Source organism: Halopseudomonas formosensis (assembly GCF_900115905.1).
GTDB classification, from domain to species: domain Bacteria; phylum Pseudomonadota; class Gammaproteobacteria; order Pseudomonadales; family Pseudomonadaceae; genus Halopseudomonas; species Halopseudomonas formosensis.
In genome coordinates, this window is the sequence record NZ_FOYD01000010.1 from 1 (window position 1) to 99,577 (window position 99,577).

Annotated in this window: 94 protein-coding genes and 2 riboswitches; of the genes, 58 read left to right on the forward strand and 36 right to left on the reverse strand. The window is 64.4% G+C overall.

From position 1 onward, the window contains the following. Positions 1 to 464: 464 nt before the first annotated feature. The 3 genes from BM046_RS12820 to rpmE all read right to left on the reverse strand — a co-directional run bounded on the left by BM046_RS12820 (position 465) and on the right by rpmE (position 2,844). Positions 465 to 1,727 (reverse strand): malic enzyme-like NAD(P)-binding protein, encoded by a 1,263-nt coding sequence (locus BM046_RS12820; protein WP_090540102.1) that lies wholly within the window; start codon positions 1,725 to 1,727, stop codon positions 465 to 467. Between the two features lie 117 nt (positions 1,728 to 1,844). After that, positions 1,845 to 2,612 carry a thermonuclease family protein gene (locus BM046_RS12825; protein ID WP_090540104.1) on the reverse strand — a complete coding sequence of 256 codons (768 nt, stop codon included), beginning with the start codon at positions 2,610 to 2,612 and terminating at the stop codon, positions 1,845 to 1,847. 16 nt (positions 2,613 to 2,628) lie between these two features. Continuing rightward, positions 2,629 to 2,844, reverse strand: a complete 216-nt coding sequence (gene rpmE, locus BM046_RS12830; RefSeq protein WP_090540106.1) for a 50S ribosomal protein L31 — start codon at positions 2,842 to 2,844, stop codon at positions 2,629 to 2,631. Positions 2,845 to 3,053: 209 nt separating this feature from the next. Between rpmE and BM046_RS12835 the strand changes: the two genes are divergently transcribed. From BM046_RS12835 to BM046_RS12860, 6 genes are all read left to right on the forward strand, one after another. Beyond that, positions 3,054 to 5,270 (forward strand): primosomal protein N', encoded by a 2,217-nt coding sequence (locus BM046_RS12835; protein ID WP_090540108.1) that lies wholly within the window; start codon positions 3,054 to 3,056, stop codon positions 5,268 to 5,270. 104 nt (positions 5,271 to 5,374) lie between these two features. Next, positions 5,375 to 7,120 (forward strand): arginine--tRNA ligase, encoded by a 1,746-nt coding sequence (gene argS / locus BM046_RS12840; protein WP_090540110.1) that lies wholly within the window; start codon positions 5,375 to 5,377, stop codon positions 7,118 to 7,120. A 5-nt stretch (positions 7,121 to 7,125) separates the two neighbouring features. Then, positions 7,126 to 7,719: an SPOR domain-containing protein gene (locus tag BM046_RS12845; RefSeq protein WP_090540112.1), complete on the forward strand. Its 594-nt coding sequence runs from the start codon at positions 7,126 to 7,128 to the stop codon at positions 7,717 to 7,719. A gap of 139 nt (positions 7,720 to 7,858) precedes the next feature. Next, complete coding sequence (hslV, locus tag BM046_RS12850) at positions 7,859 to 8,389, forward strand: ATP-dependent protease subunit HslV (protein ID WP_090540269.1); 531 nt, start codon at positions 7,859 to 7,861, stop codon at positions 8,387 to 8,389. A 20-nt stretch (positions 8,390 to 8,409) separates the two neighbouring features. Then, complete coding sequence (gene hslU, locus BM046_RS12855; protein WP_090540114.1) at positions 8,410 to 9,750, forward strand: ATP-dependent protease ATPase subunit HslU; 1,341 nt, start codon at positions 8,410 to 8,412, stop codon at positions 9,748 to 9,750. A gap of 21 nt (positions 9,751 to 9,771) precedes the next feature. Further along, on the forward strand, positions 9,772 to 10,152 hold the full coding sequence (locus BM046_RS12860; RefSeq protein WP_090540116.1) for a gamma-butyrobetaine hydroxylase family protein: 381 nt from the start codon (positions 9,772 to 9,774) through the stop codon (positions 10,150 to 10,152). 44 nt (positions 10,153 to 10,196) lie between these two features. Here the strand turns inward: BM046_RS12860 and BM046_RS12865 are convergent, their stop codons facing one another. After that, entirely contained in the window at positions 10,197 to 10,472 is a 276-nt protein-coding gene (locus BM046_RS12865; protein WP_090540118.1) for a polyhydroxyalkanoic acid system family protein, read from the reverse strand. Between the two features lie 152 nt (positions 10,473 to 10,624). Here BM046_RS12865 and ubiE point away from each other — a divergent pair, with 152 nt between their 5' ends. Genes ubiE through BM046_RS12910 form a run of 9 tightly spaced genes read left to right on the forward strand, consistent with a single transcriptional unit; the run spans position 10,625 to position 16,452 of the window. Further along, positions 10,625 to 11,386 (forward strand): bifunctional demethylmenaquinone methyltransferase/2-methoxy-6-polyprenyl-1,4-benzoquinol methylase UbiE, encoded by a 762-nt coding sequence (gene ubiE / locus BM046_RS12870; protein WP_090540120.1) that lies wholly within the window; start codon positions 10,625 to 10,627, stop codon positions 11,384 to 11,386. Further along, on the forward strand, positions 11,386 to 12,006 hold the full coding sequence (locus BM046_RS12875; protein ID WP_090540122.1) for a ubiquinone biosynthesis accessory factor UbiJ: 621 nt from the start codon (positions 11,386 to 11,388) through the stop codon (positions 12,004 to 12,006). The genes ubiE and BM046_RS12875 overlap by 1 nt, the downstream gene beginning before the upstream one ends. Beyond that, positions 12,003 to 13,592, forward strand: coding sequence for a ubiquinone biosynthesis regulatory protein kinase UbiB (gene ubiB, locus BM046_RS12880; protein ID WP_090540124.1), 1,590 nt, complete (start codon positions 12,003 to 12,005; stop codon positions 13,590 to 13,592). Before BM046_RS12875 ends, ubiB begins: the two co-directional genes overlap by 4 nt. A gap of 17 nt (positions 13,593 to 13,609) precedes the next feature. Then, a complete protein-coding gene (gene hisI, locus BM046_RS12885; protein ID WP_090540271.1) occupies positions 13,610 to 14,023 on the forward strand; it encodes a phosphoribosyl-AMP cyclohydrolase in 414 nt (137 codons plus the stop codon). Continuing rightward, complete coding sequence (locus tag BM046_RS12890; RefSeq protein WP_090540126.1) at positions 14,004 to 14,348, forward strand: phosphoribosyl-ATP diphosphatase; 345 nt, start codon at positions 14,004 to 14,006, stop codon at positions 14,346 to 14,348. Before hisI ends, BM046_RS12890 begins: the two co-directional genes overlap by 20 nt. A 21-nt stretch (positions 14,349 to 14,369) precedes the next feature. After that, complete coding sequence (tatA, locus tag BM046_RS12895) at positions 14,370 to 14,600, forward strand: twin-arginine translocase TatA/TatE family subunit (RefSeq protein ID WP_090540128.1); 231 nt, start codon at positions 14,370 to 14,372, stop codon at positions 14,598 to 14,600. 6 nt (positions 14,601 to 14,606) lie between these two features. Beyond that, complete coding sequence (gene tatB / locus BM046_RS12900) at positions 14,607 to 14,972, forward strand: Sec-independent protein translocase protein TatB (protein ID WP_090540130.1); 366 nt, start codon at positions 14,607 to 14,609, stop codon at positions 14,970 to 14,972. Then, positions 14,969 to 15,748, forward strand: coding sequence for a twin-arginine translocase subunit TatC (gene tatC / locus BM046_RS12905; protein WP_090540132.1), 780 nt, complete (start codon positions 14,969 to 14,971; stop codon positions 15,746 to 15,748). Before tatB ends, tatC begins: the two co-directional genes overlap by 4 nt. Further along, a complete protein-coding gene (locus tag BM046_RS12910) occupies positions 15,745 to 16,452 on the forward strand; it encodes a 16S rRNA (uracil(1498)-N(3))-methyltransferase (protein ID WP_090540134.1) in 708 nt (235 codons plus the stop codon). Before tatC ends, BM046_RS12910 begins: the two co-directional genes overlap by 4 nt. Here BM046_RS12910 and BM046_RS12915 read toward each other — a convergent pair whose 3' ends face one another. Next, complete coding sequence (locus BM046_RS12915; RefSeq protein ID WP_090540136.1) at positions 16,453 to 16,938, reverse strand: winged helix-turn-helix transcriptional regulator; 486 nt, start codon at positions 16,936 to 16,938, stop codon at positions 16,453 to 16,455. Positions 16,939 to 17,045: 107 nt separating this feature from the next. Here BM046_RS12915 and BM046_RS12920 point away from each other — a divergent pair, with 107 nt between their 5' ends. After that, a complete protein-coding gene (locus BM046_RS12920; protein ID WP_090540138.1) occupies positions 17,046 to 17,774 on the forward strand; it encodes an SDR family oxidoreductase in 729 nt (242 codons plus the stop codon). Between the two features lie 17 nt (positions 17,775 to 17,791). Further along, on the forward strand, positions 17,792 to 18,382 hold the full coding sequence (locus BM046_RS12925) for a 2-hydroxychromene-2-carboxylate isomerase (protein ID WP_090540140.1): 591 nt from the start codon (positions 17,792 to 17,794) through the stop codon (positions 18,380 to 18,382). 17 nt (positions 18,383 to 18,399) lie between these two features. Here the strand turns inward: BM046_RS12925 and dtd are convergent, their stop codons facing one another. From dtd to BM046_RS12950, 5 genes are all read right to left on the reverse strand, one after another. Then, positions 18,400 to 18,837 (reverse strand): D-aminoacyl-tRNA deacylase, encoded by a 438-nt coding sequence (gene dtd, locus BM046_RS12930; RefSeq protein ID WP_090540143.1) that lies wholly within the window; start codon positions 18,835 to 18,837, stop codon positions 18,400 to 18,402. After that, on the reverse strand, positions 18,837 to 19,808 hold the full coding sequence (gene pip / locus BM046_RS12935; protein ID WP_090540145.1) for a prolyl aminopeptidase: 972 nt from the start codon (positions 19,806 to 19,808) through the stop codon (positions 18,837 to 18,839). The genes dtd and pip overlap by 1 nt, the downstream gene beginning before the upstream one ends. Positions 19,809 to 19,895: 87 nt before the next feature. Further along, positions 19,896 to 20,477 (reverse strand): NnrU family protein, encoded by a 582-nt coding sequence (locus tag BM046_RS12940; protein ID WP_090540147.1) that lies wholly within the window; start codon positions 20,475 to 20,477, stop codon positions 19,896 to 19,898. Positions 20,478 to 20,504: 27 nt separating this feature from the next. After that, entirely contained in the window at positions 20,505 to 21,476 is a 972-nt protein-coding gene (locus BM046_RS12945) for an META domain-containing protein (RefSeq protein WP_090540150.1), read from the reverse strand. A gap of 53 nt (positions 21,477 to 21,529) precedes the next feature. Beyond that, a complete protein-coding gene (locus BM046_RS12950) occupies positions 21,530 to 22,066 on the reverse strand; it encodes a DUF924 family protein (protein ID WP_090540152.1) in 537 nt (178 codons plus the stop codon). Between the two features lie 140 nt (positions 22,067 to 22,206). Continuing rightward, positions 22,207 to 22,299: riboswitch (glycine riboswitch) on the forward strand. Positions 22,300 to 22,321: 22 nt separating this feature from the next. Continuing rightward, positions 22,322 to 22,419: riboswitch (glycine riboswitch) on the forward strand. A 22-nt stretch (positions 22,420 to 22,441) separates the two neighbouring features. On the opposite strand from BM046_RS12950, the gene BM046_RS12955 reads away from it, so the two are divergent. Together BM046_RS12955 and BM046_RS12960 are read left to right on the forward strand one after the other, a co-directional pair. Then, a complete protein-coding gene (locus BM046_RS12955) occupies positions 22,442 to 23,062 on the forward strand; it encodes a trimeric intracellular cation channel family protein (RefSeq protein ID WP_090540154.1) in 621 nt (206 codons plus the stop codon). Between the two features lie 152 nt (positions 23,063 to 23,214). After that, positions 23,215 to 24,426 (forward strand): acyltransferase family protein, encoded by a 1,212-nt coding sequence (locus BM046_RS12960; RefSeq protein ID WP_090540156.1) that lies wholly within the window; start codon positions 23,215 to 23,217, stop codon positions 24,424 to 24,426. 256 nt (positions 24,427 to 24,682) lie between these two features. Here BM046_RS12960 and BM046_RS12965 read toward each other — a convergent pair whose 3' ends face one another. Next, positions 24,683 to 25,933 (reverse strand): DUF2254 domain-containing protein, encoded by a 1,251-nt coding sequence (locus tag BM046_RS12965; RefSeq protein ID WP_090540158.1) that lies wholly within the window; start codon positions 25,931 to 25,933, stop codon positions 24,683 to 24,685. A gap of 67 nt (positions 25,934 to 26,000) precedes the next feature. Then, complete coding sequence (locus BM046_RS12970; protein ID WP_090540160.1) at positions 26,001 to 26,492, reverse strand: phosphate-starvation-inducible protein PsiE; 492 nt, start codon at positions 26,490 to 26,492, stop codon at positions 26,001 to 26,003. A 186-nt stretch (positions 26,493 to 26,678) separates the two neighbouring features. Between BM046_RS12970 and BM046_RS12975 the strand changes: the two genes are divergently transcribed. The 3 genes from BM046_RS12975 (at position 26,679) to BM046_RS12985 (ending at position 29,131) form a co-directional block, all read left to right on the forward strand. Further along, positions 26,679 to 26,990, forward strand: a complete 312-nt coding sequence (locus BM046_RS12975) for a hypothetical protein (RefSeq protein WP_090540162.1) — start codon at positions 26,679 to 26,681, stop codon at positions 26,988 to 26,990. Positions 26,991 to 26,992: 2 nt separating this feature from the next. After that, positions 26,993 to 27,802: a TIGR03915 family putative DNA repair protein gene (locus BM046_RS12980; RefSeq protein WP_090540165.1), complete on the forward strand. Its 810-nt coding sequence runs from the start codon at positions 26,993 to 26,995 to the stop codon at positions 27,800 to 27,802. 93 nt (positions 27,803 to 27,895) lie between these two features. After that, positions 27,896 to 29,131 carry a serine hydrolase domain-containing protein gene (locus tag BM046_RS12985; RefSeq protein ID WP_177197869.1) on the forward strand — a complete coding sequence of 412 codons (1,236 nt, stop codon included), beginning with the start codon at positions 27,896 to 27,898 and terminating at the stop codon, positions 29,129 to 29,131. A 20-nt stretch (positions 29,132 to 29,151) separates the two neighbouring features. On the opposite strand, the gene BM046_RS12990 is transcribed toward BM046_RS12985, so the two are convergent. Then, entirely contained in the window at positions 29,152 to 29,571 is a 420-nt protein-coding gene (locus tag BM046_RS12990; RefSeq protein WP_090540170.1) for a GFA family protein, read from the reverse strand. Between the two features lie 429 nt (positions 29,572 to 30,000). Here BM046_RS12990 and BM046_RS12995 point away from each other — a divergent pair, with 429 nt between their 5' ends. Beyond that, positions 30,001 to 31,344: a KamA family radical SAM protein gene (locus tag BM046_RS12995; RefSeq protein ID WP_090540172.1), complete on the forward strand. Its 1,344-nt coding sequence runs from the start codon at positions 30,001 to 30,003 to the stop codon at positions 31,342 to 31,344. Positions 31,345 to 31,412: 68 nt separating this feature from the next. On the opposite strand, the gene typA is transcribed toward BM046_RS12995, so the two are convergent. Both typA and thiI read right to left on the reverse strand, forming a co-directional pair. Next, on the reverse strand, positions 31,413 to 33,224 hold the full coding sequence (gene typA, locus BM046_RS13000) for a translational GTPase TypA (protein ID WP_090540174.1): 1,812 nt from the start codon (positions 33,222 to 33,224) through the stop codon (positions 31,413 to 31,415). 119 nt (positions 33,225 to 33,343) lie between these two features. Beyond that, positions 33,344 to 34,798, reverse strand: coding sequence for a tRNA uracil 4-sulfurtransferase ThiI (gene thiI / locus BM046_RS13005; protein ID WP_090540177.1), 1,455 nt, complete (start codon positions 34,796 to 34,798; stop codon positions 33,344 to 33,346). A gap of 321 nt (positions 34,799 to 35,119) precedes the next feature. Between thiI and glnA the strand changes: the two genes are divergently transcribed. The 5 genes from glnA (at position 35,120) to BM046_RS13030 (ending at position 40,625) form a co-directional block, all read left to right on the forward strand. After that, the gene (gene glnA, locus BM046_RS13010) at positions 35,120 to 36,523 is read left to right on the forward strand and encodes a glutamate--ammonia ligase (RefSeq protein WP_090540179.1); all 1,404 of its coding nucleotides are present in this window, start codon (positions 35,120 to 35,122) and stop codon (positions 36,521 to 36,523) included. Between the two features lie 175 nt (positions 36,524 to 36,698). Further along, the gene (locus tag BM046_RS13015) at positions 36,699 to 37,322 is read left to right on the forward strand and encodes a DUF4124 domain-containing protein (RefSeq protein ID WP_090540181.1); all 624 of its coding nucleotides are present in this window, start codon (positions 36,699 to 36,701) and stop codon (positions 37,320 to 37,322) included. 235 nt (positions 37,323 to 37,557) lie between these two features. Then, entirely contained in the window at positions 37,558 to 38,634 is a 1,077-nt protein-coding gene (gene glnL / locus BM046_RS13020; RefSeq protein ID WP_090540183.1) for a nitrogen regulation protein NR(II), read from the forward strand. Continuing rightward, entirely contained in the window at positions 38,631 to 40,052 is a 1,422-nt protein-coding gene (ntrC, locus tag BM046_RS13025; protein ID WP_090540185.1) for a nitrogen regulation protein NR(I), read from the forward strand. Before glnL ends, ntrC begins: the two co-directional genes overlap by 4 nt. Positions 40,053 to 40,160: 108 nt before the next feature. Then, the gene (locus tag BM046_RS13030; RefSeq protein WP_090540187.1) at positions 40,161 to 40,625 is read left to right on the forward strand and encodes a tRNA (cytidine(34)-2'-O)-methyltransferase; all 465 of its coding nucleotides are present in this window, start codon (positions 40,161 to 40,163) and stop codon (positions 40,623 to 40,625) included. A 42-nt stretch (positions 40,626 to 40,667) separates the two neighbouring features. Here the strand turns inward: BM046_RS13030 and BM046_RS13035 are convergent, their stop codons facing one another. The 4 genes from BM046_RS13035 to BM046_RS13050 all read right to left on the reverse strand — a co-directional run bounded on the left by BM046_RS13035 (position 40,668) and on the right by BM046_RS13050 (position 46,099). Next, complete coding sequence (locus BM046_RS13035; protein WP_090540189.1) at positions 40,668 to 41,645, reverse strand: NADPH:quinone oxidoreductase family protein; 978 nt, start codon at positions 41,643 to 41,645, stop codon at positions 40,668 to 40,670. A gap of 124 nt (positions 41,646 to 41,769) precedes the next feature. Continuing rightward, entirely contained in the window at positions 41,770 to 43,341 is a 1,572-nt protein-coding gene (gshA, locus tag BM046_RS13040) for a glutamate--cysteine ligase (RefSeq protein WP_090540191.1), read from the reverse strand. Positions 43,342 to 43,374: 33 nt separating this feature from the next. Next, positions 43,375 to 43,776, reverse strand: a complete 402-nt coding sequence (locus BM046_RS13045) for a PaaI family thioesterase (RefSeq protein ID WP_090540193.1) — start codon at positions 43,774 to 43,776, stop codon at positions 43,375 to 43,377. 4 nt (positions 43,777 to 43,780) lie between these two features. Then, positions 43,781 to 46,099 carry a Tex family protein gene (locus BM046_RS13050; protein ID WP_090540195.1) on the reverse strand — a complete coding sequence of 773 codons (2,319 nt, stop codon included), beginning with the start codon at positions 46,097 to 46,099 and terminating at the stop codon, positions 43,781 to 43,783. Positions 46,100 to 46,297: 198 nt separating this feature from the next. Here BM046_RS13050 and ompR point away from each other — a divergent pair, with 198 nt between their 5' ends. After that, complete coding sequence (ompR, locus tag BM046_RS13055) at positions 46,298 to 47,023, forward strand: osmolarity response regulator transcription factor OmpR (RefSeq protein WP_090540273.1); 726 nt, start codon at positions 46,298 to 46,300, stop codon at positions 47,021 to 47,023. Then, positions 47,020 to 48,330 carry an ATP-binding protein gene (locus BM046_RS13060; RefSeq protein ID WP_235818647.1) on the forward strand — a complete coding sequence of 437 codons (1,311 nt, stop codon included), beginning with the start codon at positions 47,020 to 47,022 and terminating at the stop codon, positions 48,328 to 48,330. The genes ompR and BM046_RS13060 overlap by 4 nt, the downstream gene beginning before the upstream one ends. Here BM046_RS13060 and BM046_RS13065 read toward each other — a convergent pair. The 8 genes from BM046_RS13065 to pilG all read right to left on the reverse strand — a co-directional run bounded on the left by BM046_RS13065 (position 48,324) and on the right by pilG (position 60,494). Next, positions 48,324 to 48,785: a chemotaxis protein CheW gene (locus BM046_RS13065; protein WP_090540197.1), complete on the reverse strand. Its 462-nt coding sequence runs from the start codon at positions 48,783 to 48,785 to the stop codon at positions 48,324 to 48,326. The two genes, BM046_RS13060 and BM046_RS13065, sit on opposite strands and share 7 nt — an antisense overlap. Positions 48,786 to 48,814: 29 nt before the next feature. Further along, positions 48,815 to 49,774: a chemotaxis protein CheB gene (locus tag BM046_RS13070; protein WP_090540198.1), complete on the reverse strand. Its 960-nt coding sequence runs from the start codon at positions 49,772 to 49,774 to the stop codon at positions 48,815 to 48,817. Then, entirely contained in the window at positions 49,767 to 56,036 is a 6,270-nt protein-coding gene (locus tag BM046_RS13075; protein WP_177197870.1) for a hybrid sensor histidine kinase/response regulator, read from the reverse strand. Before BM046_RS13075 ends, BM046_RS13070 begins: the two co-directional genes overlap by 8 nt. 2 nt (positions 56,037 to 56,038) lie before the next feature. Beyond that, positions 56,039 to 56,878 (reverse strand): CheR family methyltransferase, encoded by an 840-nt coding sequence (locus BM046_RS13080; protein ID WP_090540202.1) that lies wholly within the window; start codon positions 56,876 to 56,878, stop codon positions 56,039 to 56,041. A gap of 102 nt (positions 56,879 to 56,980) precedes the next feature. After that, positions 56,981 to 59,020, reverse strand: coding sequence for a methyl-accepting chemotaxis protein (locus BM046_RS13085; RefSeq protein ID WP_090540204.1), 2,040 nt, complete (start codon positions 59,018 to 59,020; stop codon positions 56,981 to 56,983). Positions 59,021 to 59,106: 86 nt separating this feature from the next. Next, on the reverse strand, positions 59,107 to 59,643 hold the full coding sequence (locus BM046_RS13090) for a chemotaxis protein CheW (RefSeq protein ID WP_090540206.1): 537 nt from the start codon (positions 59,641 to 59,643) through the stop codon (positions 59,107 to 59,109). Between the two features lie 40 nt (positions 59,644 to 59,683). After that, positions 59,684 to 60,049, reverse strand: coding sequence for a twitching motility response regulator PilH (gene pilH / locus BM046_RS13095; protein ID WP_090540208.1), 366 nt, complete (start codon positions 60,047 to 60,049; stop codon positions 59,684 to 59,686). Between the two features lie 31 nt (positions 60,050 to 60,080). Beyond that, the gene (gene pilG / locus BM046_RS13100; protein ID WP_090540210.1) at positions 60,081 to 60,494 is read right to left on the reverse strand and encodes a twitching motility response regulator PilG; all 414 of its coding nucleotides are present in this window, start codon (positions 60,492 to 60,494) and stop codon (positions 60,081 to 60,083) included. 217 nt (positions 60,495 to 60,711) lie between these two features. On the opposite strand from pilG, the gene gshB reads away from it, so the two are divergent. From gshB to BM046_RS13135, 7 genes are read left to right on the forward strand one after another with little or no spacing between them, the layout of a single operon-like run. Beyond that, entirely contained in the window at positions 60,712 to 61,674 is a 963-nt protein-coding gene (gshB, locus tag BM046_RS13105; RefSeq protein ID WP_090540212.1) for a glutathione synthase, read from the forward strand. 60 nt (positions 61,675 to 61,734) lie between these two features. After that, positions 61,735 to 62,634 carry an energy transducer TonB gene (locus BM046_RS13110; RefSeq protein ID WP_090540276.1) on the forward strand — a complete coding sequence of 300 codons (900 nt, stop codon included), beginning with the start codon at positions 61,735 to 61,737 and terminating at the stop codon, positions 62,632 to 62,634. Positions 62,635 to 62,682: 48 nt separating this feature from the next. Beyond that, positions 62,683 to 63,252 (forward strand): YqgE/AlgH family protein, encoded by a 570-nt coding sequence (locus BM046_RS13115; protein WP_090540214.1) that lies wholly within the window; start codon positions 62,683 to 62,685, stop codon positions 63,250 to 63,252. Further along, positions 63,252 to 63,692: a Holliday junction resolvase RuvX gene (ruvX, locus tag BM046_RS13120; protein WP_090540216.1), complete on the forward strand. Its 441-nt coding sequence runs from the start codon at positions 63,252 to 63,254 to the stop codon at positions 63,690 to 63,692. Before BM046_RS13115 ends, ruvX begins: the two co-directional genes overlap by 1 nt. Further along, positions 63,692 to 64,204: a bifunctional pyr operon transcriptional regulator/uracil phosphoribosyltransferase PyrR gene (gene pyrR, locus BM046_RS13125; RefSeq protein WP_090540218.1), complete on the forward strand. Its 513-nt coding sequence runs from the start codon at positions 63,692 to 63,694 to the stop codon at positions 64,202 to 64,204. Before ruvX ends, pyrR begins: the two co-directional genes overlap by 1 nt. A 5-nt stretch (positions 64,205 to 64,209) precedes the next feature. Further along, a complete protein-coding gene (locus BM046_RS13130) occupies positions 64,210 to 65,205 on the forward strand; it encodes an aspartate carbamoyltransferase catalytic subunit (protein ID WP_090540220.1) in 996 nt (331 codons plus the stop codon). A gap of 2 nt (positions 65,206 to 65,207) precedes the next feature. Then, positions 65,208 to 66,479, forward strand: coding sequence for a dihydroorotase (locus tag BM046_RS13135; RefSeq protein ID WP_090540278.1), 1,272 nt, complete (start codon positions 65,208 to 65,210; stop codon positions 66,477 to 66,479). Between the two features lie 72 nt (positions 66,480 to 66,551). Here the strand turns inward: BM046_RS13135 and BM046_RS13140 are convergent, their stop codons facing one another. Further along, the gene (locus BM046_RS13140; RefSeq protein WP_090540222.1) at positions 66,552 to 67,691 is read right to left on the reverse strand and encodes a PilT/PilU family type 4a pilus ATPase; all 1,140 of its coding nucleotides are present in this window, start codon (positions 67,689 to 67,691) and stop codon (positions 66,552 to 66,554) included. 44 nt (positions 67,692 to 67,735) lie between these two features. Then, positions 67,736 to 68,770, reverse strand: coding sequence for a type IV pilus twitching motility protein PilT (gene pilT, locus BM046_RS13145; RefSeq protein WP_090540224.1), 1,035 nt, complete (start codon positions 68,768 to 68,770; stop codon positions 67,736 to 67,738). A gap of 78 nt (positions 68,771 to 68,848) precedes the next feature. Between pilT and BM046_RS13150 the strand changes: the two genes are divergently transcribed. From BM046_RS13150 to BM046_RS13200, 11 genes are all read left to right on the forward strand, one after another. Further along, positions 68,849 to 69,550, forward strand: coding sequence for a YggS family pyridoxal phosphate-dependent enzyme (locus BM046_RS13150; protein ID WP_090540226.1), 702 nt, complete (start codon positions 68,849 to 68,851; stop codon positions 69,548 to 69,550). 1 nt (position 69,551) lies between these two features. Then, on the forward strand, positions 69,552 to 70,370 hold the full coding sequence (gene proC, locus BM046_RS13155) for a pyrroline-5-carboxylate reductase (RefSeq protein ID WP_090540228.1): 819 nt from the start codon (positions 69,552 to 69,554) through the stop codon (positions 70,368 to 70,370). Positions 70,371 to 70,379: 9 nt separating this feature from the next. Next, a complete protein-coding gene (locus BM046_RS13160; RefSeq protein ID WP_090540230.1) occupies positions 70,380 to 70,970 on the forward strand; it encodes a YggT family protein in 591 nt (196 codons plus the stop codon). Further along, a complete protein-coding gene (locus BM046_RS13165; protein ID WP_090540232.1) occupies positions 70,970 to 71,263 on the forward strand; it encodes a DUF167 family protein in 294 nt (97 codons plus the stop codon). The genes BM046_RS13160 and BM046_RS13165 overlap by 1 nt, the downstream gene beginning before the upstream one ends. Before the next feature lie 112 nt (positions 71,264 to 71,375). Continuing rightward, positions 71,376 to 72,518 carry a homoserine O-succinyltransferase MetX gene (gene metX, locus BM046_RS13170; RefSeq protein ID WP_090540234.1) on the forward strand — a complete coding sequence of 381 codons (1,143 nt, stop codon included), beginning with the start codon at positions 71,376 to 71,378 and terminating at the stop codon, positions 72,516 to 72,518. A 2-nt stretch (positions 72,519 to 72,520) separates the two neighbouring features. Then, positions 72,521 to 73,111: a methionine biosynthesis protein MetW gene (gene metW, locus BM046_RS13175; RefSeq protein ID WP_090540280.1), complete on the forward strand. Its 591-nt coding sequence runs from the start codon at positions 72,521 to 72,523 to the stop codon at positions 73,109 to 73,111. Between the two features lie 12 nt (positions 73,112 to 73,123). Then, on the forward strand, positions 73,124 to 73,573 hold the full coding sequence (locus BM046_RS13180) for a DUF4426 domain-containing protein (protein WP_235818648.1): 450 nt from the start codon (positions 73,124 to 73,126) through the stop codon (positions 73,571 to 73,573). Continuing rightward, entirely contained in the window at positions 73,566 to 74,174 is a 609-nt protein-coding gene (rdgB, locus tag BM046_RS13185) for an RdgB/HAM1 family non-canonical purine NTP pyrophosphatase (protein ID WP_090540236.1), read from the forward strand. Before BM046_RS13180 ends, rdgB begins: the two co-directional genes overlap by 8 nt. Then, the gene (hemW, locus tag BM046_RS13190) at positions 74,171 to 75,322 is read left to right on the forward strand and encodes a radical SAM family heme chaperone HemW (RefSeq protein ID WP_090540238.1); all 1,152 of its coding nucleotides are present in this window, start codon (positions 74,171 to 74,173) and stop codon (positions 75,320 to 75,322) included. Before rdgB ends, hemW begins: the two co-directional genes overlap by 4 nt. A gap of 203 nt (positions 75,323 to 75,525) precedes the next feature. Then, entirely contained in the window at positions 75,526 to 76,827 is a 1,302-nt protein-coding gene (trhP, locus tag BM046_RS13195) for a prephenate-dependent tRNA uridine(34) hydroxylase TrhP (RefSeq protein ID WP_090540240.1), read from the forward strand. Positions 76,828 to 76,930: 103 nt separating this feature from the next. Then, positions 76,931 to 77,728 carry an undecaprenyl-diphosphate phosphatase gene (locus BM046_RS13200; protein WP_090540242.1) on the forward strand — a complete coding sequence of 266 codons (798 nt, stop codon included), beginning with the start codon at positions 76,931 to 76,933 and terminating at the stop codon, positions 77,726 to 77,728. Positions 77,729 to 77,801: 73 nt separating this feature from the next. On the opposite strand, the gene BM046_RS13205 is transcribed toward BM046_RS13200, so the two are convergent. Together BM046_RS13205 and BM046_RS13210 are read right to left on the reverse strand one after the other, a co-directional pair. Then, the gene (locus BM046_RS13205; protein WP_090540244.1) at positions 77,802 to 79,931 is read right to left on the reverse strand and encodes a TonB-dependent copper receptor; all 2,130 of its coding nucleotides are present in this window, start codon (positions 79,929 to 79,931) and stop codon (positions 77,802 to 77,804) included. Between the two features lie 54 nt (positions 79,932 to 79,985). Continuing rightward, positions 79,986 to 80,348, reverse strand: a complete 363-nt coding sequence (locus BM046_RS13210) for a DUF2946 domain-containing protein (protein WP_090540284.1) — start codon at positions 80,346 to 80,348, stop codon at positions 79,986 to 79,988. A 265-nt stretch (positions 80,349 to 80,613) separates the two neighbouring features. Here BM046_RS13210 and BM046_RS13215 point away from each other — a divergent pair, with 265 nt between their 5' ends. After that, on the forward strand, positions 80,614 to 81,765 hold the full coding sequence (locus tag BM046_RS13215) for a GGDEF domain-containing protein (protein WP_090540246.1): 1,152 nt from the start codon (positions 80,614 to 80,616) through the stop codon (positions 81,763 to 81,765). A gap of 15 nt (positions 81,766 to 81,780) precedes the next feature. On the opposite strand, the gene BM046_RS13220 is transcribed toward BM046_RS13215, so the two are convergent. The 5 genes from BM046_RS13220 to BM046_RS13240 all read right to left on the reverse strand — a co-directional run bounded on the left by BM046_RS13220 (position 81,781) and on the right by BM046_RS13240 (position 87,416). After that, positions 81,781 to 82,893: a dihydrolipoamide acetyltransferase family protein gene (locus tag BM046_RS13220; protein WP_090540247.1), complete on the reverse strand. Its 1,113-nt coding sequence runs from the start codon at positions 82,891 to 82,893 to the stop codon at positions 81,781 to 81,783. Continuing rightward, positions 82,890 to 83,882 carry an alpha-ketoacid dehydrogenase subunit beta gene (locus BM046_RS13225; protein WP_090540286.1) on the reverse strand — a complete coding sequence of 331 codons (993 nt, stop codon included), beginning with the start codon at positions 83,880 to 83,882 and terminating at the stop codon, positions 82,890 to 82,892. Before BM046_RS13225 ends, BM046_RS13220 begins: the two co-directional genes overlap by 4 nt. Beyond that, on the reverse strand, positions 83,875 to 84,966 hold the full coding sequence (gene pdhA, locus BM046_RS13230; protein ID WP_090540249.1) for a pyruvate dehydrogenase (acetyl-transferring) E1 component subunit alpha: 1,092 nt from the start codon (positions 84,964 to 84,966) through the stop codon (positions 83,875 to 83,877). Before pdhA ends, BM046_RS13225 begins: the two co-directional genes overlap by 8 nt. Positions 84,967 to 85,101: 135 nt before the next feature. Continuing rightward, complete coding sequence (gene rarD / locus BM046_RS13235; protein ID WP_090540251.1) at positions 85,102 to 86,007, reverse strand: EamA family transporter RarD; 906 nt, start codon at positions 86,005 to 86,007, stop codon at positions 85,102 to 85,104. Between the two features lie 140 nt (positions 86,008 to 86,147). Continuing rightward, on the reverse strand, positions 86,148 to 87,416 hold the full coding sequence (locus BM046_RS13240; protein WP_090540253.1) for an OprD family outer membrane porin: 1,269 nt from the start codon (positions 87,414 to 87,416) through the stop codon (positions 86,148 to 86,150). Between the two features lie 696 nt (positions 87,417 to 88,112). On the opposite strand from BM046_RS13240, the gene tssA reads away from it, so the two are divergent. The 9 genes from tssA to vgrG form a co-directional block, all read left to right on the forward strand. Continuing rightward, positions 88,113 to 89,669 (forward strand): type VI secretion system protein TssA, encoded by a 1,557-nt coding sequence (gene tssA / locus BM046_RS13245; RefSeq protein ID WP_177197871.1) that lies wholly within the window; start codon positions 88,113 to 88,115, stop codon positions 89,667 to 89,669. Between the two features lie 19 nt (positions 89,670 to 89,688). Continuing rightward, complete coding sequence (gene tssB, locus BM046_RS13250; RefSeq protein WP_090540257.1) at positions 89,689 to 90,195, forward strand: type VI secretion system contractile sheath small subunit; 507 nt, start codon at positions 89,689 to 89,691, stop codon at positions 90,193 to 90,195. Between the two features lie 17 nt (positions 90,196 to 90,212). After that, positions 90,213 to 91,688 carry a type VI secretion system contractile sheath large subunit gene (gene tssC, locus BM046_RS13255; RefSeq protein ID WP_090540259.1) on the forward strand — a complete coding sequence of 492 codons (1,476 nt, stop codon included), beginning with the start codon at positions 90,213 to 90,215 and terminating at the stop codon, positions 91,686 to 91,688. A gap of 6 nt (positions 91,689 to 91,694) precedes the next feature. Continuing rightward, positions 91,695 to 92,099, forward strand: coding sequence for a type VI secretion system baseplate subunit TssE (gene tssE, locus BM046_RS13260; protein ID WP_090540261.1), 405 nt, complete (start codon positions 91,695 to 91,697; stop codon positions 92,097 to 92,099). A gap of 32 nt (positions 92,100 to 92,131) precedes the next feature. After that, complete coding sequence (gene tssF, locus BM046_RS13265; RefSeq protein ID WP_090540263.1) at positions 92,132 to 93,925, forward strand: type VI secretion system baseplate subunit TssF; 1,794 nt, start codon at positions 92,132 to 92,134, stop codon at positions 93,923 to 93,925. Continuing rightward, positions 93,889 to 94,899 carry a type VI secretion system baseplate subunit TssG gene (gene tssG, locus BM046_RS13270; RefSeq protein WP_090540265.1) on the forward strand — a complete coding sequence of 337 codons (1,011 nt, stop codon included), beginning with the start codon at positions 93,889 to 93,891 and terminating at the stop codon, positions 94,897 to 94,899. The genes tssF and tssG overlap by 37 nt, the downstream gene beginning before the upstream one ends. Before the next feature lie 3 nt (positions 94,900 to 94,902). Next, on the forward strand, positions 94,903 to 97,509 hold the full coding sequence (tssH, locus tag BM046_RS13275; RefSeq protein WP_090540267.1) for a type VI secretion system ATPase TssH: 2,607 nt from the start codon (positions 94,903 to 94,905) through the stop codon (positions 97,507 to 97,509). A gap of 10 nt (positions 97,510 to 97,519) precedes the next feature. Further along, the gene (locus BM046_RS13280; protein ID WP_090540288.1) at positions 97,520 to 99,064 is read left to right on the forward strand and encodes a sigma-54 interaction domain-containing protein; all 1,545 of its coding nucleotides are present in this window, start codon (positions 97,520 to 97,522) and stop codon (positions 99,062 to 99,064) included. Then, positions 99,045 to 99,577: type VI secretion system tip protein VgrG (gene vgrG / locus BM046_RS13285; RefSeq protein ID WP_143084198.1), on the forward strand; the 533-nt coding region annotated here is incomplete at its 3' end. The genes BM046_RS13280 and vgrG, both read left to right, overlap by 20 nt.

Genomic DNA, 99,577 nt, shown 5'->3' on the forward strand with positions numbered 1-99,577 from the left:
TTTGAGAAAACCCTAAACTTGGCTCAGCCTTTAATAAACTCATGAATTCACGAGTTACTTGTCAGGCTGATAATCTTGCGATCATCCAGCTACTCACAAGCACCCACACGAATTACTTGATTCCAATTTGTTAAAGAGCGATTCGGTTGCCACTTCGTTCAACCAAGGCCGCGCATTCTACGCTAACCTCCTGATCTGTCAAGCGTTTTTGTTTCGATTCTGTTGCCTCGAAACCGCCTGGCGATCGACCCGGAAGCTGTTCGCCTGCCGTGTCAGGGAGGCGCATTCTACAGGATCAGAACCCCTTGTCAACGCCTTCCGTAAAACCTTTTTCACTGCCTCGGTGACGGGGTTGAACCGGCCGCCGCAGCGATGAGGTGGCGAATTATAGACCCATTCGCCGCCTCGTCAAGCACCTTTTGGCGCACTGCTGCGCAGCCCGGTCGGGCTGCGCAGCAGCCACCTCAGAAGCAGTCTTCGACCGACTTCAGCGGGTAGTGTGCCGGGTAGGGCAGACGGGCCACGCCGCTGTCGATGGCAGCCTGGGCTACTGCAGCGGGCACCTTCTCGATCAGACGCACATCCATCGGCTTGGGAATGATGTACTCGCGACCAAATTCCAGATTCAGATCGCCGTAGGCCTGCATGACGTAATCCGGCACCGGCTCCTTGGCCAGCTCGCGGATGGCGTGCACAGCGGCGATCTTCATTTCCTCGTTGATGCGGGTTGCACGAACATCCAGCGCACCACGGAAGATGAAGGGGAAGCCCAGTACGTTGTTGACCTGGTTGGGGTAGTCGGAACGACCGGTAGCCATGATCACGTCAGGACGAGAAGCATGGGCCAGCTCCGGACTGATTTCCGGATCCGGGTTGGAGCAGGCAAAAACGATGGGGTTTTCAGCCATCAGCTTGAGCTCCGCCGGCTGCAGCAGATTCGGACCGGACAGGCCGACGAATACGTCAGCACCCTTGATCGCATCGGTCAGGGTGCGCTTGTCGGTTTCGTTGGCGAAGATCGCCTTGTGCTCGTTCAGGTCGTCGCGACCGGCATGGATCACACCCTTGCGATCAACCATGCTGATATTTTCTACGGCAGCACCCAGACTGATAAGCAGCTTCATGCAGGCTACGGCGGCGGCGCCGGCACCCAGACAGACGATCTTGGCATCTTCCAGCTTCTTGTCTGCCAACTCCAGAGCGTTGAGCATGGCTGCTGCAGTAACAATGGCAGTACCGTGCTGATCATCGTGAAAAACCGGAATATCGCACTGCTCGATGAGCGCACGCTCGATCTCAAAGCACTCCGGAGCCTTGATATCCTCAAGGTTGATACCGCCGAAGGTGCAGGAGATGCGCTTGACCGTATCGATGAAGGCCTGGGGGCTTTCCGCTTCGACCTCGATATCGAACACATCAACGCCGGCAAAGCGCTTGAACAGTACGCCCTTGCCTTCCATTACCGGCTTGGAGGCCAGCGGACCGAGATTGCCCAGACCGAGAATAGCAGTACCGTCGGAGATCACCGCCACCAGGTTGCCCTTGCCGGTGTATTTGAATGCCAGATCTGCGTCCTTGGCAATTTCACGCACAGGCTCAGCAACACCGGGACTGTAAGCCAGCGCGAGATCGCGCGCAGTAGCGGTAGGCTTGGTCAGCTCGACACTCAGCTTACCCGGACGGGGGTGAGCATGATATTCGAGTGCATCGGTTCTCAGATCAGACATGATTACAATTCCGGTCAAGTTGCTTATTGTGTTTCCGAACAATCGAGAATACAGAAAACACCTACCCCTCACAAGGCTGCCGCTGCGCCTGCTGCAAAGGGTCGCAGCGCCCTCCTGTCACTGCAGGAACATCAGCCGGGCTTCGGCCTGCGGGAGCATGTAGCGCTTCTGTCCCTGCCTCGCCCGTCCGCGATCCACCACCCAGCCACGCACTTCCAGCTCGCGTCCCGTTGCACGCAGCAACTGGTCCACCCCGACCATGTCCCGAGGCAGACGCAGGGTAAGCGGCCCATCCATATCCAGCCAGACATGCTCGCGACTGCGACTGACCCGCTCGATCCGACCACGGACAAGCTGGAAACCGGGCCCCACCTGAGCAGCGCGGCGCACGGGAGAGTACTGCCAGACACCCAGACCACGCTGGCGGGCATGCTGCTCGTGTTGAAGGTGACACTCCAGCAGACCGGTATTGGGCGGCAGACCGATAGTGAAACCCAACCCACGCATCAACAGCCTGGCCTCGATATTGGCGCCGCGGGCGTCAAACAGATGACCGAGCGTGCGACCGTACCTGTCCTGCGGCTGCGCACCAATGATCATGCGCAGCTGCGAGCCGCTGACCAGACGCAGCAGCTCCCGACGCGCGGCCTGGGCATAGGGCTCGGACGGCTGACCGTCGCGCCCCATCTCAGGTGCATTGATCCCGATCAGTCGCACACGCCGGCCATCGGCCAGATCCAGGGTATCGCCATCAATGACACGCTTGCTCGATACCACCTCGCCGGCGCCCGGCTGACTGCAGTATTCAGCATGGATCGTCGGAGCCAGTAGCCAGAAAACAAGAAAGGCGCCCCAGAGGGACGCCTTTCCTGATAACAGGGCCATGGTGATGGCGCCGGTCTTACTTCTTGGTGCTGACGGCACCGAAACGCTGGTTGAAGCGCTCGATACGACCGCCGGTGTCCACAACCTTCTGCTTGCCGGTATAGAACGGATGGCAGGCGGAGCAGACGTCCAGATAGATGTTCTTGCCCAGAGTGGAGCGGGTCTTGATCACATTGCCGCAACCACAGGTGGCTTCGATTTCTTCGTATGCAGGATGCAGATTAGCTTTCATGGTCATTCCTCGGTTTTGTGTGCCGCCACCGGACCAACCTGATCAGGCACCGCACTGTGTAATCTACCCGGCACCGAAACAGACACGAATGGACCGGAAAATAGGCCGGCGATAATAACAGAATTCCGCTGGCACGCAAGTACCGCGGTCTACAGGCCGGTCCACCGATGTTACCATCAGCTGTCTGACAGAGAAGGATATCCGCCGACGTGCCAGCTCCGATCATCCAGGTTGCCCTGCCCTCCCCATTGCGTCGCCTGTTCGATTACCGCGGGCCGGCCGGGGTGCGCGCCGAGCATCTGCCGATTGGTGCCCGGGTCCGGGTCCCCTTCGGCAACCGTCAGCTGGTAGGCCTGATTGCCGGCATCGCCGAGCATTCCAGCGTACCCGCCGGCAAGCTGAAGCAGGCAGCGGAGCTGCTGGACCACCAGTCGCTGCTGCCCGACAGTCTCTGGCAACTGTGCCGCTGGACAGCCAGCTATTATCAGCATGGCCTGGGCGACACCCTGAGCAGCGCGTTGCCCGTGCTGCTGCGCCAGGGCGAGCCGGCGCTGGCACGTCAGGACATGCTCTGGCAATTGCTCCCCGGAGCCTACCCGGAACATCCAGCCATCAGTCGTGCGCCCAAACAGAAACAGGCAGTACAGACTCTGGCCATGCATCCCCACGGCCTGTCCCACGCCCTGCTCAGCCAGTGGGGGCTGACCCGGGACGCACTGGAATCACTGGAGCGCAAGGGCCTGGTACAGAGAATCACCCAGTCACCCCACCACAGCAACGAGCCCCGTCCTCTATTAAGGGAGCCGGCGCTGCAACCCAACGACGAACAGCAGGCTGCGCTGGACCGCATCATCGCCGCCGAGGGCTTTCAATGCTGGCTGCTGGAGGGGGTGACCGGCAGTGGCAAGACGGAAGTCTACCTGCAGGCGATCGAACACTGCCTGAAGCGCCAGCGCCAGGCACTGGTCCTGATCCCGGAGATCGGCCTGACGCCGCAGACCATGGAGCGCTTCCGACGCCGCTTCAATGTGCCGGTGGTGATCCTGCACTCGGGCCTCAATGACCGCGAGCGTCTGGACGCCTGGATCGCCGCCCGCGACGGCGAGGCGAGCATCGTCATCGGTACCCGCTCGGCCATATTCACACCCCTGGCCAGGCCCGGCCTGATCATCGTTGATGAAGAACACGACCTGTCCTACAAGCAGCAGGACGGCCTGCGCTACAACGCCCGGGACCTGGCGGTCTACCGCGGGCATCTGGAGCAGGTCGGCGTGATCCTCGGCTCTGCCACACCCTCCTTCGAGAGTCTGCACAATGTCCAGCGCGGTCGCTACCAGCTGCTGCGCCTGACGCAACGGGCCGGGAATGCGCAGCCACCCCGCTTCCAGAGTCTGGATATCCGCAGTCGCCCTCTGGAGGGCGGCATGTCCCGCCCGCTCATCCAGCTGATGGGCGAGCACCTGCGCCAGGGCAACCAGGTGCTGGTGTTCATCAACCGGCGCGGCTTCGCCCCTACGCTGATGTGTCACGACTGCGGCTGGATGGCCGAGTGCCGGCGCTGCGATGCGCGCATGACCCTGCACCAGTTCCCGCCCCAGCTGCATTGCCACCACTGCGGCAGTCAGCGGCCTGTCGACCGCACCTGCCCCTCCTGCCAGGGCGAGCAGCTGCGCCCGGTGGGCGCGGGTACCGAGCGCACCGAAGAGCATCTGATCAGCTGCTTTCCGGACTTCCCGGTTCTGCGCATTGACCGCGATACCATGGGCCGCAAGCAGGCCATGCAGGAAATGCTTGCGCGCATCCACAGTGGCGAACCCTGCGTGCTGGTCGGCACCCAGATGCTTGCCAAGGGGCATCACTTCCCGGACGTGACCCTGGTGGCGATCCTGGATGCCGATGGCGGCCTGTTTTCCGCGGACTTCCGCGGCCCGGAACGTATGGCCCAGCAGATCATCCAGGTGGCCGGGCGCGCCGGACGCGCCAGCAAGCCCGGACAGGTCATCATCCAGACCCACATGGCCGAACACCCGCTGCTGCTGGATCTGGTCGAGCATGACTATGCCCGCTTCGCCGAACGGGAGCTGGCCGCGCGTCAGCAGGCCGGACTGCCGCCCTACAGTTTCACCGCTCTGCTGCGCGCAGAGGCCAATGACCTGGCCCAGACCGACGCCTTTCTCGACGGCGCGGTGGAGCTGGCCGACGGGCTGCTCGCCCGCCACCGGATCCAGGGCCTTGAGCTGCTCGGACCGGTACCTTCGCCGATGGAGCGCCGGGCCGGTCGCTACCGCGCCCAGCTGCTGATCCTGGCCACCCAGCGCTCGGCGCTGCACCAGCTGCTGCACCTGCTGCTGGTCGAACTGGAGCAGCAACCCCAGGCGCGGCGGGTACGCTGGTCGATTGATGTCGACCCGATGGACATGTTCTAGTTAAGCTGCAGCCACACCTGACATGCACAGGGATTTGGCAAGCCTGCGGTTAAGTCGGATAATGTCGGGTTTTCCACAGGCCGTAGCCGGAATCCATAGCACCCATGAAAAATCTCCTCAGCCAGTTGCTCGCCAGCGCCATCAGCACCCTGCAGACCGAAGGCGTGCTGCCCACCGATATCAGTCCCAACATCCAGGTGGAAACCGCCCGCGACAAGAGCCACGGCGACTTTGCCAGCAACCTGGCCATGGCCCTGGCCAAGCCCGCCGGCATGAAGCCCCGTGACCTGGCCGAGAAGATCATCGCCGCCTTGCCGCCCAGCGAGGCCGTGGCCCAGGTCAGCATTGCCGGCCCCGGCTTCATCAACTTCTTCCAGGACCGCGCCTGGCTGGCCCGTCAGCTGCAGCAGGCGCTGGACGATGAGCGGCTGAACGTCCCGGCCGCCGACCCTGCACTGCGGGTGGTGGTGGACTACTCCTCGCCCAACCTGGCCAAGGAGATGCACGTCGGCCACCTGCGCTCAACCATCATCGGCGATGCGGTGGCCCGGGTGCTCGAGTTCCTCGGCCATACCGTGATCCGCCAGAACCACGTGGGCGACTGGGGCACCCAGTTCGGCATGCTGCTGGCCTATCTGGAAGAGAACCCGGCGACCGCCGAAGCGGAACTGGGTGATCTGGAGAATTTCTACCGCCAGGCCAAGAAGCGCTTTGATGAAAGCCCCGAATTTGCCGATCGCGCGCGCGAGCGGGTGGTCCAGCTGCAGGCCGGCGACGAGGAGTGCCTGGCTCTGTGGCGGCGCTTCAACGATATCTCCCTGGGCCATTGCCAGGCAGTGTATGACCGTCTTGGCGTCAGCCTGACGCCTGCCGATGTGCGCGGCGAGAGCGCCTACAACGATCAGCTGGCCGAGGTGGTCGACAGCCTGCAGCAGCGTGGCCTGCTCACCGAAAGCGAAGGCGCGCGCTGCGTGTTCCTCGACGAGTTCAGAACCAGCGAGGACAAGCCCCTGCCGGTGATCGTCCAGAAGGCCGGCGGCGGCTACCTGTATGCCACCACGGATCTGGCTGCCATGCGCTACCGCCACCAGGTACTCAAGGCCGACCGGGTCCTGTACTTCGTTGACCAGCGCCAGGCCCTGCACTTCCAGCAGGTCTTCGCCGTGGCACGCAAGGCCGGCTTCGTACCCGAGGCAATGCAGCTCGAGCACATGGGCTTCGGCACCATGAACGGCGCCGACGGCAAACCCTTCAAGACCCGCGATGGCGGCACCGTGAAGCTGATCGACCTGCTGGACGAAGCGGAGCAACGCGCCTATCAGCTGGTTCAGGAGAAGAACCCCGAGCTGGATCCGGACGAGCTGCGGCAGATCGCCCGCGCAGTCGGCATTGGCGCGGTCAAGTATGCCGACCTGTCCAAGCACCGCAGCAGCGATTACAACTTCAACTTCGATCAGATGCTCAGCTTCGAGGGCAACACCGCACCCTACCTGATGTATGCCTATACCCGGGTGGCCAGCGTGTTCCGCCGCATCGACCGCGACATGCATCAACTGGATGATCTGGCCCCACTGGTGCTGGAACAGGAAGCGGAGATCGATCTGGCTGCGCACCTGGCCCAGTTCGGCAACCTGCTGCAGTATGTGGCCCGTGAAGGGACCCCCCACGCCCTGTGCCATTACCTGTATGAGCTGGCTGGACGCTTTTCCGGCTTCTACGAGAACTGTCCGATCCTGGCTGCCGAGCAGCCCGCCCAGCGCGACAGCCGGCTGCGCCTGGCTGCGCTGACTGGACGAACCCTGCAGCAGGGCCTTAACCTGCTGGGTATTACCACCCTGGAGCGCATGTAACCTGCATGGCCAAAGCACGTAAAGCCCCCCGCCGCGGCGCCAGCCGGGCCAGTCCGAAATCCGGCCCGCGGGTGCCGGTATGGCTGATCGCCTGTTGCGTGGCCGTGGTCGGCCTGTTCGTCGCCTTCCTGTTTACCCTGGAACCGGGGCAGGACAGCGTCAAGCGGGACACTGTGGTCACCCCGCCTGCCCCCAAGGCCGAGCCACCCCGGCGCCAGAGCCCGAGCTACGATTTCTACACCCTGCTGCCGGAATCGGAAGTGGTGTCACCCGGTCGTCGACCCGAGCCACCCCCGCCGCCACCGCCGCCCGCGGAGCCGCCGACAAGCAAGCCTGAACAGGCGGCGGCCCCCACCACCCAGTATTTTCTCCAGGCGGGCTCCTTCCGCCAGCGCAGCGAGGCAGACCGGGTGCGTGCGCAGATCATCCTGATGGGGCTGGATGCCCGACTCGAGGATGCCAAGCTGGCCAACGGCGAGGTCTGGCACCGGGTTCAGGTCGGCCCCTTCCCCGACCAGTCCCGCCTGGCGCAGGCCGAGCGCACCCTGTCCGGCAACGGCTTCAGCAACCTGCTGCGCCAGCAGCGCAGCGTTCGCTGAGTCCTTCCATCGGCGGCCAGCCGGCCGCCGATCTTTGCTCGACCTCCCGCTTGAATTCGTCCCGCAGCGTCCCCAGATAAGGCTCAAAGACAGCGCGTCCGTCGTGCTGCATTTTCTGAACAGCCAACAGGAGCTGCGCGTGACTACAATCGTTTCAGTACGCCGCCACGGCAAGGTGGTCATCGGTGGCGATGGCCAGGTTTCCCTGGGCAACACCGTCATGAAGGGCAACGCACGCAAGGTGCGTCGCCTGTATCACGACAAGGTGATCGCCGGCTTTGCCGGGGGCACGGCCGATGCCTTCACCCTGTTCGAACATTTCGAAGCCCAGCTGGAGAAGCACCAGGGTCATCTGGTACGTGCCGCCGTGGAAATGGCCAAGGAGTGGCGTACCGATCGCACCCTGCGCCGGCTGGAGGCACTGCTGGCGGTCGCCAACAAGGATGCCTCGCTGATCATTACCGGCAACGGCGATGTGCTCGAACCCGAGGAGGGTCTGATCGCCATCGGTTCCGGGGGGCCCTATGCTCAGTCCGCCGCTCGCGCCCTGCTGCGCCATACCGATCTGTCCGCCCGGGAAATCGTCGAATCCAGCCTGGGCATCGCCGGCGAGATCTGCATCTATACCAACCAGAATCAGACAATCGAGGAGCTGGACGCCGATACCTGAGGCGGCCGGAAGCACAGCACATGTCCATGACACCCCGTGAAATCGTCCATGAACTGGACCGCCACATCATCGGCCAGCACGATGCCAAGCGCGCCGTGGCCATAGCCCTGCGCAACCGCTGGCGGCGGCAGCAGCTGCCCGAGCACCTGCGCCAGGAAGTGACACCGAAGAACATCCTCATGATCGGGCCGACCGGCGTCGGCAAGACCGAGATCGCCCGTCGCCTGGCGCGCCTGGCCCAGGCCCCCTTCATCAAGGTCGAAGCCACCAAGTTCACCGAAGTGGGCTACGTGGGCCGCGATGTGGAATCCATCATCCGCGATCTGGTCGATGCTTCGCTGAAGATGCTGCGCCAGCAGGAAATGGAGAAGGTCGGCCATCGCGCCGAGGATGCCGCCGAGGAACGCATCCTCGATGCGCTGCTGCCTCCGCCCCGCCAGGGCACCGGCGAGGAGCCGGCGCGGGAGGACTCCAGCACCCGCCAGCTGTTCCGCAAGCGCCTGCGCGAGGGTCAGCTGGACGACAAGGAGATCGATATCGAGGTGGCCGACGCGCCGGTGGGTGTGGAGATCATGGCACCGCCGGGCATGGAAGAGATGACCAGCCAGCTGCAGAACATGTTCTCCGGCTTCGGCAAGGGGCGGCGCAAGACCCGCAAGCTCAAGGTGCGGGAAGCCTTCAAGTTGATCCGCGACGAGGAAGCTGCGCGCCTGGTCAACGAGGAGGATCTGAAGGCCCGTGCCATCGAGGCCGCCGAGCAGAACGGCATCGTCTTCCTCGACGAGATCGACAAGGTCAGCAAGCGCGCCAACAGCGGCAGCGGTGCCGATGTGTCCCGCGAGGGTGTGCAGCGTGACTTGCTGCCATTGATCGAGGGCTGCACGGTGAACACCAAGTTCGGCATGGTCCGCACCGACCACATCCTGTTCATTGCCTCGGGCGCCTTCCACCTGACCAAGCCGTCGGATCTGATTCCGGAACTGCAGGGCCGCCTGCCTATCCGCGTGGAACTCCAGTCGCTGACCCCGGAGGACTTCAAGCGCATTCTCACCGAGCCCCATGCGTCCCTGACCGAGCAGTACCGCGCCCTGCTCAAGACCGAGGGCCTGGAGGTCGAGTTCGCCGAGGACGCCATTGCCCGTCTGGCGGAGATCGCCTGGCAGGTCAATGAGAAGACCGAAAACATCGGTGCCCGCCGCCTGCACACGGTGCTCGAGCGCCTGCTGGAGGAGCTGTCCTTCAGCGCCGGGGATCTGGCTTCCAAGCAGGAGGGCAAGCCCCTGGTGATCGACGCCGCCTACGTGAATCAGCATCTGGGCGAGCTGGCGGTCAACGAAGACCTGTCGCGTTACATCCTCTGACCCGAGTGGAATCGATCAGCCATGAGCAGCCCCATCCCCACCGGCATCAAGTTGCGCAAGGCGTCACGCACGCTGGAACTGGAGTATGCCGACGGTACCCGTTTCAGCCTGCCGGCGGAGTTTCTGCGGGTGCATTCGCCCTCGGCGGAGGTGCAGGGCCATGGTCAACCGATTCTGCAGACCGGCAAGCAGAATGTTGCCCTGGTGGGCCTTGAGCCCGCCGGCAACTATGCGCTCAAGCTGGTGTTCGACGATGGCCACGACAGCGGCCTGTACAGCTGGGACTACCTCTACCGGCTCGGGCAGGATCAGGACCGACTGTGGCAGGAGTATCTGGACCGGCTGCGCCGGGCCGGCGCCAGCCGCGACCCGGATGTTTCCGTGGTCCGCATCCTGCCCTAGCAACCCGGGCAGCGGGCCCGCAGGAGCGGGCGGGCCCTGCCGGATCAGACCAGATAGCGGTTGAGCGCCTTCTCGATCTCGCCCTTGACCATGCCGGCCATCGGCGACAGCATCATGCCGAGCTTGACTGCCACGCGCACGCTGTCCTCGCCGACCAGGATGCTGCCATCCACACCGCTGCGCTGGAACGTCAGCTCGTCATCCTGCCAGCGGCACTCGGCCCCCAGCTTGGTGGCCAGCTTGTCCGCCATCTTCTGCGCTCGCACCTTGGCCTCCTCCTTGCCCAGTGCATGCTCGCGGGTAATTTCCACTGTTGCCATGATTTTCCCTTCTGAGATGTGAAAAAGGTGCATAGCATGCCGCAATACACGCATCTGCGACAGCCTGTCCTATCATACAGTTGCTTGTCGCTGCCTTCGGCGCGGCAAATACAGGTAGAATGGCCATTCAACTTGCCAGGGCAGATGCTTCCATGACTGATAAATCCAGCTCAGATCGCACCACTCACTTCGGCTTCCAGACTGTTTCCGAGTCGGAGAAGGCCGGCAAGGTGGCCGAGGTGTTCCACTCGGTGGCAGCCAAGTACGACCTGATGAACGATCTCATGTCCGGCGGCATCCATCGCCTGTGGAAGCGTTTCACCATCGAACTTTCCGGCGTGCGGCCCGGCAACCGGGTACTGGACATCGCCGGCGGCACCGGTGACCTGACCCGCAAGTTTTCCAGCCTGGTCGGTCCCACCGGCGAGGTTGTACTGGCCGACATCAACGCCTCCATGCTCAAGGTCGGTCGTGACCGCCTGCTGGACAAGGGCGTGGCGGGCAATGTTCGCTTCGTTCAGGCCGACGCCGAGAAGCTGCCCTTCCCGGACAACCATTTCGACTGCATTACCATCGCTTTCGGACTGCGCAACGTGACCCACAAGGAAGACGCCATCGCCTCCATGCTGCGGGTGCTCAAGCCCGGCGGCCGACTGCTGGTGCTGGAATTCTCCAAACCGGGCAACGAGCTGCTGTCCAAGGCCTACGACCGCTACTCCTTCACCATGCTGCCGCTGATGGGCCGCCTCATCACAGGGGATGCCGACAGCTACCGCTATCTGGCCGAGTCCATCCGCATGCATCCGGATCAGGAAACCCTCAAGGGCATGATGGAAGAGGCCGGCTTTGCCCGGGTTACCTACCACAACATGACCGGCGGCATCGTCGCCCTGCACCGGGGTATCAAGCCCTGATGCCCAGCCGTCTTCTGCTGGCCGGGGTCGAACGCAGTCTGCAGCTGGCCATTCAGCAGGACCCCCTGACCGCCCAGCGCCTGGCGGCACTGCAGGGCCGGGTCATCCTGATCCGCAGCCGCCAGCCGAGCCTGTCGGTGTACCTGCTGCCGGGGGCGGATGGGCTGCGCCTGAGCAGCGAGCACCATGCCGAGGTCGACTGCAGCCTCAGCGCACCGGCGAGCCTGCTGGCACGTCTGGCCCTGAGCAGTGATCGGCAGCAACTGCTGCAGGCGCCGGAACTGGAGCTCAGCGGTGATACCCAGGTACTGGTGCAGCTGCAGAATATCTTTGCCGACCTGCGGATCGATGGCGAGGCGGCGCTGGCGCGCTGGCTTGGCCCGGTGGCGGCGCATGCCATAGGTCGTGCGGCCCGCCAGGGTCGCAACTGGCTCGGCACCAGCCAGGCCAGCCTGGAGCAGGCCGTGGCCGACTACCTGACCGAGGAAGGCCGCCAGCTGGTCGGGCGCGCCGAGGCGGATGTGGCTGCCGCGCAGATTCACGAGCTGCGCCTGCAACTGGATCGACTGGACGCACGAGTACAGCGTCTGTCGCACCCCGATACTGGATCCGATGCATGAACCTGACTGCCTTTCTGCGCCTGTTTCGCATTCTGCTGGTGTTCACCCGCTACCGCCTGGACCAGATCCTGGCTCCCCTGCCGCTGCCCTGGTACATGCGCCTGCTGCTGATCGGCCCCTGGAAGCTGTACCCGGCCCCCAGGGACCTCAGCCGCGGCGCCCGCCTGCGTCTGGCCTTCGAGAACCTGGGGCCGGTGTTCATCAAGTTCGGCCAGATCCTCTCCACCCGCCGCGACCTGCTGCCCGATGACATCGCCACCGAGCTGGCCTTCCTCCAAGACAAGGTTCCGCCGTTCGCCCCGGCCGAGGCCCGCCAGCGCATCGAGGAACAGCTGGGCGTTTCCATTGCCGAGGCCTTTGCCGAATTTTCTGACGAGCCATTGGCCTCTGCCTCGGTGGCCCAGGTACACAGCGCCCGGTTGCACGACGGCAGCGAGGTGGTGGTCAAGGTGGTGCGCCCGGGTATCGAGGATGTCATCCATCAGGACATCCAGTGGCTGTACCTGGCTGCCCGCACCCTGGAGAAGGTCTCGCGCGAGGGTCGTCGACTGCGCCCGGTCGAGGTGGTACGGGATTACGAGCAGACCATCTTCGACGAGCTGGATCTGTATCGCGAAGCGGCCAACGCCTCACTGCTCAAGCGCAACTTCCAGGATTCACCGGTACTCTACGTGCCGAAGATCTACTGGGACTGGTGCCGCCACAAGGTACTGGTGATGGAGCGCATCAGTGGCGTCCCGGTCACCGACATCCAGGCATTGCGCGCCCAGGGTACCGACATGAAGAAGCTCGCCGAGCGTGGTGTCGAGGTGTTCTTTGCCCAGGTGTTTCGCGACAGCTTCTTCCATGCCGACATGCATCCGGGCAACATCTTCGTTGCCCACGGCAGCCCCGACGAGCCCCAGTACATCGCCATCGACTTCGGCATCGTCGGCAGCCTGACCCCCGAGGACCAGACCTATCTGGCGCGCAATCTGATGGCCTTCTTCAAGCGTGACTACCGTCGGGTGGCCCAGCTGCACATCGACTCCGGCTGGGTCCCGCCGGAGACCCGGGTCAACGAATTCGAAGCGGCCATCCGCAGTGTCTGCGAGCCCATCTTCGAGCGCCCGCTGAAGGACATCTCCTTCGGTCAGTTGCTGCTGCGGCTGTTCCAGACCGCCCGCCGCTTCAACATGGAAGTGCAGCCCCAGCTGGTCCTGCTGCAGAAGACCCTGCTCAACATCGAGGGCCTGGGACGTCAGCTGTATCCGGAGCTGGACCTGTGGCGCACCGGCAAACCCTATCTGGAACGCTGGATGCGCGAGCGCGCAGGTCCCCGTCATCAGTGGCAGAACCTGCGCCAGCATATGGAGCGCATACCGCCGCTGTTGCAGACCACCCACCGGGCGCTGGACAATATTGCCCAATGGGAGCACCATCCGCGGACACACCGCAAGGATGCCCTTGCCCTGCGTCTGCTTGGCGCAGCCCTGATTGCACTGGGAGCAGGCACTCTGGGCGCCGACCCGAATACCTGGATCCAGACCCAGCCGATCTACTGGCTGTCTCTGGCCGCCGGCGTCTGGCTGGTATTGCGCCGCTGACCTGTTCAGACATGACCATGACCGATACGCATACAGATACCACCTGGCTGGACTGCATCAAATGGGATGCCAACGGCCTGATCCCCGCCATTGCCCAGGACCACGAGACCGGTCGGGTACTCATGGTGGCCTGGATGAACCGCGAAGCCCTGCAGCTCACCGTGCAGGAGAACCGTGCCATCTACTGGTCACGATCCCGTGGCAAGCTGTGGCGCAAGGGCGAGGAGTCCGGCCACGTGCAGATCCTGCACGAGCTGCGTCTGGACTGTGACAGCGACGTCATCATCATGCAGGTCGAGCAGCGGGGCGGCATCGCCTGCCACACCGGCCGGCAGAGCTGCTTCTACAAGGTCTACAGCAATGGGCAATGGCAGGACAGCGACCCTGTCCTGCGCAACCCGGAAGACATCTATGAACACAAGCACAACTGACACCCTGCAGCGCCTGGCCCAGGTGCTGGAGCAGCGCAAGCAGGCCCCGGCCGACAGCTCCTACGTGGCCAGCCTGCATGCCAAGGGACTGAACAAGATCCTCGAGAAGGTCGGTGAGGAATGTACCGAAACGCTGCTGGCGGCCAAGGATTGCCAGCATGGCGGCGACACACGGGAGCTGATTTATGAAACCGCGGATCTGTGGTTTCATAGCCTGGTCATGCTCAGTCACCTGGGCCTTGGCCCGGACGATGTCCTGAAAGAACTGGAAAGGCGTTTTGACTTGTCCGGCCTGGCCGAGAAAGCAGCGCGTGTCACTAAGTAGGGCGATGCCCCGGAGGTAAAGATGGGTTTTGGTGGAATCAGTATCTGGCAACTGGCAATCATCCTGCTGATCGTGATCCTGCTGTTCGGCACCAAGCGGCTGAAGGGCATCGGCTCCGATGTGGGCGAGGCCATCAAGGGCTTCCGCAAATCGATGAACGATGATGACAAGCCCTCCGTGGAGCAGCGCAAGGGCGAGACCCTGGATGTGCAGGCGGAGAAGAAGACGGAATCCACGTCGCACAAGGACTGATGGTCCATGTTTGATCTCGGCTTTCTGGAAATGGTGGTGGTCGCCGTGGTCGCCCTGCTGGTGCTCGGCCCCGACAAGCTGCCGGGCGCCGTGCGCACGGTCGGTCTCTACGTCGGCCGCATCAAGCGTGGCATGGCGGAGGTACGCAGCCAGGTGGAGCGGGAAATCGGCGCCGATGAACTGCGCCAGACCCTGCATAACGAGAAGATCATGGCCGATCTGGCGAAACAGTCGACGACCTCCAACGTCAAGCGCACCCAGCCCGACGCTACCGCTGCGGCACCCACAGCCGATGCCGCTGCGCCGAGCGCCGAGGCCGTCGAACCGGCGCCCGGCGCACCGTCCACCGATGACCCGGCCCCACGCCCATGAGTGATCAACTGCCCCCCGAGCACAACGACAGCCACATGCCGCTGGTTGCTCACCTGACCGAACTGCGTTCGCGCCTGTTGCGCATCGTGGCGATCTGGCTGCTGATCTTCCTCGGCCTGTTCTACTTCGCCAACGACCTGTATACCTTCCTGTCGGAGCCGCTGCGCGCCTTCCTCCCGGAAGGCACCAGCATGATCGCCACGGACGTCGCCTCGCCGTTTCTGACGCCCTTCAAGCTGGCCCTGATCAGCGCCCTGTTCCTGGCCATGCCCTTTGTACTGCACCAGTTCTGGGGCTTCATCGCACCGGGGCTGTACAAGCACGAGAAACGCATCGCCCTACCGCTGCTGGCGTCGAGCATCATCCTGTTCTATGCCGGCATGGCCTTCGCCTACTTCGTGGTGTTTCCGCTGATCTTCGGCTTCTTCACCAGCGTGGCCCCGGAGGGGGTGGCGGTGATGACCGATATCAGCTCCTACCTCGACTTCGTGATGACCCTGTTCCTGGCCTTCGGCCTGTCTTTCGAAATTCCGGTAGCCACTGTGCTGCTGGTGCTGGCCGGCGCCGTGGACGTTGCCAGGCTCAAGGCAATCCGCGGCTATGTGATCGTCGGCTGTTTCGTCATCGGCATGCTGCTGACCCCGCCGGACGTCATCTCCCAGACCATGCTGGCGCTGCCCATGTGGCTGCTGTATGAGGTAGGTATCCTGTTTGCCGGCTTCCTCAAGCCGGTTCAGCGCGATACTTCCGGACAGGATGACAGCGCCGGCGCATGAACCTGCTGCTGCTGGATGAGCCCGATTTTGTTTCGGCCGACCGTGTGCTGCTGCGGGGCAGGCGCCTGCAGCACATGCGCGAGATCCATCAGGCCAACCCGGGCGACAGCCTGCGGGTCGGCCTGATCGGCGGCCTGATGGGCAGCGGCCGGATCCTCTCGCTGACTGCGCAACAGGCCGAACTCGAGGTCAGCCTCGACCAGCCACCGCCACCGAAGCTGCCCCTTACCCTGCTGCTGGCCATGCCCCGGCCCAAGATGTTCCGCCGCATACTGCAACACTGTGCCACCCTGGGCGTGGCGCAGATAGTGCTGCTCAACAGCTACCGGGTGGAAAAGAGCTTCTGGCAGACGCCCTTCCTGCAGCCGGACAGCATCCGCGAGAATCTGCTGCTGGGCCTGGAGCAGGCGCGGGACACCATACTGCCCGAGCTGCACATCGAGAAACGCTTCAAGCCCTTCGTCGAGGATCGACTGCCGGAGCTGCTCGGCGACAGTCTGGGCCTGGTGGCCCACCCCGGTGACTATCCACCCTGCCCCAGGGCAGTCGACGGCGCAGTCACCCTGGCCATAGGCCCGGAGGGTGGCTGGATAGCCTACGAGGTGGACAAGCTGATCGAAGCCGGGCTGCAACCGGTACAGCTGGGCGAGCGCATCCTGCGCGTGGAAACCGCCGTCACTGCGCTGCTTGCCCGATTGGGGTGATCAGCGCACCTGGGGCAGCACTTCCTCCACCCGGTCGCCCCAACCCTCGCCGGGCTCCACCCGTATATCCCGCGCACTTACCTGTTCACCGCATTCCGAGCAGCTGATGAGCGGCCGCATGACCTGACCACAGCCCTTGTGCACGTGACGCACCGGCGCTCCTCGCTCATCAGCCATGTGCCGGTCGCCCCAGCTGACCAGCGCCAGGATCACCCCATGCAGGTCCAGCCCCCGCTCGGTGAGTCGATACTCCTCGCGCAGTGGCCGCTGCTGGTAGGGCACCCTGATCAGTACGCCATGGTCGACCAGCTTCTTCAGGCGGTCAGCCAGTACATGCCGGGTGATGCCCAGGCGCTTCTCGAACTCGTCGAAACGCCGGATCCCTAGAAAACAGTCACGCAGCACCAGCAGGGTCCAGCGATCGCCGACCACCGCCAGGGTACGTGCCAGGGAGCACGGCTGCTGATCCAGTTCTTCCCAACGCATGACAGTTCTCCTCATCCGAGTGTCACAGCATAGCTTGACAAGTTCTTTAAAGGAACCGACTATGCAGTGAGTTCCTTAAAAGAACCCATAACAAGCGAGGAGGACTCATGTCCAGATCCCCAGTAACCGTGGTCATAGGTGCGGGCGATGCCACCGGCGGCGCCATCGCCCGCCGCTTCGCCCGTGAGGGGTACACCCTCTGCGTCACCCGCCGGCAGGCGGACAAGCTTGAACCGCTGGTGGCGGCTATCGAGCACGAAGGTGGTCGAGCCCACGCCTTCGGCTGCGATGCACGGCGCGAGGAGCCCATGGTCGAGCTGTTCGAGCATATCGAGCGGGACATAGGCCCCATCGAAGTGGCGGTGTTCAATATCGGCGCCAACGTGCGCTTCGGCATTACCGAAACCACCGAGCGGGTCTATCGCAAGGTCTGGGAAATGGCCGCCCTGTCCGGCTTCCTGACCGGGCGCGAGGCGGCCAGGGCCATGCTGCCCCGGGGCCGGGGCACCATCATCTTCACCGGCGCTACCGCCTCCCTGCGTGGCGGCAGCGGTTTCAGCGCCTTTGCCGGGGCCAAGTTCGCCCTGCGCGCCCTGGCCCAGAGCATGGCCAGGGAACTGGGGCCCAGGGGCATCCATGTGGCCCATCCGATCATCGACGGGGCCATCGATACGGCCTTCATCCGTGACAATTTTCCCGAGCGCTATGCGCTGCGGGAGCAGGACGGCATTCTCGATCCCGAGCACATTGCCGAGCAGTACTGGCAGATCCATTGCCAGCCCCGGGACTGCTGGACCCATGAACTGGATCTGCGCCCCTGGATGGAAACCTTCTGATTGACGGAGAACACGAGATGAGCAAGCAGGTAGAGTTCTATTTCGATGTGGGCAGCCCGGCCAGCTACCTGGCCTGGACCCAGATCGCCCAGTTGGCCGAGCGCCATGGCGCCGAAGTGGTCTATCAGCCCATGCTGCTGGGTGGCGTTTTCAAGGCCACCGGCAACGCCTCGCCGGCATCGGTGCCGGCCAAGGGTCGCTACACCCGCATCGATTTCGAGCGTTTCGCCCGGCGCTATCAGGTGCCCTTCGCGCAGAACCCCTTCTTCCCGATCAACACCATGCAGCTGATGCGCGGAGCCGTCGCACTGCTGGATGGCGACCAGTTCCAGCCTTATGCGGATGCTGTCTTCCGAGCGATCTGGGTGGAGGGTCAGAACATGGGCGACCCGGATGTGGTGGCCCGGGTGCTCGGCGGTCAGGGGTTCGATGTGGCAGGACTGCTGCAGCAGATCAATGACCCGGCGGTGAAGGAGCGCCTGCGGCAGATCACCGAGCGCGCCATCGAGCGCGGCGTGTTCGGCGCACCGACCTTCTTCGTCGGGGACGAGATGTTCTTCGGTCAGGACCGGCTGGACTTTGTTGAGGCGGCGCTGGCAGAGAGCTGAGGAGCAGAGGGCAGTCCTCAGGTCTCCAGCAGAATGGTCACCGGCCCGTCGTTGACCAGGTGTACCTGCATGTCAGCGCCGAACCGGCCGGTGGCAGTCTGCGGCCAGGTCTTGCGGGCCTGCTCGACCAGATAGTCGAACAGCTGCTCGGCCTGCTGCGGCGGCGCCGCGGTGGAAAAGCCCGGACGCAAGCCCTTGCGGGTATCCGCCGCCAGGGTGAACTGGGACACCAGCAGCAGCCCGCCCTGCACATCCTGCACCGAGCAGTTCATGCGCCCCTCGGCGTCGGCGAATACCCGGTAATTGAGCAGCTTGTGCAGCAACCGATCGGCACTGGCCCGGTCATCCTGCGGCTGCACGCCGACCAGCACCAGCAAGCCCTGATCGATGGCCCCGACGACCTCACCTGCGACCTCCACCCGGGCCTGGCTGACCCGTTGCAACAAACCCTTCACTATTCCGCCTCCGGCGCCAGCTTCAGCAACCGCTGCGCCATGCTCTGGGTGGCGCGCACCAGCGCATCGGCAATGCCCGGCTCGCCCGCCGAATGACCGGCATCGCGGATGATCTGCAGCTCGCTGCCAGGCCAGTTGCGGTGCAGCGCCAGGGCATTGTCCAGCGGACAGATCATGTCATAGCGGCCGTGCACCAGGATGCCCGGAATATGGGCAATCTTCGGCATATCGCGCAGCAACTGGTTGGGTTCCAGAAACGCCTTGTGGATGAAGTAATGGCACTCGATGCGCGCCATGGCCAGGGCACGCCGGCATTCGGTGAAGCGATCGACCACCTGGGCGCTGGGCCGCAGGGTGGCGCAGCGGCCCTCCCAGGCCGACCAGGCTCTGGCAGCATGCATCTGGCAGATCTCGTCATCCCCGGTGAGCCGGCGGTAGTAGGCACCGACCATGTCGCCCCGCTCGGCCTCGGGAATCAGTGACTCGTACTCCTCCCAGTAGTCGGGGAAGATGCGACTGGCACCCTGCTGGTAGAACCAGTGGATGTCCTCGTCACGGCACAGGAAGATGCCGCGCAGTATCATGCCCATGACCCGCTGCGGATGCGCCTGGGCATAGGCCAGTGCCAGGGTGGAACCCCAGGAGCCGCCGAACAGGACCCACTGGTCGATGCCCAGGTGCTGGCGCAGCACTTCCAGATCGGCCACCAGGTGCGCCGTGGTGTTGTTCTCCAGACTGGCATGGGGCGTCGAGCGACCAGCACCGCGCTGGTCGTAGGTGATGATGCGATACACCGAGGGATCAAAGAAGCGTCGGCTCAGCTCATCACAGCCGCCACCGGGGCCGCCGTGAATGAACACCACCGGAAGCCCGTCTTCGCGGCCGCTTTCGTCCACGTAGAGCACATGGGGTGGTTCCACCGCCAGATCATGGCGCGCATAGGGCTTGATCGAGGGATACAGCAATTGCATGAGTCTTGACTCCCATGCGGCAGCCCGGCTCCGGGTCTGCCGCAACTGGTGTTGGACCGGCGCCACGGCGCCGGGGGTTGGTTTGCCTCAGCCGCCGAACGGCCGCACGCCGATCAATGGCCAATGCAACAGCAGGGCAAACACCACGAAGCCCACCAGCCCCAGCACCACCGCGATCAGATCACGACTGGCACCCCGGGCCGGATAGGTGATGCCGGTCTGGCGATCCCGGCGGCGCAGCACGATGAACAGCGCTACCGCCCAGGCGAGAAATCCGCCGAACAGCAAGAGGTCGGCGAGGGTGCCATTGGCGATCAGGTGCGCCAGTGCCCAGAACTTGACCCCCAGCAGCATCGGATGGCCGACCCGGGCACGGATATGGGTACCGGGTACGTAGGCCGCCGCCACCAGAATGAACGCCGGGATGGTCAGCAGTGCCGCCAGATGCCGTGTCCAGACCGGAGATACCCACAGCCACTCAGGACTCAGACGCGCCTGGCCATAGCCCCAGATGATCAGAATCAGCCCGGCCAGGGAGACCACCGCATAGATCCCCTTCCAGGTCAGCAGGCCCAGCCGATCGATCTGCCGGACCCGCCAGTCCGCCGCGAACAGGCGAACGGAATGCATGCCCAGAAAGAGTATCAGACCCAATATCAGCGCCAGCATGTGTTTCTCCCTATCCCCAGTTTATCTTCAATGTTCCAGACGCGCCTTGAGGGCGCCCTCGGACGTGTACAGCAGCAGGGCACCGGTGTCATCGATATCGAAGCGCTGCACCTGTGCCAGGCTGTTCAGAACCCGCTGTTCCTGCTCCATCAGTGCCGGTGAGCAGGCCATGCGGGTGGTAGCCGCCTGGCCGATGGCAAGGCCTTCACCGCTGAGCTGATACTGTCCCATGAGATTGTTGCAGGATGCCCGGCCGGTCAGTTTGCCATCCTGCCAGAAACGCAGGGTCACCCGCGAGCGGTCGATGATACCGCCGCCCAGGATGTCCTCGACCACCCATTCTCCGCCCTGCAGCAGGCGGGCCGGATCGCCCCCGCAGCCCAGCAGCTGCTCGCCTCCAACCTCGACGCGTACCCGTTGCGGATAGGGCATGCCGCTCATGTCATCCCGGCAGATTTCATCGCGCAGCTGCAGACGAATCGGCGGCTCATCCCGGGTCAGGTATTCACCTTCGTCATCACCGGCCTGCCAGGTCTGCACGGGCAGCTCACCCTGGTTCAGGCGATTGAGTTCCAGCTGTCCCTGCTCGGCCCGCAACGACCAGAAAGGCTCATTGCCCGACGCGCGGAAGGGCTCGATGAGCGAACCGGGCGGTACGCACAGGGGGTACTCCACGCCATCCAGCAGCAGACTGGCCTGATCGCCCTTGAACCAGAGGCTGGTCTGTTCCTGCTCCTCCCCTTCAGCAGCCCCTTCCCCGTCCTGTCGTTGCACATAGCGGGCACCCGAGGCACTGACGGCCTGCTGCAGCTGTCGCTGCTCCCCGCCGATCTCCAGCTGCAGTGACTCGCCTTTACCCTGAACGCGGATCGGCAGCTGGCCGCAGCGCAGCTCGGTGCTGAAGGGGGTGTCCGCGTCCCGGCGCTCATCTTCTGCGGCGCCGCAGCCGGCCAGCAGGACGCACAACACCGTCCCTGTCAGCCCTGTGATTGTCTTCATGCTGTTGTCTCCTGTTGGTCCACTCGAGGGACACCTGCTGCATTGACCACTGCTCAGAAGGACGAGCCCGGCTGGGCAAGAAAGTCCCGCTCCTCCGGGGTCGATTCCCGACCAAGGACAGCGTTACGGTGCGGATAGCGTCCGAAACGCCTGATGATATCCCGGTGCCGCCGTTCATAATCCAGGCTGCTCTCCATGCCCGGCACATCGAACAGCACCACGGCCCGGTCATGCATTGCCAGCGACTCGCTGTGCATGAAGGGCATGTAGAGAAAACTGCGCTGCATCACCGGCAGCGCCTGATCCATACCCAGCGCGATCGCCTCCTGCGCCAGCACCAGGGCCATGCCATCCTGGGCGAAGGCGGCGGGATGGTCGCGGAACAGATTGCGCGAGAACTGATCCAGCACTATGACCTCCGCCAGTCGGCCTTCGGCGCTGGTGCGCCAGTCCCACAACTCGCCGGCAGCCGCCTGCCGGTGCACCTGGCCGAAGCGCTGACGAATCAGCTCATCCAGCGCACTGTCACGCCTCCACCAGTCGGCCGGCTCGAGTTCATCGAACCAGAATGTCAGTATTGCCTGATACATGGCTTGCTCCGGTTGTCCTGATCCGACCCAGTGTAACCAATCCCACACTGCCGCGGTTGGATGCGCCGCAAAAGGCGCAGGGGATTGGGCGGCCGCAAGCCTGCGCCTGCACTGGAAAAGGGCACGCCTTGGAGTATAATCCCCGGCTCGCAGGAGAGAGGGACTTATCCAAGCTCCCCGCCGAAGGCGCAAACTCCCATAATCGCTCAGGCACCAGTTACTGCGAATCAGATCCGACACTGCCACGGCAGTGCCGTACCGCCAGCTGGAGAGAGGTTGTTCGACAACCCACCGAAGGGGCAAGCAGTCCATCGACTGCGTAAACTCTCAGGTAAAAGGACAGGGGGAGAGGCGACACAGCTTGAGGACTCCTGTGTGCTTCTCTATATCTATCTGATCGCCATCACTGCCGAGGCCATGTCCGGCGCTCTCGCCGCGGGACGGCGCAACATGGACCTGTTCGGCGTGGGCTTCATTGCCTTCATCACCGCACTGGGTGGCGGCACTGTCCGCGACATGCTTCTGGGCAACTATCCGGTGACCTGGACCCAGCATCCCATGTACATCCACCTGACGATCTCAGCCGGATTGCTGACCATGCTGGTGGCGCGCTACATGCATCGCCTCCACACCATCTTCCTGGTACTGGATGCCATGGGCCTGATCGCCTTCACCGTGATCGGCTGCAATGTTGCGCTGGAGCTGGGCTACACCACCACGGTGGTGATCATGGCCGGCATGACCACGGGCATCTTCGGCGGCATCCTGCGCGACATCCTGTGCAACCGTACGCCCATGGTACTGCGCAAGGAGCTGTACGCCAGCGTGTCGCTGCTGGTGGCCATTCTCTACCTGACCCTGCGCCACCTAGACGTCAACCACGATCTGAACCTGCTCGCCTCCTTTGTCTTCGGCCTGACGATTCGCCTGGCGGCCATCCGCTGGAGCTGGTCATTGCCGGTATTTTCCTATGCGCCGGGGCGCTGGAGTGACTGATAGCTGGACGCCCTTTCAGGTAGCGGCTAACGGTTGTCGGTGGGCGCTGATACTGATATTAGTATGCCTGCCGCTCTTCCCGACAACCTGAACACAGGTTGGGGTTACTGCGGTACTTCATAAAGACGGTGCCATCGCCACAGGGACGTGACATGCAGAAACATAACAAGGACATTCAAGTCCTGAGAGCCCTAGCCATTCTGCTTGTGCTGGTGCATCACGGCCGTCACGGACTTTTCGCGTCGCTGCCCCCCCAATGGGAACGCTTCTTCGCCTACTTTTTCGGCACGAGCGGAGTGGATCTGTTTCTGGTCATCTCCGGGTTCGTGGTATCCCGTTCATTTCTGGCCACGCTAAGCGTTACCCCAGCACCCCACGCACTGAAAATTTTCTGGCTCAAACGCATATATAGGATCTTGCCGGCAGCCTGGTTCTGGTTGGGTGTGGTATTGCTGCTAACCATCTTTGTAAACGAGTCCGGAGCCTTCGGCAGTATTCGCTCCGCCGTGGAAGGGGCGATCGCAGCGGTAATGAACGTTGCCAACGTCCGCCTGGCTGACTGCTTCCAGCAGCTCTTCGAGTGCGGCCCCACCACGGTATACTGGAGCCTGTCGCTCGAAGAACAGTTCTACCTCCTGCTACCGATCCTCATTCTGGTGTCCGGCCGGTTCATCCCGTACCTGTTGATGGCCTTCGTACTGACCCAGATCGTTATCGTCCCACTGACATTACCCGATACATTTCGCTCTACCGGGCTGGCGTTGGGAGTCATTCTGGGCTGGTATTCCAATACTGCCGGCTACAGGACCTTCTTCATCGGCGCAGCCGACCGCAACAAAGCCAGATTGTTCTTTGCGGTGCTCTGCATATGCCTCGCTGTAACGCTGCACCCGGCCCTTAATATAGTATCCATGCGGCTGGGGTATCAGCTGGTCGCCATAATCTCGGCCATCATGGTCTACATGGCTTCGATGGAACAGATCGATTTTGCGGGCACTGGCCGGATCCGCACCCTGCTTTGCTGGATCGGCGACAGATCATATTCTCTGTATCTCAGTCACATGCCCGCACTCTATCTCTGTCATGAGATATTCCATTACCTCCCGGCGGAGTTACTGGAACAGGTAAACAGGAATGCCACTGCCGCCATCCTGTATTTCACTTTATCGGTGACTGGAGCGGCACTCAGCTACCGCTACCTTGAGCAACCCTTCCTTCGCGCTGGCCGAAGCCGCATAGCCGGGCTCATGCCGCCGAGGGTCAGCGTTCCCTCCGACGGCAGCACCGATACCCCTGCGTCGGTCAGCAACCCGCCCCGCCCTGTGCACATACCGACGCGGACCGCGGAGGAGGCGCTGCCCTGACCGGCAGCGCTCTCAAACCCGTACAGTCTCAAGCTGATCAGACTGTCGACCAAGGCTGGGGTCAGATTGAAAGGAATTATCCAGGGCGCTTGAGTGACTAGCGCGACTTATCCAGTCCCAGCCGACGGCGCCAGCGGCCCAGACGCTTGCGCCACTTCAGGCGCAGGCGCGAAACCCGGATCGGCCGTTCCAGCTTAGCTAGCACAGCCCCATGGCAGCACGGCGACCGAGGGCCTGACCTGGGCCTGCGACGCCATCAGTCCTCTGCCGCCACCAGCGCCTGCAACCGCTGGCGATCGGTTTCGCAGTCCATTGCCTGCAGGCTGCGCTCCAGTGCCAGCGCCGCCTGCACCGCCGCGGCCTGTCGGAAGTCTGACCTGCCCAGACGCTGCAATGCAGCCAGGGATTTCTGCAGGCGCAGCTGTACCTCGATCAGCCGTGCACCATCCCGGGCCATGAGCATGAAGGCATCCTCGAACAGATCGGCATCGCTCAATGGGTGCAGGTGCAGTTGCGGATAACGCACCGGAACGTCCGCGCGACCTTCTGCCCAGTGCGCCAGCAGCCGGGTGAGTCGGCCGATCACATCGATTGCCGTACCCGGATCATTGGTCGCCGGGGACAGCGCCCGGGAGCCGATTTCAGCCATGACTGCCAGACCGAACCGCGGATCCTGATCGAAGCTGCGATTGGTCGCGATAATGAAATGGCCCGCCACCCTGCCCATCAGCCCGGAAGCCAGCCCATCGGGAGCATCCAGCCAGGCCAGCACGGTATCCTCGAATACGAAGGTGCCGGGATTGAGCGGCAGATAGGCTTCGCACCCCGCCTCCTCGCACAGATGGGCAATGGCCTGGATATCGATGAACTGGATGTAGCCGATCGTTCGGGCGTAGACCGGCGTGGCGCCGACCGGCAGAGTCGACAGGTCAAACCAGGGATTGGCACCCAGATAGGGCTGCTCCTGCCGTTCGGTCAGTGCTGCGCTGGTGGCCGCCTCGACCCGATCTATGGTGGTGCCGACCCGGCCGAGGGAAATCAGATGGTTGATCCAGCGCAGCAGCTGGATCACCACCAGGGCGATCACCACTATGGTGATGAGGAACAGCACGGCCCGGCCGCGCTCCCCATAGGAGCCGGTCTTGAGTACTATGATGCCCACTATGCTGAACAGGAAGGCACCGATGAAGGTCGACAGCACGTTGTTGGTAAGATCGTCTTCCATCAGCAGCCGCGTCGCCCGGGGTGTGACGTTGGTGGTAGCGGCGCTGAAGGCGGCGGTCATGACGCCGAGAGAAAAGGTGGTCACCGCCAGCATGCTGGATGCGATGATGTTGAGCAGGCTGTCGACTGCATCCGGCGTCAGATTGAACGGGATTTCCCAGGGGAAGATCCTTTCGGCCACCAGCGCCAGAACAGCCGTGAGCATGCCAGCGATACCGTAGGCCACCGCGCGCCACCAGAGTTGACGCCTGACCCGTTCATAGATCCAGTGCCAGTAGTTCACCTCAGCTCTCCTTTCCCTGTTCTGCGAAGCCTAGCACCGGTTCTCCAGGACTGCGCTCCGGGCTGCCTCAATCGGCCAGGTCATCACGCTCGGCACTGGCATCCTCGCGACTCCGCGCCCGCGGCAGGCCACCGGCAGCGACCGCCGGGAACCGGGCGGAAGCAAAGCGCACTACCAGGATGGCCAGCGCCAGCAGGAGGATGGCGCCCGAGACCATGACCACGCCCCAACCCGGCTGGTGATGATGGGAGATGTCGGAGATCAGCAGGCGTGTGAGCGCCGTGATGGCCACATAGATCATGAAGCGGATCGGCATGTGGTTGGTCTTGAAATAGATGCCCACCATGGCCGCCAGCTCGAGATAGATGAACAGCAGCAGGATGTCATCTATGGAGATATGGCCCTTGTCCAGCATGCCGATGAAGGCCAGGGTGCCGCCCCAGGCGGTGACCACCCCGATGGCGAACAGCGCCAGGTAATGGAAGGCCTCCACCAGCATGTTGCCCAGTGAATCCGCCACGCTGTGCATGCCAGCGCGCATACGCTCGATCCTGCTCATGTCCCTGTCTCCCTCTGGTCCGCTGGGCCAGCCTCAGTATGCCACCGGTGCCAGCCACCGGCGAGGCGGCAATCGCATCAGATCTGCAGTTTAATCTGCCGACCCGCTCTCAGCTGCCCGCGCAGCCCCTCTGGACCTGACGAGCCAGACCGATATACTGTATATGCACACAGTAAAAGGTGGCCCATGACTTCCGTTATCGACAAGCTCTCCATCCTCGCCGATGCGGCCAAGTACGATGCCTCCTGCTCATCCAGCGGCAGCCGGCGGGCGAACAGGAACACGGGGCCTGACAACTCCATCAGCACCCGACGCTTCCAGCACATTATCCGGGAAACCCTGAAGAATCTCGGCGTTGCCACCCGGCGGGCGCGCCATTTCATCAGCTGTCCCGGTCTGGCCGCCAGCCCCGACTGGGATACTCCGCAGCTGCGCGAACACCTGATTGCCCCCGCCGGTCGCCCGCTGCAATCGCCGCAACTGAGCCTGTTCGGGTAGCCATGGCCATCTATCTGACCGATGGCAGCTTCGAAGCCCTCCTGTGCGCGGTCTACGCGACCTATCGCAGCCCGGCGCCTGTGGCCATCGTCGACCGGTCGGCCTATCAGGCCAGCCTGCTGGATGACACGGTAGAGGTAACGACCGACCCGGGCATTGCCCGGCGGGTGTTGGAGGGCATCGATAACGTCAGCGATGGTCAGGCCGGACGGCTGTGCCTGATGATCTTCCTCTCGGAGTTCGCCGACGCCCCGCTGCTGGTCTGCCGCCTGATCCGCAAGCTGATGCGGGTCAGGCAGGCAGACTATCTGAAGAACTACGCCGACAGCGATGTTCTGCGCGCCGCCCAGATCCGCAAGATGATGGACCGGGAAATCCACCGCATGCACGCCTTCGTCCGCTTCCAGCAAGGGCAGGACGGCTTCTGGTATGCCCTTGTCGATCCCGACTTCGATGTACTGCCCCTGCTCGATGATCACTTCGTACGCCGCTTCGCAGACATGGGCTGGCGGATCTTCGATGTGCGCAGAGGTTATGGTATCGCCTATGACGGCGAGCAGGTGCGCCTGATCGATTCGCTGGGCGCGGTGCTGGATCCCCTGCGGGCGCAGCTCGACGAAGCCCGGCTGGACGGGCAGGAGACGGCCTTCCAGGAAATGTGGAAAGCCTACTTCAAGGCGGTCAACATCCCGGCCCGGGAAAATCGGCGCCAACACCTGCGGCAGTTACCGCCACGTTACTGGAAATACCTGTCGGAAAAGCAGCTGCAGCGCCCCGAGCGTCCCACGGACCTCAACCTGCGCGACCGCTGACCTGGAGCAGCTCAGCCGCGGCGCCGGGTTCTTCCGTTTCGGTGAGGCAGGATGCTATTGTGTGCCATCCTCCAGACAACAAGAAATACTGCCATGCTCAACACCCATTTCCGCTTTGCGCCCCTCCTTCGGCTGGGTCTCGCCTGCCTGCTGCTGACTACCATGGCCCACGCCGATACCGGCAGCATTGCGGCCGAACGCTTCCAGCAGCTGGATCAGGCCCTGCAGGCCGAGGTCGATCAGGGTCGTCTGGCCGGCATCGACGTACTGATCGAGGAGAACGGCAAGCTGCTGCATCGCAGCCGCCACGGCTATCAGGACATCGAAGGCCAGGTCCCTCTGGCGGATGACAGCCTGTACAAGATCTTTTCCCTGACCAAGCCCGTCACCAGCGTTGCCATGCTCATGCTGCAGGAGCAGGGCAAGCTGTCGCTGGATGATCCACTGGAAAAGTATCTGCCGGAATTTGCCGATCTGCGGGTCGCCATTGCCGAGGGTCCCGACGGTGTGCCGGAGACAACCGTACCCCGCCATCCGCCAACCCTGCGCGAGCTGATGAACCAGACGGCCGGATTCAGCTACGGCGTATTCAGCCAGTCCCAGGTCGACACCCTGTATCTGCAGGCCGACCTGTTCAATACCGGACAGACCCTGGAGCAGATGGTCGCCAAGCTGGCGCAGCTGCCCCTGCTCAACCAGCCGGGCACCGTCTGGAACTACAGCCTGTCAGTGGATATCCAGGCGCGGGTAGTGGAAGTGGTCAGCGGCCAGCCCTATGACCGGTTCCTCGCCGAGCACATTTTCCAACCGCTGGGCATGAAGGAAACCGGTTACCACGTCAGCGCCGAACAGGCGCCGCGCCTGGCGGTCTCCTACAAGCCCGGTGAGAATGGACTGGAGCCGCAGGACAACAGCCAGTATCTGCACAAGCCGACCCTGACTCAGGGTGGCAGCGGGCTGATCTCCAGCATGAATGACTATCTGCGCTTTGCCCGCATGCTGCTCAATGGCGGCGAGCTGGACGGGGTGCGCCTGCTGTCCCCCGAGTCCGTCGCCGAAATGGCCCGCGACCAGCTGCCGCCGGAGGTCGCCGGCCCCTCCTGGGCGCCGGGCAACCGCTTCGGTCTGAATGTGGCGGTGGTCGAGGACAGCGATGCCGCCGGGCATCTGCCGGTCGGCACCTACTGGTGGTGGGGCATCCAGGGTCCCTGGATGTGGGTCGACCCGAACAGCGGGCGGATAGTCCTGGGCATGCTGCAGAACACCGACTACCGCCATTCACGGGTGGTTCACGGCACCGTCAGCAGCATACTGTTCGGCGAGCGCTGAGGCACGCAGGCGGGGCCGACTCAATCGGCGTCGGTGCGCTCGCTCTGCACCACGCCGGCCTCGAACCGGGGCAGGTCGTCGCCGACCGTCCACCAGCTGGCGGCCGAACCGACGTAGATATGCATGCCCGGACGCGCCGCCAGCGGTTCGTTGATCAACCCCGCACGGACGCGCAGGACCCCGGGCTTGGCCTCGGTGCGACTGAATATCGGTGACCCGCACCGGCTGCAGAAGAAGCGGTGCTTGCCCGGGGACGACTCGAAGGAGCGCAGCAGCTGCGCGCCGGTCAGCTCGAAGGCGTCCTCGGCCACCGGCAGGTTGCTGGCGAATGGCGTGCCCTGGGCCCGTCGGCATTGGGAGCAGTGGCACAGCTGGATCGCGGCCAGCTCCCCCCGGATTCGAAAGCGGACGCCGCCGCATTGACAGTGGCCTGTATGCACTCCATCACCTCGATCAGTCGTTGTTGGCTGGGGGCTGACACCCTAGCAGTTTCAGCGTCTGCCCGTCCCGTTCACCGGCGAAGAAGTGCTGCTGCGCGGCGTGACAGCGCTCAAGGTCGAAAGAGTCCTGCATGGCGTCCACTCCCCGTTGCATCAACATGTGTCGGACTATAGCCCAGCCACGGCGTCTGAACCGGCATTCTGCCGCGCGGACAATCTCTGAAACGACCGGCTTTGGACAACCAATTCTTTATTGCTGTATCCTTTTGCCCGTCCCGACCAGACTGTCGGCTGCAACAGACGAACCCGTCGCAGGCACCTCCCGCCAGTAAACCGATTGATTATCGACGACCTTACGCGCACGTTCTTTCCTGCGCGCACGCCTGCCTCGGTTGAACACCGATCAGATATATGTGAACAGCTCTAACTATGAAGACACTTGATTCCGCTGTTGCGATCCACGAGATCACGCAACACACCGCTACCCCTGAACGCTTCCGCGTCTACACCGCCCGCCAGCTCGACCAGATACCCCAGCTGCGCCAGCTTTCCGAGCAGCAGCGTTTCGACATGCGCGTAGTCGCCAGCGTGCTGCCCTTCCGCGTCAACCAGTACGTCATCGACCAGTTGATCGACTGGTCAGCGGTCCCCGAGGACCCGATCTTCCAGCTGACCTTCCCCCAGCGCGGCATGCTGGCGCCGGAGCACTTCGAGCGGGTGGCCCGCGCCCTGCGCGAGGAGTGGCCGGCGGCCGAGTTCAATGCGCTGGTGGCCGAGGTTCGCCACGCCCTCAATCCGCACCCCGCCGGTCAGCTGGAGCACAACATCCCGCAGCTGGACGGCGAGCGGGTCGAAGGCATCCAGCACAAGTACCGGGAGACGGTGCTGTTTTTTCCCAGCTCCGGCCAGGTCTGCCACAGCTATTGCACCTTCTGCTTCCGCTGGGCCCAGTTCGTCGGCGACAAGGACCTGAGAATCGCCGCCAGGGAGTCGAGCCGGCTGTGTGACTACCTACGCGCCCACCCTCAGGTCACCGATGTGCTGGTCACCGGCGGCGACCCGCTGGTAATGAAGACCCGCAACCTGCGCGCCTGCCTCGAGCCGCTGCTGGCGCCGGAGTTCGACCATGTGCGCACCATCCGCATCGGCACCAAGGCCCTGACATTCTGGCCCCAGCGCTTTGTCACCGACGAGGATGCCGATGATCTGCTGGCACTGTTCGAGGAGATCCAGGCCGCCGGCAAGCACCTGGCGATCATGGCGCATTACAACCACTGGCGTGAGCTGGAGCCAACCATCGCCCGCCAGGCCATTGCCCGCCTCCGCGCTACCGGCGCGCAGATCCGCGCCCAGGGCCCGCTGCTGGCGCACATCAACGATGATCCTGCAGTGTGGGCGCGGCTGTGGCAGACCCAGGTCGAGCTGGGCATCATCCCCTACTACATGTTCGTGGAGCGGGATACCGGCGCCCGGCACTACTTCGAGGTGCCACTGGTACGCGCCTGGGAAATCTACCGCGAGGCCATCCAGCGGGTGTCCGGCATCGCCCGCACCGCCCGCGGCCCGTCCATGAGTTCGGATCCGGGCAAGGTGGAGATCCAGGGCGTCACCGAGATCAACGGCGAGAAGGTACTGGCCCTGCGCATGATCCAGGGCCGCAATCCTGACTGGGTACAGCGCCCGTTCTTCGCCCGCTATGACGAGCAGGCGACCTGGCTGAACCATCTGCAACCGGCCTTCGGCGAGGAGCGCTTCTTCTTCGAGCAGGACTGACGCCGCGGCCTGAAACGAAAAAGCCCCCGATGCCTGCGCATCGGGGGCTTTTCCTTTACCGCCTGTACTCAGTTCTTGGCGGCGCGCTTGCGCTGGTTCTCGTCGAGCAGCTTCTTGCGGATGCGGATCGACTTGGGCGTTACTTCAACCAGCTCGTCGTCGTCGATGAACTCCAGCGCCTGCTCCAGGGTGAAGCGCACCGGCGGAGTCAGCTGCACGGTGTCGTCCTTGCCGGAGGCGCGCATGTTGTCCAGCTTCTTGGCCTTGGTCGGATTCACTACCAGGTCGTTATCCCGGCTGTGGATACCGATGACCTGACCTTCGTAGATCTCCTGACCCGGATCGAGGAACAGCTTGCCGCGCTCCTGCAGGGTTTCCAGAGAGTAGGTCAGTGCCTTGCCGGTGGCCATGGACACCAGTACGCCGTTCTGGCGGTGAGCGACATCGCCGCCCTTGATCGGACCATAGTGACTGAAGGTGGAGGCCAGGATGCCGGTACCCGAGGTCATGGTCAGGAAGTTGTTGCGGAAGCCGATCAGGCCGCGGGCCGGAATGGTGTATTCCAGGCGGATGCGGCCCTTGCCGTCCGGCGACATGTCGGTCAGATCACCCTTGCGCAGACCCATCTGCTCCATGAGTGCGCCCTGGTGCTGCTCCTCGATGTCGATGATGACGTTCTCGTAGGGCTCCTGCTTCTCGCCGTCGACCTCGCGGATGACCACTTCGGGGCGACCGATGGCCAGCTCGTAACCTTCGCGGCGCATGGTCTCGATCAGTACCGACAGGTGCAGTTCGCCACGGCCGGAGACCTTGAACTTGTCCGCCGAGTCGCCTTCTTCCACGCGCAGGGCCACGTTGTGCAGCAGTTCCTTTTCCAGACGCTCCTTGATGTTGCGGCTGGTGACGAACTTGCCTTCCTTGCCGGCGAACGGGGAGTCGTTGACCTGGAAGGTCATGGACACCGTGGGCTCGTCCACGGTCAGCGGCGGCAGGGCTTCGACGTGGTTCATGTCGCACAGGGTATCGGAGATGAACAGCTCGTCCATGCCGCTGACGCAGACGATGTCGCCGGCCTGGGCCTCTTCGACTTCAACACGCTGCAGACCGGAGTGGCCCATGATCTTGAGAATACGACCCTGGCGCTTCTTGCCGTCGGCACCGATGGCCACCACCGGGGTGTTGCTCTTGATCTTGCCGCGGGTGATACGGCCGACGCCGATCACGCCCAGGAAGCTGTTGTAGTCCAGCTGGGAAATCTGCATCTGGAAGGGACCATCCAGATCCACCTTCGGCGGCGGTACGTGGTCGACGATGGCCTGGAACAGCGCGTCCATGTTGTCGTCCAGCTTCTCGTGGTCGAGACCGGCAATACCGTTGAGGGCACTGGCATAGACGATCGGGAAGTCCAGCTGCTCCTCATTGGCACCCAGGTTGTCGAACAGGTCGAATACCTGATCCACCACCCAGTCCGGACGGGCGCCGGGGCGGTCGATCTTGTTGATCACCACGATGGGGTTGAGACCGGCCTGGAAAGCCTTCTGGGTCACGAACCGGGTCTGCGGCATGGGGCCATCGATAGAGTCGACCACCAGCAGTACGCAGTCGACCATGCTCATCACCCGCTCCACTTCGCCACCGAAGTCGGCGTGGCCGGGGGTATCGACAATGTTGATGTGGTAGTCGTTCCACTTCAGCGCGGTGTTCTTCGCCAGGATGGTGATGCCGCGTTCCTTTTCCTGGTCGTTGGAGTCCATCACCCGCTCGTTTTCCGCTTCTTTGCGGTCGAGGGTGCCGGACAGGCGCAGCAACATGTCTACCAGGGTGGTCTTCCCGTGGTCAACGTGAGCAATGATGGCGATATTACGGAGTTTTTCGATCACGGGGCATTCCTGCTAGGGGCGACAGGCAGGCCTGTCGGAAAAAAAGAGTCACGCATTATACAGACACTGAGCCCACAGTGCCTGCATTTTCGTACAGACGGTCGCGATTTGTCCCGAACTCAGCCCTTGGGAAGGCGCAGCACCCGCACATTGTCGTGGCCGCGGTCGAGCAGATACTGGGCGTGCAGCCGGCTCATCACGCCCTTTTCGCAGTAAAGAAGATAGGCGCGGGCCGGGTCGAGTTCGGCAAAACGGCTGTTGAGCTGATAGAAGGGCACCTTGAGCACTTCAACGCCCTCCAGCTCCAGCGGCTTGAGTTCTTCCTCATCCGGATGACGGATATCCAGCACCACCTGGCCGGCCAGCGCCTGCTCGACGGTCTCCACCTGGGAGCCCTCCAGCTCCAGCTCCAGATCACAGCAATCGGTGGAGGTGGCCTGCTCCACCGCCGCATCCAGCACACTGAAATCGAAGCCCGTCTCGGCCGCCTCGACCTTGCGCACATTGGTGTGGATGTCCGGGCTGACGGAGATCACGCCGCAGTATTCGGGCATGCTGCTGGAAAACGCCTCGGTGCCGATGCGACGGGCGGTACGGATGATTTCGGTCTTGCTGGTGGTGATCAGCGGTCGCAGCACCAGCATGTCGCAGACCTGGTCGATGGCGGCGAGGTTGGGCAGCGTCTGGCTGGAGACCTGGGCGATGGCTTCGCCGGTCACCAGGGCATGATAGCCGTAGCGGTGGGCAATGCGACTTGCGGCGCGCAGCATCATGCGCTTGAGCACTACACCCATCTGGCTGTTGTCGACGTTCTGCAGGATTTCCGCGACCACTCCTTCAAAGGGCACGCTGATGAATCGCAGGCGATGACTGGCGGCGTACTTCTCCCACAAATAGTGCGCTACCTGGCGCACGCCCAGTTCGTGTGCACGACCACCGAGATTGAAGAACACAAAATGGGGCAGCACGCCGCGCTGGAGCATCTGGTAGCTGGCCACCGTGGAATCGAAGCCGCCCGACATCAGGCTGAGCACCGGCTCCATGGTGCCCAGCGGAAAGCCGCCGAGCCCCTCGTGACGGGCCTGAATGAGGAACACCCGCTGCTGACGTATCTCCAGCTGCACCACCACCTGCGGGTCCCTGAGCGATACCCCGGCCGGCACACCGGTCAGCATCAGGCGTGAACCTATCTCGCGGTTGACGTCGTTGGAGGTAAAGGGATGGTGGCCGACGCGCTTGCAGCGCACGGCAAAGGTCTTGCCCGCCAGCTGGTCGGTAAAGCGCTCGACGCACAGCTCGGCCAGCTCGTCCAGAGTCCCCAGCGGGTACTCGCGCACCTCGTGGATGTGGTTGATGCCGGGGGTGTTGCGCAGCCGCGCGAGCAGCGCTGTCTGCAACGCCGGATCGTCACCGGTGATGACCTCCAGGCTGTCCCAGTTGCCGCTGATTCGCACATCCGGATCGATCGCCTTGAGCAGCACCTTCAGGTTCTTGCGCAGCTGGCTGACGAAGCGCTTGCGCACCTGGGGTGACTTGATGGTGACTTCAGCGAAGAACTTGATAATGAGTTTCATAGGTAATATTCAGCGGTCGGCGGTGCGAAAGCGGCGCATTATACCTGCGCCGCCCGGATGCTGCGCAAAATACCGACAGATGCGCCAATATGGTGCGCAAGTCTGTTCCACGCACCGATCAAGTGCGCGATAATGGCGCCCAATTGCAGCATTGCACCGCGGATGGCGCTGCGACAGGGGTTTCGGCAGCCAGGCAAAGATGGCACAGCTTTTGCTGTCCTTGATAGGTGAATAACGAACCGGCGGGAGCCTTGCATTCCGCACCATTTCCAGGTCACGGCTGAACCCGTATCTGGGTAACGATTCCTTCTGGAGAACAGCATGTCGAAAGCGATCCAACTGATCAAAGAATTTGACGTGAAGTGGGTTGACCTGCGCTTCACCGATACCAAGGGCAAACAGCAGCACGTGAGCATGCCCGCCCGTGACGTCAACGAAGACTTCTTCGAGGAGGGCAAGATGTTCGACGGCTCCTCCATCGCGGGATGGAAGGGCATCGAAGCCTCCGACATGATCCTCATGCCCGACGACAGCACTGCGGTACTGGATCCCTTCACCGAAGAGCCGACCCTGATTCTGGTGTGCGACATCATCGAACCCTCTACCATGCAGCGCTATGAGCGCGATCCGCGCAGCATCGCCCGGCTGGCCGAGGAATACCTGAAGTCCACCGGCATCGGCGACACCGCCTTCTTCGGTCCGGAGCCGGAGTTCTTCATCTTCGACGAAGTGAAGTTCAAGTCCGACATCTCCGGCTCCATGTTCAAGATCTACTCCGAACAGGCCTCCTGGAACACCGACGCCGCCTTCGAGACCGGCAACAAGGGTCACCGTCCGGGCGTCAAGGGCGGTTACTTCCCGGTGCCGCCGGTCGACCATGACCACGAGATCCGCACCGCCATGTGCAACGCACTGGAAGAAATGGGCCAGACCGTCGAGGTTCATCACCATGAGGTGGCCACTGCAGGACAGAACGAGATCGGCGTCCAGTTCAACACCCTGGTAGCCAAGGCCGACGAGGTGCAGAACCTGAAGTACGTGGTTCACAATGTGGCCGATGCCTACGGCAAGACCGCTACCTTCATGCCCAAGCCGCTGTACGGTGACAATGGTTCCGGCATGCACGTACACATGTCCATCAGCAAGGACGGCAAGAACACCTTCGCCGGTGAAGGTTATGCCGGTCTGAGCGACACCGCCCTGTACTTCATCGGCGGTATCATCAAGCATGGCAAGGCGCTGAACGCCTTCACCAACCCCTCGACCAACTCCTACAAGCGTCTGGTGCCCGGTTTCGAGGCTCCGGTCATGCTGGCCTACTCCGCGCGCAACCGCTCGGCGTCGATCCGCATCCCCTATGTGACCAGCCCCAAAGCCCGGCGCATCGAGGCTCGCTTCCCGGACCCGTCAGCCAACCCCTATCTGGCCTTCGCCGCCCTGCTGATGGCCGGCCTGGATGGCATCCAGAACAAGATCCACCCCGGCGATGCGGCAGACAAGAACCTCTATGACCTGCCCCCGGAAGAGGCCAAGGAAATCCCGCAGGTGTGCGGCAGCCTGAAGGAGGCACTGGAAGCGCTGGACGCCGACCGTGGCTTCCTGACCAAGGGCGGCGTGTTTACCGACACCTTCATCGATGCCTTCATCGAGCTGAAAGCCGCCGAGGAGATCAAGGTTCGCACCTTCGTTCACCCGCTGGAATACGACCTGTACTACAGCGTGTAATCCCGGCAACACCCTGAACAAAGGCGCTCTTCGGAGCGCCTTTTTCGTTTGCCTGCGCGCCCTCCGACGACCGGTGCCGCCGGCAGTGCGAACGGCGTCGCACCATCCACCACGGCACTTGCCACACGGGCAATTGGGTGCAACCCTTGGGACAGTCTACAAGGGAGTGAATGGCATGCCGCGTTTGTTACTGCCCCTGCTTTGCCTGTGCCTGCTGCTGGCCGGTCCGGCCGGCGCCCAGATCTATTCCTGGACCGATGCCGACGGCAATCGGGTGTACTCCGACCAGCCCCGCCCGGGTGCCAGCACCATAGAACTCAAACCCACCAATGTGGTGGAGCCCACTCCGGCGCCCCCGGTATCGAGCCGTGGCAATACGCAAGGTGACCGGCCCAGCGGCCCGGTCTACCAGCGCCTGATGATCACCACCCCGGCCCACGACACTGCGCTGCGCAGTAACGAGGGTGATCTCACCCTGACCGTGGTCACCGAACCACCGCTCAGCGGCAGCCATCTGCTGAAGGTATCCATCGACGGGCAGCTCAGCCAGACCGGCGTGCCCGGTTCCGGTGCCGAGGTACATCAGTTGACAGTGCACAACATTGACCGGGGCAGCCATGAGGTCGCTGCGGTGGTAGTCGATGCCCGCGGTCAGGAGGTCCAGCGCACCGCCCCCATCACGGTGCACCTGCAACGCACCTCGCTGAATCAGCCGGCCCGCGGGGGTGCCAATCAGGCACCGCGCGCGCCGGCAGCTCCCCGCGCACCGAATGTGCCCCGTCCAGGCAGCGGCAGCTGACCAACCTCCGACATGTGCACCAACATGGTGCACATGCACTTTTTTCGTGCCATAGTTCAGTCACCACTACCTCTCTTCTGCTTCCCGGCGGCGCAGGCGCCTGTCCGCCGGGGCGCAGCGGCGCGGGCTGCTCCGATTCCGTGCGCTCCCTGCATGGCCTGCGGAATCTGGTTTGATTCTTGCAAAGAACAATCGCCCCCGTCACAACGGGAATAATCACCCGGGATAACGCCCTATGCTGCCTGAGCACCTTCTTCGCCAGATACTGGATAACCTCACCACTGCGGTGGTGCTGCTGGATGGGAGTCTGCGGGTCAGCTACATGAATCCGGCGGCGGAAATGCTTCTCGAGGTCAGCGGCCAGCGGGTACAGGGCCAACGGATCTCCAGCCTGTTCAGCGATGCAGTCGAATCCATGGAGTCGCTGCGCAACTCGATCAGCAACGGCCACCCCTTCACCAAGCGCGAGGCCCAGCTGAATCTGAGCAACGGTCAATGCCTGATGGTGGATTACTCGGTGACGCCGGTGCAGGCCTCCGAGCGCAACTGGGTGCTGCTGGAGCTGCTGCCCCGGGACCGCCTGCTGCGCATCACCAGGGAAGAGGCCCAGTTGTCCAAGCAGGAGGTCACCCGGGTGCTGGTACGCGGGCTGGCCCACGAGATCAAGAACCCCCTGGGGGGCATCCGCGGAGCAGCCCAGCTGCTGGCCCGGGAGCTGGTCGAGCCCTCCCTGCAGGACTACACCGACGTGATCATCCAGGAGGCCGACCGCCTGCGCAATCTGGTCGATCGCATGCTCGGCCCCTACCAGCCGCCGCGCCTGGCGCCGATCAACATCCACGAGATCACCGAGCACGTGTGCAGCCTGATCCAGGCCGAGACCCAGGGCAACATGGACATCCTGCGCGATTACGACCCGAGCATTCCCGACCTGCTGGGGGATCGCGAACAGCTGATCCAGGCGGTGCTCAATATAGTGCGCAACGCCATGCAGGCGATCATGGCCGAAGCCGATGGCCGGCGCGGCCAGATCATTCTGCGCACCCGCACCCTGCGCCAGTTCACCATAGGCTCCAAGCGCCACCGCCTGGTCTGCCGCCTGGAGATCACCGACAACGGCCCGGGCATTGCCCCGGGCATCCTCGACAGCATCTTCTATCCCATGGTCAGCGGCCGCGCCGATGGCACCGGCCTGGGACTGTCGATCACCCAGAACATAGTCACCCGGCACCAGGGTCTCATCGAATGCGACAGCGTGCCGGGCCACACCACCTTTACCCTGTTTCTACCGCTTCCCGGGGAGGATGAATGAGCCAAGCCGCCAATATCTGGATCGTCGATGACGACCGCTCCATCCGCTGGGTTCTGGAGAAGGCCCTGCAACAGGACGGCATGGAACCGACCTGCTTCGACAGCGCCGACAGCGCCCTGCTGCGCCTGCACCGGCAGCAGCGGCCCGATGTTCTGATCAGCGATATCCGCATGCCCGGCAGCAGCGGCCTGGAGCTGCTGTCGAATGTCCGCGAGCTGCACCCGGGGCTGCCGGTGATCATCATGACCGCGCACTCGGACCTGGACAGTGCGGTGGCCTCCTATCAGGGCGGCGCCTTCGAGTATCTGCCCAAGCCCTTTGACGTCGATGAGGCCGTGGCGCTGGTGCGCCGCGCGCTGGCCCACAGCAATGAACAGGACACGGTGCACGCCGGCCAGTCCACCCACACACCGGAAATCATCGGCGAGGCGCCGGCGATGCAGGAGGTGTTCCGCGCCATCGGGCGGCTGTCCCACTCCAACATCACCGTACTGATCAACGGCGAGTCGGGCACCGGCAAGGAGCTGGTGGCCCGGGCACTGCACCGCCACAGTCCGCGCTCGCGCAGCCCCTTCATTGCCCTGAACATGGCAGCCATTCCCCGGGAGCTGATGGAGTCCGAACTCTTCGGCCACGAGAAGGGTGCCTTCACCGGCGCCGCCGTGCAGCGCCGCGGGCGTTTCGAGCAGGCCGACGGCGGCACCCTGTTCCTCGACGAGATCGGCGACATGCCTGCCGAGACCCAGACCCGACTGCTGCGGGTGCTGGCCGATGGCGAGTTCTACCGGGTGGGCGGGCATGCCCCGATCAAGGTGGATGTGCGCATCATCGCCGCCACCCACCAGAATCTGGAGGAGCTGGTGCAGGCGGGCAAATTCCGTGAGGATCTGTTCCACCGGCTGAACGTGATCCGCATCCATATTCCGACGCTGGCAGAACGGCGCGAGGATATCCCGACCCTGGCGCAGCATTTCCTGGCCCGCGCCGCCAAGGAGCTGGCGGTGGAGCCCAAGGTGCTCAAGCCCCAGACCCAGGAATACCTCAAGGCGCTGCCCTGGCCGGGCAACGTGCGCCAGCTGGAGAACACCTGCCGCTGGATCACGGTCATGGCCTCCGGTCGCGAGGTGCTGGTGGACGACCTTCCGCCGGAGCTGCTCAACCAGCCGCACACCGGCACCACCGACAACAACTGGGAACAGAGTCTGCGCAACTGGGCCGACCAGCAGCTGACCCGCGGTGTCGGCAACCTGCTGGATCAGGCGGTACCCATCTTCGAGCGGGTCATGATAGAAACCGCCCTCAAGCACAGTGCCGGCCGGCGCGGGGATGCCGCCATACTGCTGGGCTGGGGCCGTAACACCCTGACCCGCAAGATCAAGGAACTGGGCATGCAGGTGGATGAGAACGGCGACGACTGAAGACAGCGGGCCGCGCCCTGCCCAGGCGCGGCCCGAAAGACGTCTGCAGCTTGAAGCCGGCTGCCGGTCGCCCCTACACTTGCAGCCGTTTTCCTGCGGACTGCCCCCATGTTCCATATCGCCCTGCTCGAGCCGGAGATTCCCCCCAATACCGGCAACATCATCCGCCTGTGCGCCAATGCCGGCTGCCAGCTGCACCTGATCGAGCCCCTGGGGTTCGAGCTGGACGACAAGCGCCTGCGCCGCGCCGGGCTGGACTACCACGAATATGCCGCCGTGCAGACCCACGCGGATCTGGCCGGCTGCCTGGCCAGCGTGCAGCCGCACCGGGTGTTTGCCCTGAGCACCAAGGGTGCCCGCTGTTACAGCGAGGTGCGTTATGTGCCGGGGGATCTGTTCCTGTTCGGGCCGGAGAGCCGGGGCCTGCCAGCGGACATACGCGACAGCCTGCCGCCGGAGCAGGTACTGCGCATCCCCATGCGACCGGGCAATCGCAGTCTCAATCTGTCCAACAGTGCGGCGGTGCTGGTCTATGAGGCCTGGCGCCAGCAGGGGTTCGCCGGCGGCAACTGAGAAGGGGAATGGCCCGCCGGCGGCGGGCCATTGCGCAGGGCTTCAGCGGGTCTTGATGACGATCTTGCCCACCGCCTGACGGGTACTGAGGGTGTTCAGTGCAGCTTCGTACTGATCCAGTTCGAAGGTCTGGGACACCAGCGGCTTGAGCTTGCCCTCGCTGTGCCACTGGAACAGCTGACGGAAGTTGTCCAGGTTGGCCTGGGGCTCACGGGTGGCGAAGGCGCCCCAGAACACCCCGACCACGGAGGCCCCCTTGAGCAGCGCCAGGTTTACCGGCAGCTCGGGAATGCGGCCGCTGGCAAAGCCCACCACCAGCAAGCGACCCTTCCAGTTGATGCAGCGCATGCACTGATCGAACAGGTCGCCTCCGACCGGATCATAGATCACATCGGCGCCCTTGCCGCCGGTCAGCTGCTTGACCTTCTCCTTGAAGTCGCCCTCGCTGTAGTTGATCAGCTCGTCGGCACCGGCCTTGCGCGCCACCTCGAGCTTCTCGTCGCTGGAAGCGGCAGCGATCACCCGGGCGCCCATCGCCTTGCCGATCTCCACGGCGGCCAGACCCACGCCACCGGAGGCGCCCAGCACCAGCAGGGTCTCGCCCGGCTGCAGCTGGCCACGCTGCACCAGGGCATGCATGGAGGTACCGTAGGTCATGCTGAAGCCGGCCGCGGTGACATAGTCCATGTCATCGGGCATCGGCAGTACGCGGCTGGCGTCGGCCTTCACCTTCTCGGCGAAGCTGCCATAGCCGGTCAGGCCCATGACCCGGTCACCGGGCTTGAGGTGCTTGACCCTGGCGCCGACGCTGGCGACCACGCCGGCCGCCTCGCCGCCGGGGGAGAAGGGGAACTCGGGCTTGACCTGGTATTTGCCTTCAATGATCAGCGTATCCGGGAAGTTGACGCCGGCGGCATGGACATCGATGACGACTTCGTTGTCGCCCGCTACCGGGTCGGTGGTCTCCTCCAGCGACAGGCTGCTGGCGGGACCATAGGCTTTGCACAGTACGGCTTTCATGATGGCTCCTGATGGGTATTTTTTATTAGTCTAGCCGCGCCTACCGGCGCCGGGTCAATCACCATACCGGGGATTGATCGGTCTGCATAAGACAGGCGTCGGGCCTCCCTGCCCGCCCGCCGGGTCACTGCGCCAGGTAGCGCGCGACGTAGGTATCGAAATCCAGGGTGTCGCCCTGCTCCAGGGCAAGCTGATCCGCCAGCGACTGGCGCGCCAGCTCGCTGAAGTGCTGCTGTTCGGCGTCACTCAGCGGGCGGCTGCGGAAATGGTCCCGGTGATTTTCCGACTGGTCCATGGCGAAGCGGAAGAAGCTGTCACCCTGCTCATGGATGGCCGCCAGCACACGGGCCGACGGCGTCAGCGCAGGGTCCTGCAGCTTGGCCCGCTGCCGGGCCAGGCTGTCGCTGTAGGCATGGGTCCCGTGGGCCTGATCCAGCAGCGCAGCGCAGGCGGCCATGTTGTCCAGCAGGTGCTCGCCCCATGTCAGCAGCTCGCAGGGCTGGCCCTTGCGGGTCAGCTGCAGACCCGGCTCGCGGCCGCGCATCACCGTCAGATCGAAGTTCTCGCTGCTGGTGCGGCATTCCTCGTCGGACATCGCCGGGCTTTCGGCCAGCGCACAGAACAGCAGGAAGCTGTCGAGGAAGTAGGCGGTAGCCGGCTCTATGCCCAGTGGCAGGAAGGGATCTATATCCAGGCAGCGCACCTCCACGTACTCCACGCCCCGCTCGGCCAGGGCCTGCACCGGCTTCTCGCCGCTGCGCGTGACGCGCTTGGGACGGATGGAGCTGTAGAACTCGTTCTCGATCTGCAGCAGGTTGGTATTGAGCTGCTGCCACCGACCATCGGCATCGTGGGTGCCCAGCTCGGCGTAGCGCGGATAGGGCAGGCTGATGGCCTTGCGCATGCTGGCGATGTAACTTTCCAGGCTGTTGTAGCAGACACTCAGCCCCGACTGGGCGTCGTTGTTGTAACCCAGGTCGCTCATGCGCAGGCTGGTGGCATGGGGCAGATACAGCCCCTTGTCGCCCAGCGGCTGCAGCTGGTGCTCGCGGCCCTGGAGGAAACTGGCGCACAGCGCCGGTGAGGCCCCGAACAGGTACATCAGCAGCCAGGCATAGCGGCGGAAGTTGCGGATCAGCGCCACATAGCGCTCGGACTGGTAATCCTGGGCGCTGCGGGCATCGCCGTCCTGCCGCTGCAGTGCCTGCCACAGGCCGGGCGCCAGCGAGAAGTTGTAGTGGATACCGGCAATGCACTGCATGGGCTTGCCATAGCGCACCGCCAGGCCCCGGCGGTAGACATGCTTGAGCATGCCGACGTTGGAGGTGCCGTACCAGGCGATCGGAATGTCGTCATCCCGGGCCGGGAGTATGCAGGGCATGGACTCGGTCCACAGCAGCTCGTCGCCCAGCTCGCTGTAGACGAAGCGATGGATGCGGTCCAGTTCGCCGAACAGCTCGTCAATATCCCCGGTCACCGGAGTGATCAGCTCGACCAGCGCCTCGGAGTAATCGGTAGTGATACTGGGGTGCGTCAACGCCGAGCCCCAGGCCGGCGGGTGGGGCTGCTGCGACAGGGTTCCCTGTGCATCGATCCGCAGGCTTTCCTTCTCGATGCCATGCATGGCCTGACGCAGGTCGTCCTGCAGGGCCGCCTGCGACAGCAGCTCGATGCGTTGCTTCAACAGTGGTGACAAGAGCGTCACTCCTCAACAAGAAATGGGCCAGGCTCAGATTCGGGCAAAGGTACCCAGGGCCTTGGCGGCCAGTACGCCGTCCTGATGGACCTCGGCATCCACCACCATGGTCTTGGTGCCCACATGCACTACCCGGGCCCGGCACGCGAGCACGCCACCGGTAATGGCCAGAGTGTAGTTGACCTTGCACTCTATGGTAGCGGTCATCTCATCCGGGGCCAGATGGGCGTAAACCGCCGCCCCCATGGCCGAATCGAGCAGCGAGAAGGTCACCCCGCCGTGCACCCGACCGCCGGCGTTGAAGTGCTGCGGCCCTATTTCCAGGCGCATGCTGCAGCCCTCCCTGTCCAGGTTCACCAGCTCCAGGCCAAGTGCCTCGGTGAAGGGGCTCATGCGGTTGAGACGGATGTCACGGGTCTTGGGGTGCTCACTCATGGAACTACTTCCTCAGATGCCGGGCGTTGGCGAACAGGTTGGCAAAGGTAGCACCTGACTGCGCCGCGGGGCCAGACTGATTCTTCTCCGCCCGCGGGCGGCTGCGTCGCTCGCCGCCGGCCTCTCGACCGCCGCCACCGGTACTGCCGGGCTGATCGCCCATGCGCATGGTCAGGCTGATGCGCTGGCGCGGTACGTCCACCTCCAGCACCTTGACCTTGACGATATCCCCGGCCTTGACCACATCCCGCGGGTCCTTGACGAAGGCCTCGCTGAGCATGGAAATATGCACCAGACCATCCTGGTGCACGCCGATATCGACGAAGGCACCGAAGTTGGCCACGTTGCTGACCACTCCCTCGAGCACCATGCCGGGCTTGAGGTCGCTGATCTTCTCCACCCCTTCCTGGAAGGCCGCCGCCTTGAACTCGGGACGCGGGTCGCGGCCGGGCTTGTCCAGCTCGGAGAGAATGTCGGTGATGGTCGGGATACCGAAGCGCTCGTCGGTGAAGCGGGCCGGGTCGAGCCGGCGCAGGAAGGCCGAATCGCCGATCAGGCTGCGCACGTCGCGACCGGTCTGCTCGGCGATGCGCTCCACCAGCGGGTAGGCCTCCGGGTGCACCGCCGAGGCGTCCAGGGGGTTGCTGCCGTTCATCACCCGCAGAAAGCCCGCGGCCTGCTCGAAGGTCTTCTCGCCCAGCCGGCTGACCTTGAGCAGCTCGCGGCGGCTGCTGAAGGCGCCATGCTGATCGCGGTAGTCCACTATGTTCTGGGCAATGGTCGGGTTGAGCCCGGACACCCGGGTCAACAGGGCTGCCGAGGCGGTATTGAGGTCCACGCCCACGGCGTTCACGCAGTCCTCCACCACCGCATCGAGGCTGCGCGCCAGCTTCACCTGGGACACGTCGTGCTGGTACTGGCCGACACCTATGGCCTTGGGCTCGATCTTCACCAGTTCAGCCAGCGGATCCTGCAGACGGCGGCCGATGGACACCGCGCCGCGGTAGGTCACATCCAGATCGGGGAATTCCCGGGCCGCCAGTTCCGATGCGGAATACACCGAGGCACCTGCCTCGGAGACCATGACCTTGTGCATCTTGAGTTCCGGACACAGCTTGAGCAGATCGCTCGCCAGCTTGTCGGTCTCCCGGGAGGCGGTGCCGTTGCCGATGGCCAGCAGGCTCACCTGATGCTTGCGGCACAGGGCTGCCAGGACCGCCAGGGACTGATCCCACTGATTGCGCGGCGCATGGGGGAAGATGGTCGCGGTATCCAGCAGCTTGCCGGTGCCATCCACCACGGCGATCTTGACCCCGGTGCGCAGCCCCGGGTCCATCGCCAGGGTCACCCGCGGGCCGGCGGGAGCGGCCAGCAGCAGATCCTTGAGGTTGCTGGCGAACACGCGAATGGCCTCATCCTCGGCACGCTCGCGCAGCTCGCCGAGCAGCTCGGTTTCCATGTGGCCGAGCAGTTTCACCCGCCAGGTCCAGCGCACCACCTCCTGCAACCAGCTGTCCGCGGCACGACCCTGATTGCTGATACCGGCGGCCTCGGCGATCAACCCTTCGCAGGGATGCGTGGCGCCAGCCGGCGCCTCGGGATCGCCCAGCTCCAGCGCTATGCTGAGGATGCCTTCGTTGCGCCCGCGCAGTATGGCCAGGGCGCGATGGGAGGGCACATTGCGCAGCGGCTCGTCGTATTCGAAATAGTCGCGGTACTTGGCGCCCTCCTGCTCCTTGCCCTCGACCAGCCGGGATACCACCCGGCCGTCCTGACGCAGGGTCTGGCGCAGGCGTTCCAGCAGCCGGGCATCCTCGCTGAAGCGCTCCATGAGGATGTACTTGGCACCGTCCAGCGCCGCCTTCACATCGGCCACGCCCTTGTCGGCATCGACGAAGCCGGCGGCCAGCTGCTGCGGATCCTGCGTGGGATCGGCGTACAGCTGATCGGCCAGGGGTCCCAGGCCCGCCTCCAGGGCGATCTGGCCCCGGGTCCGGCGCTTGGGCTTGTAGGGCAGGTACAGATCTTCGAGCGTGGTCTTGGTTTCGGCCTGACGGATGTCCCGCTCCAGCTCCGGGGTCAGCTTGCCCTGCTCCTGGATGCTGGCCAGGATGGTGCTGCGGCGGTCTTCCAGTTCGCGCAGGTAGCGCAGCCGCTCCTCCAGCTGGCGCAGCTGGGTGTCATCCAGACTGCCGGTGACCTCCTTGCGGTAGCGGGAGATGAAGGGCACGCTGGCGCCCTCGTCGAGCAGGGCTACGGTGGCCACCACCTGTTCGGGGCGCACGGCCAGTTCGGAAGCAATACGCGCGGCAATACTGTCCATAGGGGCTTTCCACATCAATTGTCTCAAGCGCGGCAGTATAACCGAGTCGCCGGTCCAAGCGTTGCTGCCTTGTGCGCTCTGGCCGCAGGTAATCCGGCAGTCGGGGCGGTTGGGAAGTAAACTCTTGTAACAATGGCCGGCTCCCCCCGCATCCGGCATCAGCGACAATGCAACGCTTACCAAGAGGTGATGCTGCTTATGAGCAATACGGAAGGCGAAAAGATACTCATCGTCGACGACGATGCCCGGCTGCGCCGTCTGCTGGAGCGTTTTCTCAGCGAACAGGGTTACCGCGTGCGCGCCGTCGAGGACACCGCACAGATGGACCGGCTGCTGGATCGCGAGCTCTACTCGCTGATAGTGCTCGACCTGATGCTGCCCGGCGAGGATGGGCTCAAGGCCTGCGAGCGCCTGCGCGAGCAGGGCAACAGCACCCCGATCATCATGCTCACCGCCAAGGGCGACGAAACCAGCCGTATCCAGGGGCTGGAGCTGGGCGCCGACGACTACCTGCCCAAGCCGTTCAACCCCCGTGAGCTGGTGGCCCGCATCAAGGCCGTACTGCGCCGCCAGGCGCCGCAGATTCCCGGGGCACCGACCATCGAGGACAACGAGGTGACCTTCGGCGACTTTGTGCTCAGCCTGTCCACCCGGGAGCTGAAACGGGGCGACCAGGTCCACATGCTGACCTCCGGCGAATTCTCGGTACTCAAGGCGCTGGTGCACCACCCCCGTGTGCCCCTGACCCGGGACAAGCTGATGCAGTTGGCCCGGGGCCGGGAATGGGACGCCCTGGAGCGCTCCATCGATGTGCAGATCTCCCGCCTGCGCCGGCTGCTGGAACCGGATCCGTCCAAGCCGCGCTATATCCAGACGGTGTGGGGTGTGGGTTACGTCTTCGTGCCGGATGGCCAGCAGCAGTGAAGGGCGGTCCGGGCTGGCACCCGCTGCTGCCCCGCAGCTTCTTTGCCCGCACCCTGTTGCTGGTGCTGCTGACCCTGCTGTTCTCCAAGATCCTCACCCTGCTGTACCTGATCAGCAACGAGGATCTGCTGGTGGACCGCCAGTACAGCCATGGCACCGCCATGCTGGTGCATGCCTACTGGGCCAGCGGGCCGGAGGCCCGTGCGGACCTGGAAAAGCTGACCGGCATGCAGCTGGTCCACCACAGTCAGGTGCCTCCCGGCGAGGTGCACTGGCCCTATTCCGGGGTGTTCACCAGCCAGCTGCGCAACGAGCTCGGTGACCGTACCCAGATCCGTGTGCAGACCCATGACCAGGCGGCCATCTGGGTACACCAGCCGAGCTACGGCGAACACTGGCTGAAGGTACCGCTCTACGCCCACCCGCTACGCGGACAGCGCCTGGGCCTGGTGCTGACCTGGTCGGCGCTGATCATCATGCTGTCCTTTGCCGCCGCCTGGATCTTCGTGCGCCAGCTCAACCGGCCGCTCAAGGTGCTGGAGCGCGCGGCTCAGCGCATCGGTCAGGGCCACAGTGTGCGTCTGCTGGACACCAGCGGGCCGGCGGAGATTGCCGAGGTCTACCGGGCGTTCAACCAGATGGCCCAGGACGTGGAACAGGCCAACAGCGACCGGGCCCTGCTGCTGGCCGGGGTGTCCCATGACCTGCGCACACCGCTGACGCGCATGCGTCTGTCCACCGAACTAATGTCCGGCGTCGAGCCGGAGCTGACCGAAGGCATGATCCGCGACATCGAGGACATGGACGCCATCCTCGATCAGTTCATGGCCTACATCCGCGACGGCAATGCCGAACCCTGCGAACCCTGCGATCTGAACGAGCTGATCCGCGAGGTGGTGACGCCGATCAACAGCACCGAGCCGCGGGTGGCCCTCTATCTGCAGCCGGTACCCGAACTGGCGCTGCGGCGGCTGTCAGTCAAGCGCATGCTGAGCAATCTGGTGGAGAATGCCCTGAATCACGGAGGTACCGGGGTGGAGATCACCAGTCATCTGGAACACAGCGCCCTGCAGCCCTGCGTGGTGGTCAGCGTGCTGGATCGGGGGCCGGGTGTCGACCAGAGCGAAGGCAAGGATCTGTTCACGCCATTCATTCGCGGCGACAGCGCCCGTTCGACCAAGGGCACTGGGCTGGGCCTGGCCATCGTCAAGCGTATCGCCGACAGCCATGGCATCAGTGTGCAGTTGCTCAACCGCAGCGGCGGGGGAATGGAAGCACGGCTGTGCTTCCCGGCGCCGACTCACTGAGCGGCGAGCACCTCGGTCACCACCTGCTCGATGGCCTCCAGATCCGGTATCAGCAGCGGCTGCTCCTCATCCAGCAGCTGCACCTGCTGACTGACGAAATCGCCGGCCTGACCGGTGGCCGCCAGCTCCCTGCGCAACACCCGGCGGGAACGGGGAATGCCACCGATGCGCAGGGCGATGAAATTCAGTCCCGGGCGACCTCCCACCGCGTTGAGAATGAGGATCCGCGTGCCCGGCCCCTCGGTCGGCGGCTGCCCCATCAGCAGTCCGGGGTCGACCAGCGGCACCTTCTGGTCGCGCCAGCTGGCCCAGCCGATGAACCATTCCGGTCCACGCGGGGCGGTCTGGCCCACCCGGTAACCCACCAGCTCGGCAACGGCCACGTTGGGCAGCAGCAGCGGCTGACCCGCCAGGGGGATGATCAGACCGGTAAGACTGTCCAGTGCATCTGACATAGCAAAATCCTCTTGCACCGCGCGCCCCTTCAGGCAGGCGTCGTGCGTTCCTGTTCAAGCCAATGGCGCATCGCCAGGGCCAGTTCCTCGGGTGAACCCTGCAGCAGGCTGTGGCCGGCGTCCTGTACGGCCTGGGGCATGATCGCACAGGCCGCACTGTCGGCGCTCTGGGTCCAGACCGGCATACCCTGCCGGCGCATGCGCCCACAGGCCTGCACTCCATCCTCTCCCATGCCACTGAATATGATCGCCCCGCACAGGGGCGCGAAGGCCGTGATCACCTCGTCGAGCACCGCTTCTATGGCCGGCTGATAGGCGCCGGGCCAGGGGCTGTCCTGCAGATGGATGAGACCGTCGCTGCTGAAACTCAGACGCCGCGTGATGGGCGTCACCAATACTTCCCCCGGCTGCAGACGGCTGCCCTGTTCGCAGTTGCGTACCCGCCAGCTGTTCTCCCGACCAATGATGCGCGGCAGCTGCTCCTCGAAACCGGCATCGATATGCTGGGCATACACGAAGGCCACCGGCAGCTCCGACGGCAGGGCATCGAGGAAGCTCTTGACCGCCGCCGGCCCACCCAGTGACGCACCCAGCAACCAGACACTGCAGCTGCCCACCGCCACAGCTGATGTGGGCACCTGCAGTTTCGGTGCCGAAGGCGGTGCCCCCAGCAATCCGCACAGCTTGCCGTACAGCCGCCGCTGCCAGCGGGGATAATCCTCATCGCGGGGCGGCGGGATCTCGTCATTGCCCAGCAGCACCGGCACCTCGCTGCTGTCCAGCAGCCAGTCCAGCAGCGGCGAGTCCTCGGCCATGTCCAGCAGCCACAGATCGGTGGGCACCTCGGCCAGCTGCCCGGCCTCCAGCGCTTCCGGCTCGCCGGCAAATACCACCCGGTAGCCGAAGTGCTGCACCACCTCGCTCAGGCGATCGCGTTTGCGGTTGCAACCAACCAGCAGCGCGACACCGGGCGTTCTGTCGTCACTCACCACGCCCCACCAGTTTGCCGATCAATTCAAGCAGCTGCGCTTCCTGGTACGGCTTGCCGAGGTACTCGTTGACACCGATGCTGCGTGCCCGCTCACGGTGCTTCTCACCGGTACGCGAGGTGATCATGATGATCGGCAGGTCCTTGAGGCGCTCGTCGTGGCGAACCAGGGTCGCCACCTCGAAGCCGTCCATGCGCGGCATCTCGATGTCCAGCAGCATGACATCGGGCTGGATGTCCTGCAGCCGGGCGATGGCGTCGACCCCGTCCTTGGCGGTGACCACCTCCATGCCATGGCGCTCCAGCAGCCGTCCGGTGACCTTGCGTACGGTAATGGAGTCATCCACCACCATGACCAGGGTGGCGCGGTCCTCCACCGCTGCCGGCTGAAGCACCTGACGTGCCTGCTGGGCATGGGCCTGCTGGGCCCGGATCACCGCCAGCAGATCGAGAATCACCACCACCCGACCGTCGCCGAGGATGGTCGCGCCGGAGATGCCCGACAGCACCGAGAACTGCTTGCCGAGGCTCTTCACCACGATCTCCCGGGAGCCGGCCAGGGCATCCACCTGCACCGCAATGCTGTGTTCTGCACCCCGTACCAGGATCACCGGCAGCGGCAGGCTCTGACCGCTGAGGCGCGGCTGCTGACCGGTGCCGAGCAGGTCGCCCAGATAGCGCAGATCGTAATGCTTGCCGGCGTACTCGAACGCCGGTGCCCCGGGCGCGTAGTAGGCCTCCAGCTCGTAGCCGGAGACCCGCACGATACCCTCGATGGTATTCAGCGGAATGGCATAGAGGTCGTCGCCGGAGTACACCATCAGCGCCCGGTTCACCGACACGGTGAACGGCAGTCGTATGGTGAAGGTCGTGCCCTGCCCCGCCTCGGTGCTCAGCGTCATGCTGCCACCGAGCTGCTTGATTTCGCTGTTGACCACATCCATGCCGACCCCGCGGCCGGAAATCTGTGTCACCTGCTCGGCGGTACTGAACCCGGCCTGAAGGATGAACTGCAGCACCTCGTGATCGGTGAGGTGGGCATCGACATCCATCAGGCCGCGCTCGATGGCCTTGGCTCGCACCGCCTGCAGATCCACCCCGCGGCCGTCATCGGACAGCCGCAGCACTATCTCGCCACCCTCACGCTGCAGGTCCAGGGTGATGCGCCCGGTCTCGGACTTGCCACGCTGGTTGCGCGCCGCCGGCAGCTCGATCCCGTGGTCGACCGCGTTACGCAGCATGTGCTCGAGCGGTCCCATCATGCGTTCCAGTACGCTGCGGTCCATCTCCCCTTCGGCGTTGAGCACCTCCAGGTTGACCTGCTTGCCGACCTCCGCGGAGACCTGACGGACCACTCGCCGCAGGCGCGGGAGCAGACGATCGAAGGGCACCATGCGGGTACGCATGAGGCCTTCCTGCAGCTCGGTGTTGACCCGCGCCTGCTGCAGCAGAAGGGTTTCGGCATCCCGGCTCTTGGCCGCCAGGGTTTCCTTGAGGTCGAGCATGTCCGAGGCGGACTCGAACAGCGAGCGGGACAGCTGCTGCAACTGGGAGTAGCGGTCCATCTCCAGCGGGTCGAAGTCCTCGTAACCCTGCTCGATCTCCTCCTGGTGGCGCGACAGGATCTGCGCCTGGGTTTCCATGTCCAGACGCCGCAGCTGGTCGCGAACCCGCTCGATGGTGCTTTCCATATCATTCAGCGTATGGCTGATATCGGTGACCTGCTGTTCGATGCGGCCGCGGAAGATGGAGGTTTCGCCCGCCAGGTTGACCAGCTCTTCGAGCAGCGCCGCAGGCACCTTGACCGATTCCTGCACGGCGGAGCGGTTGCCACCGGTCTCGGCCTGCCCCTGACCCATGGCGTCGCTCAGGATCTGTCGAACCTGCGCCAGGGTATGCTCGGAGGTCGGCAGCGCCGCAGGGGCCTCCGGCTCCGGCTGCGCGACCGGGACCACCGCTGCGGTCCAGTCCTCCACCACCTGGCTGTGACCACCGGCCAGTTGCTCGATATCCGCCTGCAGCCTGGAGAAACCGGTTTCCAGCTGCTGCTGCAGTTGCGGACCGGCTTCGTGCAGGGCGCGCTCCAGCTCCCGCGCCTGTTCGGCGAGGCTGTCCTGGCCGGCCAGACGGGCAGACCCCTTGAGCGCCTCGACCCGGTGCAACAGCTGCGCAGCGGCCGCCGGGTCGCCGGGCAGCTGGGCCAGCAATGCGGCGCAGGGCTGCAGCAGCTCCCGGGCCTCTTCGATGAACATGCCGAGCATGCCGGATACCACCGGGCTCGCCACAGGGATTTCCGACAGCGGTTCGTCCGCGGGCGGCAGTTCGGCCAGCGATACCTCGGGCACCATCGCCTCCGCCGGGGGCGCAGTGCGGAGTGGAGTGTCCTCCCGCCACTGCGGTACCTGCTGCGGCGCGGCGCGGAACTCGCGGATGGCGCGGGTCAGCGCCATGCCATCGCTGATCGCACGACCGGCCTGAATGCCCTCGACCATGTCGGCCAGGGCGTCATGGCAGGCCATCAGCAGCTCGGGCAGACCGTCAATCAGCTCGAAGCGGCCGCCCACCAGCCCCTCGTAGAGGAACTCGAGTTCGTGAGCCAGATCGCCGACCGGACGTATCTCGGCCATGCGCGCGCCGCCCTTGAGTGTGTGCAGGTCTCGCAACAGGGCATGCAGTGCCTCGGCGTCGCCCGGCTCGGCCAGCCAGCGCTGCAGGCCGGTGGACGCACTGTCGAGGATTTCCTGCGCCTCCTCGAGGAAGATATCCACCAGTTCGCTGTCGACATCCGCCTCGGTCGGCAGCCACTGCCCTGCTGCCACAGCGGACTCGGCCTCGGCGGCCGCCGTCTCCACCGTCGGGGCCGGCGTTTCGATCGGCACGGAGAACAGCTCGCGCAGCTCCTGCAGTTCGGCCTGTGCCGACTGCACATGCTGGTGCGCAGCGACCTGGTCCATCATTGCGATCAGGCGCTCATGGGCCCGCGCCAGGGCGCCGGTGACGGTGTTATCCAGCTGCAGGCGCTGTCCGACCAGGGCTTCGTGAACGTCTTCCAGCCCCTGACAGAGTTCTTCGATGGCCGGCAGCTCGACCTCCTGGGCCACCTCGGCCAGGGCACGCAATGCACGACCCAGTTCGACATGGTCGATCGCCTGCCCCTCGGCCAGCTCGTCGGCGGCGTCCAGCAAGAGTTCGACGCCCTCGGTCAGGAAGATCGACAGCAGGTCGGTATCGCTACCTCCCTCCAGCTGGGCGCGGCTGCTGTCGAGCCGCTGCATGGTCTGCTGATAGAGCGCATCAAGCCGCTGCAGGAATTCCTCGCTGCCGCTGATGGCCTGATTCGCGTCGTCCTGATCCAGCCAGGCCTGCAGCATGCCGACCGCCTCGCCAAGCAGTTCGGCGACGGCCTGGTCGGCGGGAATCAGATTGGTCTTGAAGTCCTTGGCCAGCTTCTCCAGGGGCGTGACCAGGGCCGCCACCGGCTGAATGCCGGCCATGTGTGCGCTGCCCTTGAGGGTGTGCAGCGCCCGCTGCAGTGCATCGCTCAACGGCTGGGGCAGCTCGCGATGGCATTTGTCCAGGAACCCGTTGATCTGGCTGATATGGGACTGGGTTTCGGTACGGAAGATCCTCAGCAGCAGCGGATCCAGCTCGGTCGCGCTCTCCGCCGCCAGCGGCGCGGTGTCGGTCGGCTCGAGTGTCTCGACAGTTTCGACTGCGTCGGTGGGTTCCTCTGCCTCCAGCGCCACCGGCTCGGCCACCTCATCAGGCAGCTCGGGCAGTGCGTCCGGCGCCGACTCCTCGACCAGCTCCGGCAGCGGCAGATCCGCGCTTTCCAGCTCGAATTCGATGGCCGGCAGCGACGGTGCATCCCGTTCCGCTTGTGTCTCCGGCTCTGCTTCCAGTTCCAGCGGCAGCTCTGCTTCGTCCTGCGGCTGCAACTCTTCGACAGGCTCGATGATCGGGGACTCGTCCACAACCTCGTCGGACAGCCCTTCGGGCTGCTCGGCCACCAGGGTTTGCGGTGCCGGCTCCAGCTCGCCGATCACATCGGCCGGCATCTCCCCACGGGACAGCATCTCCGCCTGCCCGGCAAGACGTTCGACCACCTGCAGGGCGCTGGGCCGGCCATTGGCAAAGTCGTCCAGCAGGGCCGGCATCAGGCCACGTGCTGCATTGACCACGGCAAAGATCGCCGGCGTGGTGTCCACGTTGCCGTCGATCACCCGGTTGAGCATGTTCTCCACCGCCCAGGCCAACTCGGCCAGTACACTGGCCTGGACCATGCGCCCACTGCCCTTCAGGGTGTGGAAGGCCCGGCGGACTTCGGTGCGCGCGCTGACGTCGTCGTTATCGGCCTCCCAGCGCGGGGTATACTCCTCGAGGGTTTCCAGCACTTCGCCGACTTCCTCGATGAAGATCTCCAGCAGCTCCGGGTCAAGCTCCTCATCATCCTCCGACGCCTCTTCGACCAGCGCCGGCTCGACTGCAACTGCCGCCTCGGCGGCCTCCTCGGGGCTGGCGATGCTCTCGCGGTCATCCAGCGGCACGGCGCCGGCCTGCAAGCGCGACAGCTCTGCCGGCGGGTAACCCAGGGCTGCCAGGCGCTCCTCGGCGGTGGTGAGAATGCCATCGCCGCGACTGGCGTCATCCCGGGCCACCCGCTCCAGGTAGTAGTCGATACCGGAGATGACGTCCGCCAGGGCATCCAGCGCCTCCCAGTCCGGGACGCGATGGGCGTCGATGAGTTCGCGCTTGATATAAAGTCGACAGGCAGCCACGGCGTCGGCGGCCCGCTTGAGCGGCAGCATCGCCAGACCACCACGGATGCTGGTCAGCAGCTCGTCCACGGGTTCCAGATGGCTGTAATCCCATTGACCGGCGACGAAGGCGCTGATGGCCTCGCGGGTCTGCTCCAGATTGTTGCGCGCCTCCAGTACCACCTGCTGCTGAACCTGCAGCAGGGCGCCGGTGGTCGACAGCTGGCCGCCGGCGGCAGCCTGCTCGTTCATGCGCTCCATGGCCAGGATGCCGTGCATGCTGGCCTCGACATAGAGCATGCCGCCGGCCACTTCCATCAACTGTGCATCGGTCGGCGAGTCCGGGGCGGAGGCCAGCTGCTCGACCCGCTCGATCTGCTCCTGCAGCACCCGCCGCGGCTGGCCGAGACCAAGCACTGCCAGGGTATCGGCGATGCGCTTCATGTCCGGCAAAAGTTCGCCCAGCTCGTGCTGGCTGCGGCTGGTACTCCGAACGAAGAGATCCAGACGCTCCTTGACCTGCAGCAGCTCCTCGTTGAGCGCCGCGGCCACCGACTGCATGGTGCCCTGATCCAGACCCACCAGCGGGTCGCTGCTGCCGGTGCTGGTGTCGCCGCCTTCCTGCCAGAGATCGGCCAGCTGGTAATGCTCCTTCAGGGCCTTGAGCCGCGGACTCTCGCCCCCGCTCTTGGCAATGTAGAACAGCAGGTTGCGCAGCAGCTCGGGACTGGGGTCCTGCTGCACGATGTCGCTGGTTTCCTCCAGCAGCTGGCGAAGCTCACGGTCGGCCAGGCGCAGCAGCTGGCGTACCGCCGCACCATTCTCGATGCTGCCATGCTCGAGCCCTTCGGCGACCCCGGCAAAGGCCCCCCACAGCTCGGCATAGCGGGTCCCCTGGAACAGCTGCTCCAGGCGCACGAAGACCCGACCCAGCTGGTGACTGTTGCGCTCGACATCCTGGCCGCGCAGGATCGCCGCATGGGTGATCTGCAGCGCCTGACGCAGCTTGCGCAGCTGCAGGGTTACCGTGGGGCTGGCGAAGTCCACCCGGGCGACGGGTTCGGCCTCGCTGTCGCGCAGCTGCGGATTGAATACTGCGGTCTCGGTCAGCAGCTTCTCGTCCCGGGCACTGCGCATGTCGTTGAGCAGTGGCAGCAGCAGGACAGGTACATCGCGCCGCCCACTCTGCACCCGATCCAGGTACGAGGGCATCTGCAGGATGGCCTGCATGAGCACTTCCAGTGCTTCGGCCTGGCGGCTGCAGGTACCGTGCATCAGCGCCTGGGCAAGCTTCTCCATTTCTTCGGCGAGCAGCGCAGCACCGTAGAATTCGACCATCTGCAAGGTGCCGTGGACCTGATGGATATAGGTCAGGCAAAAGCGCAGCCGCGTAGTGTCCTCGGGGTTCTCCACAAAGGCTTCCAGTGCCTGACGCGCCTGATTCAGCGTCTCGGAAATCTCGCCTTTAACCCAGTCGAGGGCGACATAATCATGCCGATCACCCATAGTCACTCCAGACATTCCATGCAGTCCCTGCGCCTGTAAGCCTGTACGCCATCATCCGCTACGGGCTCGAGCAAGGGATTATCCCAGTCCATGATTTCACCTGGCCCGATCACCAGCATGCCGCCGGGCGTCAACCGTCTTGCCAGTTGGTTGAGCAGCTCGCGACGGCGCCAGCGCCGGAAGTAGATGAGCAGGTTCTGGCAGAAGATGATATCCAGGTCCCGGATCGGGGCCTGGGCCAGTTCCAGGATGTTCAGCCGGGTGAAACACACCCGGTCACGCAGCACACTGGCTACCTGATACTGTCCATCCGGCAGTTGTTCCAGCCATTGATGTGTCTCGGCGGCGGTCATCCCACCCAGGCGCCGGGCCGGATAGACCCCCCGGCGCGCCTGATCCAGCGCCTGCTGGCTGATATCGGTTGCCCAGATGCCGAAATCCCGGCGCGGTTGCCCGGTCTCGCTGAGCACCTGTTCCACCACCATGGCCAGGGAATAGGCTTCCTCACCGCTGGCGCAGCCCAGGCTCCACAGGTGCAGCGGTCGCTGTTGCGGCTGCTGCAGGCGTTCCCGAAGCAACCGCGCGACACATTCGAAGGAGGGACGGTGGCGCATGAAGCTGGTTTCGCGCACGGTCAGGCATTCCACCAGCGCCGACCATTCCACCGCGCCGCTGACGCCCTCGGTCACATGTTCGTAGTAGGTCTGATAATCGCTGATCCCCAGATCCCGCATCCGCGCCCGCAGACTGGTCTGCAGATAGATCTGGCGTTCGGCATTCACGCAGACACCGGTACGCATTTCCAATAGGGCCTGCCACTGACGGAACTGATGTCCGTCCATGTCTGGCAACTTCTCCAATGACCAGTGTGGCGTTGTATGCACTGTGCGACCCTCGCGGTGCCCTCAATGGGGGTGGCCTTGCGGCCACCCCGGCGCTGCCCCTCAGTTACGCTCGGGCAGCGTGAAACCGTCCACCGACTGACGCATGCTCTCGGCCAGCTTGGCCAGCTCGCCGATGCTGCGCGCGGTGGCGGTCGTACCGGCAGAGGTCTGCGAGGTGATCTCGCGGATCACGTTCATCGTGTTGGAAATGTGGCCGGCGGAGGACGCCTGCTGGCGCGCCGCGTTGGAGATGTTCTGGATCAGCGCCGCCAGGCTGGTGGATACCTTTTCGATCTCCTCCAGGGCCACACCCGCATCCTGGGTCAGGCGGGCACCGCTGACCACCTCGGCGGTGGTCTGCTCCATCGAGATGACCGCTTCGTTGGTATCGGTCTGAATGGTCTTCACCAGCGCCTCGATCTGCTTGGTGGCCGCCGAGGAACGTTCCGCCAGACGCTGTACCTCGTCCGCTACCACCGCGAAGCCACGACCGGCATCACCGGCCATCGCCGCCTGGATGGCGGCGTTCAGCGCCAGAATGTTGGTCTGGTCGGCAATGTCGTTGATCAGGCTGACGATGTCACCGATCTCCTGGGAGGATTCACCCAGACGCTTGATCCGCTTGGAGGTGTCCTGGATCTGCTCACGGATCACGTCCATGCCGGCGATGGTGCTCTGTACCACCTCGTTGCCCTTGTTGGCGATGGCTACCGAACGTTCCGCTACCGCGGCGGACTCGGCGGCGTTGGCCGATACCTGGTCAATGGACACGGCCATCTCGTTCACCGCGGCGGAGGCACCGGCGATTTCCTGGGCCTGGTGCTCGGACGCCTCGGCCAGGTGCATGGCCGTGCTCTGGGTTTCCTGCGCCGCCTTGGCCACCTGCAGTGCGGTGTGGTTGATGGTCTCTACCAGGGCACGCAGCTGGTCGATGGAGTAGTTGATGGAGTCCGCGATGGCACCGGTGAAGTCCTCGGTCACCGTCGCTTCGGCTGTCAGGTCACCGTCCGCGAGGTCGGCGATCTCGTCCAGCAGTCGCAGAATCGCCGCCTGGTTACGCTCGTTGGTGGCAGCGGTTTCCGCCAGACGCTGGCGGGTATCGCGGGTCAGCTGCAGGCCGATGAGCAGAATGCTGCCCAGGGCGATCAGGCCCAGCAGATAGCCCAGCAGGGTGTTGAACCAGCGGCCGTCGGCACGTTTCTCGAAGGCCTGGGATAGGGTGGACACGTTGTCCAGCAGCTGCTGGGAATCGCTGAAGATGTTGTTGGCCGCGCTTCGTACCTGATACAGCTCGGGCGAGGTGAGCAGGATCTGCTCAACCGATTCGGATACATAGCTGAACAGGTCGGCGATCTCCTCCAGACGGCTCACCGCATCAGGGTCGGTTACCCGGGTCACGCCCAGTACCTCGTTGCCGTGCAGCATGCCATCGAGCACCCGACCGAACAGGGTAGCGTCGCGACCGAAGCTGTCGGCCGCCATGACCGCGTCCTCGTCACCCGCCAGTACCCGGTTCACCGAGCCGAGAATCCGCTCGGCCAGCAGGGATTGACGCTGGGCCATGGAAACCTGATGGGCGGAGGCACCGCTTTCGATCAGCACGTCCACCACATCCTCGTACTCGACCTGCAGCTGCGGCACGGTATCGGACAGCTGGGCGGCCACCTCGTGCAGCGCCAGTACCGTCTCTTCACTGTTCAGAATGGCGTCGGCGTTGTTACGCAGCTTCTCCCAGTCCGCACCGGCCGCAGCCAGCTCCTCGGACAGGGCGCCGGGCGTCGGCGGCAGGCCGGTTTCGTCCCGACCGTTGGTCAGATAGCCCCAGCGCTGCTCGTAATCGTTGCGCGCCTGCAGCAGCAGCGGGAATGCCTCACGGGTACCGGTTGCCGCTTCGGTCGCCGATTTGGAGATCTGCTGGGACAGTACCCGCAGCTCACCCGAGTGACCGATGTACTCGGTGTCGTATGAGCTCTGCACGTTCACGTACAGGAAGTTGATGAACAGCAGGATCAACGAGACAACCAGCGCGACGAACAGGCCACTGATGGTCCGGTTGCTGCGCAGAGTCGAGAGGATGCTGGTGGTGTCAAAATTTTTCATTTTCTGGGCCCCTACCTGGCCTACCGCATGCTTCTTGAAGTCCTGAAATGTTGCGCACCGGCAACCGCCGGCCCGCCCCCCTCCGATCAGACCGCCACGTCAAGGAACGCCTGGTCGCGTGCCAATGCCCGGAAGTTGAATATCATCGATACCTGCTCTCCGGTATAGGCGCCCACCACGAAGGGCCTGAACTGCTGCGGCAGATCAGGCACCGAGGTGGTAAAACTGCTTACTGGAAAATGCTGCATGCCGAACAGCTCATCGACCAGCAGACCGACGAAGATCTCGTCCCGGTCCAGCACCAGCACCCGCCGCTGCTTGCGCGGAGCACTGCTGGTGGCCCCGAAGAACTGGCTGAGGTCGATGATCGGCAGGAGCCTGCCACGCACATTGGCCACACCCCTGACCCAGGGCTTGACCCTGGGCAGTGCGGTGTAGCGCGGCTCATGGAGAATTTCACTGATCTCGCCGAGACTGGCGATCATGGGCTGGCCGGCGAGGCGGAAACCGATGCCACTCCAGGTTTCGGCCACCACTTCCTGTGACGGCAGGCCGGCGGCCATCCGTACACAACGCTCCGCCAGCTGCTGGAGAAGATCGAAAGGATGCAATGTCTCTGACATACCGTCCCTGTTGTCATATGCACCGAGATGTCGGTGCCGGTCAGTTACCCAGCACCGTCTTCAGTGTCTTGATCAGCGTGGTTTCCTCAACGGGCTTGGTCAGATAATCCTTGGCCCCCTGACGCTTGCCCCAGACCCGGTCGGTTTCCTGATCCTTGGTGGTCACGATGATCACCGGGATATGTGCGGTTTCCGGGTCCTTGGTGAGTTGCCGGGTAGCCTGGAAGCCGTTGAGTCCGGGCATCACGATGTCCATCAGTACGGCGTCGGGCTTTTCCTGTCGGGCCAGTGCCACGCCATCGGCGCCGTTCTCTGCCTTGAGCACCTCGAATCCGTTCTTTTCCAGCATGCCGCTGAGCTTGTACAGCTCGGTCGGCGAATCATCCACTACAAGTATGCGAGCCATTTACCCCCCTGGATCAAAATTACCGGCGGCCTCAGTTACCGGCGCCGACCACCTTCCTGTCCGACTGCGGAACATGAGCGCGGATGGCGCCCAGCAATTCTTCCTTGCTGAATGGCTTGGTCAGATACTGATCCGACCCCACGATCCGACCCTTGGCCTTGTCGAACAGACCGTCCTTGCTTGACAGCATGATGACCGGGGTGGAACGGAAGGCAGCGTTGTTCTTGATCAGTGCGCAGGTCTGATAACCATCCAGACGCGGCATCATGATGTCGACAAAGATGATGTCGGGGTGATTATCAGCGATCTTGGCCAGGGCATCAAAGCCGTCTACAGCGGTGATGACATTACAACCGACCTTCTTCAGCAGCGTTTCCGCGGTACGCCGGATGGTCTTGCTGTCATCAATAACCATGACTTTCAGGCTCTCGAAATTTTCGTCCATAAACATCAGCCCTTGTTATATGCGGCGGTCAGTTACCGGGCGGCCAGGCTCACCAGACCGACCAATTCCATTTCGCCGTACTTTTAGCATAGATTTCCCGGGCAATCCATAAAGGCTTCCTGCCGGTGAGACAGCTTGCGACTTCGGTCATCCTTTCTTCGTATCCGGCCCAGGGGGTACACTGCGGTCAATATCCGCTCGACACAGTGAAAACCCCATGAGTATTCGTATTGGCATCGTCATGGATCCGATCAGCGCGATCCACTACAAGAAGGACAGCTCCCTGGCCATGCTGCTGGCCGCCCGGCAGCGGGGCTGGGAACTGAGCTACATGGAGCCGCAGGACATCTACCTGCAGAACGGCCAGGCGATGGGCAGCATGCGCCCGCTGCAGGTCTTCGCCGACCCCCAGCGCTGGTATGAGCTGGGCGAGGCGCAACTGCTGCCGCTGAGCCAGCTGGACGTGATCCTGATGCGCAAGGATCCGCCCTTCGATAACGAATTCCTCTATGCCACTCATATCCTCGAGGCAGCCGAGCGCGACGGTGTGCTGGTAGTCAATCGCCCGGCCAGTCTGCGTGATTGCAACGAGAAACTCTTCGCCACCCGCTTCCCCCAGTGCTGCCCGCCGAATACGGTAACCCGCCGGGCAGACCTGTTGCGCGCCTTCATCGCCGAGCATGGGGATGTCATCCTCAAGCCGCTGGACGGTATGGGCGGGTCGCAGATCTTCCGTGTGAATCAGAACGATCCGAATATCAGTGTCATCATCGAGACACTGACCCAGCATGGCCACCAGCAGATCATGGCCCAGCGCTACCTGCCCGAGATCATCGATGGCGACAAGCGCATCCTGATGATCAACGGCGAGCCGGTGCCCTACTGCCTGGCGCGTATTCCCCAGGCTGGCGAGACCCGGGGCAACCTGGCGGCCGGTGGGCGCGGCGAGGCGCGGGCGCTGAGCGAGCGCGACCGCTGGATCGCCGCCGAGGTAGGGCCCGAGCTGCGCCGGCGCGGCCTGCTGTTCGTCGGCCTGGACGTGATCGGCGACTACCTCACCGAGATCAACGTGACCAGCCCAACCTGCATCCGCGAGATCGATGCAGCCTTCGATACGGATATCGGCGGAAAACTGATGGATTGCATCGAACAGCAGCTCAAAGCGCGACACAGTGCGTAGATTTTTTTCCGTGACAGGGGCAGACTGCGCTGCAGTACGCCCCCCACGCCTATGGACAGCATGAACACAGCAGCGACGCAGCCAGCCCTTGCCGGGCCGCCCAGACCCGGTATCGAACCCAGGGACCGCCTGGGGTTCACCCTGTTCCTGGCGGCGGTGCTGCATGCTCTGGTCATCCTCGGCATCACCTTCGATGTGCCCGATCCCCGGGAGCTGGCGCGCAGCCTGGAAATCACCCTGGCCACCCAGCCCAGCACCGAGGCGCCGGACGAGGCGGACTACCTGGCGCAGTTCGATCAGCTCGGCAGCGGCACCCTGGACGAGAAGGCCACCCCCAGCACCCCCGAAGAGACGGTGTTTCAGGACAGCGAGATCCAGCCGGTGATCCCGGTCGAGGAGGCCGCCCCGCCGCCGGAACCGACCCAGCAGCAGGTGGTGACCACCAAGGCACCGGCGCCCGAGCGCGTGACCAGCGCCCCTGTGCAACCCGAGCCCCGGGATGCACCCCAGGCCGGCATCCGTTTCGATCTGAGCCAGCTGTCCCAGGAAATTGCCAGCCTCGAGGCACAGCTGGCCGAGGAGCGCCAGCAGTATGCCGAGCGGCCCCGGGTGCACCGGCTCAATTCCGCCTCGACCCGCCGGGATCCGGGGGCCTTCTACATGGACTCCTGGCGTCGCAAGATCGAGCGCATCGGCAACCAGAACTACCCGGCCGAGGCGCGCAGTCAGGGCATCTACGGCAGCCTGGTGCTGCGCGTGGCCATTCGCCGTGACGGCAGCCTCGACAGCGTCGAGCTGATCGAGTCCTCGGGTCATCAGGTACTGGATAACGCCGCCCTGCGCATCGTACGTCTGGCCGCACCCTTCGCGCCCTTTACCGGGGATCTGGCCGAATTCGGCCTGCTCGAGATCACCCGCACCTGGCGCTTCGAACCCGGAGATCGCGTTTCCAGTTTCTGAGCCGGCCTGCTCTTGCCCTCCGCGCGCCCGCACCCAATACTATGCGGCATGACCCAGACACTTCCGAGCTACCTCAAGCACCACTTCCTGATCGCCATGCCGCACATGGAGGATCCGCGTTTCGCGCAGACCCTGATCTATCTGTGCGAGCACAACGCCGATGGCGCCATGGGGCTGATCATCAATCGCCCCAGCGGTCTGAATCTGGGTGACGTGCTGGAACAGACCTCCCCTGGCCTGGATATTCCCGCGGGCATAGGCGCCCGCGTGGTATTCAATGGCGGCCCGGTCCAGAGCGAACGAGGGTTCGTCCTGCATCGCGGGCCCGGTCACTGGGAAGGCAGCCTGGACCTCGGACCGCTGCAGCTGACCACCTCCCGCGACATCCTGGTGGACATGACCCGCGGCCGCGGGCCCAGGGAATCCTTCGTTGCCCTCGGCTACGCCGGCTGGGACGCCGGGCAGCTGGAGCGCGAGCTGATGGACAACGCCTGGCTCAGCTGCCCCGCCGATTACCAGATTCTCTTCGAGCTGGAGCCCGAGCAGCGCCTGAACGCCGCCGCACGCAGCCTGGGCATCGATCTCAGCCTGCTTACCAGCCAGGCGGGCCACGCCTGATGACGGCGATCCCCCAGCGGGTCCTCGGATTCGACTACGGCACCCGCCAGATCGGCGTCGCCGTGGGTCAGACGCTCACCGGCAACGCACGCCCGCTCAGGGAGCTGCGCGCCCGGGACGGCGTGCCCGACTGGGAGCAGATCGCCGCCCTGCTGCGTGAATGGGAGCCGGATGCGCTGGTCGTCGGCCTGCCGCTGAACATGGACGGCACCCCGAGCGAGATGAGCGCTCGGGCGCAGAAGTTCGCCCGCCGCCTGCACGGGCGCTTCCAGCTGCCGGTGCACTGCATTGATGAACGCCTTTCCACCTTCGAAGCCAAACAGACGCTGCGTGAAAGCGGCCGTCGTACGCCGGCCAGTTACCGAGACAACCCGGTGGACAGCCTGGCCGCGGCGCTGCTGCTGGAAACCTGGCTGGCCAGCCAAACCAAGGAGACGTGATGACTGAATTACCCGACGTCGGGACCCTGCTGCAACGCATGGGGGAGGACCTGATCGCCCTGCTGGACCGTGAGCAGCGCACCGATCCGGCGGTAGTGGGCATCCACACCGGCGGTGCCTGGATCGCCGAGCAGCTGCGTGACCGCTTCCTCCCGGATTCCCCGCTGGGCAGTCTGGATATCGCCTTCTACCGTGACGATTTCTCGCAGATCGGCCTGCAGCCGGGGGTGCGGCCATCCGAGCTGCCCTTCAGCGTGGAAGGTCGGCATCTGGTGCTGGTTGATGATGTGCTGATGACCGGTCGCACCATACGCGCCGCGCTCAACGAGCTGTTCGACTATGGCCGTCCGGCCTCGGTAACCCTGGTCACCCTGGTGGACCTCGAATCCCGCGAACTGCCGATCCGTGCCGATATCCTCGGCGTCAGTCTGGCACTGCCCCGGGGCCAGCGGATAAAATTGACCGGCCCCGAGCCGTTGCGGCTGACCCTGAACCCCATCGCCGAGTCCTGATCGCCATGAGCCTCAAATCCAGCAAACTGCAACTGAACGAACAGGGCCAGCTGCGCCACTTCCTCGGCATCGATGGCCTGTCCCGCGAGCTGCTGACCGAGATCCTGGACACCGCCGACTCCTTCCTCGAGGTGGGCGAGCGGTCCATCAAGAAGGTACCGCTGCTGCGCGGCAAGACGGTATGCAACGTCTTCTTCGAGAACTCCACGCGTACCCGCAGCACCTTCGAACTGGCGGCCAAGCGCCTGTCGGCGGACGTTCTCAACCTCGACGTGCAGACCTCCTCGACCAGCAAGGGCGAGACCCTGTATGACACCCTGCGCAACCTGGAAGCCATGGCTGCGGACATGTTCGTGGTCCGTCACGGCGACTCCGGCGCCGCACACTTCATCGCCGGCAACGTCTGTCCGGACGTGGCCATCATCAATGCAGGCGACGGCAACCACGCCCACCCGACCCAGGCGATGCTGGACATGCTGACCATCCGCCGTCACCAGAAGCCCTTCGAGCAGCTGTCGGTGGCGATCGTCGGTGACATCCTGCACTCCCGGGTGGCCCGCTCCAACATGGAAGCCCTGCGCATCCTCGGCTGCCCCGACATCCGCGTCATAGCCCCGCGCACCCTGCTGCCCGAGGGCATCGAGCAGTACGGGGTCCGGGTGTTCAACGATCTGCGCACCGGCCTGCGGGACGTGGACGTGGTGATCATGCTGCGCCTGCAGAAGGAGCGCATGCAGAGGGGCCTGCTGCCCAGTGAAGGCGAGTTCTACCGTCAGTACGGCCTGACCAGCGACAGCCTGGCCCTGGCCAGACCCGACGCCCTGGTGATGCACCCCGGCCCGATCAACCGCGGCGTGGAAATCGAGTCCGCCGTGGCCGACGGCGCCCAGTCGGTGATTCTCAAACAGGTCACCTACGGCATCGCCGTGCGCATGGCCGTGATGTCCATGGCCATGGCCGGACAGACCACCCAGCGCCAGTCCAGACAGGGAGCAGAATGAGCATGCGTATTACCATCAGCGGCGCCCGGGTGATCGACCCTGCCAGCCAGCTCGATCAGATCACCGACGTGCATATCGACCACGGTCTGATCCACGCCCTCGGCGACGCCCCGCAGGGCTTCCAGCCCTCCATGACCATAGACGCCCGCGGCCTGATTGCCTGTCCCGGCCTGGTCGATCTGGATGTGAGCCTGCGCGAGCCGGGTTTCGGTCGCAAGGGCAATATTGCCAGCGAGACCCGCGCCGCCGCCGCCGGCGGCGTCACCAGCCTGTGCTGCCCGCCGGACAGCCGTCCGGTGCTGGATACCCCGGCCGTGGCCGAGCTGATTCTCGACCGCAGCGAGCGCGCCGGCCAGGCCCGCGTATTTCCCATTGGCGCACTGACCCGTGGCCTGGAGGGGGAGCAGCTGAGCGAGCTGGTGTCCCTGCGTGACGCCGGCTGCGTGGCCTTCACCCAGGGCCTGGCGCCGGTGGCCAGCAACCGCATCCTGCGCCGGGCCCTGGAATACGCCGCCGGATTCGATCTGTCGGTCATCTTCATGCCCCAGGATGCCGCTCTGGCCGAGGGCGGGGTGGCCCACGAGGGTCCTACCGCTGCCCGGCTCGGCCTGCGCGGCATCCCGGAAACCGCCGAGACCGTGGCCCTGGCCCGGGACCTGCTGCTGATCGAGCAGACCGGGGTGCGCGCCCATTTCAGCGGCCTGAGCAGCGCCCGGGCCATCGACATGCTGGCGGACGCCCAGAGCCGCGGTCTGCCGGTCACCGCCGACGTCGCCATGTATCAGCTGCTGCTGTGTGACGAGGACCTGGACGGCTACTCCAGCCTGCTGCATGTGATGCCGCCCCTGCGCAGCGCCAGCGACCGCCGCGCCCTGCGCCAGGCAGTGCAGAGCGGCGTCATCCAGGCCATCTCCTCGCACCACCGCCCGCACGAATCCGAAGCCAAGCGGGTGCCCTTTGCCGCCGCCGAGGCCGGTATCAGCAGTGTGGAAGTACTGCTGCCGCTGTCACTGACCCTGGTTGCCGATGGCCTGCTGGAGCTGCCAGCACTGCTGGCGCGTCTGACCAGCGGCCCGGCTGCCGCGCTGGGTCTGCCCGCCGGCCGGCTGGCGGTGGGTGACAGTGCGGATCTGGTGCTGTTCGATCCCGCCGGTACCACCGAGATCGGCCACCACTGGCTGTCCCGCGGCAGCAACTGCCCCTTCATGGGCCAGAGCGCCCCGGGGAAGGTCAGTCACACCCTGTGTCAGGGTCGCCTGGTCTACCAGGCCTGATCGTCGCGGCGCAAGCGCCGGAGAGGGAAGCGGCGGCGGACCCGAGGGTCCGCCATCCGGGGAGGGAGGCGCCTAGCGGCGCAGGAAGTTTTCCTCGTCATCCTGGATGCTCAGGGTCTGGTCCTCGCGCATCAGGAACTTGCCATCGGTCTCCGAGCCCAGCTTGATCAGCAGGCGCAGGTCGTTGGCCGAATCGGCATGGGCCAGCGCATCTTCATACGTGATCTCGCCCTGACTGTAGAGCTTGTACAGCGCCTGGTCGAAGGTCTGCATGCCCAGCTCGTTGGAACGGGCCATCAGCGGCTTGAGTTCGTGCACCTCGCCCTTGCGGATCATGTCCGATGCCAGCGGGGTGTTGAGCATGACCTCGATGGCCGCCCGGCGACCCTTGCCATCCGGTGTGGGGATCAGCTGCTGGGCGACGATGCCCTTGAGGTTCAGCGACAGGTCCATCCACACCTGCTGGTGCATGTCGGCGGGGAAGAAGTGAATGATACGGTCCAGCGCCTGGTTGGCGTTGTTGGCGTGCAGGGTGCACAGACACAGGTGCCCGGTCTCGGCGAAGGTCAGCGCGTGCTCCATGGTCTCACGGCTACGCACCTCACCGATCAGGATCACGTCCGGCGCCTGGCGCAGGGTGTTCTTCAGCGCCACCTCGAAGGTATCGGTGTCGATGCCGACCTCACGCTGGGTGACGATGCAGTTCTGGTGCTGGTGAATGAATTCGATCGGGTCCTCGATGGTGATGATGTGACCCGTCGAGTTCTTGTTGCGATAGCCGATCATGGACGCCAGCGAGGTCGACTTACCGGTACCCGTGGCACCCACGAAGATCACCAGGCCACGCTTGGTCATGGCCAGGTTCTTGAGGATCTCCGGCAGGCGCAGCTCCTCGATGGTGGGAATCTGGGTCTCGATGCGCCGCGCCACCATGCCGACCAGGTTGCGCTGGTAGAAGGCGCTTACCCGGAAGCGACCGATACCGCGGGCACTGATGGCGAAGTTGCACTCCTTCTTCTCGGCGAACTCCCGGCGCTGCGCCTCGGACATCACCCCGAGCACGGTTTCCCGGGTCTGCTCGGGTGACAGCGGGGTCTTGGTCACCGGCAGGATGCGGCCGTGCACCTTCATGCTCGGTGCCACACCAGCGGTGATGAACAGGTCGGACGCGCCCTTTTCGACCATCAGGCGCAGCAGCTTTTCGAACTCCATAATTTCCTCATCCGGGACGCCTTCCTGCGCCCTCTACATGTCTGTCAGATGGCGTCCGACGCCTTGGCCTTTTCCCGCGCCGCTTCCCGGGTAACCAGACCACGGGCCACCAGGTTCTTCAGGCACATGTCCAGGGTCTGCATGCCGATGTTGCCGCCGGTCTGGATCGCCGAGTACATCTGCGCCACCTTGTCCTCGCGGATCAGGTTACGGATCGCCGGGGTGCCGATCATGATCTCGTGGGCAGCCACCCGTCCCCCACCTATCTTCTTCAGCAGCGTCTGGGAGATCACCGCCTGCAGGGATTCGGACAGCATGGAACGGACCATGGCCTTTTCTTCACCGGGGAACACGTCCACTACCCGGTCGATGGTCTTGGCGGCGGAGGTGGTGTGCAGGGTGCCGAATACCAGGTGACCGGTTTCCGCGGCGGTCAGCGCCAGGCGGATGGTTTCCAGGTCACGCATCTCACCGACCAGGATGATGTCCGGGTCTTCCCGCAGGGCCGAGCGCAGCGCTTCGGCAAAGCCATGGGTGTCACGGTGCACTTCACGCTGGTTGACCAGGCACTTCTTCGACTCGTGGACGAACTCGATCGGGTCCTCGATGGTGAGGATGTGCTGGTACTTGGTGTTGTTCAGATAGTCGAGCATGGCCGCCAGGGTGGTGGACTTGCCCGACCCTGTCGGTCCGGTGACCAGCACCAGCCCGCGGGGAACATCGGAAATCTGCTTGAACACATCGCCCATGCCCAGCTCTTCCATGGTCAGCACCTTGGAAGGAATGGTACGGAACACTGCGCCAGCACCACGGTTCTGATTGAAGGCGTTGACCCGGAAACGGGCTACCCCCGGGACTTCGAAGGAGAAGTCCGTTTCCAGAAATTCCTCGTAATCCTTGCGCTGCTTGTCGTTCATGATGTCGTAGATCAGCGCGTGCACCTGCTTGTGTTCCAGTGCAGGTACGTTGATGCGGCGCACATCGCCGTCCACACGAATCATGGGCGGCAGTCCGGCCGACAGGTGCAAGTCCGACGCGCCCTGTTTGGCGCTGAAGGCTAACAGCTCGGTAATATCCATAGGGTTCCCCATTGCAACCTGCAAGCATGTAGAATGCCGTTCAGGTCAGCTCCATTGGCAAGGTGTTCAACGTCCGTAATGTCCACGATAGCAGAGAATATTGCAAACGTTCGTATGCGCATTTTGCGTGCTGCGCACGCTGCCGGTCGTGATCCCGCGGAGGTCACCCTGATGGCGGTCAGCAAGACCCGGGCAGCACCCGATATCCGCGAAGCGGTCGCTGCCGGCATCGAGCACATCGGGGAGAATTACCTGCAGGAAGCCCTGTCCAAGATGGCCGAATTGCAGGATCTGCCGCTGGTCTGGCACTTCATCGGGCCGATCCAGTCGAACAAGACGCGGGCCATCGCCGAGCATTTCGACTGGGTGCACAGCGTCGATCGCCTGAAGATCGCCCAGCGACTGTCGGCACAGCGGCCTGACCAGCTGCCACCGCTGAATATCTGCCTGCAGGTGAACATCAGCGGCGAGGCCAGCAAGTCCGGGGTAACCCTGGCCGAGCTGCCGGAACTGGCCAGCGCCGTGGCCGCCCTGCCCGGCCTGCGTCTGCGTGGCCTGATGGCCATCCCCGCACCGGCCAGCGACAGCGCCGCCCGCCGGGTACCACTGCGCGCCCTGCGCGAGGCCATGACTGCTCTCGAGCTGCCGCTGGACACCCTGTCCATGGGCATGAGCGACGATCTGGACGAGGCCATCGCCGAGGGCTCGACCCTGGTGCGTATCGGCACCGCGCTGTTCGGCGCCCGCGACTACTCCACTCCCGCAGCAGAGGAACAATGAGATGACAGCACCGCGAATCGGATTCATCGGCGCCGGCAACATGGCTACCAGCCTCATCGGCGGCATGCTGCAGAACAGCTTCAAGGCCGGCCAGATACTGGCCAGCGATACCAGTGCCGAACAGCTGGAGCGACTGCACCGCCAGTTCGGCATCCACACCACCACCGACAATGCCGAGCTGGCCCGGGACTGCGATGTGCTGGTGCTGTCGGTCAAGCCGCAGGTCATGCAGGCGGTATGCGCAGCGCTGCCGGCTCCGCGCCGCTCCGGCCAGCTGGTGATTTCCATTGCCGCCGGCATCACCTGCGACAGCCTGGCCGCCTGGCTGGGCGCCGACACGCCACTGATCCGCTGCATGCCCAATACCCCGGCGCTGCGGGGTCAGGGTGTCAGCGGCCTGTTCGCCGTGCCCCGGGTCAGCGCCGAACAGAGAAAGCTGGCCGAGAGCATCCTCAATGCCGTGGGCATCAGCCTGTGGCTGGAGCAGGAGAGCCAGATCGATGCGGTCACCGCGGTATCCGGCAGTGGCCCGGCCTACTTCTTCTACCTGATGGAGGCCATGACCGACGCCGGCGAGCAGCTGGGCCTGCCCCGCGAGGTGGCCGAACGCCTGACCCTGTTCACCGCCCTGGGCGCCGCCGACATGGCCGTGCACAGCGACGTGGACACCGCCGAACTGCGCCGCCGGGTGACCTCGCCCAACGGTACCACCGAACGCGCCATCAACAGCTTCGCCGCCGATGACCTGCCGGGCATGGTGGCCCGGGCCATGCGCGCCGCCGCCGAGCGCTCCGCCGAACTGTCCAGAGAACTCGCCTGAGGAGACAAGATGAACGGACTGAACATGGCCGCCGTATACGTGGTGCAGACCCTGGGCAGCCTGTACCTGCTGATAGTGCTGCTGCGCTTCATCCTGCAGCTGGTGCGCGCCGACTTCTACAACCCCCTGTCACAATTCATAGTGCGTGCCACCCAGCCGCTGCTCAAGCCGATGCGGCGGGTGATTCCGGGCTTTGCCGGGGTGGATGTGGCCTCCCTGATCCTGGCGGTGCTGGTGCAGCTGGTGATCCTGGCGCTCATCATCAAGCTGATGGGTTACGCCCTGCCACCGGTGCTGCAGCTGCTGGTCTGGTCTCTGGTAGGCGTCACGGCACTGTTTCTGAAGATCTTCTTCTTCGCCCTGATCATCAGCGTGATCCTGTCCTGGGTAGCGCCGCACAGTCACAACCCGGCGGCGCTGCTGGTCACCCAGATCTGCGAGCCGGTGCTGGCGCCCTTCCGCCGCTTCCTGCCGGCGATGGGTGGGCTGGACCTGTCGCCCATCTTTGCCTTCATCGCGCTCAACCTGCTGGACATGCTGCTGATCACCAACCTGGCGATGGCCACCGGCATGCCCAAAGGCCTTACCCTGGCGCTGTGATGGCCGGCTTCTACCAGTGGCGCGGTGCCGATCTGCTGCTGGACTGTCACCTGCAGCCCGGCGCCAGGAGCATCGGCTTTGCCGGTCAGCACGGCGAGCGGCTGAAGATCCGTATCAGTGCGCCGCCGGTGGACGGCAAGGCCAACGAGATGCTGCTGGCCTTCCTGGCCAAAGAGTTCGATGTGGGGCGGCGGCAGGTCAGCCTGCTCAGCGGTCAGCAGAGCCGGCAGAAGCGGGTGCTGATCGAGGCGCCCGGGCGGCTTCCCGAGGAGCTCGGTATTGCCCGGCCCTGATGGCCGTCGGCTTGCGATCCGACGCCCTCAGACCCTAGACTGACGCCTCGCTCATTGGGCCGGCCCGCATGACGGCCGGCGTGCCAATCCAGAACAGGAAAACGAAAACCCCATGTCCCAATTCCCTGCTGATTCCGTCGGCCTGGTCACGCCCCAGCGACAGACCTTCAGCGAACCGCTGCAACTGGCCTGCGGGCGCAGCCTGGCCAACTACGAGCTGGTCTACGAGACCTACGGGCAGCTCAATGCCAGTCGCAGCAATGCGGTGCTGATCTGCCACGCGCTGTCCGGGCACCACCACGCCGCCGGCTACCACAGCCCGGATGACCGCAAGCCCGGCTGGTGGGATGTCTGCATCGGGCCCGGCAAGGCCATCGACACCAACCGCTTCTTCGTCGTGTCCCTGAACAACCTCGGCGGCTGCCATGGCTCCACCGGCCCGTCGAGCATCAACCCGGACACCGGCAAGGCCTGGGGCGCACATTTCCCCATGATAGTGGTGGAGGACTGGGTCAACAGTCAGGCCCGGCTGGCCGACCATCTGGGTATCCGGCAGTGGGCCGCCGTGGTCGGCGGCAGCCTGGGCGGCATGCAGGCGCTGCAGTGGGCCATTGCCCACCCCGATCGGCTGCGCCATTGCGTGGCCATTGCCACTGCCTCCAAGCTGTCGGCGCAGAACATCGCCTTCAACGAGGTGGCCCGCCAGGCCATCCTCAGCGATCCGGACTTCCGCGACGGTGACTACGCCGCCCATGGCCTGGTGCCCAAGCACGGCCTGGGCCTGGCGCGCATGGTCGGGCACATCACCTATCTGTCCGACGATGCCATGGGCCAGAAATTCGGTCGCGAGCTGCGCAGCGATGAGCTGAAGTACGACATCAAGGGCGTCGAGTTCCAGGTCGAGAGCTACCTGCGCTATCAGGGCCAGGAATTCTCCCAGCGCTTCGACGCCAATACCTATCTGCTGATGACCAAGGCGCTGGACTACTACGACCCGGCACGGGCCCATGGCGGCGACCTGGCCAGGACCCTGGAGCCGGTGCAGGCCAGGTGCCTGGTCATGTCCTTCAGTACCGACTGGCGCTTCCCGCCGTCACGCTCCCGGGAGCTGGCCAATGCGCTGATTGCCGCACGCAAGGACGTCAGCTATCTGGAGATCGAGGCCGATCAGGGGCACGATGCCTTCCTGCTGCCGATTCCGCGCTATATCCAGGCCCTGAGCAGTTACATGAACCGTATCGAGGTGGATGCATGAACCTGCGCGCCGATCTGCAGATCATCGAAAAATGGATCAGCCCCGGCAGCCACGTGCTTGACCTGGGTTGCGGCAATGGCGAGCTGCTGCACTACCTGCAGAGCCAGAAAAAGGTCCGCGGCTACGGCCTGGAAATCGATCCGGACAACATCAACACCTGCATCAACAAGGGCGTCAACGTGATCGAGAAGAACCTCGACCACGGATTGGACAACTTTGCCGATCGCAGCTTCGACACCGTGGTCATGACCCAGGCCCTGCAGGCGGTGCACTACCCCGACCGCATCCTCGAGGACATGCTGCGCATCGGCCGCGAGGCGATCCTGACCTTCCCCAATTTCGGTCACTGGCGCTGCCGCCTGTACCTGGGGATGAAGGGCCGCATGCCGGTATCCGAGTTCATGCCCTACACTTGGTACAACACCCCGAACATCCACTTCTGCACCTTCAAGGACTTCGAGAACCTGTGCCATGAAAGGTCGGTGAAGATTCTCGACCGCCTGGTGGTGGACCAGACCCACCAGAGCAGCCGCCTGAGTGCCATGTGGCCCAACCTGCTCGGGGAAGTCGCCATCTATCGTGTCACACGCTGACAAGGAGCCACCATGTTTCGCCATCTGTTTGCCGCCCTGCTCATGCTGATCGCCGGCGTCGCCACCGCCCAGCAGGGCCCGGCACAAAGCCCGCAGCGCTTCGGCGATCTGCTGGTGCATCACAACGCCTTCAACAGTTCCTACCTGCAGCCGGAGATCGCTGCCGCAGCAGGCCTGCAGCGCGGCCCGCGCCAGGGCGTGGTCAATATCGCCGTGCAGCGGCTGACCGAGGAGGGTGTGGAGGTCGTGGATGCCCGGATCGAGGGTACAGTGACCAACCTGCTGCAACAGACCACACCACTGCGCTTCATTCGCATCCAGGAAGAGGATGCCATCTACTTCGTTGCCAACTACAGCGCCGGACAACGCGGGCTGCTGCGCTTCGAGGTGAAGGTGCAGGCCGACGACAATGCCCCGGTGCACACGGTGCGCTTCCAGCAGGAGTTCCATCCGGATGAGTAAGGCTGCCCTGCCCTTCAGCAGACTGGTGCTGGCCAGCAACAATGCCGGCAAGCTCAAGGAGTTGCAGGCCATGCTCGGTGACGACATCGAGGTGCTGCCGCAGCGGGAGTTCACCGACCAGGAGGCCGACGAAACCGGCCTGAGCTTCGTCGAGAATGCCATTCTCAAGGCCCGCCACGCCGCCCGCGCCTCGGGCCTGCCCGCACTGGCGGACGATTCCGGACTGGCGGTGGATGCCCTGGGCGGCGCCCCGGGCATCTACTCGGCGCGCTATGCCGATGGACAGGGGGATGCGGCCAACAACGCCAAGCTGCTGCAGGCTCTGCGCGACGTACCGGACGCGGAGCGCGGCGCGCGCTTCATCTGCGCCCTGGCGCTGGTACGCCATGCCGAGGACCCGGTGCCGATCATCTGCGAAGGCGCCTGGGAGGGCCGTATCCTGCACGCCGCCCGGGGTGAGCACGGCTTCGGCTACGACCCGCTGTTCCTGATTCCGGAGCTGGGGCTGTCCAGCGCCGAACTGCCGGCCCGGCAGAAGAACCAGCTCAGCCACCGGGCCCGCGCCATGCAGCAGCTGCGCGCCCGCCTGGGACTGGCGTGAGCGGCACCGGAGAATCCGGCCTGCCACCGCTGGCCGCCTATGTGCACATACCCTGGTGTGTGCGCAAATGCCCCTACTGCGACTTCAACTCGCATACCTACGACAGCGGCCTGCCGGAGGCCGAGTACATCGATGCCCTGATCGCCGATCTGGAGCTGGAGCTGCCTCAGGTGCATGGTCGGGAGCTGGTGTCGATCTTCTTCGGTGGCGGCACCCCCAGCCTGTTCTCCGCTGCCAGCCTGGACCGTCTGCTGCAGGCCATGCAGCAACGCCTGCGCTTTGCCGGCGACATCGAGATCACCCTGGAAGCCAATCCGGGCACCTTCGAGCAGGCCAAGTTCCGCGACTACCGCGCTATCGGCATCAATCGCCTGTCGATCGGCATCCAGAGCTTCAACCCCGAGCACCTGAAGGCGCTGGGGCGCATCCATGATGACAGCGAGGCGCTGGCGGCGGTGGACATGGCCCGCCGCGCCGGTTTCGACAACCTCAATCTCGATCTGATGCACGGCCTGCCCGGTCAGAGCCTGGCCCAGGCCCGCGCCGATATCGACCAGGCCATCGCCCTGGGCCCGGAGCACCTGTCCTGGTACCAGCTGACCCTGGAGCCCAACACGGTGTTCTACAGCCGCCCGCCACAGCTGCCCGAGGACGAGGTGCTGTGGGATATCCAGGAAGCCGGCCAGGCCCGGCTGGCCGAGGCCGGCTATGCCCAGTACGAGATTTCCGCCTATGCCCGCAGCGGACGCCGTGCCCGGCACAACCTGAACTACTGGCAGTACGGTGACTTTATCGGCATAGGCGCCGGCGCCCACGGCAAGCTGACCCAGCCGGACGGCACGGTGGAACGCAACTGGAAGACCCGCCAGCCGAAGGACTACCTCAACCCGAAAACGCCCTGGCTGGCCGGCAGCAAGCGGCTGAGCGCCGAGGAGCTGCCCTTCGACTTCCTGATGAACGCCCTGCGGCTGGTGGAGGGTGTACCCAGCGCCTGGTATCAGCAACGCACCGGTCAGAGCCTGGCGACCATCGCTCCACTGCTGGACAAGGCCGTGCAGCGCGGACTGCTGGAGCCCTGGCAACAGCAGTTGCGCCCTACCGAACAGGGCCGGCTGTTTCTCAATGATCTTCTGGAGATGTTTCTCTAGCCCGCTGGACGAGATGGTGCTCGTCCCTCCCGGGTGCTCACTGCGCCTGAGGGAACCGAGCAGAGGCGGGTTGTCGGCCAGCCTGTGCTCGCCATCCCGATGGGGTGCCGCGCACCTGCGCTACGCCTGATCCTGATCAATGTCCTGCATGACCTGAGCGGCTATCCTCCCCGGCCTTCTTGTCTTGTAAACAGGATCACACCATGAACCAAGCTCCCGAACTGCTGGCTCCGGCCGGCACGCTCAAGGCCATGCGCTTTGCCTTTGCCTATGGCGCCGATGCGGTCTACGCCGGTCAGCCGCGCTACAGTCTGCGCGTGCGCGAGAACGACTTCCACGACCCGGCGGTCCTGGCCGAAGCCATCGCCGAGGCCCACGCGCTGGGCAGGAAGTTCTATCTGGCCAGCAACATCTCCGCCCACAACAACAAGGTCGCCACCTACGAACGCGACCTGCAGCAGGTCATCGAAATGGGGCCGGATGCGCTGATCATGTCCGATCCGGGACTGATCATGCTGGTGCGTGAACGCTGGCCGCAGATGCCGGTGCACCTGTCGGTGCAGGCCAATGCCACCAACTGGGCCACGGTGAAGTTCTGGCAGCAGCAGGGGCTGCAACGGGTCATTCTCTCCCGTGAGCTGTCGCTGGAGGAGATCGAGGAGATCCGTCGCCAATGCCCGGACATGGAACTGGAGGTCTTCGTTCATGGAGCCCTGTGCATCGCCTACTCAGGGCGCTGCCTGCTGTCGGGCTACTTCAACCACCGCGATGCCAACCAGGGCGCCTGCACCAACGCCTGCCGCTGGAAATACGATCTGCAGCCGGCCAGGGAGACCCCCGAAGGCAATGTCGAGCCGGTGGTGGTGGAGCCCCAGGCCCAGCCGCTGTACCTGCTCAACCAGAGCGACAAGCCCGACGAGCAGATGGCCGTCGAGGAAGACGAGCACGGCACCTACATCATGAACTCCAAGGACCTGCGGGCGGTTCAGCATGTACCCCGGTTCGTCGAGATGGGCATCCACTCGCTGAAAATCGAGGGCCGCACCAAGTCCCATTTCTACGTCGCCCGTACCGTGCAGACCTACCGCAAGGCGATCGACGATGCCATGGCCGGCCGGCCCTTCGACATGGCCCTGATGGACGATCTGGAGAGTCTGGCCAACCGCGGCTATACCGAGGGCTTCTACCGCCGCCATCCACCGGGGGTGTACCAGAACTACGAACGCGGCAACTCCAGCATGAGCCGTCACCAGTTCGTCGGCGAGGTACTGGAGGAGCAGGGTGACTGGCTGAGCATCGAGGTGAAGAACCGCTTCGCCGTCGGCGACCGGCTGGAACTCATGACCCCCTCCGGCAATCACAGCTTCGTTCTGGAAGCGCTGCAGGACCGCCATGGGCAGCCAGCCGAAGTCGCACCGGGCACCGGCCATGTGGTGCGCATCCCCAGGCCGCAGGGAGTCGACACAGGGTACGCACTGCTGCTGCGCCATCTGCCGGCCAGCTGACCGGAAGCTGAACGGGTCATGCAAATGTTCGCTCCGCCGGGCAGTTCGTGGTTTACTTGCGCGTTTTCCAGCCGTTTCCCCAGACCACGGAGCGAATGCGTAGATGGATTGGTTGCAAGTTGTGGTACTGGCCCTGCTCCAGGGCCTGACCGAGTTTCTCCCCGTTTCCAGTTCCGCCCACCTGATCCTGGTGCCCGCCCTGACCGGCTGGCCGGACCAGGGCCTGGCGTTTGATGTCGCCCTGCACTTCGGCAGCCTGTTTGCCGTGCTGCTGTATTTCCGCCGCGACCTGATCGGCATGACCGCCAGCTGGGGGCGCTCGGTCGCGACCCGGCAACTGGATGACAATGCACGACTGGCCTGGGGCGTGGTCTTCGCCACCATTCCCGTGGGGCTGGCGGGGCTGGCGTTCAAGGATCAGATCGAGCTGTACCTGCGCTCGCCCTTCTATCTGGCCATGGGCCTGGTGTTCTTCGGTCTGCTGCTGGGCTGGGCGGACTGGCGCCATCGGGGCGATCGCAGCGAGAGCCAGATGACCTGGAAGGATGTGCTGATCATCGGCTGCGCCCAGGCCCTGGCGCTGATTCCCGGCACCTCCCGCGCCGGTATTACCATCACCGCGGCCCTGTTTCTGGGGCTGAACCGGGAAGCGGCCTCGCGCTTCTCCTTCCTGCTGTCGATCCCGGTGATATTGCTGGCCTGCCTGCTCAAGACCAAGGACCTGATCGAGGAGCAGGTGCCGGTAGACTGGTTCGCCATGGGGCTGGGCGTGTTGGTGTCGGCCGTCAGCGCCTTCCTGTGCATCCACTACTTCCTGGTGTTCATCAAGCGCATCGGCATGCAGCCCTTCGTCATCTACCGCATCCTGCTGGGCATCGCCTTGCTGGCGGTATTCTACTGACAAGGGTTGGCGAGCACCGGCTCGCCGACGGGCTTCGTGAAGGCGTAGCGCACGTGCGCCACGCCTGCTCAGCTCAGAAGCTCAGATCCAGCTTGGCCCAGAGCGTGCGCCCCGGCTCGTTGATCCGGGTATCGGCCGGGAAACCGAAGCTGCCGTTGCCGGCCAGGTTCAGATGCTCGGCGTAGGCCTTGTCCAGCAGGTTGTCGACCCCGACGCTGGCGGTTACCGCCTGATTGAAGCGGTAGGCCGCATTCAGTGACAGTACCCCGAACCCGGCAGAGTCGCCGAAGTCCCGGCTGGTGACATTGCCCTTGCCATCGGCGGTGCGGCTCTGCGCCGCCACTACCCGCCACAGGGCACCGGCACTCCAGTTGTCCCGGGCATAGGTCAGGTTGAAGCGGGCATCCAGCGGCGGCATCTGCGGTATTGCCTCCCCGTCGCTGCGATTGCGGCCCCAGGCCCAGGCCAGACTGGTCTCCAGCTCCCAGTTGTCGGTCAGATCCAGCGCCAGCCCGGCCTCGGCACCCATGATGTGGGCGTCGATGTTCTGCGCGCTGCTGCTCATGCCGGTGTAATCGAACAGGATGAAGTCATCCACCACCCCGGCATAGCCGGAGATCCACGCCTGCAGGCTGTCACGCTGGTACTGCAGACCCACGTCCAGCTGGGTGGTGCGTTCCGGCTCGATAGCGTCGAAGGCATTGACCGCTCCCGGCGACCGGCGGGGCGAGAACAGCTCCCAGTAGTCGGGGAAGCGCTGCACATGGCCGATACCGATATAGGCGGTGGCGGGCAGGCTGGACAGATCCTGCTCCAGCCGCAGGAAGGCGGCGGGCAGGGTCTCCCGGCGGGTCTCCCCGGCGGTAGGATTGGCTGGCGGTGGCATATGCCCACCGCCATGGCCGGCGCTGACAGTCTGGCGAAAGTCCTCGACATGGTGCTGATCCAGTCGCACACCCCCGATCAGCCGCTGGTCCTCCCGGCGCGTCCAGGTCAGTTCGGAGAACAGGCCGATCTGGCTGAAGCTGGCGTCCTTGAGCCAGGGCTGGTGCCGGTAGGCATCCTCGACGCCCATGCTGTTGCGGGTGCGGTGGGTGTTACGCTGGGCATCGGCCCCGGCCAGCAGCTCGATATCCTCCCATACCCATGTGGCCGCGAGCCGCGCGCCCAGAGTACGGCGGTCGACGTTGGAGGCCATGCCCCCGGCCATCATGCCGGTGCTGGGCGGTACCCGCAGGCTGTAGTTGTCCATCACATGGTCGGCATAGTTGTAGTACACCCGCGCCTCCAGTTCCTGCAGCGCACCGCCCTGGAATTGCTTCTCGAAGCGCAGGCCCAGGCTTTCGCGCTCGAACTGGGATCCATCCATGCCGCGCCCGGCATAACGCGCCTCGCCGTCTCCGGCGCCAACACTCAGCTCCAGCAGGGTGTCATCGTCCGGGGTCCAGCCCAGCGCCAGATCGGTATTCCATTTGTACCAGCGCGAGGGCACCCGGTCGCCGTTGCCATCTTTATAGTCGCCGGAACGGGAGCGGTTGCCACTCAACCGCAGATAGCCCTCACGGCTGCCGATGGCACCGTCCAGCTGCAGATCCCGGCGGGTATTGGACCCAGCCACCACGCTGGCATCCAGCCGCGTACCCGGCTCGTCGAAACTTTCCGGCAGGCGATCGAACAGCACGGTGCCCGCCGAGGAGCCCGGCCCCCAGGCCACGGTCTGCGGACCCTTGATTACGGTCAGTTGATCGAAGTTCTGCGGGGCGATATAGGAGGACGGAGTATCCATGCGCGAAGGGCAGGCACCGAGCATTTCGCCGCCGTTGGTCAGCAGCTTGAGCCGCGAGCCGAACATGCCGCGCAGCACCGGATCACTGTTGCTGCCGCCACCGCGTACTGCGGAAAAGCCGGGGATGGTCTTCAGGTAGTCGGCCCCGTCACTGGCTGGGATCGGCTGGCGCGCGTCCCCGGGGTTGGTGATGATGGTCAACGGTGAGTCCTGCTGCACCGAGGTGATCACCCGGGGCGGCAGCAACAAGAGGTCCTGCTCCCCATGCGGGTGATGATGCTGTTGAGCCAGGGCACTGCCGGCCAGCAACGCCAACAGGACGGTATGTGCAGCCTGCCAGCGCAGGCGGGAAGGGTGAACGGCAAAACGCAGGGACGGGCAGGCAGACGCCACCCGGTCACAGTCATATCTGGACATGGCAATTTCCACTTCAATAATCAGCTTCGCCGTGCTCCTGCACGGCTATGGAGGTCAACTGTGGAAATGCACGGGAGGGGCGCGGGGCTGACTGTCGCCATGGCGCAGCGTCGGCCGCCGCGGTGTTTCAGGTAACGGCTGGGCCTGCTGCGGCTGATGCCGGGGCAGTACCAGCTGCAGGGACAGAATCAGCGGCGGATTTAGGGTCAGCAGCTCACAGTAGCCGCACAGCTCCAGCGCCGCCAGCCAGTCGGGCAACTCGGCCGTGGTCGTATGGTGGCCGTGAGCCGAAGGCGGCGCATGATGCGTTTGATGGTGCCCCGCATGTGCCGGGGCAGCCGCCTCCATCCGCAGCGCGGAGTACAGCGGACCGGCATGAATCATCAGCATGGCAAAGAGGCCAAGCCAGATACTCAGTGCATTGAGGCGTTTACGCACCAGCAGCGGATTCCTTCGGCGACCCCGAGTAACTACACCGGGAAACTCGCCCGGTGCACCCGGTACCTGTCCCCATGACAGGTTCCATGCACACAGCATAGCGGAGCATCCCGATACCCACCTTGTCCGGGATCAAATTTCGGTCGGTACCCTAATCGGGCCTTATCTTGATCTGTATCAGCTCGGCTACCCCGGTGCCCTGTATCTTAGGCTCAGGCCACTATAACGATATCAACACACCACTATGTCGACATTTCTTGATCTGCTCCGGCGGCGCCTCGGCAGTCTGCTGCCAGCGGAGATTGCCCCCGGTGAGAGTCTGAAACTGCTGACCCCGTTTCGGCACCCCCTGCTCATCAGTCGCCATCGCGCCGGGCTGATCGTCGACCGGGTTCGCCTGTTCGCCTTCCTGTTTGCCGTACTGACCCCACTGTGGAGCATGGTGGACTTCATCGCCTTCCCCTCGCCGCTGTGGGGGCAGTTGATGGGCCTGCGGCTGATGGTATGTCTGGCCTTCCTCTGCCTGCTGTTGTTCTACCGGGACCAAGAACGCATGGGGGACGCCTACCTGGCGATGTTCATCCTGTTCGCCATCCCCACCCTGTTCTATATCGCCTCGCACACCCTGCTGATGCACTACGATCTGGTGGACATGCCGGCAGCGGTTGCCGCGGGCTACGCCTTCCTGCCCTTCGTGCTGATGGCCGGGCTGGCGCTGTTCCCGCTGACCCTGCTGGAGAACCTGCTGGTGGCCGCCGTGCTGCTGCTCGCCCAGGGCCTGGCCGGCTATCTGAACTGGTCGACCCTGAACTGGCCGTCCTTCGTCGGTGCCTTCTGGCTGCTGATCCTGATCGCCGGCGTCACCAGCCTGGCCTGCATGAGCCAGCTGGCCTACATGGTGGCGCTGCTGCGCCGGGCCATCCGCGATGACCTGACCGGGGTCTTTGCCCGCAACAGCGGCGAGGAAATACTCCAGGTGCAGTGGAATACCAGCCTGCGCAACAACAGCGCGCTGTCCGTGGCGTTCATCGATCTGGACCATTTCAAGCAGATCAATGATCGCCACGGCCATGCCAGCGGCGACGACGCGCTGCGCCAGACCAGCCAGCAGATCCAGAGCTGCATGCGCAGTTCCGACAGCCTGGTGCGCTGGGGCGGGGAGGAATTCCTGCTGATCATGCCCGACACCGACATGACCCGGGCGCGTCAGGCCCTGGAGCGTCTGCAGCGCAACGGTCTGGGCGTGCGCCCGGAAGGCACGCCCCTGACCGCCAGTATTGGCCTGGCCGAACGCTTCTTCGACCAGGTGGAGAGCCCGGGGGCTCTGCTGGAACTGGCGGACCAGCGCATGTACCAGGCCAAGGAACGGGGCCGCAACCGCATCCAGGCCTGGTAACCCGGGGCGACAGCATTACTCCGCCCGCTGCAGATCGGTCACCAGCGCCTTGAGAAAGCGCGCCGCCTCGCCACCGGTAACGGCGCGGTGATCCACCGTCAGCGACAGCGGCAATATCCGGTGCACCACCGGCTGTCCATCCACTGCCACCACCTGATCGCGGATGACCCCGGCACCGACGATGGCCACCTGCGGCGGGACCACCACCGGGCTGGCGTAGCGGCCGAACAGGGTGCCGTAGTTGGACAGGGTGATGGTCGCGCCCATCAGCTCCCGGGGCGGAATGGAGCGATTCAGCACATCCGCACGCAGCCGATCAAGCCCGGCGCGCAGATCCTCCGCATCGCGATTGGCCACGTCCCGCAGTACCGGCACGAACAGCCCGTCGGGGGTGTCCACCGCCACACCGAGGTCGACCTGCTGATGCCGCACCAGGCTCATGCGCACCCCATCGAAGGCCACGTTCAGCGCCGGCTCGGACAGACAGGCACGGGCTATGGCGCGTGCCAGCCGCACCATGGGGTCACGCTGCCCGGACGGCCACAGGTGCAGATCGGCGTCCTCGACCAGGGTCACCGGTACCACCTCGGCATGGGCCCGAGCCATGTTCCTGGCCATGCTGCGTCGCACGCTGCGTACCGCTTCGCCACCATCGGGGCCGGCTGCAGCGCGCTGCACGTCCTCCTCGGTAATCAACCCATCGGTACCGCTGCCCTGCAGGGTGTCCAGTGCCACGCCGAGGCGCTCCGCCAGCTGACGGGCGCGCGGGGCAGCGCGCACCGCCCGGGCCGCACGACTGGACGGTGCCGCGCCTATGATGAAGTCATCCGCCGCCAGGTCGCTGTGTCCGGCGGCCTGGCCCAGGCTGCCGACCACGGTACCGCTGTCCTCGGCCGGCCCTTCGAACTCCACCAGCGGCGAGCCGACGTGCAGCAGGTCCCCCGGTGCGCCGAAGCAGCGGCTGACCACCCCGGCCCGGGGCGACGGCACCTCGACGATGGCCTTGGCCGTCTCCACCGAAACCAGCAACTGATCGACTTCCACGGTATCACCGGGCTGCACATGCCACTCGATGATCTCCGCCTCCTGCAGCCCCTCGCCCAGATCAGGCAGTCGAAATTGCTTCATGATGCTTGCTCCAGGGTCCGCAGCGCGGCCCGACAAATACTTTCCACATCCGGCAGGTAGGCCATCTCCTGACGCGCATAGGGAATCACGCAATCGAAACCGGTAACCCGCTGCACCGGTGCCTGCAGAGCATGGAACAGCTGCTCCTGCACCAGTGCCGCAATCTCGGCACCCGGGCCGTAACTGCGTGCGGCCTCGTGCACCACCACACAGCGCCCGGTCTTGCTGACCGAGGCCAGGATGGTCTCGGCATCCAGGGGCTTGAGAGTGGCCACGTCGATCACTTCGCAGTCGATGCCCTCTTCGGCCAGACGTGCGGCGGCCTCCAGGGTCTCCTTGAGCGCCGCTCCCCAGCTGACCAGGGTCAGATCACTGCCCTCGCGCAGGGTAAAGCAGGTGTCCAGCGGCAGGGGCTGACCGTCATCGGTCACCGGCTGGCGCACCGACCGGTAGAGCCGCGAGGGCTCGAGGAAGATAACCGGATCCGGATCGGCGATCGCCGCCAGCAACAGGCCATAGGCGCGGCGCGGGGAGGAGGGAATCACCACCCGCAATCCCGGCACATGGGCCAGCATGGCCTCGGTGCTCTCACCGTGGTGCTCCGGCGCATGGATGCCCGCGCCGTGGGGCGTGCGTATGACCATGGGGCAGCTCAGGCGTCCGCGGGTGCGACTGCGCAGGCGGCTGGCATGGGATACCAGCTGCTCCATGCCCGGGTAGATGAACCCCATGAACTGGATTTCCGCAACCGGGCGCAAGCCCTGGGCGGCCATGCCCACGGCGATCCCGGTAATCAGGGTCTCGGCCAGCGGCGTATCCATGACCCGGCGGAAGCCGAAACGCTCATGCAACCCCAGGGTGGCGCGGAACACGCCGCCGTTGGGCCCCACGTCCTCGCCGAGCACCACCACATCCGGGTCGTCGGTCATGGCCCGGTGCAGCGCCAGATTGATGGCCTCGACCATGCACAGCGTATTCTGCTCAGCCATGCTCACCTCCCGCCAGTCGCCCGGCCCGCTCCAGCCACTGGTCCCGCTGCGCTGCATAACCGGCGGGCAACTGCTGGTACAGGTGATCGAAGGGTGCCGATGGCTCAGGCTCGGCGAGCGCGCGGAAGGCCTCCACCGCAGCGTTGATCTGCTCACCCAGCTCCCGGTGCAGGCGCTGCTCCTGCGCCTCGTCCCACAGCCCCTGCTGGTGCAGGAACCGCTGCAGGCGGCCCAAAGGTTCACGTTTCCACGCCTCGCTCAGTTCCTCGGCGGAGCGGTAGCGGCTGGCATCGTCCGAGGTAGTGTGGTCGCCCAGACGGTAGGTGACACATTCGATCAGCGTCGGGCCCTTGCCGGCCCGGGCACGCTCGATGGCGGTCCGCACCCGGTCGTATACCGCCAGCACATCATTGCCATCCACCTGCTCCCCGGGAATACCCGCCGCCAGCGCCTTGTGCGCCAGGGTCGGCGCGGCGGACTGCAGACAGCGCGGTACCGAAATCGCCCACTGGTTGTTGTTGACCACGAACACCACCGGCAGCTGCCACACCCCGGCCAGGTTCAGGCTTTCGAGAAAATCGCCCTTGCTGGTGGCGCCATCCCCGCAGGTGGTGACGGCGACCCGGGGCTGCTGCCGGATACGGAAGGCGGCGGCCACACCACAGGCATGGCAGGCCTGGGTGGCAATGGGCACACAGATGGGGAAATCCTCGACGGCGGCGGGCGCCGACCAGGCGCTGCCGCGCTCGTCTCCACCCCAGTACAGCAGGATGTCCTGCATCTGCACCCCACGCTGCAGCTGGGTGGCGGTATCGCGGTAGTAGGGAATCAGCACATCGGCGTCGGTCATCGCACGGCCCAGCGCCGTGCCGACGGCTTCCTGCCCGAGCGTGGACGCGTAGGTGCCGATCTGGCCGGTGCGCTGCAGGGCAACACATTTCTGATCGAACAGCCGCACCAGATTCATCTGGCGGTACAACTCGAGCAACAGCGGGGGATCATCCACCCAGCCCGGCAGGTCGCCCTGCGGCTGGCCCTGGTCGTCCAGATAACGGGTAAAGGGAATCTGCACGGTTAACGGCATACTGTCCTCCTGTCCGGGGTGGCCGGCTTGTGGCCGGACTGCCCGCCAACGCCCGGATAGGGCGCTGACGTCGACAGCAAAACTGCTCTCGCCAAGCAGTATAGGTCAGGATCGGCTTGCCGCCCGGGGCTAGCCCTACGGAGGGTCCGCCGGAGGCTGCAGCCCCCGCTGCTGGCGCCGCAGGTGACGCAGGCCCTCCAGCACCAGCACGGCAACCGCCAGCCAGATCGGAATGTAGGTCAGCCACTCGCTCGGCCCTATCTGCTCGCCAAGCAGCAAAGCCACCATCACCAGCAGCACCGGCTCGACATAACCGAGCAGGCCGAACAGGGTAAAGGTCAGCAGGCGGCTGGCCACGATGAAGCAGATCAGCGCGGCGGCACTGAATACCCCGAGCAGGGCCACCAGCGGATACAGGCGGGGCGCCTCGGCAAACAGGGCAAGGGCCGCCCCACCATCCCAGGCGAACCAGAAGGCCACCGGCAGCAGAAACAGCATGTCGAACCAGAAACCACCCAGATGGTTGGTACCCCGCGCCCGACGCAGGATGAAATAGGCCGGATAACCTATGGCCACCAGCAGGGTTTCCCAGGCCAGGGTGCCGGCCTGGAGCAGCGCATGGCCGACTCCGAACACCGCGAAGGCAATGGCCAGCTGCTGCAGACGGGACGGGTGTTCGCGGTAGATCAGATAGCCGGCCAGCACCATGCTCAGCGGCAGCAGGAAGTACCCCAGCGAGACCTCCAGCGCCCGGCCGTTGAGCGGTGCCCACATGAACAGCCACAGCTGCACACCCATCAGCGCGGTGCTCAGAAGCTGTATCAGCAGCAATGTCGGCCGCCGCCGCAACCGCCCGGCGATCTCCCGGGCCAGCGGCCAGTAACCGAACCACAGCATGAACAGGGTGACGCAGGGAAAGGTCAGCAGCATGCGCCAGCCGAAGATCTGCTCACCGTTGAGCGGCTCCAGGAGGGTGGAGAAATAATACAGCCCGCCAAACAACATGGAGGCCAGTACGGACAGAACAACACCAAGGGACAAGGATGCCTCCGGCAGGATGGAATCAGTGCCGCCATTGTAGGCGTTGGATGTGAGGCAATGACAGCCGCGGAAGGTCGCAGGCGGAGAGAGTAAGGAAGGAACCGGGCGGGCCATGGCGGCCCGCCCGATAACCGGCGTGCTTAGAGGATGTTCATCGGGAAGTCGACGAAGATCCGCACTTCGTTGCCATCGTCGTTATAGGCGCTGGCATTGTTGGACACACGCAGGAAGGAGCTGCGCAGGCGGATGCTCATATCCTTGGCAGCGCCACTCTGTACCACATACTTCAGCTGGTTGAAGATTTCCCGCTCGCTACCGCTGCCGCGACCGGTACCATCATTGATATCGGTGCCGTAGATATAGGCAAAGTTGTAGCTCAGACCGGGAATGCCGTACTGGGTAAAGTCGTGGCCGTAACCGAACTGCCAGGAGCGCTCGTCTTCGGCGTTGAAGTCGGACCAGAAGGAGTTGGCGACCCAGATGGTGGTGCCACCATCACCCACCGCACCCTGGTTCTGGTAGAAACCATAGTTGTAACCAGTGTCACCACTGCTGCGCTGGTAAGCCACGGTGAAGTCATGCGGGCCGGTAGCGTAGTTGGCAGACAGGCTCCACAGATTGTTACGGTCACCCGAACCATCCCAATCCTTGTCCTGCTTGGTGCGGTAGCCGCTGAAATCCAGGGTCAGGGTATCGTTCTGATCCATCGGCAGAACATAGTTCAGGTTGGCGTACTGGCGCTTCAGGCGATCTTCCACATCGGAGGCATAGAGAGCCGCACGGAAGTTGTCGCTGAACTGATAGCTGCCGCCCAGGACTTCGATGGACTTCAGTCCGCCACTGTCACGACCTTCATCACTCTTGCGATGCTGAGCATGGAAGCGGCCGGCATGCACGGTCAGACCGTCAATCTCGTTGGAGGTGATCATGGTACCGGTATAGGCTTCCGGCAACAGACGGCTGTTATCATGGCTCAGTACCGGCAGAGCGGGCTGTTGATCGCCGTAGCTGAGAACGGTATTGGAGAAACGCGCCTTGATGGCTGCACCAGCGTGGGCAACGTCCTTCTCAACATCGCCATTGTTATCGATCATGAAGAAGTCGATACCGCCGGCACCGGCGCGGCCCCGGCCGCTGTCCAGACGCACGGCATACTGACCAAAGGCGTCAACACCAAAGCCGACAACACCTTGGGTGAAGCCGGAATTGAAGGTCAGAACGGCGCCCTGGCCCCATTCCACCTTGTCGTCAGCACCGTGCTTGTAGTCGCGGTTCATATAGGCATTGCGCAGGAACAGATCGAGACTGCTGTCCTCGACAAAGCCCTTGGAGTCGGCCTGACCGGCAGCCAGTGCCGGGACGGAAGTCATCAGGGCCAGTGCTATGGCGCTCAGTTTGTATTTAGTCATTTTCAGATGCCTGGATGCTGTTTTTAGTAGAGTTCGTGCCCATCACCCATCCGTGGGACGTTGTAATGGGATGGTTCCGCATTATCCATATTCTGACCAGTTTGCCTAGCGTTGCGGGTCACAACTCCCCGTTTTTCGCCCCCTTCAGGACAGCGAGGCGCTGCTGGAAGCGGGGTCTGCTCCATTTTGCATCATTTTTATCTGTTACGTTTTTCGGAAATCCACGGAACATACAAGTGCGCAAGAAGTTGCGCACTTAAATATGAATAAACAACAAAAATTAGAATCATCCAGAGCTTCATGACAAATCCATACTGCGCAAATTCTTGCCAACCTTTAAACAGGATGACTCTCTAACTAATAAACCGTCCAAAGTGTGAAACAGATCACCTGGAATCCGGACCAGAAACAAATCATGCCGTGTCAAGATCCGCTTTTTAGACGCTCCCATGCACAATTTTGCCGTCCTATTTCCCGGAAACGCCAAGCACCTCACATAACTGCCCTTGTTCTTGAAGAGCATGGAAACTAGAGTTCGCTGCGGTGAAATTAATGCTGCGCAACAAGTTGCACACAACAACCAAGCTCTAGCACGTCGCTGAATCTCAGCAGTATCCGGCGTATCAGAATTCGATGAATCAGGGCGCACCAGATATCTGGCGCGTCATGCCTATTTTTACAGGTCTGGCATCCGGAATGCTTACATCTCGATATATCGAACTGGCCACCCAGCCCATTGCCGACGGCGACTTTGCCGGCGTTGATGTGCGCTATTGCGGAGAATTCGAGGCCATCGAATCGACGGTGACACAGCAGGGCTCCATCCACGCCAGTGGCGAGCCCGACTGGCAGCAGGTGATTGCGCAGAGCAGCGCACTGCTGGCCGAACAATCCAAGGATCTGCGGGTGGCCTGCTGGCTGGCCTGGGCGCTCTATCGCCACGAAGGCCCGTCCGGTCTGCAGGCGGGGCTTGAGATGATCGGCGCGCTGCTGCCGCACTGGTTGCAGCTGCATCCGCGCCGCGACAGAACCCGTGCAGCCGCCATCGGCTGGCTCGCGTTGCGCCTGGAACAGGCCATGCCCGACCTGCTTGAGGCGGGTACCAGCGAGCAGCTGCAAGGATTGCAGGGGGCGTTGTCCGGGCTGGACCAGCAGCTTGCCGAGCTGCTCGGAGAGCAGGCTCCCTTGTTACAGCCGCTGTGCCGGCAACTCCGTGAGCGCAGTAATGCCGCAAACCCCGCCAGCAGTCCTGCCCCGGTACCCGGTGCCACTGCCTCACCTGCGCCGGCCCCTGTCCCGGACCCCGGCAGCGTCGGCGGATCGACGGGTCCGGACATCATCGTCTCCCCTAGGGACGCGCATCGGGCGCTCCGATCCCTGCAGGAACAGGCCCGCAGCATCTGCCAGTGGTGGCAGAGCCAGTCGCTGACCGATCCGCGGGCAATGAGCCTGTCCCGCTGCCTGCTGTGGCTGCCGATCGAAGCCATGCCGGAACACGACGCCAGCGGGCGCACCCAGCTGCGCGGCCTGCCGGCCGACCGGCTGCAGCAGTTCCAGGAGCGCCTGGGGCAGGGGCAGCCCGGCGAACTGCTCAGGGACATCGAAAGCAGCGTCGCCCGCTCCCCATTCTGGCTGGATGGCCAGCATCTGGCCTGGCAGTGCCTGGATGCACTGGAGGCCACGGCCGCCAGACAGGAACTGGAGCTGCAGCTGGGCAGCTTCCTGCGGCGCCTGCCCGGCATCGAACAGCTGCAGTTCTTCGATGGCACCCCCTTCGCCAACCCGAAAACGCTTTCCTGGATCAGCAGCCGGGTACTCATGGACCACAGCGGCGCCAGCACGCCAGCCCTGGAATCGCCGACGGATGAGCCCTGGGACACCGCCCTGAGCGAAGCCATGGTCTTGCTGCAGGGCGAGGGTCTCAAGGCCGCCATGACCAGGATGCAGACCGGTATCGACAGCGCCCGGGGCGGACGCGCACGACTGCACTGGCAGCTGGCGGCAGCTCGGCTGTGCAGCCAGGCAGGCCGACAGGATCTGGCCCGGCACCTGCTCGAGGGGATGGAACACACCCTGCGCGACCCACGGTTGAGCCAATGGGAGCCGCAATTGCTGGTACGGGTCATGCGCCTGCTGCTGCGCACCCATGAGCAACTCGCGGACAAGGCATCGCGCCAGCGCCGCGATGAAATCTTTCAACGGTTGTGCCACCTCGATTTCGATGTGGTGCTGGAGCAGGCCCTCGGGCCATAACCCAAGCGGAGAACGACACATGGCCAAAGAAGGCTCGGTAGCACCCAAGGAACGCATCAACGTCACCTTCAGCCCGGATACCAATGGCGCCCAAGAGGAACTGGAGCTGCCACTCAAGCTCATGGTCCTCGGGGATTTCACCCAGCGCGAGGACGAGCGCCAGATCGAGGATCGCAAACCCATCTCGATCGACAAGCACAACTTCGACGAGGTGCTGGCCAAGCAGGAGCTGAATCTGACGCTGACGGTGCCGAACCGGCTTCAGGACGACCCGCAGCAGGAAGATCTGGCGGTGAAACTGCAGATCAATTCGATGAAAGACTTCAACCCTGCCAGCCTGGTGGAGCAGGTTCCGGAGCTGCGCCAGTTGATGGAGCTGCGTGACGCCCTGGTCGCGCTGAAAGGCCCCCTGGGCAATGCCCCGGCCTTCCGCAAGGCCATCGAAAGCGTACTCGGTGATGACGCCTCTCGGGAACGCATTCTCAACGAACTCGGCCTCACCGACACCCAGCAACCCGATTCCTGATCCCGAGGACGCCAGCCATGACCACACAGACAGCGCTCGACACCAGCCGGCAAGCCACCGACGACAGCATTCTCGACCGCATCATCGCCGAGACCCGCCTGAGCCCCGAAGACGAAGCCTACGGCATCGCCCGGCGGGGTGTGTCCGCCTTCATCGAGGAACTGCTCAAGCCCCACAATCAGCAGCAGCCGGTGAAGAAGGCCATGGTCGATCGCATGATTGCCGAGATCGACAGCAAGCTCAGCCAGCAAATGGACGAGATTCTCCATCACCCGAGTTTCCAGGCCCTGGAATCGGCCTGGCGCGGACTCAAGCTGCTGGTCGATCGTACCGACTTCCGCGAGAACACCCGCATCGAACTGATCAACGCGTCCAAGCAGGATCTGCTGGAGGATTTCGAGGACAGTCCCGATATCGTCCAATCCGGCCTGTACAAGCACGTCTACACCGCCGAGTACGGCCAGTTCGGCGGCAAGCCGGTGGGCGCCCTGATCTCCAACTACTACTTCGGCCCAAGCGCACCCGACATCAAGACCCTGCAGTACGTGGCCAGCGTTGCCAGCATGGCGCATGCCCCGTTCATCGCCTCGGCGGGCCCGCAGTTCTTCGGCCTGGAAAGCTTCAACGGGCTACCCGACCTCAAGGACCTCAAGGATCACTTCGAGGGCCCTCAGTTCGCCAAGTGGCAGTCCTTCCGTGAGCGGGACGACGCCCGCTATGTCGGTCTGACCCTGCCGCGCTTCCTGCTGCGCACCCCCTATGACCCGGTCGAGAACCCGGTGCGCAGCTTCGTCTATCGGGAGAATGTCGCGGGCAGTCACGAAGACTACCTGTGGGGCAATACTGCCTTCGCCTTCGCTACCCGTCTGACCGAAAGTTTTGCCCGCTACCGCTGGTGCCCGAACATCGTCGGCCCCCAGAACGGTGGCGCCGTGGAAGACCTGCCGCTGCACCACTTCGAGAGCATGGGCGAGATCGAGACCAAGATCCCCACCGAGGTACTGGTCTCCGACCGCCGGGAATACGAGCTGGCCGAGGAGGGCTTCATCGCCCTGACCATGCGCAAGGGCAGCGACAATGCGGCCTTCTTCTCCGCCAACTCGACCCAGAAGCCGAAGTTCTTCGGCAACAGCGAGGAGGGCAGGAATGCCGAGCTCAACTTCCGCCTGGGAACCCAACTGCCCTACCTGTTCATCGTCAACCGGCTGGCGCACTACCTCAAGGTACTGCAGCGCGAACAGATCGGTGCCTGGAAGGAGCGCACCGACCTGGAGCTGGAGCTGAACAAGTGGATCCGCCAGTACGTTGCCGACCAGGACAATCCCAATCCGGAGGTGCGCGGACGCCGGCCGCTGCGGGCCGCCCAGGTGAAGGTGGCCGATGTGGAGGGGGAGCCGGGCTGGTACCGGGTCAGCCTCAGCGTGCGCCCGCACTTCAAGTACATGGGTGCCGACTTCACCCTGTCGCTGGTCGGCAAGCTGGACAAGGAGTAAGCCGCGGTGAGCTACGGCAGTCTGTTCGAACGGCTGGCCGGCGAGGTCGGCGCCCGTGAGGGGCTGGCCACCGCAGACGCGGTGGCCGCCTCGGTATCCCGGCACCTGACCCGCATGCTCAGCACCCGTGCCGGCAGCGTGCAGACCCTGCCGGACTACGGTCTGCCGGACCTCAACGACATGCGCCTGTCGGTGCACGACGCCCTGCAGCAGGCACGCTCGGCCATCGAGCGCTTCATTGCCGACTACGAGCCGCGCCTGCAGCAGGTCCGCGTCACCGCCCTGCCCCGCCACCACGACCCCCTGCATCTGGCCTTTGCCATCGAAGCGGTCATGGATGGCGAGGGTGAACGCCGGAAAGTGAGCTTTGCCGCCAGCCTCGATGGCAGCGGCCGGGTTCGCGTCCGGTAACCGCGCCAGCCACCAAGACAGGGTCGCCAGTCATGTCCTTCAACCACTACTACCAGAGCGAACTGAGCGCCCTGCGCCAGGCAGGCAAGCGTTTTGCCGAGCGCAACCCGGCGCTGGCGCCCTTCCTCGGTCAGAGCGGCAGGGACCCGGACGTGGAGCGTCTGCTGGAGGGCTTCGCCTTTCTCACCGGACGGCTGCGGCAGAAGCTGGATGATGAACTGCCGGAGCTGACCCATTCGCTCATGCACCTGCTGTGGCCGAATTACATGCGCCCGCTGCCGGCCTTCAGCATGCTGCAGTTCGACCCGCTGAGGCGCGCCGGCCCGGCGGTGACGGTGCCCCGTCACACCCCCGTGGAGTCCCGGCCGATACAGGGCATCTCCTGCCGGTTCCGCACCACCAGCGAGGTGGAGATTCTGCCCCTGCAGCTGAACCGGCTGGATTACTCGGTCAAGGGTGAAGGCGCGCTGCTCAGCCTGCGCATGGCCATGGTCTGCGAAGGCTGTCTGGGTGATCTGGGCCTGCAGCGCCTGCGCCTGCATCTGGCCGGCGAGCGCTACGTCAGCCAGATGCTCTACCTGTATCTGCTGCAGCAGCTGGACAGGATAGAGCTGGTCCTGCTGGATGCCGAAGGCCGCGCCCTGGCACTGCCGGAGGGCCCCGGCCGACCACGCGCATTGCAGATCGACGCCGACCAGGTGCAGGCCGGTGGCTTCGACCCGCAACAGGGGCTGGTCCCCTACCCGGTCAATACCTTCACCGGTTATCGCTGCCTGCAAGAATACTACGCCTTCGAGGAAAAATTCCTCTTTGTCGACGTCACCGGGCTGGACTGTCTCACCCGGCTCGATCCGGCGCTGCTCCAGCAGGCCTGCGGTCTGGAGCTGCGCTGCCACATCCGCAAGACCGGCAGCCAGCGCATCAGTCCGACCCTGGACAACGTGCGTCTGTACTGCACGCCGGTGGCGAACCTGTTCAGTCACGATGCCGTCCCTATCCGCCTTGATGGCCGACAGGACCACTACCTGCTGCGCCCGGCGGAATATCCGCAGCACCAGTGCGCGGTCTACTCGGTGGACCGGATCACCGGCTGGAAGCCCGGCGGCATGGGGCATACCGAGTACGTCGCCTTCGAATCCTTCGAGCACGACAACCGCACCGAGGGAGCTGTGTCGGCGCCCCACTACAGCCTCCGTCAGTATCCGTCCCTGCACGGCGAAGGGCTGGAGACCTTCCTCAGCTTCGGCGGCGGCAGCGAGGATCTCCACGAGACCCTGTCCATCGAGCTGACCTGCACCAATCACCAGCTGCCCAGCCAGCTGAGTATCGGCGACATCTGCTGCCTCAGCGAGGACACCCCGGACTTTCTCGGTTTCCGCAACATCAGTCCGGTGACCCCCAGCTACGCACCGCCCCTGGACAGCGATTTCCTGTGGAAGCTGATCAGCAACATGTCGCTCAACTACCTGTCGCTGACCAATGTCGATGCACTCAAGGCGATGCTGCGCAACTACGACTTCCCGCGCTATCACGATCAGCACGCGGCGCGCATCGGTCAGCACCGGCTCGATGGCCTGAAACATATACGGCACCAGCATGTCGACCGTCTCAAGCAAGGGCTGCCGGTGCGCGGCATACGCACCGAGCTGGAGATGGACGCTGAGCACTATCTGAGCGAGGGCGAACTCTTCCTGTTCGCCAGCGTGCTCAACGAATTCTTTGCGCTGTACGCCAACCTCAACTCCTTCCACGAGTTGCGGGTCACAACCACCCAGGGAGAGCGGTACCAATGGACGCCACGCATGGGGTTGCAGCCCCTGCTCTGAGCAGTCTGGGCCGCACCATTCGAGAATACAGCCTGTTTCAGGGCATCAGCCAGGTAATGCACCGCCTGCGCCAGGCCCACCCCGGCCTGAGCGAGGAGGCGCTGTACGAGCACCTGGAATTCCGGGCCAATCCGAGCATGGGGTTTCCCGGCACCGATATCGAGCAGGTGGAGTTCGTGCATGAGCATGGGGAGCTGCGGGCGCGCCTGTGTATCAATCTGATCGGCCTGTTCGGCTCCGCCTCTCCACTGCCGACCTTCTACAGTGAACAGGCCCTGGGCGATGCTCCGGGGGACATTACCACCCGGGACTTTCTCGACCTGTTCAACAACCGGCTGCAACGGCTGCTGCTGCCGATATGGCGCAAATATCGCTACCAGAGCCGCTACCGTCCCGGCGCCGGCGACGCCGTTTCGGCGCACATGTTTGCCCTGGTCGGGCTGGGTCTGGCGCCGCTGCGCGAGGCCGGCGACCTGCAGTGGAATCGTCTGCTGCCCTACCTGGGCCTGATCAGCATGCGCGTGCAGTCCGCGGCACTGCTGGAATCCACCCTGCGCTACTACTTCCAGCACCCGGGCATGGACATCGAGGAATGCGTCGAACGCCGGGTGGAGATCGACGTGGAACAGCAGAACCGGTTGGGCCGGGCCAACAGTCAGCTGGGCAGCTCGCTGGTACTGGGGGACCGCATCCGCGACCGCAGCGGCAAATTCCGCATCCATATCCGCGATCTGGACTGGGAAGGTTTCCATGACTTCCTGCCTGGCGGCAAGGGCTATGCGGCACTGCTGACCCTGGTGCGCTTCTGTCTGCGCACACCCCTGGCCCATGACCTGCGGCTGCAGCTGCGCCGGGACGCCATTCACCCGCTTTTTCTGGCCGGGGACAACCTCTGCCGGCTGGGCTGGACCAGCTGGCTGGGCGAATCCGACTACCCCCCGGAAGTCACACTGGCCTCTGGAATCAAGGACTGACAGATGATCAACGTGGATATTCAGAAACTGGTTCAGGCGCTCGATGCGCCCAGCCGCCGCGACCTGGAAGCCGCCGCCCAGAGCTGCGTGCGCCGGGGTGCCGGCAAGGTCCTGCCGGAGGATCTGCTGCTGGCGTTGCTGGAGCGTCCGGACAGCCTGCTGCTGAAGGCTCTGGAGGACGCGGAACAGGATATCGACGGCTTGCGCAGCGCCCTGCAGCCCCGCGGCGAGGGCGACGGCGGCCGCAGCCCGAGCTTCGCCCTGGAGCTGGTGCAGTGGCTGCAGGACGCGCTGCTGGTGGCCACCCTGGAACTGGGCCGCAGTCAGGTGGACCAGGCGGCACTGCTGCTCGGCCTGCTGCGCAATCCGGTGCGCTATGCCGGCACCCGCTACCAGCCGGCCCTCGACAGCATCCGCAGCGACAGGCTCCTTGACCATGCTCTGGCCATGCAGGAATCGCCGGCCAGCGCTCCGGCCGCCGGTGGAGACAGCGCCCTGGCCCGCTTCACCCACAACCTCACAGCCCAGGCCCGGGACGGCCGTCTGGACCCGGTTCTGTGCCGCGATCAGGTCCTGCGCCAGATGATCGATATCCTCGCCAGGCGACGCAAGAACAACCCCATCGTCATCGGTGATGCGGGTGTGGGCAAGACCGCCGTGGTCGAGGGGCTGGCCCTGCGCATTGTTGCCGGGGAGGTACCCGAGGCCCTGCGCGATGTCGACCTGCTGGCCCTGGACATGGGCCTGCTGCAGGCGGGCGCCAGCATCAAGGGTGAGTTCGAGCGTCGCCTGCAGGCGGTGATCGACGAGGTTCGCAGCGCCGCCCGCCCGGTGATCCTGTTCATCGATGAAGCCCACACCCTGATCGGGGCTGGCGGCCAGCCGGGCACCTCGGACGCCGCCAACCTGCTCAAGCCGGCACTGGCACGGGGCGAGCTGCGCACCATCGCCGCCACCACATGGAGCGAATACAAGAAGCACTTCGAGAAGGACCCGGCCCTGACCCGACGCTTCCAGCCGGTGCAGGTGCTGGAGCCGACCACCGACGAAGCCGTCACCATACTGCGCGGGCTGGCCCCCCTCTACGAAGCCAGTCACGGGGTCTACCTGCGCGATGATGCGGTGATTGCCGCTGCGCAGCTGTCCGCGCGCTACCTGGCCGGACGGCAGCTGCCGGACAAGGCAGTGGATGTGCTGGACACGGCCTGCGCCCGGGTACGCATCGGGCTCGCCTCACCGCCGGAGGCCATCACCGACCTGCGCACCCGAATCGCCGAGCAGGAACGTCAGCTCCAGGCCCGGCAGCGCGATCAGCAGGCCGGACTGGCGGTGGCCAGCAGCGAGCTCGACCATCTGCAGCAGGAGATTGACCGGAACCGCCACACCTTGCAGGAGCTGGAGACCGACTGGCAGCAACAACGGGAACTGGCGGATCGCCTGTTGCAGCTGCGCCGCCGCTGCACCGCGCGGCGCCAGTCCGACGCGCCGGCCGACAGCCCAACGGATCAGCCGCAGGCACCGTCACTGGAGCAGCTGAGCGCCGAGCTGGAGCAGCTGCAGGGCCAACTGCAGAGCATCCCCGTCGAGCGGCGGCTGGTGAGCTACGAGGTATCCCCGCGCCTGGTGGCCGAGGTCATCAGCCACTGGACCGGAGTACCGCTCAGCCAGCTGGCCCGGGAACACAGCGCACGGGTTACCGGCTTCGCCGACGATCTGCGCCAGCGCATCCGCGGCCAGGAGCAGGCAGTGGTGGCGCTGGACCGCGCCATGCGCGCCGCGGCGGCGGGGCTGAACAATCCGGATGCGCCGGCCGGGGTATTCCTGCTGGTGGGTCCCAGCGGGGTCGGCAAGACCGAGACCGCGCTGGCGCTGGCCGATCTGCTGTATGGCGGCGAGCGTTTTCTCACCACCATCAACATGTCCGAATTCCAGGAAAAGCACAGCGTATCGCGGCTGCTCGGCGCGCCGCCCGGCTATGTCGGCTATGGCGAAGGCGGCATGCTCACCGAAGCAGTGCGCCAGAAGCCCTACTCGGTCATCCTGCTGGACGAGATCGAGAAGGCCGACCCCGAGGTGCTCAACGTCTTCTATCAGGTCTTCGACAAGGGGGTAGCCAATGACGGTGAAGGTCGGGAGATCAACTTCCGCAATACCCTGATCCTGATGACCTCGAATCTGGCCAGCGAACAGATCATGCAGCTCTGTGCCGGGGGCCAGCGGCCGGATGCCGCGCAACTGGAACAGAGCATACGCCCCACCCTGAGCCGCCACTTCAAGCCGGCGCTGCTGGCCCGCATGCGCGTGGTGCCCTACTACCCGGTCGACGATCAGGTGCTACGGGAGCTCATCGCACTCAAGCTGGAGCGCTTCGGCGAGCGCCTGCAACGCCGCCAGCTGGGCTTCAGCCACAGCCCGGCGCTGGTCGAGCATTTCGCCGGTCGCTGCCAGCAGGGCGACAGCGGCGCGCGGCTGATCGACTACCTGATCGACCAGCAGTTGCAACCGCGAATCGTCGATCAGGTGCTGGACAGCATGGCCACCGGCGCCAGCCTGAGCCACGTTCACGCCACCCTGGATGCCGAAGGAGCGCTGGTCTGTGAGTTCGCTTGAATTGCCGCCGCTGTTCGACCAGCTGAGCCGGCCGCTGGATTACGCCGAGCAGCTGCTGGTCCGCTTCGCCGCTCTGGCCCGCAGCCGAGACAATCGGGAACTGCAGCAGGGTCTGGCCGAGGCGGCGGGTGCGCTGTCCGGCAGCGCCCTGAGTCAGCTCTATCTGCTGGACGTGACCCATACCCAGCTGAATCTGACCGCGCAATGGCGGGATGGGCGTTCCTGCTCCCGGGACGGCGGCACCCTGTCCAGCGACTACCGTGACCAGCAGCTGCTGCAGTATTGCCTGACGCAGAACCGGCCACTGCATATCGACGATCTGCATGGCAGCCTGTATCAGACGGATTTCCTGCCCGCCGATGCTGGTCAGTGGCGCTGCCTGACCTGCCTGCCGCTGCAGGACGGCGAGCAGCATGTCAGCGGACTGCTGTTGCTGGCCGGGCGCGCAGGTCAGGCCTTCCAGGCCTACGAGGAATCCCTGCAGTTACTGGGTAACTTCACTCTGCAGCAACTGCAGCTGTTGCAGCACAATCAGCCGGCGTCACCCCCACCCCCAGCAGTGACGCCTTCAACGGCTCTGGCCCGCAGCTACGGCCTGATCGGTGAAAGCACCGCCATGCAGCGGGTCTACCAGCTCATCGGCAAGGTGCTGCACAACCCGGTCACAGTGCTGATAACCGGGGAAACCGGCACCGGCAAGGAGCTGGTGGCACGGGCGATTCACGATTACGGCTCCCGCCGCAGCGAGAACTTCGTGGTGCAGAACTGTGCGGCCCTGCCCGAACACCTGCTGGAAAGCGAGCTGTTCGGCTATCGCCGGGGCGCCTTCACCGGTGCCGATCGGGACTACGCCGGGCTCATCGCCAGCGCCGATGGCGGCACCCTCTTCCTGGATGAAATCGGCGATATGCCCCTGTCGCTGCAGGCCAAGCTGCTGCGCTTTCTGCAGGAAAGCGAAGTGCGCCCGCTCGGCAGCAACGAAACCCGCCGGGTGGATGTGCGCATCATCACCGCCACCCATCAGGATCTGCAAAGCATGGTCAGTAAGGGGTTGTTCCGCGAGGACCTCTACTACCGGCTGACTCCCTTCCCCATCCGCCTGCCGCCCTTGCGCGAGCGGGGTGAGGATATCGCGCTGCTGGCCCTGCGCTTTGCCGACGAGGCCTGCCGCTTCCTGCACCGCAGCCCCTGCAGCTGGGGCGAAGGCACCCTGCAGCAGCTGAGCAGCTACAGCTTCCCGGGCAACGTCCGCGAGCTGAAGGGGATGATCGCCAGGGCCCTGCTGCTGTGCGAGGACAACCTGCTGCTGCCCGAGCATTTCAACCTGCCCGCCGACAGCGGGCCGGCCACAGGCATGAACCTGCGCGACCGACTGGAGCTGGTCGAACGCAACCTGCTGCTCGATTGCCTGCAGCGCAATCAGGGCAATCAGACCAGCGCCGCGCAGGAACTGGGGCTGCCCAGACGCACCCTGCTGTACCGCATGCAACGACTGAACATCAGCCCCGCCGACCTGAGAACCAGGGAGAGACACCATGTTCAACCTGGCCAATGAAGCCCACTTCACCCTGGACCTGCCCGGCCTCGAGCACGACTTCCGGGTGCTGTCCTTCCGCGCTCACGAAGCCATCAGCCAGTGCTACCGCATCGAACTGCAGCTGGTCAGTGACCAGCCGGACCTGGATCTGGAGGCCCTGCTGCAGCGCAATGCCTGGCTGGGTATTCAGCATGGCGAAGGCGAGGGGACCGGCCTGCACGGCCTGATCCACCACGCCGCCATCGGCGAGGCCGGCAAGCGCCTGACCCGCTACCGCCTGGAGCTGGTACCCCACCTGCACTACCTGGGCCTGCGCCACAACCAGCGCATCTTCCAGCACCTGACGGTACCCCAGATCATCAGCCGGGTGCTGGCCGATCACGGTATCCAGAGCGATGCCTACAGCTTCCAACTCGGTGTTGACTATCCCGAGCGCGACTACTGCACCCAGTACGACGAGACCGACCTGCACTTCATCCAGCGCCTGTGCGAGGAAGAGGGCATCCACTACCACTTCCGCCACAGCCCGGA

Bases quoted from the DNA above. Each gene is read 5' to 3' on its own strand.
- BM046_RS12820 (WP_090540102.1), bottom strand. From the start codon at position 1,727: ATGTCTGATCTGAGAACCGATGCACTCGAATATCATGCTCACCCCCGT.
- BM046_RS12825 (WP_090540104.1), bottom strand. From the start codon at position 2,612: ATGGCCCTGTTATCAGGAAAGGCGTCCCTCTGGGGCGCCTTTCTTGTT.
- rpmE (WP_090540106.1), bottom strand. From the start codon at position 2,844: ATGAAAGCTAATCTGCATCCTGCATACGAAGAAATCGAAGCCACCTGT.
- argS (WP_090540110.1), top strand. From the start codon at position 5,375: ATGAAAAATCTCCTCAGCCAGTTGCTCGCCAGCGCCATCAGCACCCTG.
- BM046_RS12845 (WP_090540112.1), top strand. From the start codon at position 7,126: ATGGCCAAAGCACGTAAAGCCCCCCGCCGCGGCGCCAGCCGGGCCAGT.
- hslU (WP_090540114.1), top strand. From the start codon at position 8,410: ATGTCCATGACACCCCGTGAAATCGTCCATGAACTGGACCGCCACATC.
- BM046_RS12860 (WP_090540116.1), top strand. From the start codon at position 9,772: ATGAGCAGCCCCATCCCCACCGGCATCAAGTTGCGCAAGGCGTCACGC.
- BM046_RS12865 (WP_090540118.1), bottom strand. From the start codon at position 10,472: ATGGCAACAGTGGAAATTACCCGCGAGCATGCACTGGGCAAGGAGGAG.
- ubiE (WP_090540120.1), top strand. From the start codon at position 10,625: ATGACTGATAAATCCAGCTCAGATCGCACCACTCACTTCGGCTTCCAG.
- BM046_RS12875 (WP_090540122.1), top strand. From the start codon at position 11,386: ATGCCCAGCCGTCTTCTGCTGGCCGGGGTCGAACGCAGTCTGCAGCTG.
- ubiB (WP_090540124.1), top strand. From the start codon at position 12,003: ATGAACCTGACTGCCTTTCTGCGCCTGTTTCGCATTCTGCTGGTGTTC.
- hisI (WP_090540271.1), top strand. From the start codon at position 13,610: ATGACCGATACGCATACAGATACCACCTGGCTGGACTGCATCAAATGG.
- BM046_RS12890 (WP_090540126.1), top strand. From the start codon at position 14,004: ATGAACACAAGCACAACTGACACCCTGCAGCGCCTGGCCCAGGTGCTG.
- tatA (WP_090540128.1), top strand. From the start codon at position 14,370: ATGGGTTTTGGTGGAATCAGTATCTGGCAACTGGCAATCATCCTGCTG.
- tatB (WP_090540130.1), top strand. From the start codon at position 14,607: ATGTTTGATCTCGGCTTTCTGGAAATGGTGGTGGTCGCCGTGGTCGCC.
- tatC (WP_090540132.1), top strand. From the start codon at position 14,969: ATGAGTGATCAACTGCCCCCCGAGCACAACGACAGCCACATGCCGCTG.
- BM046_RS12910 (WP_090540134.1), top strand. From the start codon at position 15,745: ATGAACCTGCTGCTGCTGGATGAGCCCGATTTTGTTTCGGCCGACCGT.
- BM046_RS12915 (WP_090540136.1), bottom strand. From the start codon at position 16,938: ATGCGTTGGGAAGAACTGGATCAGCAGCCGTGCTCCCTGGCACGTACC.
- BM046_RS12920 (WP_090540138.1), top strand. From the start codon at position 17,046: ATGTCCAGATCCCCAGTAACCGTGGTCATAGGTGCGGGCGATGCCACC.
- BM046_RS12925 (WP_090540140.1), top strand. From the start codon at position 17,792: ATGAGCAAGCAGGTAGAGTTCTATTTCGATGTGGGCAGCCCGGCCAGC.
- pip (WP_090540145.1), bottom strand. From the start codon at position 19,808: ATGCAATTGCTGTATCCCTCGATCAAGCCCTATGCGCGCCATGATCTG.
- BM046_RS12940 (WP_090540147.1), bottom strand. From the start codon at position 20,477: ATGCTGGCGCTGATATTGGGTCTGATACTCTTTCTGGGCATGCATTCC.
- BM046_RS12945 (WP_090540150.1), bottom strand. From the start codon at position 21,476: ATGAAGACAATCACAGGGCTGACAGGGACGGTGTTGTGCGTCCTGCTG.
- BM046_RS12950 (WP_090540152.1), bottom strand. From the start codon at position 22,066: ATGTATCAGGCAATACTGACATTCTGGTTCGATGAACTCGAGCCGGCC.
- BM046_RS12960 (WP_090540156.1), top strand. From the start codon at position 23,215: ATGCAGAAACATAACAAGGACATTCAAGTCCTGAGAGCCCTAGCCATT.
- BM046_RS12970 (WP_090540160.1), bottom strand. From the start codon at position 26,492: ATGAGCAGGATCGAGCGTATGCGCGCTGGCATGCACAGCGTGGCGGAT.
- BM046_RS12975 (WP_090540162.1), top strand. From the start codon at position 26,679: ATGACTTCCGTTATCGACAAGCTCTCCATCCTCGCCGATGCGGCCAAG.
- BM046_RS12980 (WP_090540165.1), top strand. From the start codon at position 26,993: ATGGCCATCTATCTGACCGATGGCAGCTTCGAAGCCCTCCTGTGCGCG.
- BM046_RS12985 (WP_177197869.1), top strand. From the start codon at position 27,896: ATGCTCAACACCCATTTCCGCTTTGCGCCCCTCCTTCGGCTGGGTCTC.
- BM046_RS12995 (WP_090540172.1), top strand. From the start codon at position 30,001: ATGAAGACACTTGATTCCGCTGTTGCGATCCACGAGATCACGCAACAC.
- thiI (WP_090540177.1), bottom strand. From the start codon at position 34,798: ATGAAACTCATTATCAAGTTCTTCGCTGAAGTCACCATCAAGTCACCC.
- glnA (WP_090540179.1), top strand. From the start codon at position 35,120: ATGTCGAAAGCGATCCAACTGATCAAAGAATTTGACGTGAAGTGGGTT.
- BM046_RS13015 (WP_090540181.1), top strand. From the start codon at position 36,699: ATGCCGCGTTTGTTACTGCCCCTGCTTTGCCTGTGCCTGCTGCTGGCC.
- glnL (WP_090540183.1), top strand. From the start codon at position 37,558: ATGCTGCCTGAGCACCTTCTTCGCCAGATACTGGATAACCTCACCACT.
- ntrC (WP_090540185.1), top strand. From the start codon at position 38,631: ATGAGCCAAGCCGCCAATATCTGGATCGTCGATGACGACCGCTCCATC.
- BM046_RS13030 (WP_090540187.1), top strand. From the start codon at position 40,161: ATGTTCCATATCGCCCTGCTCGAGCCGGAGATTCCCCCCAATACCGGC.
- BM046_RS13035 (WP_090540189.1), bottom strand. From the start codon at position 41,645: ATGAAAGCCGTACTGTGCAAAGCCTATGGTCCCGCCAGCAGCCTGTCG.
- BM046_RS13045 (WP_090540193.1), bottom strand. From the start codon at position 43,776: ATGAGTGAGCACCCCAAGACCCGTGACATCCGTCTCAACCGCATGAGC.
- BM046_RS13050 (WP_090540195.1), bottom strand. From the start codon at position 46,099: ATGGACAGTATTGCCGCGCGTATTGCTTCCGAACTGGCCGTGCGCCCC.
- ompR (WP_090540273.1), top strand. From the start codon at position 46,298: ATGAGCAATACGGAAGGCGAAAAGATACTCATCGTCGACGACGATGCC.
- BM046_RS13065 (WP_090540197.1), bottom strand. From the start codon at position 48,785: ATGTCAGATGCACTGGACAGTCTTACCGGTCTGATCATCCCCCTGGCG.
- BM046_RS13075 (WP_177197870.1), bottom strand. From the start codon at position 56,036: ATGGGTGATCGGCATGATTATGTCGCCCTCGACTGGGTTAAAGGCGAG.
- BM046_RS13080 (WP_090540202.1), bottom strand. From the start codon at position 56,878: ATGGACGGACATCAGTTCCGTCAGTGGCAGGCCCTATTGGAAATGCGT.
- BM046_RS13085 (WP_090540204.1), bottom strand. From the start codon at position 59,020: ATGAAAAATTTTGACACCACCAGCATCCTCTCGACTCTGCGCAGCAAC.
- BM046_RS13090 (WP_090540206.1), bottom strand. From the start codon at position 59,643: ATGTCAGAGACATTGCATCCTTTCGATCTTCTCCAGCAGCTGGCGGAG.
- pilH (WP_090540208.1), bottom strand. From the start codon at position 60,049: ATGGCTCGCATACTTGTAGTGGATGATTCGCCGACCGAGCTGTACAAG.
- pilG (WP_090540210.1), bottom strand. From the start codon at position 60,494: ATGGACGAAAATTTCGAGAGCCTGAAAGTCATGGTTATTGATGACAGC.
- gshB (WP_090540212.1), top strand. From the start codon at position 60,712: ATGAGTATTCGTATTGGCATCGTCATGGATCCGATCAGCGCGATCCAC.
- BM046_RS13110 (WP_090540276.1), top strand. From the start codon at position 61,735: ATGAACACAGCAGCGACGCAGCCAGCCCTTGCCGGGCCGCCCAGACCC.
- BM046_RS13115 (WP_090540214.1), top strand. From the start codon at position 62,683: ATGACCCAGACACTTCCGAGCTACCTCAAGCACCACTTCCTGATCGCC.
- ruvX (WP_090540216.1), top strand. From the start codon at position 63,252: ATGACGGCGATCCCCCAGCGGGTCCTCGGATTCGACTACGGCACCCGC.
- pyrR (WP_090540218.1), top strand. From the start codon at position 63,692: ATGACTGAATTACCCGACGTCGGGACCCTGCTGCAACGCATGGGGGAG.
- BM046_RS13130 (WP_090540220.1), top strand. From the start codon at position 64,210: ATGAGCCTCAAATCCAGCAAACTGCAACTGAACGAACAGGGCCAGCTG.
- BM046_RS13135 (WP_090540278.1), top strand. From the start codon at position 65,208: ATGCGTATTACCATCAGCGGCGCCCGGGTGATCGACCCTGCCAGCCAG.
- BM046_RS13140 (WP_090540222.1), bottom strand. From the start codon at position 67,691: ATGGAGTTCGAAAAGCTGCTGCGCCTGATGGTCGAAAAGGGCGCGTCC.
- pilT (WP_090540224.1), bottom strand. From the start codon at position 68,770: ATGGATATTACCGAGCTGTTAGCCTTCAGCGCCAAACAGGGCGCGTCG.
- BM046_RS13150 (WP_090540226.1), top strand. From the start codon at position 68,849: ATGTCCACGATAGCAGAGAATATTGCAAACGTTCGTATGCGCATTTTG.
- proC (WP_090540228.1), top strand. From the start codon at position 69,552: ATGACAGCACCGCGAATCGGATTCATCGGCGCCGGCAACATGGCTACC.
- BM046_RS13160 (WP_090540230.1), top strand. From the start codon at position 70,380: ATGAACGGACTGAACATGGCCGCCGTATACGTGGTGCAGACCCTGGGC.
- BM046_RS13165 (WP_090540232.1), top strand. From the start codon at position 70,970: ATGGCCGGCTTCTACCAGTGGCGCGGTGCCGATCTGCTGCTGGACTGT.
- metX (WP_090540234.1), top strand. From the start codon at position 71,376: ATGTCCCAATTCCCTGCTGATTCCGTCGGCCTGGTCACGCCCCAGCGA.
- BM046_RS13180 (WP_235818648.1), top strand. From the start codon at position 73,124: ATGTTTCGCCATCTGTTTGCCGCCCTGCTCATGCTGATCGCCGGCGTC.
- rdgB (WP_090540236.1), top strand. From the start codon at position 73,566: ATGAGTAAGGCTGCCCTGCCCTTCAGCAGACTGGTGCTGGCCAGCAAC.
- trhP (WP_090540240.1), top strand. From the start codon at position 75,526: ATGAACCAAGCTCCCGAACTGCTGGCTCCGGCCGGCACGCTCAAGGCC.
- BM046_RS13200 (WP_090540242.1), top strand. From the start codon at position 76,931: ATGGATTGGTTGCAAGTTGTGGTACTGGCCCTGCTCCAGGGCCTGACC.
- BM046_RS13205 (WP_090540244.1), bottom strand. From the start codon at position 79,931: ATGTCCAGATATGACTGTGACCGGGTGGCGTCTGCCTGCCCGTCCCTG.
- BM046_RS13215 (WP_090540246.1), top strand. From the start codon at position 80,614: ATGTCGACATTTCTTGATCTGCTCCGGCGGCGCCTCGGCAGTCTGCTG.
- BM046_RS13220 (WP_090540247.1), bottom strand. From the start codon at position 82,893: ATGAAGCAATTTCGACTGCCTGATCTGGGCGAGGGGCTGCAGGAGGCG.
- BM046_RS13225 (WP_090540286.1), bottom strand. From the start codon at position 83,882: ATGGCTGAGCAGAATACGCTGTGCATGGTCGAGGCCATCAATCTGGCG.
- pdhA (WP_090540249.1), bottom strand. From the start codon at position 84,966: ATGCCGTTAACCGTGCAGATTCCCTTTACCCGTTATCTGGACGACCAG.
- BM046_RS13240 (WP_090540253.1), bottom strand. From the start codon at position 87,416: ATGACTAAATACAAACTGAGCGCCATAGCACTGGCCCTGATGACTTCC.
- tssA (WP_177197871.1), top strand. From the start codon at position 88,113: ATGCTTACATCTCGATATATCGAACTGGCCACCCAGCCCATTGCCGAC.
- tssB (WP_090540257.1), top strand. From the start codon at position 89,689: ATGGCCAAAGAAGGCTCGGTAGCACCCAAGGAACGCATCAACGTCACC.
- tssC (WP_090540259.1), top strand. From the start codon at position 90,213: ATGACCACACAGACAGCGCTCGACACCAGCCGGCAAGCCACCGACGAC.
- tssF (WP_090540263.1), top strand. From the start codon at position 92,132: ATGTCCTTCAACCACTACTACCAGAGCGAACTGAGCGCCCTGCGCCAG.
- tssG (WP_090540265.1), top strand. From the start codon at position 93,889: ATGGACGCCACGCATGGGGTTGCAGCCCCTGCTCTGAGCAGTCTGGGC.
- tssH (WP_090540267.1), top strand. From the start codon at position 94,903: ATGATCAACGTGGATATTCAGAAACTGGTTCAGGCGCTCGATGCGCCC.